Source organism: Streptomyces sp. NPDC056835 (assembly GCF_042789485.1).
Taxonomy (GTDB): domain Bacteria; phylum Actinomycetota; class Actinomycetes; order Streptomycetales; family Streptomycetaceae; genus Streptomyces.
In genome coordinates this window covers 130,204-240,961 of the sequence record NZ_JBHUBB010000010.1, presented here as the reverse complement: position 1 = coordinate 240,961, position 110,758 = coordinate 130,204, and the positions used below count along the sequence as shown (strand labels likewise).

General features: G+C 70.2%; 91 protein-coding genes. 37 read left to right on the top strand and 54 right to left on the bottom strand.

Annotated features, from left to right (window positions below; translation table 11 throughout):
* Positions 1–76 precede the first annotated feature (76 nt).
* Positions 77–1,030, bottom strand: a complete 954-nt coding sequence (locus tag ACFRMN_RS14280; protein ID WP_383018398.1) for an SCO0930 family lipoprotein — start codon at positions 1,028–1,030, stop codon at positions 77–79.
* Between the two features lie 873 nt (positions 1,031–1,903).
* On the opposite strand from ACFRMN_RS14280, the gene ACFRMN_RS14275 reads away from it, so the two are divergent.
* Entirely contained in the window at positions 1,904–2,668 is a 765-nt protein-coding gene (locus tag ACFRMN_RS14275; protein WP_383018395.1) for a hypothetical protein, read from the top strand.
* A gap of 182 nt (positions 2,669–2,850) precedes the next feature.
* Positions 2,851–3,390, top strand: coding sequence for a hypothetical protein (locus ACFRMN_RS14270; protein ID WP_383018392.1), 540 nt, complete (start codon positions 2,851–2,853; stop codon positions 3,388–3,390).
* Between the two features lie 162 nt (positions 3,391–3,552).
* On the opposite strand, the gene ACFRMN_RS14265 is transcribed toward ACFRMN_RS14270, so the two are convergent.
* The gene (locus tag ACFRMN_RS14265) at positions 3,553–4,038 is read right to left on the bottom strand and encodes a hypothetical protein (protein ID WP_383018389.1); all 486 of its coding nucleotides are present in this window, start codon (positions 4,036–4,038) and stop codon (positions 3,553–3,555) included.
* A gap of 309 nt (positions 4,039–4,347) precedes the next feature.
* On the opposite strand from ACFRMN_RS14265, the gene ACFRMN_RS14260 reads away from it, so the two are divergent.
* Entirely contained in the window at positions 4,348–5,022 is a 675-nt protein-coding gene (locus ACFRMN_RS14260) for a class F sortase (RefSeq protein WP_383018386.1), read from the top strand.
* A gap of 27 nt (positions 5,023–5,049) precedes the next feature.
* Here the strand turns inward: ACFRMN_RS14260 and ACFRMN_RS14255 are convergent, their stop codons facing one another.
* Positions 5,050–5,895: a polysaccharide deacetylase family protein gene (locus ACFRMN_RS14255; RefSeq protein ID WP_383018384.1), complete on the bottom strand. Its 846-nt coding sequence runs from the start codon at positions 5,893–5,895 to the stop codon at positions 5,050–5,052.
* Between the two features lie 233 nt (positions 5,896–6,128).
* On the opposite strand from ACFRMN_RS14255, the gene ACFRMN_RS14250 reads away from it, so the two are divergent.
* Complete coding sequence (locus ACFRMN_RS14250; protein ID WP_030349349.1) at positions 6,129–6,587, top strand: universal stress protein; 459 nt, start codon at positions 6,129–6,131, stop codon at positions 6,585–6,587.
* 113 nt (positions 6,588–6,700) lie between these two features.
* Here the strand turns inward: ACFRMN_RS14250 and ACFRMN_RS14245 are convergent, their stop codons facing one another.
* A complete protein-coding gene (locus ACFRMN_RS14245; RefSeq protein WP_383018380.1) occupies positions 6,701–7,906 on the bottom strand; it encodes a CapA family protein in 1,206 nt (401 codons plus the stop codon).
* 276 nt (positions 7,907–8,182) lie between these two features.
* Between ACFRMN_RS14245 and ACFRMN_RS14240 the strand changes: the two genes are divergently transcribed.
* Positions 8,183–8,773: a sigma-70 family RNA polymerase sigma factor gene (locus tag ACFRMN_RS14240; RefSeq protein WP_383018497.1), complete on the top strand. Its 591-nt coding sequence runs from the start codon at positions 8,183–8,185 to the stop codon at positions 8,771–8,773.
* Here the strand turns inward: ACFRMN_RS14240 and ACFRMN_RS14235 are convergent.
* Complete coding sequence (locus ACFRMN_RS14235; protein ID WP_383018377.1) at positions 8,710–8,934, bottom strand: zf-HC2 domain-containing protein; 225 nt, start codon at positions 8,932–8,934, stop codon at positions 8,710–8,712. The genes ACFRMN_RS14240 and ACFRMN_RS14235 overlap by 64 nt on opposite strands.
* A gap of 113 nt (positions 8,935–9,047) precedes the next feature.
* Here ACFRMN_RS14235 and ACFRMN_RS14230 point away from each other — a divergent pair, with 113 nt between their 5' ends.
* On the top strand, positions 9,048–9,563 hold the full coding sequence (locus ACFRMN_RS14230) for a hypothetical protein (protein ID WP_383018373.1): 516 nt from the start codon (positions 9,048–9,050) through the stop codon (positions 9,561–9,563).
* 138 nt (positions 9,564–9,701) lie between these two features.
* Here the strand turns inward: ACFRMN_RS14230 and ACFRMN_RS14225 are convergent, their stop codons facing one another.
* The 4 genes from ACFRMN_RS14225 to ACFRMN_RS14210 form a co-directional block, all read right to left on the bottom strand.
* Complete coding sequence (locus ACFRMN_RS14225; protein ID WP_383018370.1) at positions 9,702–10,892, bottom strand: sensor histidine kinase; 1,191 nt, start codon at positions 10,890–10,892, stop codon at positions 9,702–9,704.
* Positions 10,889–12,442 (bottom strand): cation acetate symporter, encoded by a 1,554-nt coding sequence (locus ACFRMN_RS14220; protein ID WP_383018367.1) that lies wholly within the window; start codon positions 12,440–12,442, stop codon positions 10,889–10,891. Before ACFRMN_RS14220 ends, ACFRMN_RS14225 begins: the two co-directional genes overlap by 4 nt.
* Positions 12,439–12,816 (bottom strand): hypothetical protein, encoded by a 378-nt coding sequence (locus tag ACFRMN_RS14215; RefSeq protein WP_383018365.1) that lies wholly within the window; start codon positions 12,814–12,816, stop codon positions 12,439–12,441. The genes ACFRMN_RS14220 and ACFRMN_RS14215 overlap by 4 nt, the downstream gene beginning before the upstream one ends.
* 118 nt (positions 12,817–12,934) lie before the next feature.
* The gene (locus ACFRMN_RS14210; protein ID WP_383018362.1) at positions 12,935–13,684 is read right to left on the bottom strand and encodes a LytR/AlgR family response regulator transcription factor; all 750 of its coding nucleotides are present in this window, start codon (positions 13,682–13,684) and stop codon (positions 12,935–12,937) included.
* Between the two features lie 114 nt (positions 13,685–13,798).
* On the opposite strand from ACFRMN_RS14210, the gene ACFRMN_RS14205 reads away from it, so the two are divergent.
* The gene (locus ACFRMN_RS14205; RefSeq protein ID WP_383018360.1) at positions 13,799–14,461 is read left to right on the top strand and encodes a zf-HC2 domain-containing protein; all 663 of its coding nucleotides are present in this window, start codon (positions 13,799–13,801) and stop codon (positions 14,459–14,461) included.
* An 83-nt stretch (positions 14,462–14,544) separates the two neighbouring features.
* Here the strand turns inward: ACFRMN_RS14205 and ACFRMN_RS14200 are convergent, their stop codons facing one another.
* Positions 14,545–15,420, bottom strand: a complete 876-nt coding sequence (locus ACFRMN_RS14200) for an Fpg/Nei family DNA glycosylase (protein ID WP_383018357.1) — start codon at positions 15,418–15,420, stop codon at positions 14,545–14,547.
* A 160-nt stretch (positions 15,421–15,580) separates the two neighbouring features.
* On the opposite strand from ACFRMN_RS14200, the gene ACFRMN_RS14195 reads away from it, so the two are divergent.
* Positions 15,581–16,300, top strand: a complete 720-nt coding sequence (locus ACFRMN_RS14195; RefSeq protein ID WP_383018354.1) for an alpha/beta fold hydrolase — start codon at positions 15,581–15,583, stop codon at positions 16,298–16,300.
* On the opposite strand, the gene ACFRMN_RS14190 is transcribed toward ACFRMN_RS14195, so the two are convergent.
* From ACFRMN_RS14190 to ACFRMN_RS14125, 14 genes are all read right to left on the bottom strand, one after another.
* Positions 16,288–17,139, bottom strand: coding sequence for an amidohydrolase family protein (locus ACFRMN_RS14190; RefSeq protein WP_383018351.1), 852 nt, complete (start codon positions 17,137–17,139; stop codon positions 16,288–16,290). The two genes, ACFRMN_RS14195 and ACFRMN_RS14190, sit on opposite strands and share 13 nt — an antisense overlap.
* On the bottom strand, positions 17,136–17,450 hold the full coding sequence (locus tag ACFRMN_RS14185) for an L-rhamnose mutarotase (RefSeq protein WP_383018348.1): 315 nt from the start codon (positions 17,448–17,450) through the stop codon (positions 17,136–17,138). The genes ACFRMN_RS14190 and ACFRMN_RS14185 overlap by 4 nt, the downstream gene beginning before the upstream one ends.
* Entirely contained in the window at positions 17,447–18,478 is a 1,032-nt protein-coding gene (locus ACFRMN_RS14180) for an aldo/keto reductase (protein WP_383018494.1), read from the bottom strand. The genes ACFRMN_RS14185 and ACFRMN_RS14180 overlap by 4 nt, the downstream gene beginning before the upstream one ends.
* 137 nt (positions 18,479–18,615) lie before the next feature.
* On the bottom strand, positions 18,616–20,076 hold the full coding sequence (locus tag ACFRMN_RS14175) for a wax ester/triacylglycerol synthase family O-acyltransferase (protein ID WP_383018345.1): 1,461 nt from the start codon (positions 20,074–20,076) through the stop codon (positions 18,616–18,618).
* Positions 20,077–20,185: 109 nt separating this feature from the next.
* The gene (locus ACFRMN_RS14170) at positions 20,186–22,258 is read right to left on the bottom strand and encodes a SpoIIE family protein phosphatase (RefSeq protein ID WP_383018342.1); all 2,073 of its coding nucleotides are present in this window, start codon (positions 22,256–22,258) and stop codon (positions 20,186–20,188) included.
* 63 nt (positions 22,259–22,321) lie between these two features.
* Entirely contained in the window at positions 22,322–23,479 is a 1,158-nt protein-coding gene (locus ACFRMN_RS14165; RefSeq protein WP_383018340.1) for a DUF6777 domain-containing protein, read from the bottom strand.
* 399 nt (positions 23,480–23,878) lie between these two features.
* Positions 23,879–24,052 carry a hypothetical protein gene (locus ACFRMN_RS14160; protein WP_383018337.1) on the bottom strand — a complete coding sequence of 58 codons (174 nt, stop codon included), beginning with the start codon at positions 24,050–24,052 and terminating at the stop codon, positions 23,879–23,881.
* A 282-nt stretch (positions 24,053–24,334) separates the two neighbouring features.
* Positions 24,335–25,843: an SDR family NAD(P)-dependent oxidoreductase gene (locus ACFRMN_RS14155; RefSeq protein WP_383018334.1), complete on the bottom strand. Its 1,509-nt coding sequence runs from the start codon at positions 25,841–25,843 to the stop codon at positions 24,335–24,337.
* 143 nt (positions 25,844–25,986) lie between these two features.
* Positions 25,987–26,766 (bottom strand): GNAT family N-acetyltransferase, encoded by a 780-nt coding sequence (locus ACFRMN_RS14150; protein WP_383018331.1) that lies wholly within the window; start codon positions 26,764–26,766, stop codon positions 25,987–25,989.
* Between the two features lie 5 nt (positions 26,767–26,771).
* Positions 26,772–27,704 carry an NADP-dependent oxidoreductase gene (locus ACFRMN_RS14145; protein ID WP_383018328.1) on the bottom strand — a complete coding sequence of 311 codons (933 nt, stop codon included), beginning with the start codon at positions 27,702–27,704 and terminating at the stop codon, positions 26,772–26,774.
* Positions 27,705–27,916: 212 nt separating this feature from the next.
* Positions 27,917–30,571 (bottom strand): PA14 domain-containing protein, encoded by a 2,655-nt coding sequence (locus ACFRMN_RS14140; RefSeq protein WP_383018325.1) that lies wholly within the window; start codon positions 30,569–30,571, stop codon positions 27,917–27,919.
* A gap of 1,352 nt (positions 30,572–31,923) precedes the next feature.
* Positions 31,924–33,093 carry a helix-turn-helix domain-containing protein gene (locus ACFRMN_RS14135; RefSeq protein ID WP_383018322.1) on the bottom strand — a complete coding sequence of 390 codons (1,170 nt, stop codon included), beginning with the start codon at positions 33,091–33,093 and terminating at the stop codon, positions 31,924–31,926.
* Positions 33,094–33,250: 157 nt separating this feature from the next.
* Positions 33,251–34,423, bottom strand: coding sequence for a glycogen synthase (gene glgA, locus ACFRMN_RS14130; protein WP_383018320.1), 1,173 nt, complete (start codon positions 34,421–34,423; stop codon positions 33,251–33,253).
* A gap of 43 nt (positions 34,424–34,466) precedes the next feature.
* Positions 34,467–35,243, bottom strand: coding sequence for a (2Fe-2S)-binding protein (locus ACFRMN_RS14125; protein ID WP_383018317.1), 777 nt, complete (start codon positions 35,241–35,243; stop codon positions 34,467–34,469).
* A gap of 117 nt (positions 35,244–35,360) precedes the next feature.
* On the opposite strand from ACFRMN_RS14125, the gene ACFRMN_RS14120 reads away from it, so the two are divergent.
* Positions 35,361–36,311, top strand: coding sequence for a DMT family transporter (locus tag ACFRMN_RS14120; RefSeq protein WP_383018314.1), 951 nt, complete (start codon positions 35,361–35,363; stop codon positions 36,309–36,311).
* Here the strand turns inward: ACFRMN_RS14120 and ACFRMN_RS14115 are convergent.
* Positions 36,192–37,502: a transglycosylase family protein gene (locus tag ACFRMN_RS14115; protein ID WP_383018311.1), complete on the bottom strand. Its 1,311-nt coding sequence runs from the start codon at positions 37,500–37,502 to the stop codon at positions 36,192–36,194. The genes ACFRMN_RS14120 and ACFRMN_RS14115 overlap by 120 nt on opposite strands.
* Before the next feature lie 240 nt (positions 37,503–37,742).
* Between ACFRMN_RS14115 and ACFRMN_RS14110 the strand changes: the two genes are divergently transcribed.
* The gene (locus ACFRMN_RS14110; RefSeq protein ID WP_383018308.1) at positions 37,743–40,265 is read left to right on the top strand and encodes a glycoside hydrolase family 3 C-terminal domain-containing protein; all 2,523 of its coding nucleotides are present in this window, start codon (positions 37,743–37,745) and stop codon (positions 40,263–40,265) included.
* Between the two features lie 16 nt (positions 40,266–40,281).
* Positions 40,282–41,436 carry a LacI family DNA-binding transcriptional regulator gene (locus tag ACFRMN_RS14105; RefSeq protein WP_383018306.1) on the top strand — a complete coding sequence of 385 codons (1,155 nt, stop codon included), beginning with the start codon at positions 40,282–40,284 and terminating at the stop codon, positions 41,434–41,436.
* A gap of 77 nt (positions 41,437–41,513) precedes the next feature.
* Here ACFRMN_RS14105 and ACFRMN_RS14100 read toward each other — a convergent pair whose 3' ends face one another.
* Positions 41,514–43,076 carry an ROK family protein gene (locus tag ACFRMN_RS14100; protein WP_383018303.1) on the bottom strand — a complete coding sequence of 521 codons (1,563 nt, stop codon included), beginning with the start codon at positions 43,074–43,076 and terminating at the stop codon, positions 41,514–41,516.
* A 142-nt stretch (positions 43,077–43,218) separates the two neighbouring features.
* Here ACFRMN_RS14100 and ACFRMN_RS14095 point away from each other — a divergent pair, with 142 nt between their 5' ends.
* From ACFRMN_RS14095 to ACFRMN_RS14080, 4 genes are read left to right on the top strand one after another with little or no spacing between them, the layout of a single operon-like run.
* Complete coding sequence (locus ACFRMN_RS14095; protein ID WP_383018300.1) at positions 43,219–44,529, top strand: ABC transporter substrate-binding protein; 1,311 nt, start codon at positions 43,219–43,221, stop codon at positions 44,527–44,529.
* Positions 44,530–44,539: 10 nt separating this feature from the next.
* Positions 44,540–45,550, top strand: coding sequence for a carbohydrate ABC transporter permease (locus tag ACFRMN_RS14090; protein WP_383018297.1), 1,011 nt, complete (start codon positions 44,540–44,542; stop codon positions 45,548–45,550).
* On the top strand, positions 45,543–46,403 hold the full coding sequence (locus ACFRMN_RS14085; protein ID WP_383018294.1) for a carbohydrate ABC transporter permease: 861 nt from the start codon (positions 45,543–45,545) through the stop codon (positions 46,401–46,403). Before ACFRMN_RS14090 ends, ACFRMN_RS14085 begins: the two co-directional genes overlap by 8 nt.
* Positions 46,404–46,423: 20 nt before the next feature.
* Positions 46,424–47,779 (top strand): GH1 family beta-glucosidase, encoded by a 1,356-nt coding sequence (locus ACFRMN_RS14080; protein WP_383018291.1) that lies wholly within the window; start codon positions 46,424–46,426, stop codon positions 47,777–47,779.
* Between the two features lie 76 nt (positions 47,780–47,855).
* Here ACFRMN_RS14080 and ACFRMN_RS14075 read toward each other — a convergent pair whose 3' ends face one another.
* The 8 genes from ACFRMN_RS14075 to ACFRMN_RS14040 form a co-directional block, all read right to left on the bottom strand.
* On the bottom strand, positions 47,856–48,800 hold the full coding sequence (locus tag ACFRMN_RS14075) for a PfkB family carbohydrate kinase (RefSeq protein ID WP_383018288.1): 945 nt from the start codon (positions 48,798–48,800) through the stop codon (positions 47,856–47,858).
* Positions 48,797–49,786, bottom strand: coding sequence for a zinc-dependent alcohol dehydrogenase family protein (locus ACFRMN_RS14070; RefSeq protein ID WP_383018285.1), 990 nt, complete (start codon positions 49,784–49,786; stop codon positions 48,797–48,799). Before ACFRMN_RS14070 ends, ACFRMN_RS14075 begins: the two co-directional genes overlap by 4 nt.
* Positions 49,786–50,688, bottom strand: a complete 903-nt coding sequence (locus tag ACFRMN_RS14065) for a carbohydrate ABC transporter permease (RefSeq protein ID WP_383018282.1) — start codon at positions 50,686–50,688, stop codon at positions 49,786–49,788. Before ACFRMN_RS14065 ends, ACFRMN_RS14070 begins: the two co-directional genes overlap by 1 nt.
* The gene (locus ACFRMN_RS14060) at positions 50,685–51,668 is read right to left on the bottom strand and encodes a carbohydrate ABC transporter permease (protein WP_383018279.1); all 984 of its coding nucleotides are present in this window, start codon (positions 51,666–51,668) and stop codon (positions 50,685–50,687) included. The genes ACFRMN_RS14065 and ACFRMN_RS14060 overlap by 4 nt, the downstream gene beginning before the upstream one ends.
* The gene (locus tag ACFRMN_RS14055; protein ID WP_383018276.1) at positions 51,665–53,026 is read right to left on the bottom strand and encodes an ABC transporter substrate-binding protein; all 1,362 of its coding nucleotides are present in this window, start codon (positions 53,024–53,026) and stop codon (positions 51,665–51,667) included. Before ACFRMN_RS14055 ends, ACFRMN_RS14060 begins: the two co-directional genes overlap by 4 nt.
* Before the next feature lie 111 nt (positions 53,027–53,137).
* The gene (locus ACFRMN_RS14050) at positions 53,138–53,899 is read right to left on the bottom strand and encodes a DeoR/GlpR family DNA-binding transcription regulator (RefSeq protein WP_030349305.1); all 762 of its coding nucleotides are present in this window, start codon (positions 53,897–53,899) and stop codon (positions 53,138–53,140) included.
* A 342-nt stretch (positions 53,900–54,241) separates the two neighbouring features.
* Positions 54,242–56,011: a discoidin domain-containing protein gene (locus ACFRMN_RS14045; protein WP_383018273.1), complete on the bottom strand. Its 1,770-nt coding sequence runs from the start codon at positions 56,009–56,011 to the stop codon at positions 54,242–54,244.
* 105 nt (positions 56,012–56,116) lie between these two features.
* Complete coding sequence (locus tag ACFRMN_RS14040; protein ID WP_383018270.1) at positions 56,117–57,235, bottom strand: DUF1996 domain-containing protein; 1,119 nt, start codon at positions 57,233–57,235, stop codon at positions 56,117–56,119.
* 284 nt (positions 57,236–57,519) lie between these two features.
* Here ACFRMN_RS14040 and gndA point away from each other — a divergent pair, with 284 nt between their 5' ends.
* Entirely contained in the window at positions 57,520–58,962 is a 1,443-nt protein-coding gene (gndA, locus tag ACFRMN_RS14035) for an NADP-dependent phosphogluconate dehydrogenase (protein WP_383018267.1), read from the top strand.
* 339 nt (positions 58,963–59,301) lie between these two features.
* Here the strand turns inward: gndA and ACFRMN_RS14030 are convergent, their stop codons facing one another.
* From ACFRMN_RS14030 to ACFRMN_RS14020, 3 genes are all read right to left on the bottom strand, one after another.
* Complete coding sequence (locus ACFRMN_RS14030; protein ID WP_383018263.1) at positions 59,302–59,931, bottom strand: aspartate/glutamate racemase family protein; 630 nt, start codon at positions 59,929–59,931, stop codon at positions 59,302–59,304.
* A gap of 198 nt (positions 59,932–60,129) precedes the next feature.
* Positions 60,130–60,681 (bottom strand): DoxX family protein, encoded by a 552-nt coding sequence (locus ACFRMN_RS14025; RefSeq protein WP_383018260.1) that lies wholly within the window; start codon positions 60,679–60,681, stop codon positions 60,130–60,132.
* 201 nt (positions 60,682–60,882) lie between these two features.
* Positions 60,883–62,130 carry an SGNH/GDSL hydrolase family protein gene (locus ACFRMN_RS14020; protein WP_383018257.1) on the bottom strand — a complete coding sequence of 416 codons (1,248 nt, stop codon included), beginning with the start codon at positions 62,128–62,130 and terminating at the stop codon, positions 60,883–60,885.
* A gap of 147 nt (positions 62,131–62,277) precedes the next feature.
* On the opposite strand from ACFRMN_RS14020, the gene ACFRMN_RS14015 reads away from it, so the two are divergent.
* Positions 62,278–62,910 (top strand): endonuclease, encoded by a 633-nt coding sequence (locus tag ACFRMN_RS14015; RefSeq protein ID WP_383018254.1) that lies wholly within the window; start codon positions 62,278–62,280, stop codon positions 62,908–62,910.
* Positions 62,911–63,051: 141 nt separating this feature from the next.
* On the opposite strand, the gene ACFRMN_RS14010 is transcribed toward ACFRMN_RS14015, so the two are convergent.
* The 3 genes from ACFRMN_RS14010 to ACFRMN_RS14000 form a co-directional block, all read right to left on the bottom strand.
* Positions 63,052–63,249, bottom strand: coding sequence for an antitoxin (locus tag ACFRMN_RS14010; protein WP_383018491.1), 198 nt, complete (start codon positions 63,247–63,249; stop codon positions 63,052–63,054).
* A 114-nt stretch (positions 63,250–63,363) separates the two neighbouring features.
* A complete protein-coding gene (locus ACFRMN_RS14005; protein ID WP_383018251.1) occupies positions 63,364–64,818 on the bottom strand; it encodes a glycoside hydrolase family 76 protein in 1,455 nt (484 codons plus the stop codon).
* A 148-nt stretch (positions 64,819–64,966) separates the two neighbouring features.
* On the bottom strand, positions 64,967–67,342 hold the full coding sequence (locus ACFRMN_RS14000) for an MMPL family transporter (RefSeq protein ID WP_383018248.1): 2,376 nt from the start codon (positions 67,340–67,342) through the stop codon (positions 64,967–64,969).
* A gap of 351 nt (positions 67,343–67,693) precedes the next feature.
* Here ACFRMN_RS14000 and ACFRMN_RS13995 point away from each other — a divergent pair, with 351 nt between their 5' ends.
* Positions 67,694–68,212: a lytic polysaccharide monooxygenase auxiliary activity family 9 protein gene (locus ACFRMN_RS13995; protein WP_383018245.1), complete on the top strand. Its 519-nt coding sequence runs from the start codon at positions 67,694–67,696 to the stop codon at positions 68,210–68,212.
* A 176-nt stretch (positions 68,213–68,388) separates the two neighbouring features.
* Complete coding sequence (locus ACFRMN_RS13990; RefSeq protein ID WP_383018242.1) at positions 68,389–69,123, top strand: chitinase; 735 nt, start codon at positions 68,389–68,391, stop codon at positions 69,121–69,123.
* 91 nt (positions 69,124–69,214) lie between these two features.
* Here ACFRMN_RS13990 and yicI read toward each other — a convergent pair whose 3' ends face one another.
* Together yicI and ACFRMN_RS13980 are read right to left on the bottom strand one after the other, a co-directional pair.
* A complete protein-coding gene (yicI, locus tag ACFRMN_RS13985; RefSeq protein WP_383018239.1) occupies positions 69,215–71,584 on the bottom strand; it encodes an alpha-xylosidase in 2,370 nt (789 codons plus the stop codon).
* A 188-nt stretch (positions 71,585–71,772) separates the two neighbouring features.
* Positions 71,773–72,846 (bottom strand): LacI family DNA-binding transcriptional regulator, encoded by a 1,074-nt coding sequence (locus ACFRMN_RS13980; RefSeq protein WP_383018236.1) that lies wholly within the window; start codon positions 72,844–72,846, stop codon positions 71,773–71,775.
* Between the two features lie 222 nt (positions 72,847–73,068).
* Between ACFRMN_RS13980 and pgm the strand changes: the two genes are divergently transcribed.
* Positions 73,069–74,709, top strand: coding sequence for a phosphoglucomutase (alpha-D-glucose-1,6-bisphosphate-dependent) (pgm, locus tag ACFRMN_RS13975; RefSeq protein ID WP_383018233.1), 1,641 nt, complete (start codon positions 73,069–73,071; stop codon positions 74,707–74,709).
* Between the two features lie 66 nt (positions 74,710–74,775).
* On the opposite strand, the gene ACFRMN_RS13970 is transcribed toward pgm, so the two are convergent.
* Positions 74,776–77,187 (bottom strand): SpoIIE family protein phosphatase, encoded by a 2,412-nt coding sequence (locus ACFRMN_RS13970; RefSeq protein ID WP_383018230.1) that lies wholly within the window; start codon positions 77,185–77,187, stop codon positions 74,776–74,778.
* A gap of 248 nt (positions 77,188–77,435) precedes the next feature.
* Complete coding sequence (locus ACFRMN_RS13965; protein ID WP_383018227.1) at positions 77,436–78,104, bottom strand: TetR/AcrR family transcriptional regulator; 669 nt, start codon at positions 78,102–78,104, stop codon at positions 77,436–77,438.
* A 149-nt stretch (positions 78,105–78,253) separates the two neighbouring features.
* Between ACFRMN_RS13965 and ACFRMN_RS13960 the strand changes: the two genes are divergently transcribed.
* Positions 78,254–79,771, top strand: a complete 1,518-nt coding sequence (locus ACFRMN_RS13960; protein WP_383018224.1) for a DHA2 family efflux MFS transporter permease subunit — start codon at positions 78,254–78,256, stop codon at positions 79,769–79,771.
* 88 nt (positions 79,772–79,859) lie between these two features.
* Positions 79,860–81,137: an ATP-binding protein gene (locus ACFRMN_RS13955; protein ID WP_383018221.1), complete on the top strand. Its 1,278-nt coding sequence runs from the start codon at positions 79,860–79,862 to the stop codon at positions 81,135–81,137.
* Positions 81,138–81,189: 52 nt separating this feature from the next.
* On the opposite strand, the gene ACFRMN_RS13950 is transcribed toward ACFRMN_RS13955, so the two are convergent.
* Positions 81,190–81,927 carry an SDR family NAD(P)-dependent oxidoreductase gene (locus ACFRMN_RS13950; RefSeq protein ID WP_383018488.1) on the bottom strand — a complete coding sequence of 246 codons (738 nt, stop codon included), beginning with the start codon at positions 81,925–81,927 and terminating at the stop codon, positions 81,190–81,192.
* Positions 81,928–82,164: 237 nt separating this feature from the next.
* Between ACFRMN_RS13950 and ACFRMN_RS13945 the strand changes: the two genes are divergently transcribed.
* Positions 82,165–83,103, top strand: a complete 939-nt coding sequence (locus tag ACFRMN_RS13945; protein ID WP_383018218.1) for a LysR family transcriptional regulator — start codon at positions 82,165–82,167, stop codon at positions 83,101–83,103.
* A 99-nt stretch (positions 83,104–83,202) separates the two neighbouring features.
* On the opposite strand, the gene ACFRMN_RS13940 is transcribed toward ACFRMN_RS13945, so the two are convergent.
* A complete protein-coding gene (locus ACFRMN_RS13940; RefSeq protein ID WP_383018215.1) occupies positions 83,203–84,795 on the bottom strand; it encodes a FadD7 family fatty acid--CoA ligase in 1,593 nt (530 codons plus the stop codon).
* A gap of 277 nt (positions 84,796–85,072) precedes the next feature.
* On the opposite strand from ACFRMN_RS13940, the gene oxc reads away from it, so the two are divergent.
* Together oxc and frc are read left to right on the top strand one after the other, a co-directional pair.
* On the top strand, positions 85,073–86,830 hold the full coding sequence (oxc, locus tag ACFRMN_RS13935) for an oxalyl-CoA decarboxylase (protein WP_383018212.1): 1,758 nt from the start codon (positions 85,073–85,075) through the stop codon (positions 86,828–86,830).
* 72 nt (positions 86,831–86,902) lie between these two features.
* Positions 86,903–88,159 (top strand): formyl-CoA transferase, encoded by a 1,257-nt coding sequence (gene frc, locus ACFRMN_RS13930; protein ID WP_383018209.1) that lies wholly within the window; start codon positions 86,903–86,905, stop codon positions 88,157–88,159.
* 178 nt (positions 88,160–88,337) lie between these two features.
* Here the strand turns inward: frc and ACFRMN_RS13925 are convergent, their stop codons facing one another.
* The gene (locus ACFRMN_RS13925) at positions 88,338–90,614 is read right to left on the bottom strand and encodes an ROK family protein (RefSeq protein WP_383018206.1); all 2,277 of its coding nucleotides are present in this window, start codon (positions 90,612–90,614) and stop codon (positions 88,338–88,340) included.
* Between the two features lie 330 nt (positions 90,615–90,944).
* Between ACFRMN_RS13925 and ACFRMN_RS13920 the strand changes: the two genes are divergently transcribed.
* From ACFRMN_RS13920 to ACFRMN_RS13910, 3 genes are all read left to right on the top strand, one after another.
* Positions 90,945–93,875, top strand: coding sequence for a glycoside hydrolase family 2 TIM barrel-domain containing protein (locus ACFRMN_RS13920; protein ID WP_383018203.1), 2,931 nt, complete (start codon positions 90,945–90,947; stop codon positions 93,873–93,875).
* A 104-nt stretch (positions 93,876–93,979) separates the two neighbouring features.
* Positions 93,980–94,999: an alpha/beta hydrolase gene (locus ACFRMN_RS13915; RefSeq protein WP_383018200.1), complete on the top strand. Its 1,020-nt coding sequence runs from the start codon at positions 93,980–93,982 to the stop codon at positions 94,997–94,999.
* 64 nt (positions 95,000–95,063) lie between these two features.
* A complete protein-coding gene (locus tag ACFRMN_RS13910) occupies positions 95,064–96,881 on the top strand; it encodes a glycosyl hydrolase family 28-related protein (protein WP_383018197.1) in 1,818 nt (605 codons plus the stop codon).
* Between the two features lie 19 nt (positions 96,882–96,900).
* Here ACFRMN_RS13910 and ACFRMN_RS13905 read toward each other — a convergent pair whose 3' ends face one another.
* Positions 96,901–97,092, bottom strand: a complete 192-nt coding sequence (locus tag ACFRMN_RS13905; protein WP_383018194.1) for a hypothetical protein — start codon at positions 97,090–97,092, stop codon at positions 96,901–96,903.
* Positions 97,093–97,121: 29 nt separating this feature from the next.
* On the opposite strand from ACFRMN_RS13905, the gene ACFRMN_RS13900 reads away from it, so the two are divergent.
* Complete coding sequence (locus ACFRMN_RS13900) at positions 97,122–97,580, top strand: nuclear transport factor 2 family protein (RefSeq protein ID WP_383018191.1); 459 nt, start codon at positions 97,122–97,124, stop codon at positions 97,578–97,580.
* A gap of 179 nt (positions 97,581–97,759) precedes the next feature.
* The gene (locus tag ACFRMN_RS13895) at positions 97,760–97,900 is read left to right on the top strand and encodes a hypothetical protein (protein ID WP_383018188.1); all 141 of its coding nucleotides are present in this window, start codon (positions 97,760–97,762) and stop codon (positions 97,898–97,900) included.
* Here the strand turns inward: ACFRMN_RS13895 and ACFRMN_RS13890 are convergent.
* A complete protein-coding gene (locus ACFRMN_RS13890) occupies positions 97,866–98,579 on the bottom strand; it encodes an SDR family NAD(P)-dependent oxidoreductase (RefSeq protein WP_383018185.1) in 714 nt (237 codons plus the stop codon). The two genes, ACFRMN_RS13895 and ACFRMN_RS13890, sit on opposite strands and share 35 nt — an antisense overlap.
* Between ACFRMN_RS13890 and ACFRMN_RS13885 the strand changes: the two genes are divergently transcribed.
* Positions 98,472–98,909 carry a WYL domain-containing protein gene (locus ACFRMN_RS13885; RefSeq protein ID WP_383018485.1) on the top strand — a complete coding sequence of 146 codons (438 nt, stop codon included), beginning with the start codon at positions 98,472–98,474 and terminating at the stop codon, positions 98,907–98,909. The genes ACFRMN_RS13890 and ACFRMN_RS13885 overlap by 108 nt on opposite strands.
* A 73-nt stretch (positions 98,910–98,982) precedes the next feature.
* On the top strand, positions 98,983–99,171 hold the full coding sequence (locus ACFRMN_RS13880) for a hypothetical protein (protein ID WP_383018182.1): 189 nt from the start codon (positions 98,983–98,985) through the stop codon (positions 99,169–99,171).
* 249 nt (positions 99,172–99,420) lie between these two features.
* Here ACFRMN_RS13880 and ACFRMN_RS13875 read toward each other — a convergent pair whose 3' ends face one another.
* From ACFRMN_RS13875 to ACFRMN_RS13860, 4 genes are all read right to left on the bottom strand, one after another.
* On the bottom strand, positions 99,421–100,200 hold the full coding sequence (locus ACFRMN_RS13875) for an aminotransferase class IV family protein (RefSeq protein ID WP_383018178.1): 780 nt from the start codon (positions 100,198–100,200) through the stop codon (positions 99,421–99,423).
* A gap of 187 nt (positions 100,201–100,387) precedes the next feature.
* The gene (locus tag ACFRMN_RS13870; RefSeq protein ID WP_383018175.1) at positions 100,388–101,512 is read right to left on the bottom strand and encodes a catalase family protein; all 1,125 of its coding nucleotides are present in this window, start codon (positions 101,510–101,512) and stop codon (positions 100,388–100,390) included.
* 63 nt (positions 101,513–101,575) lie between these two features.
* Positions 101,576–102,937, bottom strand: a complete 1,362-nt coding sequence (locus ACFRMN_RS13865; RefSeq protein WP_383018172.1) for a Dyp-type peroxidase — start codon at positions 102,935–102,937, stop codon at positions 101,576–101,578.
* 335 nt (positions 102,938–103,272) lie between these two features.
* The gene (locus ACFRMN_RS13860) at positions 103,273–103,863 is read right to left on the bottom strand and encodes a hypothetical protein (RefSeq protein ID WP_383018168.1); all 591 of its coding nucleotides are present in this window, start codon (positions 103,861–103,863) and stop codon (positions 103,273–103,275) included.
* A gap of 747 nt (positions 103,864–104,610) precedes the next feature.
* Here ACFRMN_RS13860 and ACFRMN_RS13855 point away from each other — a divergent pair.
* Positions 104,611–105,288, top strand: a complete 678-nt coding sequence (locus tag ACFRMN_RS13855; RefSeq protein ID WP_383018165.1) for a GAP family protein — start codon at positions 104,611–104,613, stop codon at positions 105,286–105,288.
* Between the two features lie 349 nt (positions 105,289–105,637).
* Here ACFRMN_RS13855 and ACFRMN_RS13850 read toward each other — a convergent pair whose 3' ends face one another.
* On the bottom strand, positions 105,638–106,276 hold the full coding sequence (locus ACFRMN_RS13850) for a CGNR zinc finger domain-containing protein (protein WP_383018162.1): 639 nt from the start codon (positions 106,274–106,276) through the stop codon (positions 105,638–105,640).
* Positions 106,277–106,467: 191 nt separating this feature from the next.
* Between ACFRMN_RS13850 and ACFRMN_RS13845 the strand changes: the two genes are divergently transcribed.
* The 4 genes from ACFRMN_RS13845 to ACFRMN_RS13830 all read left to right on the top strand — a co-directional run bounded on the left by ACFRMN_RS13845 (position 106,468) and on the right by ACFRMN_RS13830 (position 110,471).
* Complete coding sequence (locus ACFRMN_RS13845) at positions 106,468–107,166, top strand: alpha/beta fold hydrolase (protein WP_383018159.1); 699 nt, start codon at positions 106,468–106,470, stop codon at positions 107,164–107,166.
* 153 nt (positions 107,167–107,319) lie between these two features.
* Positions 107,320–108,174, top strand: a complete 855-nt coding sequence (locus tag ACFRMN_RS13840) for an alpha/beta fold hydrolase (protein WP_383018156.1) — start codon at positions 107,320–107,322, stop codon at positions 108,172–108,174.
* 341 nt (positions 108,175–108,515) lie between these two features.
* On the top strand, positions 108,516–109,286 hold the full coding sequence (locus ACFRMN_RS13835; RefSeq protein ID WP_383018153.1) for an SDR family oxidoreductase: 771 nt from the start codon (positions 108,516–108,518) through the stop codon (positions 109,284–109,286).
* A 396-nt stretch (positions 109,287–109,682) separates the two neighbouring features.
* Positions 109,683–110,471, top strand: a complete 789-nt coding sequence (locus tag ACFRMN_RS13830; protein WP_383018151.1) for a hypothetical protein — start codon at positions 109,683–109,685, stop codon at positions 110,469–110,471.
* Positions 110,472–110,758: the final 287 nt, after the last annotated feature.

Below are 110,758 nucleotides of genomic sequence, written 5' to 3'. Positions count from 1 at the left end.
CCCGGGGCCCCGGCTCCGCGGCCGCCCCGAGGGGTGCGACGGCGGACCGATGGCTCTCGGGCGCGCGGCGTGGGGACTACTTGGCCGCTCCGACCAGCTTGGAATCCGGGGAAACCGCGAACCACGTGCCACCAACGCCCTGACCATTGGTATCTCCCGGCTTTGTGTCGCCGGCGAAGGTGTAGATCGGCCAGCAGTCGATGCTCTGCTGCTTGATTCCGTCGGGCCGGTCGAAGGTCACGAAGCCCTTCTTGATGATCCCTTCCGTGTCATTCTTCTCGACGGGAGCGACCACCGGCCACTTTTCCAGACAGGCCCCCGTGCAAGCCGACTTCATCGGCCAGGCGGAGTCCTTCGTGAACCGATAGACCGTCATTCCCTTCGAATCCACCACAATGTCACCGAGTTTGGGGTCCTTGCGTACCGAGAGCCCGGGAAGATCGACGGGGGTGGCGTCCGCGTCGGACCCGGAGCCGGCCACCGCGGCCTTCTTGCCGTCGGGCGCCGAGGCGAACCAGGTACCGCCCACGCCCTGGCCGTTGGCGTCGCCGGGGCTGGTGTCCTTGGCGTACCGGTACATCGGCCAGCCCGCGACGGTGAGCTGCTTGGTGCCATCGGCGCGGGTGATCTCGCCGAGCAGTGCGGCGTCGGTGCCCGCCGCGGCCTTGGCGTCACCCGCGGCCACCACCGGCCAGGCCGTCGCGCAGGCGCCCTCGCAGTTCGACTTGGGCGGGCTCGCCGTGTCCTTGTCGAAGCGGTAGAGCGTGAACCCCTCGCTGTCGGTGAGCACCTTGCCGAGCTTCTTGCTGTCCCACACGGCGAGTTGACCGGCCGGCTTGGCCGCCGCGGCGCCCGCCGTACCCGTATCGGATCCGTAGCCGCTGTCCGAGCCGTATCCGGCGTCGGCCGGTTTGGCGGCGCCGACGGACTGGCCGTTGGTGTTGGTCCCTTGGTCCTGACCGCACGCCGTCGTCAGGGCCAGTACGGCCACCGCGGTCACCGCGAGCGAGGCGTTCCGCCAGGTGTACATGTCAACTCCCGTTGTCTGTAGGCCAGTTGAGGCGCCTGGTTGCGCTGCTCATGGTCCTAAGTACGCACCGGGGGCGGCCTCGCGTTCAACGCGGCCCGGAAAAACTTCCACGGCGCAAGCCCTGGGCGTCACATCCCCCTCTTCGGGGGAATTCGAGCGACTTCCCGCGTGCCGCGGCCGGATGGGGAACAAGCTCCTGCCCGTGTATGGATCACTCGTCGGGCGGCTGCTCTCGGCCGCCGCACTCATAGCCCTGTCGGCAGTCCCGCTGCCCGCTCTGGCCGGCAGCTGTGCCTACGCGTCCCTCGGACCGGGTGGTCCCGGTGGCCCGGGAGGAGCCGTCGCCGTCGCCGGGAGCGGCGACTGCCGGCCGACTCCCACTCCGACCCCTCCTCCGCCGTCCGAGCCACCGCCGAAGCCGACCAAGCCGCCGAAACCACCCAAACCGTCCAAGCCACCGAAACCGCCGAAACCACCCAAGCCCACGCCGCCACCGGCTCCCACACCCCCGGCACCGCCGCCGCCCCCTTCACCGCCGCCCCGGCCGTCACCGCCCGCGCCGCCACCGGCTCCCAGCGCCGTACCGCCGCCACCCTCACCGGTCGTCCGGGCGCCCCTCCGGCAGCCCCGGCCCGCACCGCCGCCGCCCGCGCCCGCGCCGAAGCCACCGGCCCCGAGCCCCACGCGGCCTTCGCCCACCCCGTCAGCGGCTCCCACGCCGTCCGCGGTGGCGCTGCCCGCCTATCGGAAGGCGACCCGTGATCAGCCCGGGGGCGGCCCCTCCCCCGTTCTGCTGATGCTCCTGATCACGGCCCCGGCCGTGCTCGCCGTAGCCGTCCTGCGTCCCCGCTCCCGCTGATCCACGGAGATCTCATGTCGGAATGGCTCGTTCTGAGCATCGCGATGGCCGCCGCCTGCGCGGTCGTCCTGACCATCGTCGTCATCAACAACCGCCGCGTCCGCGAGGACGACGACACCTCCGAGACCCCCGACGTCATGGACTACATGACGATGATGATCGGCGTGATCTACGCGATCGTGCTGGGGCTCGCGATCGCCGGCGTCTGGGAGGGCCGCGGCGCGGCGCAGGAGACGGTACGCCAGGAGGCCCAGGCGCTGCACGAGATCCAGCAGCGGGTCCAGGTCTACCCGGCGGAGGTACGCGACCGGATCCGCGCCGATGTCGACGCCTATGTCACCTACGTCGTCCGCAGCGAGTGGCCGCACATGTCCGAGCACGAAGCCCTCAGCCCGGAGGGCACCCAGCTCTTCGACCGGATCCGCACGGATGTCACCCAGTACGCGCCCAGAACCGATCTGGAGGGACAGGCCTACCAGCCGCTGGTCGACCAGGTGGCGGCCGCCGATGACGCCCGGGGCGCGCGGGGGCAGAACGCGGGCGCCACCATGCCGGGAGTCGTCTGGTTCGGTCTCATCACCGGCGCCGTGGTCACGGTCGGGCTGATCTTCGTCCTGCAGATCCGCCGTACCTTCCGTGAGCTGCTGCTGGCAGGACTGTTCAGCGTGCTGATCTCGTTCCTGCTCTTCCTCATCTGGGACTTCGACGCTCCCTACGGCCGCGGGATCAGCGCGACGGCGGCGCCCTTCCTCGATCTGTTTCCGGGGATCGGGTCCTGAGCGAGGAGTGGTTCCGAGTGGAGTACGGGTGTCCGCCGCCCGGGGGACACCCGTGCCCCATTCGCCCGTCAGCGATCGCGGCTGTGATAACGCGCTCCTAGCGTTTCCGGCATCGAGGTGCATTCCCTGCCTTATGTGGAAACGGTTCCGCAGCTGCTCCTCGGGGACCCGGAGGATTCATCATGCGCGCGATACGTGCCGCGTCCGCCGCTCTGCTGGCAGTGTCCGCACTCGTACTGACCGCACCCACCGCGACGGCCGCCGTGGACGGCGGAAACGCGCCGTTCGGATTCACCGTCACGCCGTCCACGGTCGCGGCGGGGGGCAGGGTGACTCTCTCCGTCACCAACTGCGGTTCCACCGCGACCGCCTCCTCCGGGGTCTTCGACACGGTCAACATCCCCTCTGGCCGGTCGGCCACCGCCACGGTCGACTGGGACGCCAAGGCCGGCGCCACGTATCAGGTGACCTTCACCTGCAACGGCCAGTCGGGGACGACCAGTCTCCGGATCTCGGCCGCCACACGGAACCCGACACCGGCCGCGACGGTCACCCGCACACCGGGTGCCACGGTCGTACCGGGGGGCGTGCGCGGAGGTCTCGGCGGCAGCGTGGGCGGGATCAACACCACCGAACTTGTCGCCGGTGCTGGGCTGGTGGTCGCGGCGGCCACCGGAACGATCTACGTCGTACGCCGGCGCGCGGCGAGCCGTCAGCACTGATCACCGGCGGCCGGTCGCCGGCCGCCCGTACACCGGACGCCCCCGGGCGTCCTCCTCACATGAAAAGGCCCCCGCCCCGAGTCCTCGGTCAGGACTCGGGGCGACGGGCGTTCGGGGCCCCGCGGACCCCCCGGTGGAGGCTGCCGGGAGAAGGGCACCCGGTCAGATCCCCGCACCGGCCGGCCGGCGACGGCGTGCGAGGAACAGCGAACCGCCGACGGCCGCCGTGGCGACGAGCCCGCCGCCGACCGCCATCTCCGTGGAACTGGGACCGATGGAACCGCCGAGCCCGCCCAGCGCGCCCCGCCCCTCAAGCACCCGGAACTGGTGGGTCGCGACCCTGTCGTTGTCACTGCACCTGACGGCCAGGTTGTAGTTGCCCGGCGTGGCGTCGTCATTGATCCGGGCCCTGGCCGTGGAGTGCCCCGACGCGTTCACGGACAGTTCGACCCGGCGGAAGGCGTTCGACGTGACGGTGCCTCCGTGGCCGCAGCCCCGGGCGCTGATCTCGATCGTGCTGCCCTGGTGGACCTCGAACGGATTGATGGTGACATTGGTCGGACCGTTGGTCGCGACGGCCAGCGGAGCGGAGAGCGCCACGGCCGCGCAGGCGGTGGCGGTCACCGCCAGAGCGCGTGAAGCACGCATCGTTGAACCTCCAGCGGAAGGCGCCCCAAAGCGGTGCTCCGGGAAATTCGACGAGTACGCCCTCCATGACGAACCCTCACCGTGCTCTCGGAACACCGCATTTCGGCACTGGTCCACCCCGGTGAGCCGACACGCCGCCAGGAGCACGCCCGTCTGATGGATCCGCAGGTCACAGACCGTCAGAGATTTTATGTGCCGGCTCCTCGGATGGGTCAGCCCCGTCGGCCCCGCCACCCGTTCGCCTTTCAGTGATCGCCACCGCGGGGCGACGCACTTACCGTGCCTGCAGGCGTCCACGAAGGGAGAACTATGGGCATGAACCACAACGCCCGCGAGTCGAGGAAGCGCTCGCCCTGGGGCGTTCTGGCTCTCGTCATGCTCACCGGCGTCGCGATGATGCGCAACGGGGTGGACGTACCGCTGGGACCACCGCAGCCCGCGGCGGCGGCCGCGCTGGACACCGTGCCCGATCCGGCGGCGGCCGCGGCCACCACCGACGCCTCCTCCGTACCGATCGTGAAGCCGCTGCCGTACGCGCCGATGTCCCGGGTGCGGATCCCGGCGCTCAGGGTCGACGCGCCGATCGTGGATGTGGGCCTCGACCCGGACGGCTGGATCGCCGCTCCGCCGCCCCGGGACCCGAATCTGGCGGGCTGGTACCAGAACGGTGTCGCCCCCGGCCAGCGTGGCACCGCGGTGGTCGTCGGCCATGTCGACAACAGGTCGGGGCCCGCCGTCTTCTTCGGTCTCGGCTCACTGGAGAAGGGTGAGCACGTCGAGGTGGAGCGCTTCGACGGCAGGACGGCGGTGTTCGAGATCTACGGGGTGGAGGTCTACTCGAAGAACGAGTTCCCGGCGGCCCGGGTCTACGGCGACTCCGGCCATGCCGAGCTCCGGGTGATCACCTGCGGCGGTGGCTACTCGAAGAGGAACGGATACGACGGCAATGTCGTCGTCTTCGCCCGGCTGGTCAGGACCCGCTGACCAGCCGGGGGCGGCCGGGGGAGGGTCTCATCGGTGAGGCACGGCGATGCGGTACCCGTCGTCCAGCAACTGGGGCAGATAGCGGCGCAGCGCCGCCACACTCTGCGAGCGCTCGCCGCCCGCGTCATGGTTGAGGACGACGACCCCCGGCCCGGCACCGTCCAGCACTCTGCGGACGATGGTGTCGGTGCCGGGGGTCTCCCAGTCGAGTGTGTCGACGGTCCAGGCAAGCGGCTCCATGCCCATCTCGGACCCGATCTCGAAGGCGTACCGGTTCCAGGCGCCGTAGGGCGCGCGGTACCAGAGGGGCGGGGTGCCGAGGATGTCCTCGACGACCTCGCTCGTGCGTCCCATCTCCCCGCGGATCTGCGACGGTCTGAGCGCGGTCATCAGGGGATGCGACCAGGTGTGGTTGCAGATGATGTGGCCGTCGTCATCGGCCTCCCGCAGCAGGTCACGGTTGGCGTCGGCCATCTCGCCGCAGACGAAGAACATCGCGCGTACGTCGTATTTACGCAGTGTGCGCAGGATGTCAGGGGTGTAGTCGGGGTGGGGCCCGTCGTCAAAGGTGAGGACCATCGTGCGGCCGAGTTCGGGCATGTCCAGGATGGGTGCCTTGCGTACCGGCGGCGTGGGTCTGCGGTAGCCGGACTGCGCGCCCTCCGTCATCGGCTGGAGCCGGTAGGTGGAGGGTTTGAGAGGGGCGCCCGGCCCGCTCACCGGCTGTCCTCCCCCGGACGGGGGTGGTGGGGTGGGGCTGCCCGGTGTCTGGGCCTGCCCCGCGGTCAGCAGCCTGGTGGTGAGTGCGGCGCCGAGGCAGGCGGCGATCCGCAGGACCGCACGGCGCCCCGGAATCATCTGATCCTTTTTCATGACCAATGGCTCGCACGGTGGATGCTCCGTGCCGCTCAGCAACACCGGTTATCCGGGGGAAAGTACCCGATGGGGTGAGCCATGAAGGGAACGAGGCGCCGGTACGCCGGCGCGACGAGCAGTGTCTCACGAATGGCCGGAGGTCCCGGAGCGACGAGGGGCCGGACGGTGCGGTCAGCGCGCCGGGGAGACCGCCGCCGGTCTGTTCGGCGGAAGCGGATACTCTGCGTGCCGTGACTCAGCAGCCCACTCAATTCGAACGTGGTACCGACGGCCCGAAGGTGATCGTCGTCGGCGTGGACGGTTCGCAGTCCTCGTTCCGCGCCGCCGCGTACGCCGGCGGCCTCGCCCGGCGGCAGAACGCCCTGCTCGCCATTGTCTACGTGCAGCCCGTCATGCCGGCCGGCGCCGCCCTCGGCGCCCCGGTCGCGGAGACGACCGGGGAGATCGCCGAGGGTCTGGTGGAGGAGATCCGGGTGGCCATAGAGCGGGTCAGGGACGTCTGGGACGTCCGCTGGGAGTTCCACACCTTCCACGGGGATCCGTACAGCGGACTGGTCACGGCGGCCGACGAGCTGAAGGCGGATGCCGTGGTGGTGGGCGCCTCGGAGTCGGCGGGGCACCGGATCATCGGTTCGGTGGCGGTACGGCTGGTCAAGGCCGGCCGCTGGCCCGTGACGGTCGTCCCGTAAACCCTGGTCGTCCCGTAAACCCTGGTCGTCCGGTAGCCCCTGGCCGTACGGCGGCGCCCCTGCCGCCACGTCCCCCTCCGACGCCCGCCCGGCGCCCTCTTCCCGCGGCCCTCTCAGCGGGCCGCGGTGAGGCCGTGCGCCGCCGCGCCGCGGCTCAGGACCGCCTCGCTGATCTCCGACTGGATCTCGCGGTAGTCGTCCCGCTCGGAATCGCGCCGTACGGCCTCCGGCAGATTCACCACGCGTCCGGTGTCGAGGTCCCACATCTGCGGGATGAACTCGGCCTTCTTCACCGGCCAGCGCTCCCCCGGCGCGGCGGGCGGCGCGAAGGTGAACCGGCCGATCGAGCCGTGGTTGCCGCGCCCGTCCAGTTCGCCGTCGTCGTTGGTCATCGTCCCGGCGATCTGGTCGCCCATCCCATAGATGATCCAGGTGCCGTTCACCTTCTCGTACGGCTGCGGGACATGCGCGTGGGTGCCGAGGATCAGATCGATGTCGGGGCGGCCACCCGTGCGCGACGCGGTGAGCTTCTTGCCCAGGCTCAGCTGCTCCTCGTCGGGGTCCATCTGCCATTCGGTGCCCCAGTGCAGGCTGATCACGACGACATCGGCGCCCGCCTTACGCGCGGCGCGGGCATCCGCGATGATCTTCCGCTCGTCGATGAGGCGGACGGCCCAGGGCTGTCCGTCGGGAAGCGAATAGTCGTTGGTGCCGAAGGTGTACGCCAGTTGGGCCACCTTGGCACCGCCCGCCGTCAGCAGGGCGGGGCGCGCGGCCTCGGCCGCCGAGCGTGCCGTACCGGCGTGCCTGACGCCCGCCTTGTCGAAGGCGTCAAGGGTCCGGCGCACCCCGTCGGCTCCGTCGTCCAGGCTGTGGTTCGAGGCGGTGGAGCAGGAGTCGTAGCCGGTGGCCCGCAGCCCGGCGGGGATCTCCGGCGGGGACACGAAGGCCGGATAGCCGCTGTACGAGCCGTCCTCCTCACCGAACACGGTCTCCATGTGGCAGATCGCCACATCGGCGCCTGAGACCACCGGCTTCACACTGTCGAGCATCGGCCCGAAGTCATAGCCCTCGCCGTCGGCGTCGGCGTTCGCCCGGTCGATGACGGAGTCGTGCGGCAGCACGTCACCCGAGGCGACGAGCGTGAATCCGCGCTGCTGCGGCGCGGCGCCGCCCGCGGCGGAGGGTGCCGCGGAGCCCGGCCGCGGCGGGCCGTGCGGGATGGGGTCGGCGGGCCGATCGGGAGCGGCGCAGGCCGCCGCGGTTCCGATGAGCAGCGCCGCAGCGGCCACCGCTCCCTGTCGCATGCGCTTCGTCATCGGGCAGGCTCCAATTCCGGGGGATACCGTCCCAATGAATCCATATATTCATATAATTGTATGTCAAGTGACCAAGCCGACAGTGCTCATGAAAGGGCCCAAACGCCACCGCACGACCGTTCACCGCACCACTCGCCGCAGTGAGCGACCGCTCGTCGCAGACCTCTGTGCGCTGTCTGTCCCTCGGCGCCCGCATGCGTTCGGATACGCCAGGCGGCAACGGAGCCGCGTACGACGGCGACCCCGGCGGGAAGGGCGTTCACGATGACCACAGCCATGGCCGAGGAGAGGACCGACGAGCGGGCGCTGACGGAGCTTCAGCGCGAACACGGACCGGCCCTGCTGAACTTTCTGCTCGGCCTGACCTACGGCGACCGGCAGCGCGCCGAGGATCTGCTCCAGGAGACACTGGTCCGCGCCTGGCAGCATCCCGAGGCGTTCGACGGCCCCTTCGACTCCATGCGGCCCTGGCTGTTCACCGTCGGCCGCCGGCTGGCGATCGACGCCCGCAGATCACGGCTGGCGCGGCCCACAGAGGTCAGCGACGGGATTCTCGCGGCCACGCCCGACCCCGAGGACCGCACCGAATCCACGGTCGCGGTGCTCGATGTACGCAAGGCGGTGCGGACGCTGAGCCACGAGCACCGCGCGGTGCTGACCCAGATCTACTTCCGCGGGCTGAGCGTGAACGAGGCGGCGCGGGTGCTCGGGATTCCGCCCGGTACGGTCAAGTCCCGCTCGTACTACGCGCTGCGGGCGCTGGCCCGTTCACTTCCCGGCTACAGCGCGCCCGGCACGTCCGGCTACCGCAGGTCCTCCTCGTCCAGGAGCGCCAGCAACGACGGCGCGTCGGCCACCTCCAGATAGGCCGCGCCGCACGGGCCGCACTCCACCAGATGGTCCGCGACGCGCCGGTCCTCCTCGGGCGCGAGCGCTTCGAGTACATACGCGCCCAGGAGCGACCGCACATGCGGGCCGGAATCGTCCGCTCCATCGTCGGACGCGTCACCGTCGGCCACACCCGTCACAATCCTCTCCTGTCCGCCGACCGATCCTGCCTTTCTGGCCACGCGGGGCGGCCACCGCCGGTTCAATGCTCCGTGAAGCAGGCTTCGGGGGAAGAAAGGAAGGCGGAAAAGCAATGCGTCCGGAATGTACCGAAGGGGCGGGTGGTGGCGGCCTCCTGGTGCCCATGGCTTGGATGTACGCGGAGTACATCGCCGACGAGCTGTTGCGCACCGGCGATCTGATGCCGCCGACAACGCTCGAATACCGGGCGGGGCGGGGCGCGCTGGCCCTGACGATCTTCCTCTCCGACAGCTCGGTGGGCGGCCCGCGCGTGGTGGCCAGGATGGAGGAGTGGCGCTCCCTCACGGCGTACGGGACCTGCTGGCGGGAATGGGTCTGCGGGCGGCTCGACCGGCTGGAGGCGGTCGCGTTCGAGTCCGGCCCGGAGACCCGGGATCCGGATCTGGAGCTGGCGGGCGCGGCGTGGCGGTGGCTGGAGGAGACGGAGCTGCTGGCGCCGGATCTCGATGCCGTGGGCCCGGCGTGCGGCGATCCGTTCCCCGCCGGCGAGGAAGAGGGGCCACAGGTCTGGACCCCGGCCTGGCAGCTCGGGCTGCCGCTGGGCCATCTGGCGATCCATCTGTTCTGACCAGAGGCTGTTCCGGCCAGACGCTGTTCCGGCCAGACGCTGTTCCGGCCAGACGCTGTTCCGGCCAGACGCTGTTCCGGCCAGAGGCCGCGCTGACCTGAGGCTGTTTCCGACCCGCGACGCACGCGGGCGGGGCGCTCAGGTGCCGTGCACGCCCGCGCGGTACTTGGGAATCCGTACCGTGATCTTCGTACCCGCACCCACGCCCGTCTCGATGACCAGGCCGTACTCGTCCCCGTAGACCTGGCGCAGCCGTTCGTCCACATTGAGCAGTCCGATCCCGGTGGACGCGCCGCCCTCGCCGCGCAGGATCCGGCGCAACCGGTCCGGCTCCATACCGACCCCGTCGTCCTCGATCACCACCTCCGCCTCGGAGCCCGCGTCGAGCGCGCTGATGGTGATCCGGCTCGTGGTGACCGCCCCTTCGAGGCCGTGCTTGACGGCGTTCTCGACCAGCGGCTGAAGGCAGAGGAACGGCATCGCCACCGGCAGGACCTCCGGAGCGACCTGGAGTGTGACCGAAAGCCGCTCGCCGAAGCGGGCCCGTACGAGCGCCAGATACTGGTCGATGGAGTGCAGTTCATCGGCGAGGGTGGTGAAGTCGCCGTGACTGCGGAACGAGTAGCGGGTGAAGTCGGCGAATTCCAGCAGGAGTTCTCTGGCCCGCCCGGGGTCCGTACGGACGAACGAGGCGATGGCGGCGAGGGAGTTGAAGATGAAGTGCGGGGAGATCTGGGCGCGCAGCGCCTTGATCTCGGCCTCGATCAGCCGGGTGCGGGAGCGGTCGAGCTCGGCCAGTTCCAGCTGTACGGAGACCCAGCGGGCCACCTCGCCGGCCGCCCTGGCGAGAACCGCCGACTCGCGCGGCGCGTAGGCGACCAGGGTGCCGAGGACCCGGTGGTCGACGGTCAGCGGCACGGCCACGCCCCAGCGCAGCGGACAGTCGAGATCGCCGCAGCCGTTCGCGAAGGCGGTGCCGCGTCCGCTCGCGAGCAGCCCCTCGACATGAGCCATCACCTGCTTGTCGTGGTGTTCGCCCGACCCGTCCCAGGCGAGGACCCGCTCCCGGTCGGTGAGGCAGAGCGCGTCGGTGCCGAGCAGGGAGCGCAGCCGGCGGGCCGCCTTGCGGGCGCTCTCCTCGGTGAGCCCCGCCCGGAGCGGGGGCGCGGCGAGCGAGGCGGTGTGCAGGGTCTCGAAGGTGGCGCGCTCCACGGGCGTGCCGACATCGCTGGTCCGCTCGGGGCGCGCGGTGCGCCGGCCCAGTACGAAGCCGCCCGCGAGGAGCAGCGGACCGAGCACGATCAGGACGGCGAGTGCGGCTCCGCTCATCCGGCGCCTCCGGATGTGGTGATGTCGCCGGCTCCGCCGCCCGTCGGGCCGGCGCTTCCGCTCGCACTCGCGTGGCGGCTGCCGGGCATCAGAGCCTCCGGCAGATGGAAGCGTGTCATCGCCGCGTTGGTGCCCGGGGGTATCCGGCCGCGTGTGGCCAGGGACACCAGGATCATCGCGAGGAAGCCGACGGGCACCGACCAGACGGCGGGCCAGGCGAGCAGCGCGTGCGGCCAGCCCGACCGTACGGCCCCGCTGACCGTGATCACCGTGGCGGCGAACGCCAGACCGCCGCCGAGCAGCAGTCCCGCGATCGCGCCGGGCGGGGTGAGCCGCCGCCACCAGATGCCGAGCACCAGCAACGGACAGAACGACGACGCGGAGACCGCGAACGCCATCCCCACCGAGTCGGCCACGGGCATCCCGCTGACCAGCAGTGACCCGCCGAGCGGTACGGCCATGGCGAGCGGGGTGGCCAGCCGGAAGTGGCGTACGCCGCGCGAGGGAAGGACATCCTGGGTGAGGACCCCCGCGACGGCCATGGTCAGCCCCGAGGCGGTGGAGAGGAACGCGGCGAAGGCGCCGCCCGCGACCAGCGCGCCGAGCAGATCCCCGCCGAGCCCGCCGATCGCCCGCTCCGGCAGCAGCAGTACGGCGGCGTCGGCGTCCGTACCGTAGGGGAGTTCGGGGACGTACAGCCTGCCCAGCGCGCCGTAGACGGGCGGCAGCAGATAGAACGCGCCGACCAGCATCAGGACGATCACGGTGGTCCGGCGGGCGGCCCGGCCGTTGGGACTGGTGTAGAAGCGGACGACGACATGGGGCAGTCCCATCGTGCCGAGGAAGGTCGCCACGATCAGGCCGTAGGTCGCGTACAGCGGATGGTCCGCGCGGCCGGCGACGGCCGCCGTCAGATCGAGGTCGGCACGCGGCCGTCCGTCGCCCTGCCAGGCCAGCAGCAGGAAGAGCGCGGGCACGAGCAGCGCGGTGAGCTTGAGCCAGTACTGAAACGCCTGGACGAAGGTGATGCTGCGCATCCCGCCCGCCGCGACCGCCACCACCACGACCACGGCGACCAGCACCCCGCCGAACCAGTCGGGCGCGCCGGTGAGGATCTTCAACGTCAGCCCCGCGCCCTGGAGTTGGGGTACGAGATAGAGCCAGCCCGCACCGACCACGAACACACTCACCAGCCGTCGCACCGCACGCGATTCGAGCCGGCCCTCGGCGAAGTCCGGGAGGGTGTACGCGCCGGAGCGGCGCAGCGGGGCGGCGACGAAGAGCAGCAGGACGAGATAGCCGGCGGTATAGCCGACCGGGTACCAGAGCATGTCGGGGCCGTGCAGCAGCACCAGGCCCGCGACGCCCAGGAAGGAGGCGGCGGAGAGGTATTCGCCGCTGATCGCGGCGGCGTTGAGCGCGGGCCGTACCGTACGGGAGGCGACATAGAAGTCGGAGGTGGTACGGGATATCCGCAGCCCGAAGCCGCCGACGAGAACGGTCGCGAGCACGACGACGGTGACGGCGGTCACCGTATAACTCTGGCTCACGGAACGGGCCGGCCCTTCACGAGCCGGGCGAAGTCACGCTCGTTGCGCTCCGCGCGCCGTACGTACCACCAGGCGAGCAGGGTGAGCAGCGGATACGCGGCGAAGCCGAGCACCACCCAGACCGCCGTCGCGTCACGCAGGGTGGCGAAGGCGAGCGGCAGCGTGCCCGCGACCAGCGCGAGGAGCGCGAACGCGGTGAGTCCGGCCCGTAGTTGACCGCGCATCAGGGAGCGGACGTAGGCGTCGCCGAGCGCGGTCTGCTCCTCGATCTCGGCCTGGGCGCGGTAGCGCGGCAGGGGACGTACGCGTCGGGGCTCACCGGTGACCACCTCGCGCCGGGGCGCGGGCTGCCGGGACGCGGACTCCCCCGTCATGTCCGCCCCCCTTTCTCCCTGACTCGCCGCCCTCCCGCCCCCAGGCTCGTGCTCGGGCCCGGCGGAGTGCTCGGGCCCGGAGTGTACGCAGCCCGGTGATCCCGGGGGAAGCCCCTGGTCAGCGCCCACCCTGCCGCATCAGCAGATCCCGCAGCGCGCGGGCGTGACGCCGGCTGACCGCCAGCTCGGCGTCGCCGACGCGGACACTCATCGCGCCCGCGTCGAGCCGTAGCTCATCGATCCGGGCCAGGGCGACGAGATGGCGGCGGTGGATCCGTACGAAGCCGCGGGCCCGCCAGCGCTCCTCCAGCGTGGTGAGCGGGATACGGACCAGATGGCTGCCGGTGTCGGTGTGCAGCCGCGCGTAGTCGCCCTGGGCCTCGGCATAGGCGATGTCGTCGACGGCGACGAAGCGCGTGACTCCGCCGAGTTCGACGGCTATCTGATCGGCGGCGGGGGCGGAGACCGGCCCCCGCTCCCCCACCAGTTCGGCGACCCGGCGTACCGCCTCGGCCAGCCGCTCCCTGCGGACCGGCTTCAGGACATAGTCGACTGCCTTCAGATCGAAGGCCTGGACGGCGAAGTCCTCATGGGCGGTGACGAAGACGATCAGCGGTGGCTCGGCGAAGCCGGCCAGCAGCCGGGCGACATCGAGGCCGGTCAGCCCGGCCATATGGATATCGAGGAAGACCACATCGATGGCGGCGGGGTCGTCGGGGCCGGCGTCGAGCGCCGCGCCGATCCGCCGTAGCGCCTCCGTCGCGCTGGTGGCGCCCTCCGCGCCCCGGATCCGCGGGTCGGCCCTGAGCAGGTACAGCAGTTCCTCAAGGGCCGGTTCTTCGTCGTCCACAGCCAGTACACGCAGCATGACGCCGGAGTGTAGGCGGTGGCCCGGCCACAAGGCCGCCCTCGGCTTGCGAGGCCGCGCGGATAGGTGGGGCGGCGTCTGAGTCATTCCGTGTTCCGCTGCGTAACAGACAGCATGCGGACCTTGGACCTCCATCGTGATGCCGGCGCCTACGCGCTGGGCGTGCTCGACGCCGCGGACGCCTTCCGGTTCGAGGACCATCTGACGGACTGTCCGCGCTGCTCGGAACTGCTGGCCGAATTCGGCGGTGTGAGGGAGCAGCTGGACGCGTACGCGCGGCGTACCCCCGCCGAAATGGCGCCGTTCACCGCCGCGAGTCCGCAGCTGCTGGCCGGGCTGCTCGGCCGTACCGCCGCGGGGCGGCGCCGGGACCGCGGACGGCGGCTCGCGCTGGTGGCCGCGGCGGCGGTGCTCGCGGTGGGCGGTCCGCTCGCCGTCCTCGCCATGTCTCCCCCGGCGGACCGGGGCGCGCCGGTGACCCGGTGGAGCGCGTCGGACCGGTCGTCGGGGACGGCGGCGGTGGTGACGGCGGCGGAGAAGGCGTGGGGGGCGGACATCGGTCTGGAACTGGTCCGCTCCGGTGACTTCGGCTCCTGCGCCCTGATCGCGGTGGGCCGGGACGGGTCGCGGGAGACCGTGACGTCCTGGGCGGCGCACGCGGGCGGCTCCACGCCCCTGGTCACCCGGGGCGGTGCGGCGCTGCGGCCCGGCGAGATCGACCACTTCGAGGTCCGGGCCTCGGACGGCCGCCGGGTGATGACGATCGGCGGACGCTGACGACCGGCTGGCCGGCCGGTGAGCGCGCGGCACGCTCCGGAGCCCGGATCGGAGACCGCTCGGGAAGCCGCTCGGGAAGCCGCTCATTTGAGGAGCCGTGACAGTCTGCGGTCGGCGAGCGGCTTGCCTCCCGTCTGGCAGGTCGGGCAGTACTGGAGCGAGGAGTCGCTGAAGGAGACCTGGCGGATGGTGTCGCCGCAGACAGGACAGGATTCACCGGTACGGCCGTGCACCCGCAGCCCGCTCTTCTTCTCCGCCTTGAGCCGTCCCGCCGCCACCCCGCGCGAGCGTTCGACGGCCTCGCGCAGCGTGTCGCGCAGCGCCTCGTAGAGGGTGGTGATCTCGTCCTCGGAGAGGTTCTTCACCGGCTTGAACGGCGACATCCTCGCCGCGTGCAGAATCTCGTCGCTGTAGGCGTTGCCGATGCCCGCGATCAGGCGCTGGTCACGCAGCGCGCCCTTGATCTGCCGGTGTTCACCCGCGAGAAGCCGGGCGAACGCGGCGCGGTCGAAGGAGTCGTCGAGCGGATCGGGGCCGAGCCGCGCGATCCCGGGGACGTCCGCGGGATCGCGTACGAGATGCACGGCGAGGCGCTTGGTGGTGCCCGCCTCGGTCAGATCGAACCCGTCTCCCTCGCTGAGGACGGTGCGCAGCGCGAGCGGCCCCTTGCCCGGCCGAGGGGGCGTCGCCGGGAACGAGTCCTTCCAACGGAGCCAACCCGCGCGGGCGAGATGGAGGGCGAGATGCAGTTCGCCGTCCCCGGCGTCACGCGCGACGATGTCGAGATACTTGCCGTGGCGGGCGATGGCGGTGACCGTGGCGCCCTCCAGTGCGGAGAGAGGCGGATCGTATGTTTTGAGCACATTGATGGTCAGTGGCAGAACACGGACGATCTCCTTGCCCACCAGCTGGCCGTCGAGGAACTCTCGCAGCGCTTCGACTTCGGGTACTTCCGGCATGGATCCAGGGTGCCGCAGTGGCCGTGCGAACGCCCGGCGGACCGATCGGGCGATCCACGAGCGCCGCGGCGACGAATCCGTTCGCCGGATCGTTCATGGAAGAGCCCCGCCAAAGGTGCCCCGGACAGCCCCCGGGCTCCCGCCGTCGGAAGGAAGGCCCATGGCCATACGCGATCGCCGAGGCGCGGTCCAGCCCGCGCTCGTTCTCGACAGAACCGCCGCGCGGCCCCGCGCCGTCGTCCTGCTGCTGCACGGCGGGCGCGAGGAGGGCGTGGAGCCGCCCGCCCGGCTGAGTCTGCCGGGCGCCCGGATGTGGCCGTTCACCCGTGCGGTGCTACGGGCCACCGACGGATACGACGTGGTGGTGGGCCGGGTGCGCTATCGCTGCCGGGGCTGGAACGGCAGCCGGGCCGACGCGGCGCGTGACACCCGCCGGGCGCTCGATGAGCTGGAGCCCCTGGTCGGCCCCGTACCCGTCGTTCTCGTGGGGCACTCGATGGGCGGCCGTGCCGCTCTGGCCGCCGCCGGACATGACCTGGTCAGCGGGGTGGTGGGGCTCGCGCCCTGGTGCCCGCCCGGCGAGCCGGTGGAGCAGCTGACGAGCTGCCGGACCGTGCTGCTGCACGGCGACCGTGACCGGGTGACGGATCCCCGCGGCAGCGTCGAGCTGGCCGCCCGCGCCCGTGCGGCGGGCGCCGAGGCCTGTGCCGTACTGCTGCCCGGCGGTGACCACGCGATGCTGCGCCGCGCGCGCACCTGGCACACGCTGGCCACCCACTCGGTCACCGCCCTGCTGGGCATGGAGCCCTTCCCCGGCCCGGTGCGCCATGTCTTCCCGGAGCCGGCCGAGGACGGCACGGATCCGGTTCAGAGCGCGTAGACGCGCCGCGCGGTGCCCCGGAAGACCGCGTCGCGCTCGTCCTCGCTCAGTCCGTCGGTCACGGTGCGGGCCGCGTCGAGGACATCCCCGTACGTGGCGGCCAGCAGGCACACCGGCCAGTCGGAGCCAAACATCAGCCGTTCGGGTCCGAAGGCGTCGAGGACGGTATCGGCGTACGGGCGCAGCCCCTGGGCCGTCCAGGAGTCCCAGGCGGCCTCGGTGACCATCCCGGAGAGCTTGCAGACGGTGTTCGGCCGCGCGGCCAGCTCCCTGACCAGACCCGCCCAGGGCTCTGTCGCGCCCCCGGCGATCGGTGGCTTGCCGAGATGGTCGAGGACGAAGGTGAGGCCGGGCACCAGTTCGGCGGCCTTCACGGCGGCGGGCAGCTGATGCTCAAGGATCACCAGGTCGTACACGAGTCCGGCGGCGGCGACGGCGGCCAGACCGCGGCGTACGTCCGGGCGCAGCAGCCATTCCGGGTCCGGCTCCCCCTGCACCTGATGGCGTATCCCGACCAGCCGGTCGCCGCCGGGCAGCTCGCGCAGCGCGGCGAGGGTGTCCGCGACCCCGGGCGCGGTGAGATCGGTCCAGCCGACGACGCCCGCGACAAGGTCGCTGCCGCCGGCGGCGGCGAGGAATTCGGGTGTCTCCTCGGGGATCCCGATGGTCTGGACGAGCACGGTCGCGGACACCCCGGCGGCCCGGGTCTCGGCGGCCAGATCCGTGAGGGTGAAGTTCCGGCGGATGGGGGCCATGGCGGGTCCGGTGATCCAGTCCTGGTCACGTACGGACAGATCCCAGATGTGGTGGTGGGCGTCGATCACGCCCGGCGGTGTCATGACAGCTCCCAGACGACGGGCAGTCCCGCGTCGGCTCCGGCCTCGGAGTAGTCGTGCACGACATCGAGCAGGCCGGCCATCCGGGCCTGCCAGGCGACATTGACCGGAAGCCGGTCGAGCTCGGCGAGCAGACGGGGATAGTCCTCGCACTCCAGCAGATGGAAGAGATCGGTACCGCTGCGCCAGATCGTCCAGGAGGTGGCGCCCGCGGCGCGGATCGCGGCGGTGAGTTCGGCGGGCACCTCGCGGTGCGCCGCCTCGTACTCCGCGACCCGGTCGGCACGGACCCTGGTGTGCAGGGCGACCCTCATGACAGCACTCCGTCCTCGCTCAGCGGACCCTCGCTCAGCGGTCGTTCGGTCAGCGGTCGTTCGGTCAGCAGTCCTTCCGCGCGCAGTTCGGCCCACAGGTCGTCGGGGACGGTACGGACGGCCAGTTCGGCCGCGTCGCGTACCTCCGCCGCCGAACGGGTACCGACCAGCACACTGGCGACAGCGGGATGACGCAGGGGGTAGTGCAGGGCCGCGGCGCGCAGCGGCACTCCGTACCGCCGGGTGACAGCGTCCATCCGCAGTGCCCGGTCGAGCAGTTCGGGCGGGGCCGCGCTGTAGTCGTACGTCGCGCCGGGGCGCGGGTCGGCGAGCAGCCCGGAGTTGAAGACCCCGCCGACGACCACGCTCCTGCCACGCGCGACGGCCTCGGGCAGCAACTCGGTGAGCGCCGACTGGTCGAGCAGGGTGAAGCGGCCGGCGCACAGCACGACATCGGCGTCGGTGTCACGGAGGAAGCGGGTGAGCATCGCCGTCTGGTTCATCCCGGCGCCGATCGCCCCGACGACCCCTTCGGCGCGCAGCCGCTCCAGCGCCGGATACGCCTGCCTGAAGGCTTCCTCCGCGTGGTCGTCGGGGTCGTGCAGATAGACGATGTCGATACGGTCCGTCCCGAGCCGCCGGAGACTGTCCTCGATGGAACGGCGTACCCCGTCCCCGCTGAAGTCCCAGACACGGCGGTGCGTGGCGGGTACGGCGAAGCCGTGGGCGAGATCGTCGCCGACGGGTCCGCCGCCGGATACGGGGGCGAGCAGCCGGCCCACCTTGGTGGAGAGGGTGTACGCGCCGCGCGGCCGGTCGCGCAGCGCCTCGCCGAGCCGTCGCTCGGAGAGCCCCAGGCCGTAGTGCGGCGCGGTGTCGAAGTAGCGGATGCCCGCGTCCCAGGCGGCGTCCACCGCCGCGGCGGCCTGCTCGGGCCCGACGGGGGTGTAGAGATTGCCGATCCCGGCCGCCCCGAAGGAGAGTCCGGTCACCCCGACCGTTCCGTGTCCGAGCGTGGTGTGCCGCATACCGCTGCCGCCTCCCGATGTCGCCGCCGCCGACCGCCCCCGGCCGAGGGTGGTCACCATGCCGATCACGATGAATATTCATCGGATGACTGGATGCGTCAACACCCATGAAGGAGCTATCTGCGAGGAGTTCGCACTCAGCTGTCCGATCTATCGGGTTTCCGGGGGCTCTTCATGGCCAGAGCCTGTCCGACGGAGCCGCCGGTGCGGACGCGGCCGCTCGGCCCGGTGACCCGGAGCAGTTCCCGCAGTTCGTCCGTCATCCCGCGCGCCAGCCGGTCGAGGTCCGGCACGGCCTTGCCGTCGGCGACCAGTCCCACGTGCACGCGCCCGCCGTAGGTGGACAGCGCCACCGCGAGGGACTGTCCCCGGGCGAGCGGCGCCATCGGATACAACTCGCGCAGCGGGCAGCCGCCGAGCGAGAGCGTCGAGCGCGGCAGCGGGACGCTCGTCACCAGGATGTCGAAGAGCATCCTGGCCGCGCTGCCGGCGAGGGGCGCCCCGAGCCGGTGGGCGAGCGGCGGCAGTTGGTCCGCGAGGACGGCGACCGCGCCCGCGCCGCGCGAGGGGCCGTCGGACTTGTTGCGGTCCATGCCCCGGCGTACGGCGGCGAGTCTGGCCCGGGGGTCGGCCTCGGCGACCGGCAGACCGAGAAGATAGGCGGAGAGCCTGTTGCCGGAGCCGGGCGGGCTGCCCGGTCTGCGCCGGGAGACCGGCACGAGCGCGCGCGGCGCGGCGACGGGCAGCGGCTCGCCCCGTTCGAGCATCCAGCGCCGCAGCGCTCCGGTCACGGTCGCGAGGAGGACATCGTTGGCGGTGCCGCCGGCGGCCCTGCGGATCCGCTGGACGTCCTCCAGATCGAGCAGGGCGGTGGCCAGCCGCCGTGTCCCGCTGGATCCGGCGGTGAGCGCGGGCATACCGCGCGGGTCGAGCCGGCTCGCCCGTACGACCGAGGCGCCGATACCGACCGCTCGGCCCAGCTCCTCGATCCGGCCCCTGGCCAGCCCGGCCACCTGCCAGGGCCCGGGCAGCCAGGACCGGGGCGGCACCGGGCGTGCCCGGCGGCCACCGGCCGCCCGCGCGTCGGCGATCTGGTCGAAGATGCCGGCGCCGATGGCGACGGCGCGGATGCCGTCGGCCAGCGCGTGGTGCAGCTTCACCAGGACGGCGAAGGGCCGGCCGCCGCTCACCGCTTCCCCGGTCCCGCCGCCACCGCCGTCCTCCGCTGTCAGGACGTACATCTCCCAGGGCGGGATGCCGCGTTCGAGTGGCCGCTCCATCAGCTCTCCGGCCAGCCGCGCCGCCTCCGTCGCGAACTCCCCTTCGGGCAGCGGCAGCCGGCGCACATGCCGGCGTACGTCGAACTCCTTGTGCACCGCCCACGCCGCGCCGCCGACCGGCAGCCAGACGTCCCGTACCCGCATCCTGAGCCGGGGGATCGCGGCGGCGCGCGCGGCGAGCAGTTCCGGCACGCCCGCTCCACCGGCCGTGCCGGGTGCCGCGGTGAAGATCGCGAGCGCGCCGAGGTGCATGGGATGGTCCGCGGATTCGAGATGCCAGAAGGCCAGATCGAGAGGTGCCAGCAGCTCGGTGGTCAAGGGAACCCCAGGTCCTAGAGGCGAGGTACGGCGACGGGCACAGCCAATCGCCTTTGTTCGGTTACGGTCAAGTACGATCAAGTCACCTACAGTTAACGACGAAAATCGCTCAACGTGACGGTCGGTCCGGCACGATGAACTCGCACCACACGCACTTGCCACAGCCACGCGACTCCACGCCCCACTCGTCCGCCAGCCCTTCCACGAGCTGGAGTCCGCGCCCCGAGAGCCCTGAATACCCGGCGTCCCTGCGGTGCGGCAGGGCGCTCGAACCGTCCTCGACCTCGACCCGCATCCGTCGCTCCGCCCCGGACAGCACCCGTACGGTCACGACGGCCCCGCCGTCGGTGTGCATCAGCGCGTTGGTGATCAGCTCGTCGGCGGCCAGTTCGATCTCGTCGGAGCGCCCCCTGGCCCCCCAGGCGGCCACCGCCGCGCGGATCATGTGCCGGGCGGTGCTCAGCCCCTCCGGATCGCCCTGCTCGACCCGCTGCTGGAGCCTGCCGCCGGAGCGCGGGGCGCGCGCGCCGCCGCGGCGCAGCAGCAGCACGGCGACATCGTCCTCGCCGCCCCGCGCGTCCACCACCTCACAGAGCCGGTCGGCCAGCAGCTGGAGATCGCGCGGACCGTCCCGTACCAGCGCGGCCAGCAGTTGCAGCCCGTCGTCCAGATCGGCGCCCGGCTGCTCCACCAGTCCGTCGGTGTAGAGCAACAGGGTCTGGCCGGGGTCCAGTTCGATCGTCTCCACCGGATAGTCGAGCCGTCCGAAGGCCGCGGAGAGCCCGAGCGGCATCCCGCCGGGCACCGGCAGTCTGCGGCAGCTGCCGTCGGTGTCCCTGATCAGCGGATCGACATGGCCGGCCCGGACCAGCTGGACCACTCCGGTGGCGAGGTCGGCCTCCGCGTAGGTGCAGGTCGCGAAGCGGTCCGTGTCCAGTTCATGGAGGAAGACCGAGGCCCGCGCCATCACGGTGGCCGGTGCGTGTCCCTCGGCCGCGTACGCGCGCAGCACGATGCGCAGTTGTCCCATCACGGCGGCCGCGTGGGTGTCATGGCCCTGTACGTCGCCGATGACCGCCCCGACCCGGCCGCCGGGCAGCGGGATCACGTCGTACCAGTCGCCGCCGATGTCCCGGCCGAGCCGGGCCGAGCGGTAGCGGACCGCGATCTCGGCGCCCGGCACGGCGGGGATCCGGCGGGGGAGCATCGCCTGCTGGAGCCCTTCGGCCAGATCGTGATCCTGTTCGAAGAGGACGGCGCGCTGGAGGCTCTGGGCGATGCTGCTGCCGAGCGCGACCAGCAGATTGCGGTCCTCGGCGGTGAAGGCGCTCTTCTCCCGGTAGAGCAGTCCGAGAGCGCCGATGGGCCGCGCCTGGGCGATCAGCGGCAGATAGGCGGCGGCGTTGATGCCCAGCCCGCTGATGTGCGGCCACAGCACGGGGTAGCGCTCGGCGAACTCCTCGGCGGACTCGATGAAGCGCGGGACGAGCGTCCGTACCACCTCGCTCATCGGGTACTGCTCGTCGGTGCGCGTGACCCGCGTCCCCGGCACGTAGGAGCCCTCGGGGCCCTCGGCGACCAGATGGATGCGCCCCGCCTCCATCAGCCCCATGATCAGACTGCTGGCCCCGAGGTGTGCCAGGCCGTGGGAGTCCTTCAGTACGTCGATGACGTCCTGGACGGTCCTGGCGTGGGCGAGCGCGGCGGCCGTGCCCTCGACGACACTGGTCCGCACCCGGCGCACCGCGCTCAGTTCGAGGCGCGCGGCCGAGTCCGCGAGTTCCTGGGTGGCGTCGCGGACGATGCCGATGACGCGGTAGGGCCGGCCCGCCGGATCACGGCGGATGGCGCCCTGGGTGTGGGTCCAGCGCGGGTTTCCGTCCCGCCGCCGGATCCGGAGGTACGCGCCGTAGGTGAGGTGGCCGTCCCGCAGTGCCCGGTCCACCACCTCCTTCAGCCGGTCGCTCTCGCTCGGCGACACCCGCGCCTCCAGGCTGCTCAGCCGGCCGTCGTACTCGTCGGGGCGCAGGTCGAAGACCGCGAGTGCGGGGCCGTCGAGATGCAGGAGTCCGCTGTCGATATGCCAGTCGAAGGTGCCCATCCGATTGAGGGACAGACTGATGCGCGGATGGGCGGGCCAGTCGTCGGGGAGCGACAGGGGACCCGCTTCCCGTTCAACCATGGAGACACTCTGTCATCATTTGTCGGATTCTTCGAGCGGTCCTGTCAGCCTCGGACCCTTCGGTCAGCCCGTGAACGTATCGGGACCGAACAGCTCGTCACCGGACCCCGGGCCGTCCGGCGCCGGGGCGGACAACTCGTCACCGGGGACCTGCGCGGGGTCGTCCGGGCCCGTCAGGATGTCCTCGTCGGACAGCACGAGGTCTCCGCCCCCGCCCGGCTCCGGCTCCACCGGCCCGTCGGGCGGGAGCACCCCGTCGTCCGGCACCAGCGGCGCGTCCCGCGGCTGGTCCGGCACGCCCCGGCCCCGGTCCGGGGTGGACCTGCCCCGCGGGGAATCCCCGGCCGCCGACCCCACGCCCGCGGGGACCTCGGGCATACCGGACCCCGGCGGCCTCACCGCGTCCGGGTCCGTGATGTCGGCCTCCGGCCCGTACCCCGGCGGCACCTGGGGCGGCTTGTCCCGCCGGCCCTCGGTGCCGATCTGCCGTTCGATCCAGCTGTTGGCGGCCAGGTCGACGATGATCAGGCTGGTGACGACCTCGGGGGTGCGGTTGATGACGACGACCCGCTCGGGCAGATACCCCCTCCACTTCTCGCCCCGGTACCGCACGGAACCTTTGGCCGCGACCGGCGGGCGCAGCGGGCTGCCGTCGACGCAGCGCACCCTGGGCACGCCCCGGTTGTCCACCATGACGGCGGTGCCCGCTTGCAGGACGGACTGGAACGCGGTGGCGGACCCCTCGCGGTAGCCGTGGTTCGTCACCCTGATGTCGGGCCGCAGCACCACGGGGGTCAGTCCGCGCAGGAAGTCCGGGACGGACGCCTGGGTGACCCCCGCTCCCTCGGCGAAGGCGCGGGCCTTCGTCCGGTCCTCAGTGAGGAGACGGGTCTGCCGCTCCACCTCGCAACTGGCGGCGGAGCTGCCGCCGTAGAGTCCCGGCGTGGAGCCCGGCAGAGCGCGCGGCGCCCGTGCGGTGCCGCTCGCGCCGCCCCGGGCGTCCGGCGACGGGGGCCGGCCCGCCGGACCGATCAGGGAATCGGGGCTCACGGTGGACCGGGTGAACGGATCGGGACCCGGGGCGGCGGCGGGCTGGAGCAGCAGTTCCTCGGCGCTCGCCACTTCCTTGCCACCCTCGTCCCCGCCACAGCCGGCCGTGATCAGAATCCCCGCGGACAGCGCGGCGAGCGTGACATACCGACGACGGTGGGGTGAGCGCACCAGAATCTCCCGACTCTTCCTCCATGGATGTCCCCTTATGTCTGCCGGATCTCTCTCCACCCCGCAAGCGGGAAGAGAGACGACAGCCTCGGGACTTGAACACGTTCAGGCAGCGGCGTGCGCTCGTCGCGACATATGAACATGTGGGAGTCCGGGCGGTGGCGTGGGACGTCCGTGCTGGTCAGCCGGATGGCGATGCCTGGCACGCCGGCGATCGTCCGCATGGCGCGGTGACCAACGGAGCCGCCGCGGACCGCCGCCGCGACCGGTCCGCCGGCACTACGCCGCCGGTGGCCGGGGGCGTGACGTCACGCTCGTTCAGGGGCGTCATGCGTCGTCCCGCACCCCGGTCGGCGCGGGGTACGGGACGTACGGCGATCCGTCGGTCGATCCGGGGTGTCAGTCGATCCCGGGGAGGATGTGCGGTTCCGCGAGGTCGTCCTCGTAGCCGGCCAGTCTGATCGGAGCCGACCTGGCCCATACTTCGAGATTTCCGAGCTTCTTCTCGGGCCGGCGGTTCCGTTCCACGTACTCCGCCGGACGCTGCTCATGCTTCGTGAGGTCTGGTGTCACCGCGCACTCCTCTGTGTCGCGCAACTCTGGGACCAGGACACGTTTCCGTCGCGGTGGCGCCGTTGTCGGACGGGACCGCGGCCTTGGTAGTGGGCCTGTCCCAGCAGAGCCGTGGGGATGGTGTATCCCCTGCTTGGCCGTCCGTTCGCACCAGCGTAACCATATGAGCGTCAACCCGCTCGATAGGGCTCGCATTCGAGTGAATTTCCGGCCACTCGGCCCATGACCACGGGGCCGGTGGCCACCTGACGGTCGATGAGCCCGTCGGCCGCCCGTGAGCGGTTACCAGTTGGCGGGCGCGTAGTCCTTGAGGAAGCAGCCGTACAGATCCTCGCCACTCTCGCCCCGCACGATCGGGTCGTACACCCGGGCAGCGCCGTCGATCAGGTCCAGCGGGGCGTGGAAGCCCTCGTCGGCCAGGCGCATCTTGTCCGGATGCGGGCGCTCGTCGGTGATCCATCCCGTGTCGACGGCGGTCATCAGGATGCCGTCGGTCTCGAACATCTCCTGCGCGCTGGTACGGGTCAGCATGTTCAGCGCCGCCTTGGCCATGTTGGTGTGCGGATGACCCGCGCCCTTGTAACCGCGGCTGAAGACTCCCTCCATCGCGGAGACGTTCACCACATAGGCACGGGCCGCCTCGGCCGCGGCCATCGCCGGACGCAGCCTGCTGATCAGGATGAAGGGCGCGGTGGAATTGCACAACTGGACTTCGAGCAGCTCGACCGCGTCGACCTCGGAGACTGTCTGGACCCAGCTGTTGGTGTCGTGCAGGTCGGGCACCAGCCCCCCGGCGTCGATCGCCGTGCCCGCCTCGATCCTGGCGAGCGTGGCGGAGCCGCCGACCAACGCGAGCCCGGTGACATCGGAGGCTGTCAGCGCCTCGGCGCCGGCGGCGGGCAGTACGGCCTGGGCCCCGCTGCCGAACGCCCCGATGACCTGGGAGGCGGGGAGTTCACCCGCGGGCAGCGGCGCGGACTCGGCGGCCAGCAGCTCGCTGTACGCCTGCGGGGAGCGGCGTACCGTCTGCGCGGCGTTGTTGATCAGGATGTCCAGCGGGCCTTCGGCGGCGACGGAGTCGGCGAGGGCCACGACCTGCGCCGGGTCCCGCAGATCGATACCGACGATCTTGAGGCGGTGGATCCACTCGTCGCTGTCGGGCATCGCCTTGAAGCGGCGGACGGCGTCACCGGGGAAGCGGGTGGTGATGGTGGTGTGGGCGCCGTCACGCAGCAGCCGCAGCGCGATGTACATCCCGATCTTCGCCCGGCCGCCGGTGAGCAGTGCGCGCCGTCCGGTCAGATCCGTACGGGCGTCACGGCGGGCGCGGTTCTCAGCGGCGCACGCCTGGCAGAGCTGGTGGTAGAAGGCGTCGACCTCGGTGTAGCGGGTCTTGCAGATGTAGCAGGAGCGGGGGCGCTGGAGTACGCCCGCGATCTCGCCGCTGACCGAGGAGGAGGGCAGCAGGCCCTGGGTCTCGTCGTCGATGCGCTCGGCGGAGCCGGTGGCGGTGGCTTCGGTGACGGCCTTGTCGTGGGCGGTCTTGGCGGCCCTGCGCTCCTGGCGGCGGCGCTGCTTGACGGTCCGGTAGATCCCGGCGGTGGCCCGCCGGACCGCGATCGCGTCGGGGTGGTCGACGTCCAGCTTGTCGAGTTCGTCGAGCACGGCCAGGCAGACGGCCATGCGCTCGGGGTCGATACCGGGACCGTACTCCTGGCTTTCGGCGTACACCGGGCTCTCGGCGTACGGCCGGCTGTCGCCGTGCGCCGGGCTGTCCTCTGTCACCGTCATCGCTGTTCGCCGTTCCTCGATCACTCGTACACCGGGGTCACTCGTACGCCGGAGTCCCAGATGGGGCTTTTCGTGGCCATTGCGGCCATCCCCGCAGGTCAGGAGCATACCGACGCGCCGGGGGCCAACAAAATCCCACTATCTTAGCCGGTCCCGACGCTCCGGGACTCACCGGCCGGGACCCGGACCCCGAGGAACCTTGTCGTCCGGCGCAGCCGGAAGCCGAGCGTCTCGTACAGCCGGATGGCGTTCGTGTTGGACGCCGCCGCGTGCAGGAACGGCTGCTCACCGCGGGCGCGGATGGAGTGGGCGACGGCGAGGACGAGGCGGGCCGCCAGGCCCTGGCCCCGGAACGCGGGGTCGGTGCAGACGGCGCTGATCTCCGTCCAGCCCGGCGGGTGCAGCCGCTCCCCCGCCATCGCGACCAGCGCACCTTCGCGGCGGATGCCGAGATAGCCGCCCATCTCGATGGTGCGCGCCAGGAACGGGCCGGGTTGGGTGCGCGCGACCAGGTCGAGGATGTCCGGCACATCGGCGGGAGAGAGGAGTACGGCCTCCTCGTCAGGAGCGGTGGTGACGTCGGTGCCGACGAGCTGCACTCCGTCGGCGCTGAAGGTGATCTCCCAGTGGTCGGGCGGCGGAACCCGGTAGCCCGCGAGCGCCAGGGATCCGCCGGGGCCCGCGAGCGCGGCGGCGTCGGCCCAGTCCGCGGCGTCGGGGGCGTCGGGCACCGCCAGCCACGGCGAGACATCGGGGGGATAGCGCAGCAGCCGGCCGCGACGCTCGGCGAAGTGCGCGTGCGGTCCGGTGAGCGAGGCCAGCGTGGGATGGTCCAGCGGGTGGCCCGGCACGGCCGGGGACGGTTCCTGTGTACGGGGCGAGGGCGGGCGGGACGCGGACGGGCGCGATATGGACCCGGGCATGCCGCTCACGCGCCGGCCTCGATCACGATCTTGCCCTGGACGTGGCCCGCCTCGACCGCGCGCAGCGCCTCGTCCGCGCGCTCCAGCGGGAAGGTCCGGGTCACGAACGGCCGCAGGGCGCCGCTGACCACCAGCTTCGCGACCTCATCGAGGACCGCGGCGGTCCGCTGCCGCACGACCACCGCGCCGCCCAGCTGGGGAACCGTCGCCTTGTCCGCCACGCTGAACAGTTTCGTACGGTCGACAAGCAGCTCGGCCGCGGCCCGCAGGGCGTCGCCGCCTACGAGGTCCAGGACGGCGTCGACACCGTCGGGCGCCACGGCCCGTACGCGCGCGGCGAGGCCGGGCCCCGGCGGTACGTGGACCGCGCCCAGGGACTCGACGAACTCCTTCTTGCCCGCGCTCGCGGTGCCGATGACCCGCACGCCGGACTCACGCGCGAGCTGCACGGCGGCCACGCCCACTCCCCCGCCGGCGCCGGTGATCAGCAGGGTGGCGCCGGGCGGCAGACCGGCCTGGCGCACGGCGTCGTACGCGGTCGCCGCCGCGACCGGCAGTACGGCCGCGTCCGTGAACGACAGCGCGTCCGGCTTGTGCGCGGTGATCCCGACCGGCAGCAGGGTGTACTCCGCGTATCCGCCGGTGAGGGTGGAGCCGAAGACGGCGTCACCGACGGCGAAGCCCTCCACCCCCGGGCCGATCTCCTCGACCACACCGGCCACCTCACTGCCCAGCGTCTCGGGCAGCGAGGCGGGCGCGGAGCCGGGCCGGCGGTAACCGCCGCGCAGCTTCCAGTCCACGGGGTTCACGCCCGCCGCGCGTACGGCCACCAGCAGCTGGCCGGGGCCGGGCCTCGGCGTCGGCCGGTCGACGAAGGTCTCCACCTCCGGACCGCCGTGCTGGGTGAAGACATATGCCTTGGACGTGGCCTTGGGCATCGGGGCTCCTCGCTCTGGCCGGTGGCTTCCGTCGCCGCCCCCGCCAACGTCGGATTCAGCGACAGCAGATTCAAGGTGGATCACCGGTCAGCCTATTCCCGAGGTCACACAGTGTTCATGCGGCCCCGCGCGGGTGAGTCCGGCGCACGAGTCCCGGCGCGCATGAGTCCCGGCCCGCCCCGGATACGGGCGGGCCGGGGGTCGGGGGCGGATCAGGGGGTGGCGCACTCCATCGACGCCGGGTCGGAGGCGTCACGGATCAGCGCGTCGTGCGCCGCCTTGAGCCGTTTGACATCGGGCTTCATCACCTTGCGGTCGTAGGTGAGCAGTCCGTTCAGCTCGCCCTCCACATCGCTGATCTGGGTGTAGACCGCGCCATTGCTCCCCTGACAGGCCAGCTTGCGGACATTGCCGAGCTGGGCCAGGTACTCGTCGGTGTACGCGGCCTGGTCGACGCCCACATAGGTGTGCTGCACCGGCCAGGCGTGGCCGGGCACCGCGAGCCCCAGTCCGCCGTACTCCCCGCTGACCAGCGCCCGTTTCCCGTCGGGCGCCGGCAGTTGCGGGGTCGGATAGCCATGGGCGTCGGCGATGTCGCCGTTGCCGCCGTCGACCGCGCCGCAGCAGTTGACCCCGCTCATGTTGTTGACCAGCCGGGTCGGGTCCCACGCCTTGGCCTGGTCGGCGATCCGCGCCTGGTCGTACTGGCCCCAGCCCTCGTTGAAGGTGACCCACATGACCACCGAGGGGCTGCTGCTGTGCTGGTCGATCATCTTCTTCATCTCGTGCTCGTACTGGGCGCGGGACGCGGCGTTCGGCGTGATCGTGTTCATCGCCGGCATGTCCTGCCAGACCAGCAGCCCGAGCCGGTCCGCCCAGTAGAACCACCGGTCCGGCTCGACCTTGATGTGTTTGCGCACGGAGTTGAAGCCGAGCTTCTTGTGCGTCTTGAGGTCGTACGCGAGTGCTTCGTCGGTCGGCGCGGTGTGCAGCCCGTCGGGCCAGAAGCCCTGGTCCAGTGTGGCCATCAGGAACGTCGGCTTGCCGTTGAGCACCGTACGCGGCACGCCGTCGACCTTCTCGACCGTGAGGGAGCGCATCCCGAAGTAGCTGCCGACCCTGTCCTTACCCGCCGTCACCTCCAGCCGGTAGAGATGGGGATCGTCCGGCGACCACAGGCGCGGATCGCGGACCGGCACGTTCAGCGTGCTTCCGGAGCGGCCGGTGACCGTGCCGACCTTGCGTTCGCCGTCGTACGCGGTGGCCGTGACCGGCACGCCGTCCCGTATCCCGCGTACCTCGACGGCCAGTCGCTCGCCCGCCACATCGGGGGTGAGCTTCAGCGAACCGACGTGGTCGGCGGCGACCGGTTCCATCCAGACGGTCCCCCAGATTCCGGAGGAGGGGGTGTACCAGATGCCGCTCGGGTCCAGGCGCTGCTTGCCGACGGGCGGGTTCTCGCCGTCCGCTGCGTCGGTCGGGTCGTAGACGCCGACGATCAGCTCCTGGGTGCGGCCGGGCTTGAGCGCGTCGGTCACATCGGCGCTGAACCGGTCGTAGCCGCCCTTGTGCTCGGTCACTTTGGTGCCGTTGACGTAGACCTCGGCCTGCCAGTCGACGGCGTCGAAGTTGAGGTTCAGTCGCTTGTCCTGGCCTATCCGCCAGTTCGGCGGCACGGTGAAGGTACGGCGGTACCACATCCGGTCCTCGTGCCGTTCGATCCCGGAGAGCCGCGACTCCACGGGGTACGGGACGAGGATCCGCTCGCTCAGTGTGGTGCCGACCGGCGGGCGCTCGCCCTTCTCGGCGGCGGCGAACTGCCACTGTCCGTTGAGGTTCAGCCAGGCGTCGCGGGTCAGCTGCGGCCGGGGGTACTCGGGGTGCGCGTTCTTGGGGCTCACCTCCTTGGCCCAGGGGGTGGAGAGCTGGTACTCCGAGGTGTTGGGCCCGCTGCTCCAGAAGGCCGCGACCCGCTTGCCCTGTTGGGCGGCGAGGCCGCCCGCGCCGTCGTAGCGCAGATCGGCGGAGCCGCCCTTGCCGACGACCGGTTCCTTGAGGGTGACCAGCAGCCGTCTGGCGTCCTCGGGGTCGCTCTTCACGCTTCCCAGCGGCCAGGCCGCGCCGCCGATGATCGCGCTGAGATGGGAGACGAGACCGGCGGGCGGGGCGGCGAGCTTCTGGACGAAGTCGAGCCGCAGGGTGCGGCCGTCCGGCAGTACGGTGGCGGCGGTGGCGCCGTCGTACGCGAAGCCGTCGGGCAGCCGGAACGCGGACTGGGGCACCGGTCGCTTGCCGCCGCCGGGCTCGGTCCACCTCAGGTGGAGGTTGGAACCTCCGTAGTGCTCGAAGTACTCCACCTTGATGTCGTAGGCCCGGTCCGCGGTGAGTTCGACGGGCGGGGAGGTCTGCTCCTTCTCCCAGTCGTCGACCCAGTGGTCGATGGTGAGCCGGCCGTCGATCCAGAGCCGGAATCCGTTGTCGCCGATCATCGAGAAGGTGTGCGCGCCGGTGGTGGCCGGAACGATTTTCCCGGTCCAGCGCACGGTGACATCGTCGGCCTGCCCGGTGGCGGCCGTCAGCCGGGGTTCCAGATTGGCGAAGTCGATGGTCGGGTCGAACGCGGTGGCCTTGAGTTCATGGAAGTCGAAGGCTCCGGGGGCGGACTGGGTGTAGTACTCGCCCTTGAGACCGTGGGCCTCGGCCGTGTCGTCGGCGGCCGACGCCGCCGGGACCGCGGCGAGTCCCCCGAAGCCCAGCACTGCGGCGAGCAAGAGAGCCAGTTTTCTTCGGATGCGCACATGTCCTCCACTGAGGTAGCGGCTCGTCGTGGGGCTCTGTACAACGTTAGAAGGAACGGCAGTTGGCATGACAGCATGCCGTTCCGCCCGCTGTCCAGGGTCAGGACAGAGCACGGCCGGTTCCGTAAGGGTGTATAGGCGGGGACCGCCCCTCCCCGACCTCGCCAAAGGGAGATGGGCGCGCCGCGCCCCTTCCTCGCACACCGTCGCGATGGACGACGCACGACGGGCTTGCTCGGGGCAGGACCGACAGCCGTGACATGCGCCGGCCCCGCCCCTTCCGTGCTCCGCGCGGGGGAACGGGGGAGCACGGAGTCCGTGTGCGGCTACTCCCGGACCAACCGCATGACCACGGCCGCGACGAGAGCGACGAGAGCGGCTATCAGCAGCCATACACCCACACAGCATCTGGCGATCGTCGTATACGCGTCCATGGCCCGCCTCACGGCGCCTCCGGCCGAGGATCGTCGGGGTGGACGGAGACGTAGAGGGCGACCAGCTGATGCGGGAGAGATCCGCCGGCGCTGACGAAGTACCCGTTCAAGTTTGCCCAGTCCCGAACCCGGTGGCTCCAGTCAGCCCGCTGCTGACGCACAGACTTGGGTCCCGCATCGTCACATGTCCGCTCGATCAGAGCCTCCATGTCGCCCATGGCCGCCCCACACCCCTCCGCGGGGGCAGTGCGCCACACGGTCCTCTGCGTGGCTACGAAGGTCCGGTGGGTCGGGTGCCGCCCCGTATGTGTGATCGCCCAGACCTCAGGCCCGACCCGCGAGCCGACTGCCGGGTCCGCCGACTCCTCACACGTCTCACACTGCGCGTCGTAGACGATCCGATGCTTCGCGCCGCGATCTGGGTCGGACGCCAGCAGCCACCGGACGGACCGGAGGAGAACCCTAGTCATTACGCGTCCCTCCGTCCTTCCGGTGGAGGGGGCAACCGCACTTGGGGAACCGTGATGTCTCATCAGGCTTCCCCGCCGGTTTCACCGTGTGGAGAGGCTTGACGGTGGTTCGCTCCCCGGTGGTGGCGTTGGCCTGGTAGACACGCATCCACATCACGAGTCCGCCCGCTCTCTGGCCCGTCGCCAGGACCGCCGGAGCCTCGCGGCCTCGTCGCAGTCCACACCGAGGGCCCGACAAGGGACGCAACTCTGCGCATGGGTGAGGAAAGCGGTGTACGAGCGCTGGACGCCACCCTCTATAAGTCGCGCGTGCGTCAGCACGGGTCCCGTCAACTCAAGTTTCGCGTCCGCCCTTTGGGGGTTAATGTTCTCCATGTCGTCGCTCCTCGCAGCGTCGGCCAAGTCCCGGGTCGTTCACGCGACGCCGGGACGCCTTTACTCAAGCTACGAAGGCGGGATGCCTTGTGTCTGTGGCACTTTGACTATCTGTCAGGGAAAAGTGACACACGGCGCGCAGCTAGACCTCCAAGTGGATGTCAGCAGCCATCTGGCGCATTTCGGGGGTGAGCGTCCGTCGCCCCTCCACGATGCGCCCCAGTACCGTACGGGCGTACGACTGGTTGGGCAGCCATTCGGGTGATGACGCTTGGATGGCCACTAGTTTGCTGAACGCCTCCGGATACTGGCCGGTCTTCGCGAAGGCGTCGGAGACGTCGAGGAAGTGCCTGTTCCTGTTGTTGCTCGTCGGTCGAAGGCCCGTCGCAGGGATCGTGTCAGCGAGCCGCAGTACCACATCGGGCCGGTCCACTACGGACGCGTTTTCCGCCCTTTTCAGGATGACAGTCGTGGGGCCGAACGTTCGCAGGAAGTCACTTTCGGGTGCGTACTCACGTCCGAGGGCCACAGCCGCCGATTTGGCAAACCTCAGCGCGTCCGCAGCCTGCCCTTTCTGTGAATTGCGGACGGCTGCTGCGGACACACGGAGCAGCATCCACCCCCACGTGCTCAGTTCGTCCGGGGTGGCGCGGCTGATTCGCGGTTCGGTCTCATCAGCCCATCGGACTGCAAGGTCGAGTGCTTCGTCCAAGCGGCCCTGGCGAAGGAGAAGCCAGCACTGTGTATTGACGGTAGATGCCGCCTCCAAGCGGTCTGACGCGTCGTCGAGGGCGCGTTGGAGGGCCACCTCTGCCGCTCCGAACTGGCGCGTCTGCACCATGAGCCAGCCGGCCAGTTGCAGAAGTCGCACCCGAACGGCGCGGCCCTCCGGTCCGAGGGCTTCCGCGTCGCGGAGCAAGGGGGGCAACACAGCGGCGAGTTCCGCGAACCTGTCCTTCTCAAAGAACGGAGTACTGGCGGATAGCGCGCTTCGCACCCCCTCGACGGTCGGCATTTCGTCGTTCAACTCGGGCTCGACCGGGGGGTGCTCAAGCGCGCGTCGTACATCCGCCCACCGCTCCTCGGTGCCTTCTACGGGCCCTTCCTCATTTGAGCCACCGGCTAGGCGCATGGTGGGAACCCGAAGCGACGAAGCAAGCTTGCGCAGCGTCTCAAGTCGGGCGCTCTCGCGCTCCCCTTGCTCAAGCTTCCTGATGGTCGACAGCGAAACGCCCGACGCTCGCGACAGCTCAGCCTGACTCAGTCCACGTCGCTTCCGAATGTCCTTGAGGCTCTTGCCTGTCTCGCTCATACCACGAGGGTACGGCCATCGCCCCTCCCCCAACACAAAGAAGCCCCCGGATCTCACGGATGAGATACAGGGACTCCCTTGCGCCACTGATCCGTCTGATCACCAACGTTCCGACGCTTCATATGCGCAACATGTCAATGCCGTACTTGTGCCGCACCTATCCGGACGTGAGAAGCTCCTCGTACACCGCGTACGTACGGCGGGCCACCTGGTCCCAGCCGAACTCCCGCACCGCGCGCCGCCGGCCCGCCGTCCCCATCCGGGCCGCCGACTCCGGATCGTCGAGCACGCGGTTGAGCGCTTCGGTGAGACCGGACTCGAAGGCCTCCGGGTGGCGTTCGTCGTACGGCACGAGCAGGCCCGTACCCCCGTCGTCCACGACCTCGGGGATGCCGCCCACCGCCGAGGCGACCACGGCCGTGCCACACGCCATCGCCTCCAGATTGACGATGCCGAGCGGCTCGTACACCGAGGGGCAGGCGAACACCGCCGCGTGGGTGAGGAGTTGGATCACCTCGGGACGCGGCAGCATCTCCGGGATCCAGAACACCCCGTCGCGGGTCCGCCCCAGCTCCTCGACCAGCTCATGGAACTCGGCGCCGATCTCGGGAGTGTCCGGGGCGCCCGCGCACAGCACCAGCTGGGCGCCGGGATCGAGGGCGCGGGCGGCGCGCAGCAGATGCGGGACGCCCTTCTGGCGGGTGATACGGCCGACGAAGAGCACGAAGGGGCGGTCGGGGTCGATCCCGATCCGGTCCAGTACGGCGGTCCCCGGGTCAGGACGGTAGAGCCGGGTGTCGATGCCGTTGTGGATGACCCGCACCCTGTCCGGGTCGAGCGAGGGATAGCCGGCGAGGATGTCCTCACGCATGCCCCGGGAGACGGCGATGACGGCGTCCGCGCCCTCGACGGCCGTGCGCTCGGCCCAGCTGGAGAGGGCGTAACCACCGCCGAGCTGCTCGGCCTTCCACGGACGCAGCGGCTCCAGGGAGTGTGCTGTCATCACATGCGGGATGCCGTACAGCAGCTTGGCGACATGGCCGGCGAGATTGGCGTACCAGGTGTGGGAGTGGACCAAGTCGCGGCCCTCCAGCGCGGCGGCCATCGCCAGATCCACCGAGAAGGTGCGCAGGGCGTCATTCGCTCCGTCGAGTCCGGCGGCAGCCCGGTGGCGTACCACCCCGGCCGCCGGCGCCGCGTCGTCGCCGCCCCAGCAGTGCACTTCCAGCTCGGTCAGGGAGCGCAACTCCCGTGCCAGGAACTCCACATGGACGCCGGCACCGCCGGGGACATCCGGCGGATACTCGCGGGTGAGCAGCCCGAGTCTCACGCCATCCCCCCGTTCTCGCCCGGCGATCGCAGCCCTGTCATGGTCACCCGGAAACCGTTCGCGCGGAAGACCGCCGGGGCGGCCGGTCGAAGACGCAGTCCCCGCACAGTCCGCCCGACGGGCACCGGTAGTAGAGACAGCAGCTGCGCCGGCGGAACGATCCGGCCACGGCGCCGCCCGTGCCGCGCAGGTCCGGATGGGCGAAGAGGTCGGCCGCCAGCTCCCCGGCCCGTTCCGCCACCTCCGGCCGCCTGGTTCCCTCTCCCCACACGGTCAGTTCCCGTACGGCTCCGGCCAGCGCGGAACCCGCGTTTCCCCACAACAGCCGGGGCGAGATCCGGCCATCGCGCCGCAGGGCCTCGGCGAGCGGGACGAGATGGCCGTACTGCACCGTCTCGCGCACGGCCTCGGCGGTGCCGGGCAGCGCGCGCGGGCCGGTCAGCACGAGATCGTCCGGGGAGGTCGTCCCCGGATCCCAGTGGAGCCGGTCCGGGTCCAGATCGGGGACCACATCCGCGAGGACGGCGCTGCCGAGCGCGATCGACCAGAGCCGGGCCGCGAGGCCGAGCTGTGCCACGGAGGCGCCGATCCTGCGCTCGGGTGCGCGCAGCCGGGCCGCGACCCTGTCGACGCGGGCCGTCAGCGGGGCGAGGTCGCCCGCGTACACCCGGGCCAGCGGGACATGCCGGGCGGCGGGTGGTCCCGCGCGCAGGGCGAAGAACCCGCCCACGTCGGCGATCCGCGCCAGGACGGGCCCCAGGTCGACCGGCCCGCTCCGGTCCGTACCGTCCACCCGGTCCGTACCGCCCCCTCGGTCCATCCCGTCCACCCCATCCATAGGACTACCTCCGGCCTCACTGTGTACTACGACAGCAGTACGCCGAAATGACCTCTCCAGGACGACGCCGAAATCACGCCGACAAGAGATCGTGACTCCATGAGTGCACTCGCGCTGTCCGTGCTGCTGTCCCTGGTGTCGGCGGTCGCCTATGCCGCCGGGGCGATTCTCCAGGAACGCGTCGCGACGGACACCGCCGACCGGCCGTACGCACCCCTGCACCACGGGGTCTGGTGGGCCGCCGTGGCCCTGAACGGCCTGGGCGCGGTGCTGCATGTCGTCGCGCTGGCGTACGGGCCGCTCAGCCTGGTCCAGCCGCTCGGTGCGCTCACCATCGTCTTCGCGCTGCCGATGGCGGCGCTCTTCGTCGGCCGCAGGGCCGGGCACACCGCCTGGCGGGGCGCGATCATGGCGTCCGTGGGGCTGGCCGGACTGCTGGCGCTGACCGACGGCGCCGATTCCCGGTCGCCGGCCGGCGAGGAGCGGCTGACGCTGGCCGCGGGCACGGTCGGCGTCGTGGGGCTGCTCTTCCTGGTCGCGCGGGTGGTGGGGCGCCCGGTCGTACGGAGCATGCTGCTGGCGGGCGCGGCCGGTGCCGCGTTCGGGATCGCCTCGGTCTTCACCAAGACCGTCGCCGTGGACTGGACCTCGGAGGAGCCGACCGTACAGGCGCCGAGCCTGGTGGTGATCGCGGTCCTCGCGGCCTGCGGGCTGCTGCTGTCGCAGGCCGCCTACCGGGGCGCCGGGCTCGCCGCGCCGCTGGCCGCGGTGACCGTGGTCAACCCGGTGGTGGCCGCGGCCGTGGGACTCACCCTGTTCGAGGAGCAGTTCAGGTACGACGTGCTCGGTACGGTGCTGGCGCTGGGCTCGGGTGTGGTCGCGGCGGGCGGGCTGATCCTGCTCACCACCGAGCGTCTCGCCCCGCCCCCGTCAGATCCTGACGCCGAGCGCCCGCAGGTAGGCGAGGGGGTCGATGTCGGAGCCGTACCCCGGCCCCGTACGCATCTCGAAGTGGAGATGCGGTCCGGTGCTGTTGCCGGTGGATCCTGACCGCGCGATCCGCTGGCCGCTGCCGACCTGCTGGCCCTCGCGCACATTGAGCGCGGAGAGATGCGCGTACTGGCTGTACTTGCCGTCCGCGTGCCGGATGACGACCTGGTAGCCGTACGACCCCTCCCAGCCGGCCGAGACCACGTGCCCGGCTGCGACGGCCTTCACCGACGTGCCGGTGGGGACCGGGAAGTCCACCCCCGTGTGGTAGCCGCTGGCCCAGGAGCCGGACTGGCGGTACTGCGTGCCGGTGGAGGCGGAGACCGGGGCGCTGGCCGCGACCGTCCTGGGCTTCTCGGCGCGGACGGGCGCCTTGGCCTGCTCGCGCTCCTCGGTCTCCTTCGGCTTCTCCGCCTGCTTGGGCTTCTCGGCTTCCTTCGGCTTCTCCGCCTGCTTCGACGCGGCGGGCTTGGGCTGGGCTACGGGCTTCTCGGTCTGCTTCGGCTTCTCGGCCGGGGCGGGCTTCGCCTCGGGCTGAGCGGGGGCGTTGCCCTTCGGCGGCGCCAGGACGTGCAGGACGAGCTTCTGGCCCGGGAAGATCAGATCCGGGTCGCTGCCGATGAGCCGGCGGTTCTCCTCGTACAGCCGCTGCCAGCCGCCCTTGACCGACTCGTCGACGGCGATCTCGGAGAGCGAGTCGCCACGGGCGACGGTGTAGCCCTCGCGCTGCGTCGGCACGGAGGTGGGCGACGCCTTCTCGCGTGTGACCGGCGCGCTCTTCGCCCGGATCGGGCCGCTGGTCCCCTGGGTCGCCGTACGGGGCGCGTTCGCCGCGTCACGGGCCTGGTCCGGCGTGATGTCCGGCGCGTCGCCGCCCCGGGTCAGTCCGGCGCGGACCGAGCAGGCGGGCCAGGCCCCGGGGCCCTGCCCCTTGAGCACCTTCTCCGCGACGGCGATCTGCTGGTCCCTGGTCGCGAGGTCGGCGCGCGGGGCGTAACTCCCGCCGCCGTACGCCTCCCAGGTGGACTGGGTGAACTGGAGCCCGCCGAAGAGGCCGTTACCGGTGTTGATCTGCCAGTTGCTGGTCGACTCGCAGGCCGCGACCTTCTCCCAGACATCGACCGAGGCCGCGTGGGCCGTACCCGCGGCGATGAACGGCAGCGCCATCCCCGCGCCACCGGCCGTGACAGTCAGGGACGCGCGGTTGATACGGCTCGGCTGGTATCGGCGGTGCCGACCGGTTGCGACCATGGCTGGGCTCCCCCACTGGCTGTAGGACACGTCACAAGCGGCCAACCTAGGGGCTTGGCACAGACCATGACAAGACCTCAGCTACTCCCCGGCCACCGCTGAGTACTCAGCGTGCCACCCCGGACCCGACCGCGTCTCAAGGAGCCGCATATTGGCGGCCGTTGACATGGCGGCCGGGGTCCGGGGAATCTGTGCGAGGGGAGCTGGAGAGCGCTCTCCCACCGCACGAAGGGGGCAGGCATGGACGGGACGGGCATGACCGACGACGAGATCGGCCATCTGCTGGAGAAGCTGGATCTCGGACAGAAGGTGCGTCTGCTCACGGGCGCGAGCACCTGGCGTACGCACGCCGAACCGGCCATCGGGCTGCGGGCGATCACCTTCTCCGACGGGCCGGCGGGGGTACGGGGCGAAGCCTGGGACGAGCGGGACACCTCGCTCGTCCTGCCCTCCCCCACCGCGCTCGCCGCCGCCTGGGACGACGAACTGGTCGCCGAACTGGGCGGACTGCTCGCCGCGGAGGCCCGGCGCAAGGGCGTCGACGTCCTGCTCGCGCCCACCCTCAATCTGCACCGGTCACCGCTGGGCGGGCGGCACTTCGAGTGCTTCTCCGAGGACCCGCTGCTGACGGGGCGCACCGGCGCCGCGCTGATCGGCGGCGTCCAGTCCGGTGGAGTCGCGGCCACCGCCAAGCACTTCGTCGCCAACGACGCGGAGACCGACCGGCTCACCGTGGATGTGCGGGTGGACGAACAGACGCTGCGCGAGGTCTATCTCGCCCCCTTCGAGGCCGCCGTGGACGCCGGTGTCTGGGCCGTGATGTCCGCGTACAACCAGGTCAACGGGGTCACGATGGCGGCGGCGCCGCAGCTGGCCCGGCCGCTCAAGAGTGAGTGGGGCTTCGACGGTCCCGTCGTCTCCGACTGGGGCGCCGTGCGCTCCCTGCTCGACACGGCCCGCGCCGCGCAGGATCTGGCGATGCCGGGGCCCGGCGGTCCGTGGGCCGACGGGCTGCGCGCCGCCGTGGAGCAGGGGCTCGTCCCGATGGAACGGATCGATGACAAGGTACGCCGACTGCTGCGGCTGGCCGACCGGGTGGGCGCGCTGGGTGCCCCTGCCCGGGTACGGCGGCCGACGGCCCGGCCGGCCGCCGCGCCCGAGCCCCCTTCCCGCGCGTTGCTGCGCCGGGCGGTCGCCGCCGGCGCCGTCCTGCTGCGCAACGACGGGGAGTTGCTGCCCCTCGACCCCGCGCGGCTGCGCTCCGTCGCGGTGATCGGGGCGCATGCCGCGGCGGTACGGATCCAGGGCGGCGGCAGCGCGGAGGTGTTCCCCGCCTCGCTGGTCTCCCCGCTGGACGGCATCCGGGCGGCCCTGGCCGGGGCCGCCGAGGTGACGTATGCCCCCGGCCTTCCCCCGAGCGCGCTGCCCCGGCCGCTGGACCCGGCACGGACCGGCGCGCCGTCCACCCACGATCCGGTCAGTGGCGAACCGGGCGTGCTGGTGAGGCTGTTGGACGCGGACGGCGCCGAACTCCACGCGGAACACCGGCTGTCCGGCCGGATCGTGGAACCGGCCAGGGTGCCGGGCGCGGAGACCGTGGAGATCCGGGCCCTCATCCGGCCGCGCGAGGAAGGCGAGTGGACGCTCGCGGTCGGCGGCTGGGGACCGCTCTCCCTCTCCGTCGCGGGGCGGACCCTGCTGTCCGGCACCTTCCCGCCGGACTCCGACGATCCGACCCGGGTCCATGTCGCCCCGCCGTACCGGTGCGTACGTACCGCGCTGGCCGCCGGGGAAGAGGTGGAGGTGGTCGCCAGGCGCGGTCTCGCCGCCGGCACCGGAGTGGCGACGATCCTGGCCGCCGCCCCGCCCCCGGGCGACGCCGCTACGGCGCTCGCCTCGGCCGTCGCCGCGGCCCGGGACGCGGACGCCGCCGTGGTCGTCGTGGGCACCACCGAGGAGAGCGAGTCGGAGGGCCGCGACCGTGACACGCTCGCACTGCCCGACGGCCAGGACGAGTTGGTACGGGCCGTCGTCCGCGCCAATCCCCGTACGGTCGTGATCCTCAACGCGGGCGGCCCCGTCGCCCTCCCCTGGCGCGCCGAGGTGCCCGCGCTGCTGCTCGCCTGGTTCCCGGGGCAGGAGGCCGGGGACGGGCTGGCCGACGTCCTGTTCGGCCACGCCGAGCCCGGCGGCCGGCTGCCCACCACCTGGGCGGCGGCCGAGGAGGACGTGCCCGTACTGCGCACCCGCCCGGAGGGGGGTCAACTCCACTACACCGAGGGCCCGTACATCGGCTACCGCGCCTGGCTGCGCTCGGGCGTCTCTCCCGCCCACTGGTTCGGGCACGGCCTGGGCTACACCAGTTGGTCGTACGGAGCGATGGAGGCACCGTCCGAGGTGATCGCGGGCGAGCCGTTCGATGTACGGATACGGCTGCGCAACACGGGCCGCAGACGGGGCCGCGAGGTGGTCCAGCTCTATCTGGCCGGGCCCTCGCCCGCGAGCGGGCCACCGGCGCGGCGGCTCGTCGGATACGCGGCGGTCGTCGCGGACCCGGGCGAGGAAGTCGTCGCGGTGGTACGGGTGGAGGGCCGGGCGACGGAGCGCTGGTCGGCGAAGCGCCAGTGCCGGGAGACCGTACCGGGCGAGCTGCTGCTGCGCGGTGGCCGGTCGGCCGGAGACCTGCCGCTCAGCGCGGTGATCACGGCGTCCGCGCCTCCGGGGCGATCACCGGGGGCGGCCACGGAGAGCGCTCTCCGCTGATGCTATAAATGGGTGCATGACGGAAGACCCGAGACCGGCCGGTTCACCCACGCTGGAGGATGTGGCGCGAGCCGCCGGCGTCTCCCGGGCCACGGTCTCACGGGTCGTCAACGGGGTCCGCAATGTCGACCCGGTGATACAGGAGTCCGTACGGCAGGCGGTGGCCGCGACCGGCTACACCCCCAACCGCGCGGCCCGCTCCCTGGTCACCCGTCGTACGGACGCGATCGCCCTGGTGGTCTCGGGCGCGGGGGACGACCCGGCTCCGGAGGACGAGGCCACCGACCCGTACCCCGCCGACCCGTATCCCGCCGGACCGACGGGCGGCGATGGCGGCGCGCGCCGCGCCGATGAGCCCGACGGCGGGGCCGGACCCTCCTTCACCGCCCAGGTCTTCGCCGACCCGTTCTTCGGCCGGGTGGTGACGGGGGTCGTCAACTACCTCCGGCCGCGCGGGATGTATCCGGTCCTGATGTTCGCCGAGACCTCGCGCGCCCGCGACGAGGTCGTCGCCTATCTCCGTCAGGGCAGCGCCGACGGCGCCCTGGTGGTGTCGACCCATGCCGACGATCCGCTGCCCGCCCTGATCACGGACGCCGGGCTGCCCGCCGTTCTGTACGCGCGCCCCTCCCGGCCCACCCGGATCAGTTATGTCGATCTCGCCCATCAGGACGGCGCGCGGCTCGCCGCCGACCATCTGCTGGCGCGCGGCTGCCGCCGGATCGCCACGATCACCGGACCGCTGGACGTGCCCGCGGGACAGGACAGGCTGGCGGGTTTCCGCGACACGATGGCGCGCGCCGGGCAGCCGTACCTCCCCCTCGCCGAGGGCCGGTTCACCCAGGAGAGCGGTGAGGCGGCCATGGCCCGGCTGCTGGCCGAATACCCGGATGTGGACGGTGTGTTCGCGGCGAACGACCTGATGGCGGTGGGTGCCTGCCATGTACTGCGGGAGCACGGCAGACGGGTGCCCGAGGATGTGGCGGTGATCGGGTTCGACGACAGCAGCGCCGCCGCCGCCTGCCGGCCGCCGCTGACCACCGTCCGGCAGCCCGTGGAGGAGATGGCGGCGGAGATGGCCCGGCTGCTGCTCGACCGGCTCGCCGGGTCGGACCGCGCGGTCACGTCGGTGATCTTCGAGCCTTCGCTGGTGGTACGCGGATCGGCCTGAGGTCACGCGTACGCGCCCTGGGGATCCGGCTCGGTGCTGGTTGGGCTCCGGGCCGGTTCAGCTCCGGGCGGCGCACATCATGGGAGCTCGCCCGATGTGGCGGACGTCGTGGAAGCCGAGGAAGAGGAAGAGGGAGAGGAAGAGGGAGCGGAGGAAGTGGACGCGCGCCGCCAGCGCCGCGGCGCCGCCGCCCCGCCCGGCTCCACCGGACCCGCCTGAACGGGAACGCTCGGGCGGCTCCCGCCCCGTGCGAGGAACGCGGCGAGCGGCAGCGTCGCCGCGCCGACCGTGACCGCGTCGGGACCCAGTTCGCCCAGCTCGATCGTGGTACGCGCCGCCGCGTGGCCGAGCGCGTACTGCTCCGCGTGGCGCCGGATCGCGGGCAGCAGACGCGGGCCGACGAGCAGCCCCGCCCAGCCGCCGAGCAGGATGCGCTCGGGCAGGAACAGGTTGATCAGATCGCCGATGGCCGCGCCCAGACATTCCGCGGTGTCGTCCAGGAGCGAGACGGCCAGCGGGTCGGGCGGGGGCCCGTCGGGTCCGGGGAAGGCCGCGACCAGCAGGGCGGCGAGCGCGGTCTCGTCGTCCGCGTCCTCGGGGAGCGAACCGCCCGCCTCGTACCAGCGTTCGCGCAGCGCCTCCGCTCCGGCGTACGCCTCCAGACAGCCGATGGAGCCGCAGCGGCAGCGACGGCCGCGCATCCGCACGGTGGTGTGGCCCCATTCGAGGGCGCTGCTCCGGCCGCTCTCCTCGATCAGGGCGCCGCCATGGATGACGCTCGCGCCGATGCCGGAGCCGATGAGCGCGATGGCGGCGGTGCCCGCGCCCCGGCCGCCGCCGAACCACATCTCCGCCTGGCCAAGGGTCTTGGCGCCGTTGTCGATGAACAGCGGAACCACGGAGGGGACTTCGAGGACGGCGCGGAGCAACTTCTCGAAGGGCACCGCGTGCCAGCCGATGGTGGGGCCGTGGACCGTGGCTCCGGCCGGGCCGCCGCGTTCGATGATGCCGGGCACTCCGATGCCGATGCCGAGCAGCCGCTCCGGGTCGGCCCCGGCGTCGCGCAGCACATCGGAGACGCCGATACGGACGTGGTTCACGATGCGTTCGACGTCGTAGCCATGCCGGGCGGGGCCTGGGGCCTTTCGATTGGATCCTGCCGGGCTCGCGTGCTCCGGCACCGCGCCTCGCCACGTTGTCGTCAGTCGCCGACGCTCCGCGTCGGCTCCCTCCTCCGCCTCGCGATCCACGGCACCGGAGCCCGCTCCCTGATCCGGCCCGATCCAAGCGAAAGGCCCGAGCAGCCGGTCGGTGCGGGCCAGTTCGGTGAGCGACAGATCGAACAGCTCGACGCGGACGCGGGTCTCGCCGATGTCGATGCCGATGAGCAGACCGCCACTGGGGGCGACCCGCAGCAGGGTACGGGGACGGCCGCCGTCCGAATCGACCACCCCGGCTTCTTCCAGAAGGCCCTCGGCCGCCAGTTCCGCAACGACGTTGCTGATGGATCCTGAACTCAGTCCGGTGGCGGGTCCGAGCTCCTGACGGCTCAGCGGGCCGTCGAAATACAACCGTTGCACAACCCGGGCACGGTTCCCCCTGCGCAGGTCACGCACCGTCCGTCTGTTGCGTTCCGCCATGTCGCTCCTTCCCTTGACGCAACATACCCCGGTCACAGACCTTGACGCGACCTTCGCTCACCTCTTAAATCACGTCATAAATTAAGTCATGGAGGCCGTTCGACTCTCGAACGCAGCCATCCCCGGAAAGGGGCCACCTCTCATGCGCAAAGCCAGAGCCGCAGCAGCCATCGCCCTCGCCAGTGCCCTCACCGCCGTCGCCGGATGCGGCGGAGGCTCCTCGTCGGGCGGTGGCAGCAACGAGTCACCGAAGACCCTCACCTACTGGGCGTCCAACCAGGGGCCCAGCATCGAGGCGGACAAGAAGATACTCACCCCCGAACTGGAGAAGTTCGAGAAGGAAACCGGGATCAAGGTCAAGCTGGAGGTGGTCCCCTGGGCCGACCTGCTCAACCGGATCCTCGCCGCCACCACCTCGGGACAGGGCCCCGACGTGCTGAACATCGGCAACACCTGGTCGGCCTCGCTCCAGGCCACCGGCGCGCTGCTGCCGTGGGACCAGAAGAACTTCGACGCGATCGGCGGCCGGGACCGGTTCGTCGACTCGGCGGTCGCCTCGACGGGCGCGGAGGGTCAGGATCCCGCCGCCGTGCCGCTCTACTCGCTGGCGTACGCGCTCTATTACAACAAGAAGATGTTCGCCGACGCCGGGATCTCGCAGCCGCCGGCCACCTGGGACCAGTTGGTCGCGGACGGCAAGAAGATCTCCAAGGACGGCAAATGGGCGCTCGGCGCCGAGGGCTCCAACCTCTCGAACAACATCCACCAGGTCTTCGCCCTCGGTAAGCAGCACGGAGCCGACTTCTTCGACAAGGCGGGCAAGCCGACCTTCACCTCCGACGGCGCCGTCGCCGCCGTGAAGCAGTACGTCGACTTCATGGCCAAGGACAAGATCATCGCCCCGGGCAACGCGGAGTACGCCCAGAACCAGTCCCTTCAGGACTTCGCCAAGGGCAAGACGGCCATGGTCCTGTGGCAGGCCGCGGCCACGACCTTCGCCTCCCAGGGCATGAAGCCCGAGGACTGGGGCGTGGCGCCCGTACCGGTCGCGTCCGGTACCCCCGGCACCGGCCAGAACCTCAACTCCATGGTCGCCGGCATCAATATCGCGGTGTTCAACAACACCAAGAACATCGACGGCGCCAAGAAGTTCGTGAAGTTCATGACGAGCGACGCCGAGCAGAAGCTGCTCAACAAGACCTTCGGCGCGGTCCCGCCCGTCAAGGCCGCGCAGCAGGACCCGGCGTTCTCCGCCCCGGACGTGAAGGTCCTGCGCGACACGCTGGCCACCAGCGCCGCGCCGCTTCCCCAGGTCGCGAACGAGTCGCAGTTCGAGACGACCGTCGGTACGGCCGTCAAGGGGCTGTTCGCCGACGCCGCGGCGGGCAAGCCGGTGACCACCGAATCCGTCAAGGCGGCCCTGACCAAGGCCCAGCAGCAGATGACGCAGTGAGGCTCTCCCGATGACCGCCACCGTGACACCCAGCAGTGGGCACAAGGCGGGCGATACGGAGAAGACGGACAGCGGGGGTGCGCGCGGACGACGTCTGCCGCGCATCCCCGACCGGATCCGTCAGGGCGGTCTGCCCTATCTCCTGCTGCTGCCCGCCGTCGTGCTCGAACTGCTCATCCACCTCATCCCGATGGTGATCGGGATCTGGGTGAGCTTCCGGCAGCTCACCCAGTTCTTCATCCGGAACTGGGGCAACTCCCCCTTCGCCGGCCTCGACAACTACAAGATCGCCATCGACTTCGACGCCCCGATCGGTCAGGCGCTGCTTCACTCGTTCCTGGTGACCTGCGCCTTCACCGTGCTCTCGGTCGGGCTGTCCTGGCTGTTCGGTGTGACGGCGGCGATCATGCTCCAGGAGAACTTCCGCGGCCGGAGCGTACTGCGGACGATCTTCCTCGTCCCGTACGCCCTGCCCGTGTACGCGGCGGTGATCACCTGGGCGTTCATGTTCCAGCACGACAACGGCATCATCAATCACGTCCTGTACGACCAGCTCGGCCTCACCGACAAACCGTCGTTCTGGCTGATCGGCAACAACAGCTTCGTCGCGCTGGTCGTCGTCTCGCTCTGGAAGTCCTGGCCCTTCGCGTTCCTGATGCTGATGGCCGCCCTCCAGAACATCCCGCGTGATCTCTACGAGGCCGCCTCCATCGACGGAGCGGGCGTCTGGCAGCAGATCCGGAAGATCACACTGCCGTCGCTGCGCCCGGTCAACCAGGTGCTGGTGCTCGTGCTGTTCCTGTGGACGTTCAACGACTTCAACACGCCGTATGTGCTCTTCGGCAAGTCGGCGCCGGAAGCGGCGGATCTGATCTCGATCCATATCTACCAGTCGTCGTTCGTCACCTGGAATTTCGGTTCCGGATCGGCGATGTCCGTCCTGCTGCTGCTCTTCCTGCTGCTGGTCACGGCGGTCTATCTGTTCCTCACCTCACGGGGAAGGAAGGGCTCGGATGTCTAGGCCCAGGTCTCCCATCGCACCGCCGCGGTCGTTCATCTGGACGCGTCGCGTCGTTCTGACGGCGCTGGCGGCCTTCGCGCTGCTGCCCGTCTATGTGATGGTCAGCAGCTCGCTCAAGCCGCTCCAGGATGTCTCGGGTAAATTCCAGTGGTTCCCGACAAACCTCACGATCCGCCCGTACTTCGACATCTGGAAGACCGTCCCGCTCGCCAAGTACTTCGTGAACTCGCTGATCGTGGCGGGTTCGGCGACCGTACTGTCCGTGGTGATCGCGGTGTTCGCCGCGTACGCGGTGAGCCGCTACCGTTTCCGCGGCAAGCGCGTCTTCACCGTCACGGTGCTCTCCACCCAGATGTTCCCCGGCATCCTCTTCCTGCTCCCGCTGTTCCTGATCTTCGTGAACATCGGGAACAGCACGGGCGTCGAGCTGTACGGCTCGCGCGGCGGACTGATCCTCACCTATCTGACGTTCTCGCTGCCGTTCTCCATCTGGATGCTGATCGGATACTTCGACTCCATCCCGAGGGAGCTCGACGAGGCCGCGATGGTGGACGGCTGCGGACCCATCCGGGCCCTGTTCCGGGTGGTGGTGCCCGCCGCGGTCCCCGGGATCGTCGCCGTCGCCGTCTACGCGTTCATGACGGCGTGGGGCGAAGTCCTCTTCGCCTCCGTCATGACCAACGACACCACCAGGACCCTCGCCGTCGGTCTCCAGGGCTACGCCACACAGAACGACGTCTACTGGAACCAGATCATGGCCGCTTCGCTGGTCGTCAGCGTGCCGGTGGTCGTCGGGTTCCTTCTTCTCCAGCGCTACCTCGTCGCCGGCCTGACCGCGGGCGCCGTGAAGTGAATCCTCCAGAAAGGCAGTCAGTGAACGACCTCAACGCCCTTCCCCACGATTTCACCTGGGGCGTCGCCACCGCCGCGTACCAGATCGAGGGAGCCGTGGCCGAGGACGGCCGTGCCCCGTCGATCTGGGACACGTTCTCGCACACCCCTGGCACGATCGACAACAACGACAACGGCGATGTGGCCTGTGACCACTACCACCGGGTGCCCGAGGACATCGGGCTGATGAAGCGGCTCGGCGTGGACGCGTACCGCTTCTCGCTCGCCTGGCCGCGGATCGTCCCCGGCGGCGACGGACCGGTGAACAAGGCCGGTCTGGACTTCTACGACCGGCTGGTGGACGGCCTGCTGGACGCCGGCATCACGCCGTTCGCCACGCTCTACCACTGGGATCTGCCGCAGGCGCTCCAGGACCGGGGCGGCTGGCCGGTACGGGACACCGCCGAGCACTTCGCGCGGTACGCCTCCGTCGTCGCCGAGCGCCTGGGCGACCGGGTCAAGGACTGGGCGACCCTCAACGAGCCGCTGTGCTCGTCGTGGATCGGCCATCTCGAAGGCAAGATGGCGCCCGGGATCACCGATCTCACGGCCGCCGTACACACCTCGTTCCATCTCCACCTCGGGCACGGTCTCGCGGTACAGGCGCTCCGCGCGGCCTCCTCGGACGCACGGATCGGCATCGTCAACAACCTCAGCCCGATCGAGCCGGCCAGCGACAGCGAGGCCGACCGCGCGGCGGCGGTACGGGCCGACGGCCACACGAACCGCTGGTGGCTCGACCCGATCCACGGCCGCGGCTATCCGCAGGACATGCTCGACCTGTACGGCGTGGAACTGCCCGAGCGACCCGGCGATCTGGAGACCATCGCGGCGCCGCTGGACTGGCTGGGGCTGAACTACTACTTCCGCCAGATCGTGCGGGACGACCCGACCGGGGCCGCCCCGTTCGCCAAGCAGGTCGACGTACCGGACGCGCGCCACACCCATATGGGCTGGGAGGTGCACGCCGACGGTCTGGAGCAGCTGCTGCTGCGGCTCACCGAGGAGTACGGCGCGCGGCGCGTCTATGTCACCGAGAACGGCGCTGCCTTCCCCGACACCGTCGCGGCGGACGGCACCGTCGACGACCCCGAGCGGGCCGGGTATCTGGACGAGCATCTGGCGGCCTGTGCGCGGGCGGTGGCGAAGGGCGCCCCGCTCGCCGGGTATTTCGCCTGGTCGCTGATGGACAACTTCGAGTGGGCGTACGGCTACGACAAGCGGTTCGGTCTGGTCCATGTGGACTACGAGACGCAGCGGCGCACCATCAAGGGCAGCGGCCACCACTACGCGGACATCATCCGCGCGGCGAACGCCCGGGGCCGTAAGGCGGCCTGACGCCGGTACGGCCGGAGCCGTCACCCCTCGTCGGTGAGGGGTGACGGCTCCGGCCGTAGTGGCGCGTGCCCGGAGGTCAGCCGAGATCGGCGTCGGGCAGCGAGGGTTCCGTACCGGTCTGGGCGACCACCGAGGCCGCCACCCGGGAGGCGAGGACAAGCATCTCCTCCACCCGGTCGCGCGACAGCCCGGCCACCCCACCCTCGCGGTGCGTGCCGTTGGCGCTCAGCCAGGTGAGGACGGCCGCCATGAAGGCGTCGCCCGCGCCGATGGTGTTGACCACCTCGACGGGGACCGCGGGCACGGAGACCGGTTCCGCGGAGCCCGCGTAGGCCGTGCTGCCCTTGGCGCCGCGGGTGAGGATCACAAGCCGGCCCTCCCCCGCCAGCCGCCGGCAGGTCTCGTCCGGATCGGTGTCCGGCCACAGGCGCGCGAGATCCTCGTCGCTCGCCTTGACGACGTGCGCCAGCTCGCACAGCTCACGCAGCCGGCGCACGCTCAGCTCCGGGTCGATGGTCCGGTCCTGGCGCACATTGGGGTCGACCACCAGCAGGGACCGTTCGGCGCCCGCGCGCGCGGTGGCCGCGACCGCCCCGGCCGCCGGTTCGACGACCGCCGCGACCCCGCCCACGTACACCGCGGCGAACCGGTCGACCACCGCGGAGTGGTCCGGCAGCCGGAAGGTCGCCGTGTCCTGGAGATGGAAGTGGTAGCTCGTGCCGTCCGGGCCCGGGTCGGCGACCGCGAGGGTCGTGGGCAGCTCCGAGCGCGCGCACAGGCCCAGTTCCGTACCGGCCGAGACCAGCCGCTGTTCGATCATCCGGGCGAAGCCGTCGCCGCCGAGCGCGCCGGCGAACCAGCTGGGCGTGGCGAGCCTGGCCAGCCCCGCGGCGACATTGGCGGGCGCGCCGCCCGGCTGGGCCCGGTAGAGCTCCGGCTCGTCCGGCACCGGTACGAGGTCGATCAGCGCCTCTCCCATCACCAGAACGGCGCCGGAGCCGACCTCAGGACCCTCACTCACGGCTGGACCACGATCTTGCGGCCCTGGCCCGCCTTGAACCGCTCGATCGCCTGCGGGTACTGCTCCAGCGGCAGCCGGTCGCTGATGAACACCGCGGGGTCGAGAACGCCGGTGGCGAAGAGCGCGGCGGCCCTCTCGTAGCTGTGCAGCACCGCCATGGAGCCGGTGATCGTGATCTCCTGGTTGTAGATGCGGTACGGCTCGATGACCGCGGTCGTCGCGTAGTCGGCGACGCCGAACTGGAGGAACGTACCGCCCTTGGAGACCCGGCCGAGGCCGTCCTGGATGGCGCCCGCGTTGCCGGTGGCGTCGATCACGACATCCCAGCCGCCGGGCCGGTCGAACTCCTCCGCCGAGGCGCCGGAGCGCGAGCAGCCGAGCTTGTTGGCCGTCGCCAGCCGCTCCGGGTTGATGTCCAGGACGTCGACGCCCGTGGCGCCGGTGCGCTTGGCCAGCTCCAGCATCATCAGGCCCATGGTGCCGGACCCGTAGATCAGCACATCCGCGCCGAGGGTGGAGCGGAGCACGTCGTAACCGCGGACCGCGCAGGACAGCGGCTCGATCAGCGCCGCGTCCTTGACATCGATGTGGTCCGGCAGCTTGACGCAGTTGGACACCGGCGCGACGGCGAACTCGGCCGCGCCACCGGGCTTGCTGACACCGATCGCGTTCCACCGGTCGCACAGGTTGCCCCGGCCCGAGCGGCAGTAACGGCATTCGTTGCAGTACAGCGACGGGTCGACAGCGACCTTGTCGCCCACGGACAGTTCGGTGACCTCGGAGCCGATCTCCACGATCTCCCCGGCGAACTCATGGCCGGGCACGATGGGCAGGGTGGGCGCGAACTCACCCTGGAGAATATGCAGATCGGTACCGCAGATCCCGCACGCGGCGACGGCGACAACCACATCCCGGGGGCCGGGGGTGGGGTCGGGAACCGTCGTGACGGAGACCTTGCCGACGGCTTCGACGATCGCTGCCCTCATTACTTAACAGCTCCAAGAGAAAGGCCCTGGACCAACTTGTCCTGGGCGGCGAAACCTGCGGCGAGCACCGGCAGGGACACAACGACGGACGCGGCGCACAGCTGGGCGAGGAAAAGCCCCTGGCTGGTCACGAAGCCCGTCAGGAATACGGGTGCGGTCTGCGCCGTCACACCGGTGAGCACCCTGGCGAAGAGCAGCTCGTTCCAGCTGAAGATGAAGCAGATCAGTGAGGTGGCCGCGATACCGGGCGCGGCCACCGGCGCCACCACCCGCATCAGCACGGTGGGCAGCCGGGCGCCGTCCACCTGCGCGGCCTCGATGATGGAGACCGGCACATCCGCGAGGAAGGACTGCATCATCCATACCGCGATCGGCAGGTTCATCGAGGTGTAGAGGATGACGAGCAGCCAGATGTTGTCCAGCATCCCGGCGTTCTTGGCGAAGAGATACACCGGCAGCAGTCCGGCGACGACGGGCAGCATCTTCGTGGAGAGGAAGAAGAACATGACGTCCGTCCACTTCTCCACCCGCTTGATGGAGAGCGCGTACGCCGCCGGGAGCGCCAGCACCAGCACGAACAGCGTGGAGAACAGCGACGCCGTCAGGGAGTTGATCAGCGGCGGCCAGGGGCTGGCGCCGCCTCCCTCGCCGAAGAACACCCGGTAGCTGTCGAGTGTGAGGGGCGCGCCGATGGACGGCGGGTTGGTCGCCGCGTCCGTCTCCGAGTGGAAGGAGGTCAGCAGCATCCACAGGGCCGGCAGACAGAAGGCGATGCCGACGATCCAGGCCAGCAGCCCGAGCCCGGCGGAGCGCCGCCTGGCCCGCCGGGCGGCGGGGGCGTACTTGTCGATGCGGGGACGTGACGACGCGGTGGCGGTGTTCGGTACGGAGAGTGTGCTCATGCCCGGTTCGCCTCCTCACTGAAGAGGGACGAGACGACGCGCAGGGCGAAGGTCGCGATCACGATGGTGCCGATCACGACGACGACTCCGGCGGCCGAGGCCAGTCCGTACTCGTGAGCCTGGTAGAAGGTCTGGTAGATGGTGTACGGGAGGTTCGCGGTGCCGAGTCCGCCCGAGGTGAGCGTGAACACCGCGTCGAAGTTCTGCACGATGTAGATCGACCCGAGCAGGACGCCGAGCTCCAGATAGCGGCGCAGATGCGGAATGGTCAGGAAGCGGAACATCTGCCAGCCGGTCGCGCCGTCCAGCTTCGCGGCCTCCATGATCTCGGCGGGCCTGCTCTGGAGTCCGGCGAGCAGGATGAGCATCATGAACGGCGTCCACTGCCAGATCAGGGATGCCTCGACCGCCAGCAGCGGCATGTCGGAGATCCAGTCGGGCTGGGCGGGGCTGGAGACTCCGAAGAGTCCGGTGAACCACGCCCAACCGCCGTTGAGCAGGCCGTACTCGGGGTTGTAGAGAACGTGCTTCCACATCAGCGCGGCCGAGACGGGGACCAGCAGGAACGGCGTGATGAGCAGCGTACGGACAAAGCCGCGGCCGATGAACTTACGGTCGAGCAGCAGGGCCAGCAGCAGTCCCAGGACCACGCTGACGATCACCACGGTCGCGGTGAGCAGCACGGTCGTGAAGACCGATTCGCGCAGACTCGCGTCGGTGAAGACGGAACCGTAGTTGGAGAGCCCCGAGAAGCTGCGGTCGTCGGGGGCGAGCGAGTTCCAGTCGAAGAGCGAGATCACCAGCGTCGCCACGAACGGCAGCTGGGTGACCGCGATCAGGAAGATCAGGGCGGGCAGCAGCGGGGCACGGGTGGCCCAGGCGCGGGCCCGGCCCGGGGCCCCCCGGCCGGCGCGCCGGGGCGCCGAGGGGCGCTTCGCGCCGGCCGGGGAGAGTGGGGGGGTGCTGACGGAGGTACTCACTTCTGGTCCTTGCCTACCTTCTCGGCGAGCGCCTGCGAGTTCTTGAGCGCCTCGGCGACCGTCTTCTTGCCGGCGATGGCCGCGCTGATCTCCTGCGAGACCTTGGTGCCGAGGTCGGTGAACTCGGGGATGTCGACGAACTGGATGCCGACCGTGGGACGCGGCTGGGTGCCCGGGTCACGCGGGTTGGCGTTGGCGATGGCCTGCTTGGTGACATCGGCGAAGGCCGCCGCGTCCTTCAGATAGTCCGGGTTGGTGTACGTGGAGGCGCGCTTGCCGGCGGGCACATTGGACCAGCCGATCTTCTCGCCGACGAGGTTCTCGTACTCCTTGCTGGACGCCCAGGAGATGAACTTCCACGCGTTCTCGGTCTTGGCGGACGCCTTCTGCATGCCCCAGGCCCAGGTGTACAGCCAGCCGGAGCTGTCCGTCTTGTCCACCGGCGCGGGTACGTAGCCGATCTTGCCCTTGACGGGGGATCCCTTGGCCTCCAGCGAGCCGGCCCCGGCGGTGGCGTCGTACCACATGGCCGACTTGCCCTGCGTCATGTTGTTCAGGCACTCGGCGTAGCCGGCCTGGGGCGCGCCCGCCTCACCGTGCTTGCGCACCAGGTCGACATAGAACTGGGTGGCCTTGGTGAACTCCGGGGAGGTCAGCTGCGCCTCCCAGTCCTTGGTGAACCAGGTGCCGCCCATGGTGTTGACGACGGTGGTGAGCGGGGCGATGACCTCGCCCCAGCCGGGCAGCCCGCGCAGACAGATGCCCTTCATGCCCTCCTCCGCGCCGTCCGCCTTGGCGGCGAGGTCGGCGACCTGCTGCCAGGTGGGCTTCGCGGGCATCGTCAGCTTCTTCGCGTCGAAGACGTCCTTGCGGTACATCAGGAAGGACGACTCGCCGTAGAAGGGCTGGCCGTAGAGCTTGCCGTCCTCCGCGGTGAGGGATTCCTGGAGGGGCTTGAGGATGTCGCCCTGGTCGAAGGCCTTGTCCTTGGCGGTGTACTCGTCGAGCGAGTGCAGCCAGCCGTTCTTCGCGAAGAACGGCACCTCGAAGTTGCTGATGGTGGCGACGTCGTACTGGCCGGCCTGGTTGGAGAAGTCCTGGGTGATCTTGTCACGGACGTCGTTCTCCGGGAGCACCGTGAAATTGACCTTGATCCCGGTGTCCTTGGTGAAGTTGTCCGCGGTCAGCTTCTGCAACTCGACCATCTGCGGGTTGTTCACCATGAGCACATTGAGGGTGTCACCCCCACCGGACGAAGAGGCGCCGCCCGCGCCGCTGCACCCCGCGAGAAGGGCCACCAGGGCCGCGCTCGCGCCCACACGCACGCGGAGGGCGCGTCGTCGTTGCTGGAGGGGCATGAGATTTCTCCTGATCATCGTTACGAGAGGGGTTCTGGGACGGCTCTGCCCCGCCTCGGACCGGGGGCGGACCGAGGGAAGAGGGCGAAATGGGGGGTAATGCCCGCTGATTCAGACGCGGATGACCTGCGGGCCGAGCAGTGAGTAGCGCTGCGCCTCGGCCGACGGCAGACCGGCGTCCGTCACGATCGATTCGAAATCGCCGACCTCCGCGAAGCGGCAGAAGCTGACGGCGCCGAACTTGGTATGGATCCCGGCGAAGACCCGGCGGCGGGCGCTGCGCATGGCCTGGGCCTTCACCTCGCTGACGGCCGGATCGGGGGTGGTGAGGCCGTACTCGCGGGAGATGCCGTTCGCTCCGACGTACGCCAGGTCGATGACGAAGTCGGAGAGCATTCTGGTGGTCCAGTGATCGACCGTGGCCATGGTGGAGCCACGCACCCGCCCGCCGAGCAGCAGTACGGCGATCTTCTCGGCCTCGGCGAGTGCGGTCGCCACGGCGAGGGAGGCGGTGACCACGGTCAGCTGCCGGTCCCGCGGCAGCGCCTCGGCGACGAGCTGAGGGGTGAAACCCTCGTCGACGAAGACCGTTTCCGCGTCTCCCAGGAGATCCGCGGCGGCCGCCGCGATCCGTGACTTCTGGGGTACGAGCCTGGTGGTCCGTACCGCGAGAGTCGTCTCGAACCCGGCGCTCTCCACCGGGTAGGCACCGCCGTGGGTACGCCGTACCAGTCCATGACCTTCCAGGGCGTGCAGATCACGCCGGACGGTCTCCTTCGCGACCCGGAGCTTCGTGGCCAGTGCGCTGACTTCCACTGACCCGTCTCGTCGGGCGATCTCAAGAATTTCTCGTCGTCGTTCGTCGGTGTCCACGGTGACACACTTCCCTGCTTTGCTGCGGCTCATCACCCGTTCGGGCTCATGGATCGTTTGTACAAGCAAGGGACCCGCTGCGACCAGCTTCTTCGCAGCATCGACTGTGCCCGTTCATGCCCGTTTCATCAAGAGGGATTGCGCTGGTCATCGCGGATGGCAGGGGCGGTGTTGCGCGGATCACTGCCCGAATACGGCTCCTCGCGCGCCCGATCGGCGCCCGATGCGGTCCGTGCTTTACCTGTGGGCGGCGCCCGTATACGCAAAATCGCCCGCTAAACATTCCGCGGCGGGCCACGGAGAATCCGTGACCCGCCGCGGGGTTCCGCGCTACCGGTGGCGTCAGCCGTACACCCCGAACTCGTAGAGCGAGTAGCCCCAAGCGGTGCCCCGTACCGTCGCGTTGACCCGTACATAACGGGCATCTCCGGCGACGTCATGGCCGTCGATCCCACCATTGCCGTCGGTGACGGTCCTCAGCGTGGACCAGTCCTGCCCATTGTCGGAGGTCTGGAGGGTGTAGCCCTTGGCGTACGCGGCTTCCCAGGCCAGTTGAACGTGCCGGAACGCTGTCTTCCGTCCCAGGTCGACCTGGATCCACTGCGGGTCGCTCCAGTCGCTGGCCCAGCGGGTGTCGAACGAGCCGTCGACGGCGTTGCCCGCGGGGCAGGGGCAGCCGGTGCCGCTCGGCTGGGACGAGGAGGCCGTGGCGGGCCTGCCCTGGGCGAGATTGGTCCCGTCGACCGGCGGCGGCACCACCTTGAAGGACTTCGTCTCGATACCGACATTGCCCTTGCCGTCGGACGCCTTGACGTACACCTTCCACACCCCGAGCCGCTCGGGCGCGGTGACCCGGAAGGTGCCGTTGCCCGTGTCGGTGAACCGGACGTCCGTCAACTGCCCCGAATTGTCGAGGTACTTGCTGCCCAGCAGCAGCTGGTAGCTGAGCGGGTCGCCGTCCGGGTCCGAGACCGACGTCCGTACGGTGAACTCCCGGCCGGCCGGGACCGAGGCCGCGCCGTCGACCGCCATCGAGGAGATCACCGGCGGAGTGTTGTCGGCGGAGGTGTTGCCTCCGTAGGCCCGCTTCACGGCGTAGTACGAGAGCCGCTTCTGGCCCGCCGGGAGCAGATTGAACCAGACGCCGCCGAAGTCGTACTCGGTGCCGTAGTGGAAGAGCGTCGCACCGAGCGCCACGCCCGGGTGACCGGTGATACAGCCCCACGCCTTGGTGTAGCCGCTCGCCTTGGCGGTGTCGGCGGGCTCGTCGGGCACGCCGTTGGCGTCATCGGGCACCTCCCACTCACCGGCGGGACCGCCCTCGGTGACGATATAGGGCTTGGTGTAGCCGCCGTCCTCCCAGGTCTTGCGGATATTGCAGACATCACCGTAGGAGTTCACCGCGTACAGATCGAGGTCGGGCGCGTTGCGCTTGTAGTACGGCCAGGCCCCGGTCCAGGCGTCCGTGGAGGTCACCGGGTGGTTGGGGTCGACCGCGTGGATCTTCTTCGTGATCTCGTTGACGAAGGTGGTGTACGCGTCGCGCTGCTGCTCCAGCGCGGTGCCGCTGTAGCAGTTCTGGAGTCCGAGGACGGACTCGTTGCCCACGTTCCACATCAGGACGCCGGGGTGGTCCTTGTAGGTCTCCACCCACCTGGGGAACTCCGCGAGCATGTTGTTCTTGTAGGTGGTGTCCGTCAGATAGTTGACACAGCCACCGCTGCCGGGACCGCCGCCCGGCTGGAGCCAGAAGCCGGCGATGACCTTGACGCCATTGGCCGCCGCCGCGTCGAACAGCGGTTGGCTGGTGGCGTCGGTGCCCCAGGTGCGTACGGTGTTGGCGCCCATGGACTTCACGTCGGGCATGTACCGCGCGGCGTCCGCCACCGCGGGGCCCCAGGTCAGGCCCTTGACCTGATAGGGCGCTCCATCGACGGTCAGCTGCCAGGAGCCCTGCGATCCGGTGACCTTGACGACGCTGCCCGCGGCGTGCGCGGCGGGGGCAGGGAGGGCCACCGCGCAGGCGGCGAAGAGCGCGGCGACGGCGAGCGGGGCGACCCGGCGGGCTCGGCCGGCGGGCCTGCGTACAGGGTGTACGGCGGGTGGGTGCATGAGGTGGTGTCTCCTCGGGAAGTGGGGGGGCGCGGGTACGGGCGCGAGCATGGGAGAGCGCTCTCCCCGATGGGCGTGCGGCACCCATCGGGGAGAGCGCACCGGTCAGGGCAGTTCGTAGTCCGCGTCGAGCGCGGCCCCCGCCTCGGGGTGGGTCTGGTCGTAGCCCCGGGCGTCACACTGGAGTCCGCCCACGACGCAGTGCTGGACCAGCGCGTTCAGCGTCGCGTCGTCCCACGCGTTGAAGAAGTCGTAGTGGAACGAGTGCCCCGTACCGCTGGCCAGTCTGACCTGCGACAAGTCGCCGTTGACGGGCCAGGCCATCTTGAACTCGATCATCGGCAGAGCCACCGGGTGTGAGGTCGGGCAGACGTCCTGGTTGGCGCCCTGCGCGACCGGATAGGCCATATGGCTCTGGTGGTTCGGGGTGTCCAGATACTTTCCGTCCCAGCAACTCGGCGCCTGGAAGCGGAGGTTGAGCTGAACGTCCTGGGCGGTCGGGCAGGACGCCGGGATTTCGGTGTTGTTGTACTGGTTCCCGCACTCCCAGCCCTCCACCCAGCCCGGGTGGTTGCGGAACTCGTCGGCCGTCTGCATCGGGCTGCCGACGACAAAGCGCAGCCCCTTGGGGAACGGCCGCACCGTGCGGTAGTCGGTGACACCCGACTTGTAGTAGATGACCTGCGGACCGACCGGCGCGACCGCCGCGTCCCCCTTGAACAGGGTCGGCATCCAGTACGCGGACTTGTCGCCCGGCGCCTTGCACGCCGTGCCGCCGCCGCTCAGCGAGGCCGTGGTGCTGTTGGCGTCGGTCGTCCTGTTGCCCATGAACGTGTGGTCGTGCGACTTGCCGGGCTGACCCGGGAACACGATCGGGTCATCCGGCCTGGTGTGGGTGACCGAGCAATTCGCCTGGAACTCGTGGAAGTAGCGGTGCGGGGGGATCTCGGTGGACGGCTCCACCCCGGTCACGGGCGGATTCGCCGGTATGTATCCGTCCCCGTCGGGGTCGTCCCCCGACGGTACGGGGACGGCGGGGGCCATCTTGTGCCCGGCGTGGGCGGCCGACGCCGCCTGCCCGGCCGCGGCCGGGCGGTCGGCCGCGCGCGGGGTGGTGGCGGTGGCGGTGTCCGGAATCGCGGAGAACCCGAACGCCACCAGAGCCAGTGCGGTGGCGACGAGTAACGCGGACATCAGTGCGGTGGTGCGGAATCTCTCGGCCATGCGGACCTCCATGCCGCTTGGAATCACTGCGGGAGAGCGCTCTCCAAGGCCGTGTCAGTGTTACGCCGCCGCTGAGAGGGTGTCAATACTCTGTGAACGATCCCGGGCGCGGCCCTTGTTGCCGCTCACGCGCCGGACACGGCACGATGCGACAAGCCCGGAATGCGAAAGGTCCCGGGCGGCTTGACGATTGGTGAACGACCGTCTTCAGCGGTGCGTATCCCTCCCCGGCGGGACGTACTGGCGAGGCACGGCACATCCGACGGATATCCAGGAGCGCACGCATGAGTGGTACTGCCCAGATCGGCGTCACGGGGCTCGCGGTGATGGGCCGCAACCTCGCCCGTAACTTCGCCCGCAACGGCTTCACCGTCGCCGTGCACAACCGCACGGCGTCGAAGACCCGTGCTCTGGTGGACGAGTTCGGTGACGAGGGCGCCTTCGTCGCCGCCGAGTCGGCGGCGGAGTTCGTCGCCGCGCTGGAGCGGCCGAGGCGTCTGGTCATCATGGTGAAGGCCGGCGAACCGACGGACGCCGTGATCGAGGAGTTCGCCCCGCTGCTGGAGGAGGGCGACGTCATCATCGACGGCGGCAACGCCCACTTCGCGGACACCCGGCGCCGGGAGCGGGAACTGCGCGAGCGCGGCATCCACTTCGTGGGTGTGGGTATCTCGGGCGGTGAGGAGGGGGCGCTGCACGGGCCGAGCATCATGCCGGGCGGATCCCCTCAGTCGTACGAATCGCTCGGACCGCTGCTGGAGCGGATCGCCGCGAAGGCCCCCGACGGCGCGCCGTGCGTGACCCATATCGGCCCCGACGGCGCGGGCCACTTCGTGAAGATGGTGCACAACGGCATCGAGTACGCCGATATGCAGCTGATCGCCGAGGCGTACCACCTGCTGCGGTCCGTGGCCGGCTACTCCCCCGCGAAGATCGCGGAGACCTTCCGGTCGTGGAACACCGGCCGGCTCGACTCGTATCTGATCGAGATCACCGCGGAGGTGCTGGCCCATACGGATGAGGCGACCGGCAAGCCGTTCGTGGACATCGTGACCGACCAGGCCGAGCAGAAGGGCACCGGCCGCTGGACGGTACAGATCGCCCTCGATCTGGGCGTCCCGGTCTCCGGCATCGCCGAGGCCGTCTTCGCCCGTTCGCTGTCCGGGCACGCCGCGCTGCGGGAGGCGTCCCGTACGCTGCCGGGCCCGACGGCCGCTCCGCTCGGCGAGGCCGACGCGGCGCGCTTCGCCGACCAGGTCGAGCAGGCGCTGTACGCGTCGAAGATCGTGTCGTACACGCAGGGCTTCCACCAGATCCAGGCGGGCAGCGAGGAGTACGGCTGGGACATCGACCTCGGTTCGGTCGCCGCGATCTGGCGGGCGGGCTGCATCATCCGCGCCGCGTTCCTCGACCGGATCCGCGGGGCGTTCGACACGCGGCCCGACCTGCCGAGCCTGCTGTCCGACAAGCAGTTCGCGGAGGAGATCGGCGCGGCGCAGGACGACTGGCGCGCGGTGGTCGCCGCGGCCGTGCACCAGGGTGTGCCGACGCCGGGCTTCGCGGCGGCGCTCGCGTACTACGACGCGCTGCGCGCCGAGCGGCTGCCCGCCGCGCTCACGCAGGGGCAGCGCGACTTCTTCGGCGCGCACACCTACCGCCGCACGGACCGTGAGGGCTCGTTCCACACGCTCTGGGGCGGCGACCGCTCCGAGGTCTCGGCGGGCTAACCCGTCCAGTCCCCCGAACCCAGTGGCCCCGGTGAGGGCTCCGGCTCCGGTACGGGGTCGGGGCCCGGCGGGCGCGGGATGGGTTCGGGTTCGGGGATGGGCGCGGGGCTCGGCGGTGACGGGACGGGCTCCGGCGCGGGGCCGGGCCCCGGCACCGGCCCCGGCGGCGGGATGGGCGCCGGCGGTACGGGATCGGGGAAGGGGCTCATGCCGGACCTCCAGAAATGCGGGAGTCGTGCGTTCCCAATGTCTCCCGGAGCGCGTGCCCACGCTCGCCGGATCCACGCGTACCCGCGCGCGTTCGACCGCCGGACCCGCGCGGGAGGGGCGTCTCGGAAGTCAGATGGCAACGGCGGCGGCAGCGGCGGCGTTGAGCCCCGGACGCGGGCTGGAGAACACCGGAATGTCACTCACGGCGCGCTCCGCCGCGTCGGCCATCGACGCCTGGGCGAGCACGATCACATCCGCTTCGGTGACGGAGTCGACGGCGGCGGCCACCGCGTCCAGATAGCCGTCGCGGTCACCGGCCTCGAAGCGCTCCCACGCGCCCTCGACCAGTACGGTACGCACCTCGATGTGCCGCTCCCCCGCCTCCTGCCGGATCAGCGCCACCGTCGCTCCCAGGGTGCTGTCCAGCGCGGCGACCACCACGACCCGGTCGGCCGCGGCGGCGGCCACGGCCATGGGCCGGTCGACCCGCAGGACGGGCACGCCGAGGGCGGGGGCGGCACGCTCCGCGACCTCGCCGATGGTCGAGCAGGTGCACAGCGCCGCGGTCGCCCCCTCGGCGACGGCGCCGGCGAGCACCGACTGGACATCGGCGGCGACGGCGTCCGGGCCCTCGGCCCTGGCCCGGCTGAGCAGGGACTCGTCCACGAGATGACGCAGGACGAGTCCTGGATGGTCGGCGTCCCGCAGGGCGTCGAAGACCGGAACGTGAACCGGTGAGGTGTGCAGCAGCGCCAGCATGATCGCGATGCTAGACGGCCTTCGGCCCCGTGTCGCGCGAACTGGGCTCCATCAACCGGGTGTCGAGGCATCGCGCGCCTCTGCCCGCCCCACCTCTCGAAGTCCCAGCCTACGTCCAGTGCGCGGGTACGAAGTGAGGCGGTTGTCGGGTTCTCCCATGTGGACCATGAAGACGTGGACACGCACGGGACAGAGACGTCAGCCGTCTGCCGGGGTGTCGTCCACGGCGCCGGCCCACTGGTCGGATGCCAGCGTCCTGGCGCGTTTTTCGATGATCACGATCGCCGCCGCCGCGCTGGTCATGAACGCGACCGGGATCATCCAGGGCCGGTCGAGACAGTGGCGGGTGGCGCGGTCGAGGGAGTAGCGGCCCGCGCCCATCACGCCGATGGAGGCCGCGGTCCAGCCGAGGAAGGCCGGGTATTCGAAGCCGCCCGACTGGGCGAAGAATCCATTGGGGACATGCACCGACATGGCTCCCGCCATGCCGCCCGCCGCCGCTGCCCCGGCCGCCGGTGCGGCCAGGCCGAGTGCCAGCAGTACGCCGCCCCCCGCCTCGGCGAGCCCGGAGGCGATCGCGCTCGGTCTGCCTGGCCGGAAGCCCATCGCCTCGAACGACTGGGCGGTCCCATCGATCCCGCCGCCGCCGAACCAGCCGAACAGCTTCTGGGTGCCGTGCGAGGCGAGCACCACTCCGGTGCCGATTCGCAGGGCGAGCAGGCCGAGATCGCGTCGGCTGTGACAGGTCATGGCGGGCTCCGTGGGTGCGGGGGGGGTGCGCGGGCGTACGACTCCACTCTCTGCCGCGCGGCGCGTGGGAGGGCGGCGTTGCTGGGCCGTACGAGTGGGATCTGTACCGGCCCAGCCACTCTCGTCACTGTGACGCGCCACGTACCGGCCCGGGGGCGGAGGCCGTACACGCCTCCGCCCCCTCGTACGCGACAGCCGTGGCTATCGGCCGCAGCGCAGACCGCGCACATCGACGGTGTCGCTCATGACCTTCATCCCCGCGTCGTTCGGGTGCAGATGGTCCCCGCTGTCGTACGCGGGCAGGATCTTCGACGGCGCCGCCGGGTCCTTCACCGCGGCGTCGAAGTCCACCACCCCGTCGAACGCGCCGCTCTCCCTGATGAAGGTGTTGACCTCCTGGCGGACCGCTTCGCCGCCCGCGTTCCACTCCCTCCAGCCCTCGTACGGCATGACGGTCGCCCCGACCACGCAGGCACCGGCCGCATGGGTCCTGGCGATGATCTCCCGGTATCCGGCGATGACTTGGGCGGCCGTGGGCGCCGGGGTCGCCTTGATGTCATTGACGCCTTCGAGCAGGATCACCGTGCGCAGACCGCGCTGCGACAGTACGTCCCGGTCGAGCCGCTTCAGCGCGCTCTCGCCCGCTCCGTCGGAAAGGACTTTGTTGCCCGAAATCCCTTCGTTGGCAACGCCCTTGAGGGTGGTACGGGGATCGCTCCGCAGCCGACCGGCCAGGAAGTCGGGCCAGCGGCGGTTGGCGTCGGCGGTGGAGATGGCGCCGTCCGTGATCGAGTCGCCGAGCGCGACGACGGCCCCGGTGCCGCGCGGGGCGTCGACCACGACCGCGTCGAGGTAGTAGCGGAAACCGGTCTGCTGGGTGAAGGGCGTGGCGGTGTCCTCGGCCGCGTGGTCACCGGCGGGCGCGATGTAGGAGGTCTGGAGGCCCATCCGGTGCCCGGTGGCGGTTCCGGCCGCGTCCTGTACGTACACGCTGATGGCCAGATCGGACTGGGGAGGTACGGCGCCGGGCAGCGGATCGCTGTATACGGAACCACCGGGCGGGACGGTGACCGAGGCGGCGCCGCGGAAGGACAGCGCGCGGTTGCTGCCGGGCACCAGGGCCGCGCCCGAGGCCCGTACCCCGGCGTAGGCGCGCCCGAAGGTCACCGGCTGCTCGCCGAAGGCGTTCGACAGCCGGATCCGCAGCGCGCTGCCGCCCGCGCTGGTGTGGACGACGACCCGGTGGGTGCGCGCGGGGACGGCGGCGTCGAGCCGGTCGGCGCTCGCCGCCCAGGTGACGACGGGGGTGGTGGCCGCGGAGGCGGGAGGCGCGGCGATGGGGGCGGGCAAGGCGGAGGACGCGGTCGGGACCGCGAGGACCGAACAGAGAGCGAGAACGGCAACGGCGGCCGTGCGCCGGACGCGTCGGGGTAACTCCGGTCTGTTCATTGCGGGGTGATCCCTCTCGTAGCGGAAGTCGTGCCCATGTCATTCATGGCACGGACAGAAAGCGCTTCCGGTTCGATGTTCGAACGCGTGCGTCTGATACCTGACCGCGTCACAATGGAAACGGCCACTGAACGGAGGAGGTGCGTCGTGCCCACAACCGGCACCCGCGAAGCCGTACGGGACCTGCTCGACACCCTTGGCCGGACGTACGCCGATGAGGCGGGTATCCATCTGCGCGACACCCCGCAGCCGCTCTACCAACTGCTGGTCCTGTCCTGTCTGCTGAGCGCACGGATCCGCAGCGGGACCGCTGTCGCGGCCTCCCGCGCGCTCTCGGACGCCGGACTGCGCGACGCGCGCCATATGGCGGACGCCACCTGGCAGCAGCGCGTGGACGCGCTGGGCGAGGGGGGCTACCGACGCTACGACGAGCGCACCGCGACACAGCTCGGCGTGGGCGCCGAACTGCTGCTCAAGGAATACGGCGGGGATCTGCGCCGGCTCCGCGAGGCCGCGCACGGCGACATCACCACCCTTCGGTCGCTGCTCCGGGAGGTGCCGGGGCTCGGCCCCGTCGGTGTGGACATCTTCCTGCGCGAGGTCCAGGGGGTCTGGCCCGAGGTCGCCCCGTACCTGGACGCGAAGGCCCTCCAGGGAGCGCGCGGGCGCGGACTGCCCGACGAGCCCAAGGCGCTGGCGCGGCTGGCCGGTGACACCGATCCGGCCCTCTTCGCGGCGGCGATGGTACGGGCGGCCCTGGAGCGGAAGAAGCGGGACTGAGCGGCGGACGAGCCAGGGCCGGGCCGGGGCAGCGGACGAGCCAGGGCCGGGCCGGGGCAGCGGACGAGCCTGGGCCGGGCCGAGGCAGCGCGGTGACCGACGGTGCACGGGACCGTCGGTCAGTGGCACGTCCCCCGCCCGTCAGCCCTGCGGCGGCCTGTCGTCCCTGGGCCGCTCGGTGCCGAGCTGTTCCTCGATCTTCTTCTGGGCCATGTCGACCTGGTCTTTGTACTTGTCGCCCGTCTTCCGGTCGAACGCGTCGCCCGCCTTCTCCACCCCTTGGCGCGCTTGGTCCTCATGGCCCTTCAAGAGGCCCTTCAGCTTGTCGAGCATCGACATGTTCGGCTCCTCGCTCGGAACGGTGGTCACGTCCACCATCACCGCTGCCGGGCGATCCCGCATCCGCAGCGGCCGGTGGCCGGCGGCCGGCGCGCGGTCCGCGTCCGCCGCGCGTCACGGAGCGGCGTTGAGCAGGTCGAGGGCGCTGTGCTGGCGCGCGGCGTCCGCCGTGTCGACCGGGCCGCTCCAGCGCAGCCCGTACTGGTCGAGCGGATTGCGGTCCCGGGCGTACGCGGTGTCGGCCTGCTTCCTCAGATACGCCGTGTAGGGGTGGTCGGCGAGCGCGGCGTTGAGCTTGCCGAGCCCGCGTACATGCGCGCCCTTGAACGACGGTCCGTCGCCCCCGCAGTCCCCGCCCTCGCAGGGATCGCGCAGGATGCCGTCCGTGGTGTGCAGGGACGGGGTGGTGGTGGCCGCGTCGGCGAGCTGCCGCGCGGTGGTGAGGAGTTGACCGTCCTGGGTGGCGCGGTGCAGCTCGGTGAGCGCGCCCAGCAGCACGCCCTGGTTGTACGACCAGACGGTGCCGTTGTTGCGGCAGGTACCCAGGTCGATACCGTCGTTCACCAGGCGCGAACCGTTGACCATCCCGGTCCCCTGGAACCAGGACCAGCCGGCGCGGGCCCGGCCCAGATAGGCCGTGTCGCCCGGGATCCGGTTGTGGAGCGCCGCGTTGAGCTGGATGTAGAGGGAGTTGGCGATGGCGTTCTTATAGGTCCTGGCCGTGCTCCACCACACACCGCCGCCGCAGGTGCCGTCCCAGTACGCGGCCATGTGGTCGGCGTCCGCGCGTGCGGTGTTCAGATAGCGGCTGTCGCCCGTCAGGTCGTACGCGGCGACCCAGGCCAGTCCCCACCATCCGGTGTCGTCGATGTAGTCGTTGCGGAACTGACCGTCCGCCGCGCCCAGCTGGCGGTCGTAGGTCTGGGCGATGGCGTACCGGTAGCTGGGCATGCCGGTGACCCTGATGTTGTCGATGATCGCGGTGAGGGCGTTGGCGGAGTTCCACCAGCCGCTGGTGTCGAACAGACCGGTGCCGTTGTTGTAGAACTGCATCTGCGCGGTGGCCGCGGCCGTACGCCGGTCGTAGGCGTTCCAGGTCGTACGCGCCCACGGCGTGCACGCGATCTCCGTACGGTCGCCGGCCTTGCCGCAGGCGCGCAGGGCGCCGACGCCGCGGTTGTTCCAGTCGTCCACGTTGTACATCAGGGTGCGCCAGCCGCGCTGTCCGGTGGGCACGGTGGTGGCACCGAGGCGGCTGCCGGAGCTCCAGGTGCGCCCGCCGTCGAAGGACCGGTCGAGCCAGACCTCGTCGCCCGGGTTGCCGTTGCCGATCGAGGCCCAGCCCATCGCGTCATGGTCGTTGAAGTGCAGGGTGATGGATCGCGAGAAGAGCGTGGCGGCGACGGGGGTGCGGTCCTCCGGCGCGAGCGCGGGGTCTCGGGCGTCGCAGTACGCGTTGCAGATGGTGGCGGCGGGAGCGGCCTCGGGAGCGGCGGGCGTGGCCGCGGCGGCTTGGGGCGTCACCACCGCGAGCGTGCTCATCACCAGCGCGGCGACGGTCGGTGCCATCAGGAGACGTATTCGGGCTGACAACGTTGTCCACATGGGCCACTCCGTGGTCGGGCGACGCGGGCGAGGGCGGACAGGTGCATGAGAGCGCTCCCGGAAGGTACGACCATGACGCGACCACGTCAATGTGTCGGGTCGATGAGTCACGTCAATGAGGCGGGCCCTGGACTCCCGCCCCCGGACGCCCGTCGGACACGCTCCGGCGATCCGCAGTCGCCCCCTCGCCCTCCCTGTCCACCCGGGGCAGGATCCGGTCCAGCCACCGGGGCAGCCACCAGGCGCTTCTGCCGAGCAGTGTCATCACCGCCGGCACGAGCAGCAGGCGGACGATCGTGGCGTCGATGAGGACGCTGACCGCCAGAGCGAGGCCCAGCATCTTCACCACGATGTTGTCGCTCAGGATGAACGCGGCGAAGACGCTGACCATGATGAGCGCGGCGCAGCTGATCACCCGCGCCGTGATCTCCAGACCGTGTGCCACGCTTCCCTTGCTCTCGTGGGTACGCAGCCATGACTCCTGGACCCGCGCGAGCAGGAACACCTCGTAGTCCATGCTCAGTCCGAAGACGATGGCGAACATCATCATCGGGACGTAGCTCTCGATCGGCACCGTCCCCGAGATGCCCAACGAGGGCCCGCCCCAGCCCCATTGGAAGACGGCGACCACCACTCCGTACGACGCGGCGATCGACAGCAGATTGAGCACGGCGGCCTTCAGAGCCACCAGCAGGCCGCGGAACACGATCAGGATGATGAGGAACGCCAGGGCGACGACGACGCCGATGATGAGCGGGAGCCGGGCGGTGATGAGATCGAGGAAGTCCTCCATGGCCGCGCTCACGCCCGTCACATACGTCTTCGCACCGGTGCCCGACACCGCCCCCGGCAGGATGTCGTCCTTGAGATGGTGGAAGAGTGTGGTGCTCCCGGCCGACTGCGGCGAGCCGCTGGGGATCGCCGTACCGGTCAGCAACTGACCGTCGGCGGTGGGTCGGAGAGGCGTGATACTGGCCGCGTCCGGGACATCGGTGAGCGCCTTGTCGAGCCGGGAGGCCAGCGCGGGGCGGTCGGCCGCCGGCACCGCGCTCTGGTCGACGACGAGGATGAACGGCCCGTTGGCGCCCGGTCCGAAGCCGGCCGAGATCAGGTCGTAGGCGCGCCGGTCGGTGAAGCTGGTGGGGTCGGCGCCGTCGTCGATATGTCCGAGGCGGATGGAGAACAGCGGGATCGCGAGCACGCCCACCGCCACGAGTCCGGCGAGCAGGAACCACCAGGGGTGGTGCTCCACCCGCTGCGCGTACCGGTGCCAGCCGTCGTGCGCCGCGCCGTCGCGTGCCGTCCCGTCGGCCGGCTCCGTGCGCTTCGTACGTTCCCCGCGCTTCACGCTGTTCGCGGCCGGGGCGGGGGCCGGGGCCGGGGCCGGGTCACCTTCCGCGACCGGCCGGCGGACCCAGTAGCGGTCGATGCGGCGTCCGGCGAGTCCGAGCAGCGCGGGTACCAGCGTGATGGCGCCGACGACGGCGGTGACGACCGTGACGGCGGCGGCGACGCCCAGCTTTCCGATGAAGCCGATCTGCGACACATACAGCCCGGCGAGGGCGACGATGACGGTGCAGCCCGAGACGATGACGGCACGGCCGCTGGTGGCGACCGCCCGGCCGGCCGCCGTCACCGGGTCGGCCCCGTCGATGAGCCGCTGCCGGTGACGGGTGATCAGAAACAGCGCGTAGTCGATCCCGACGCCCAGACCGATCATGGTGGCCAGGGTCGGCGAGACGCTGGCGAAGGTGGTGGCCGCGGCGATCAGCCCCAGACAGCTCACCCCGACGATGACGCCGACCAGCGCGGTGACCAGCGGGATCGCGGCGCCGATGATACTGCCGAAGCCGATCAGCAGGACGATCACCGCCACGGCGAACCCAATGGCCTCGCTGGTCAGATCGGCGGGCACGGGCCGGGCCAGTTCGCCGAGCAGCCCCCCGTACTCGACCTGCACACCGGCGGCGCGCAGTGGCTGGACCGCCGCGTCGACCCCGCGAAGATAGGAGCCCCCGAACGAGGTGGGGTTGGCGTTGAACTGGATGCCGATGTAGCCGGTCCTGCCGTCGGGGGTCAGCGCCCCGGTGGGCGGCGCCGAGGGCGTCGGGGGCAGGGGGCTCGTGACGGACAGTACGTGCGGGAGCGTCCTGAGCGAGCCGACCGCCCGGTCGACCTGACTCCGTACGCCGGTCAGCGGCCGCCGCGCGTCGTACAGCACCACCTGGGCGCCGATGCCGCCCGCCCCCGGGACATGCCGGGCGAGCACCCGCGCCCCCTCGTCCGACTGCGTACCGGGGAGCGAGAAGTTGTCGGAGTAGGTGCCGCCGAACGCGGCATTGAGTCCGTACAGCCCGCCGAGTGCGACGAGCCAGAGAACGAGGACGGTGATGAAGTGCCGGGCGCACCACTCCCCCAGCCGCCGTAGCCAACCGGCCCTGACCTGGCTTCCTGGGTCTTTCACTGCCGTACCGCTCTGCGAAGTCATACGTCCCCCCGGAGGGCGTGAACATCAGTGAAACCCAGCAAATGCAGGCATTTTATGCGTTCCATAGTAAATATAGTTGTTCATGGCTTTTGCCCGGCGTGCCTTGCCCTCCGACCGCCTCAACTGACCTTTCCCGCAACCCTCTTGACGGGGGCACGTCGACCTGTATGGTCTAGTCCAAGTGGTCGAGACCTTTCCGGATGCAACGTCATTTCCGGCGTGTCCGCGGATGGAATCCACCACCGCCCTTCGCGCCTCTTGGCCCCACACTCGAAAGGCCGGCCCGCTGTTTCCGGATTCCCCCACGGATCCGGCGATCGCGGCGGGAAGACCTGATGTGAAGGAGTATCCATGCACACGAAAAGGAAGCTGGCCGCCGTACTCGGCGCCGTTGTCGCTCCCGTTCTCGCCGTGAGCCTTCCCGCGAGTTCCGCGAGCGCCCACGGATATATCTCCACTCCGCCGAGCCGTCAGGCGCAGTGCGCGGCGGGAACCGTCAGCTGCGGTGACATCACCTATGAGCCGCAGAGCGTGGAAGGACCCAAGGGGCTCACCAGTTGCAGCGGCGGAAACTCCCGGTTCTCCGACCTCGACGACGACTCCAAGGGCTGGACCGTCACTCCCGTCGGCAGCACCACGTCATTTCAGTGGAAGCTGACCGCGCGTCATGCCACCAGCACCTGGCAGTACTTCGCGGGCGGACAGAAGATAGCCGAATTCAACGACAACGGCGCGCAGCCGGGTGCGACCGTGACCCATCAGGTGAACTTCGGCGGTCTGTCGGGTCAGCAGAAGGTACTGGCGGTCTGGAATGTCGCCGACACCACGAACGCCTTCTACGCCTGCATCGATGTGAACGTCGGCGGCTGAGCGACAGCTCCTCCACGCGCCTGGTGAGCCCCTGACATCCCACTCGGGACACCCCACTGGGGACACCTCGCTCGGGACACCCCACTCAGGGCTCACCCGGCGCCCGCCACCACCCCCCACCACATACGCATGGGCCGCCACGCGTCCGGCGGCCGGAACAAGAGAGTGAGTCACTCATGCGTCAGCGCCTCATCGGGCTGCTCACCGCGACGGCCGCCGCCGCCGCGTTCTCCCTGCTCTCCCTCGCGCCCTCCTCGGTGGCGCAGCCGTCCCAGTCACCGCGGGCGGCGGCCGATTTCGTCGTCAGCGAGGGCCAGTTCAACCAGATGTTCCCGAACCGGAATCCGTTCTACACGTACAGCGGTCTGACCGCCGCGCTCAGCGCCTATCCGGGCTTCGCCGGTACGGGCAGCGACACCGTGCGGAAGCAGGAAGCCGCGGCGTTCCTGGCCAATGTCAGCCACGAGACCGGCGGTCTGGTCCATATCGTGGAGCAGAACACCGCGAATTACCCGCACTATTGCGATGCGACGCAGCCCTATGGCTGTCCGGCCGGAAACGACAAGTACTACGGGCGCGGCCCGATTCAGCTCAGCTGGAACTTCAACTACAAGAGCGCGGGGGACGCGCTCGGTATCGATCTGCTGAACAACCCGGATCTCGTGCAGAACGATTCGGCCGTGGCGTGGAAGACCGGTCTCTGGTACTGGAACACCCAGAACGGGCCGGGAACCATGACTCCGCACAACGCGATGGTGAATGGCGCCGGATTCGGCGAGACCATCCGCAGCATCAACGGCAGCATCGAATGCAATGGCGGAAACCCCGGCCAGGTGCAGAGCCGGATCAACAATTACACGAGCTTCACCCAGATCCTCGGGGTGGGGACCGGCGGCAATCTCAGTTGCTGACGCAGACACCGAAACGTACCGCTGAACGTACCGCGCGGGACGTATCGGGGGCGGTGTCACCGGCTCCTGGCCGGTGGCACCGCCCCACCCGTCACCCGTGCCGCTCCCGGACCGCCAGCCGGTGGGTGCCCGCAGGGCAGTGGTACCGCGCGCCGAGCGGGTCGGGGATCGCGTCGGGGATCGCGTCGCCGGTGGCGGCGGCTCCCACGAGCAGTACGTTCCAGGGCAGCTCGCTCCCGGTCTCGACGACGACCTCCGCGCCCGAACGCCGGACGGTGAAGACCGCCGCGTCGCCGGAGCCGTCCTGGGTCGGGATGGCGGTGACGGTCTCCGGCGTACCGTTCGCCGAATCCGCCGTGACCGCTCCGACCGCTCCGACCGCCGGGGCGTACACGCACAGCGTCACCCCGTCCGCCCACGCGTACTCCGGCCCCTCGTCCACCGCGCCGAACGGGATCACCGCGCCGGGCCTCGCCAGCAGCGGCAGGGTGTCGAAGCCATGCGTCTCGCGCCGCCAGCCGGGGCCCGTCACCCGCGCACCGGTGAGGACATGGGTCCAGGTGCCCGCCGGTACGTAGTACTCGACCGTGCCGTTCTCGGTGAAGACCGGCGCCACGAGCAGATCGTCGCCGAGCATGTACTGCCGGTCCAGCGCGCGGCAGGCGGGATCGTCGGGGAACTCCAGCAGCATGGCGCGCATCACCGGCGTACCGGTGTCCCTGGCCTGGACCGCGGCGCGGTACAGATACGGCATCAGCCGGTGCTTGAGCCGGGTGAAGGCGCGGGTGACGGCGACGGCCTCCTCGCCGTAGTCCCACGGCACGCGATACGACTTGCTGCCGTGCAGCCGGCTGTGCGAGGACAGCAGTCCGAACTGCACCCAGCGTTTGAAGAGGGCGGGCGTCGGAGTGCCCTCGAACCCACCGATGTCATGGCTCCAGAAGCCGAAGCCGGACAGACCGAGCGAGAGTCCGCCGCGCAGCGACTCGGCCATCGCCTCGAAGGTCGACTCGCAGTCGCCGCCCCAGTGCACCGGCAGTCGCTGGCCGCCCGCCGTCGCGGAGCGCGCGAAGACGACGGCCTCGCCCTCGCCGCGCTCTTCGCGCAGCAGCTCGAAGACGGTCTCGTTGTACAGCTGCGTGTAGTAGTTGTGCATACGCTCGGGGTCGGCGCCGTCGTACCACACCACATCGGTGGGGACGCGCTCGCCGAAGTCGGTCTTGAAGCAGTCCACCCCCTGGTCGAGCAGGAGGCGCAGCTTCCGCGCGTACCAGTCGCGGGCGGCCGGGCTGGTGAAGTCGACCAGTGCCATGCCGGGCTGCCAGCTGTCCCACTGCCAGACGGAGCCGTCGGGCCTCTTCAGCAGATGCCCCCCGGCCATCCCCTCCGCGAACAGCGGGGACTTCTGCGCGATATACGGATTGATCCAGACGCAGACGCGCAGTCCGCGCTCCTTGAGCCGGGCGAGCATGCCCTCGGGGTCGGGGAAGACCTCCGGGTCCCAGACGAGGTCGCTCCACTGGTACTCGCGCATCCAGAAGCAGTCGAAGTGGAAGACGCTGAGCGGAATCCCGTTGTCGGCCATGCCCCGGACGAAGCGGCTCACCGTCGCCTCGTCGTACGAGGTGGTGAAGGAGGTGGACAGCCACAGGCCGAAGGACCAGGCGGGCGGCAGCGCGGGCCGGCCGGTGAGCGCGGTGTAGCGGGCCAGGACGTCCCGGGGGGCCGGGCCGTGGACGACGAAGAACTCCAGGGTCTGGTCCTCGACGCTGAACTGGACCTGTCCGACCGCCTCGGAGCCCAGCTCGTACGACACCCGGCCGGGGTGGTTGACGAAGACTCCGTAGCCGCGGTCGCTGAGATGGAACGGCACGTTCTTGTACGCCTGTTCGCTGCTGGTGCCGCCGTCCGCCTGCCACAGGTCCACGGTCTGGCCGTTCCTGGTGAACGGGGTGAACCGCTCACCGAGCCCGTACACGCCCTCGCCGACGCCGAGCGCCAGTTGCGCGAGCATGAAGTGCCGGTTCCCTGCGTCGGTCGCGAAGCCGGTGCCGCGCCGGCCGATCGAGGTCAGGATCTGCCCGCCGGCGGTGAAGTCCAGCTGCCAGGGGGCGGCGGTGTCGGTACGCAGGGAGAGTTCGCCGGAGACGAGCTCGATCGTCGAGCCGTCCCTGACCACCTTGGCCGGCGGACCGTCCTGACCGGAAGCGAGCGCGAACTCCGGGTGTCGGCGCCCTCCTCCGCCGTGGTGGGTACAGCGGACGCCGATCACTCCCTCCGCCGGGGACCAGCATTCGACGGTCAGCAGGGGGCCGTTGAGCGTATCGCCGCGGTGGGTGACCCGGTTGACGGGCGCGTAGAGCGTGAACCGGTCGTCGGCGACCACGGCGTCGGCCACGGAGACCGCGTAGTGCGCGGTGACACCGGCGCGCAGCTGCCAGTGACCGTCGGTGAACTTCATCAGTGCTCCTGGGTCCGGGGCGGCGGGGTGGTGGTGTCGCGTCGTACGGTCGAACCGAATCGAATCGATTCGATGAGATGATGCGGCGATGCTAGGCGCTCACCGAAACGGCGACAAGGGCGCCGCCGGACGCGAAGCTGATGCGCCGTCAGGACGGGTGCGGCACTGAGGAATTGCGGTCGGCGGGCTCAGCACGTGGGCGAGCCGAGGGGGTCGGTACCCGGCAGCAGGACCGGACGTATCAGCAGATGGCCCACGGACGCGGCGAGCAGCCGTGTGCCGGCCCCCGCGCCCCGTCCGGTGGCCTCGCGCAGCGCCTCGGCCGCGGTCACGGCGAGCCGGGTGACCTCGGTGGCGAGCGTCTCGACGGGCAGCTCGATCCGGGGCAGCCGACGGCTCGACGGATCGCCCGGCAGGGTGCCGATCACCACGACGGTCAGGTCCTCGGGCACCCGCAGACCGGCCGCGGTCATGGACGTCAGGATGTGATGATGCGCCGAGGGATGCTGCACGATCAGGGCGGTCGACGGCCTTCCGGCTCCCCGGTCCGCGCGGTCCCCGAGCAGCGCGCCGAGCCGATGGGCCAGCCTGCCCGGGTCGTTGACGGAGTGGACCACGGTGACGGCGGCGCCGGTGGTACGCGCGCCCCGGCGGGCGCCCGCGATCCCGCGCAGCGCGTAACTGCGCTGGCTCCGGACCTCTGATTCCCCCGGCGCCAGATACACCATCTCGCGGTGTCCCGCCGCGGCCAGCTCACCCACCGCGAGGGCCGCGGCCTCCTCCCAGTCCAGATCGGTCCACGGAAGGGCGTCCTCGTCGGCGGGCCGCCCGATGAGCGCCGCGGGGAAGGCCAGTTCCCGTACGACGTCGATCCGCGCGTCCTCCATGTCGACCGCCATCAGCACCGCCGCGTCGGCGAGCCCGCTGAGCGCCACCCGCCGCAGCCCCTCCGCCTTGTCCTGGGACGTCGTCAACAGGAGGTCGTAGCCGAGTGCGTTGGCGGCGTCGCTGACGTCGATCGCGAACCGGCCGTCCACGGAGTCCTGGAGCCCGGCCGCGCGGGGCAGCGCCAGGGCGAGCACCTGCGTACGGCTGCTGCGCAGTGTCCGCGCACTGGCCCGTGGGTGGTAGCCGAGGGCGTCCACGGCTTCCTGTACGCGCCGGCGTGTCTCCTCGGAGATGCTGCGGGAGCCGTTGAAGACGTACGAGACGGTGCTCGGCGCGACCCCCGCCCGCCGGGCGACGTCCCTGATGGTAGCCATCCTCGACCCTTCGACGATGTGGGTACGACGCCGGAGAAGATCCCGGGAACGTGCGGAAGCCGCCGTTCGCCATGGTATCGAACAGCCCTGTGGCGTCCGGGAACACGGGGTGGCCGGGCCGCCCCGGGCGCGCGTGCGGCGGGGCGTCCGTCCGGCGTGGCGGCGACCCGGGAAGATGAACCTACGAGCGGACCGTGACAACCCAGATGGAGGAGTGCGCAGATGGCACACGAACGAGCGGGACAGCAGGCGCGGCCGGAGGATCTCATCGATGTCGCCCGGCTGGTGACCGCGTACTACGCGCTGCACCCCGATCCGGAAGAACCGGGCCAGCGCGTGTCGTTCGGGACCTCCGGGCACCGCGGATCGTCCCTGGCCACCGCGTTCAACGAGGACCACATCGCGGCGACCAGCCAGGCGATCTGTGAGTACCGGACCCGGCAGGGCACCGACGGGCCGCTCTTCCTCGGCGCGGACACCCACGCGCTCTCCGAGCCCGCCCGGGTGACCGCCGTCGAGGTGTTCGCCGGGAACGACGTGACCGTGCTCATCGACGCCGCCGACGGCTACACGCCCACACCCGCCGTGTCGCACGCCATCCTCACCCACAACCGCGGCCGCTCCTCGGGCCTGGCGGACGGTGTGGTCGTCACCCCGTCCCACAACCCGCCCGCCGACGGCGGGTTCAAGTACAACCCGCCCAACGGCGGCCCGGCCGGCTCCGACGCCACCAACTGGATCCAGGACCGCGCCAACGAGATCATCGCGGCCGGTCTGAAGGACGTACGGCGGCTGCCCTACACCCGCGCGCTGGCCGCGCCGTCCACCGGGCGCTACGACTTCCTCGGCACGTATGTGGCGGATCTGCCGGCCGTGCTCGATCTGGACGCGGTGCGCGGCGCCGGCGTACGCATCGGCGCGGACCCGCTGGGCGGCGCGTCGGTGGCGTACTGGGGCCGGATCGCCGAGGAACACCGGCTCGATCTGACGGTGGTCAATCCGCTGACCGACCCCACCTGGCGGTTCATGACGCTGGACTGGGACGGCAAGATCCGGATGGACTGCTCGTCGCCGTACGCCATGGCCTCGCTGATCGGACGGCGCGACGAGTTCCAGATCGCCACCGGTAATGACGCGGACTCCGACCGGCACGGCATCGTCACCCCGGACGCCGGGCTGATGAACCCCAATCACTATCTCGCCGCCGCCATCGCCTATCTGTACGCCCACCGTGAGCGGTGGCCCGCCGGGGCGGGCGTCGGCAAGACGCTGGTCTCGTCCGGGATGATCGACCGGGTCGCCGCCGACCTGGGCCGTGAGCTGGTCGAAGTACCCGTCGGTTTCAAGTGGTTCGTGGACGGGCTGATCGGCGGCTCGCTCGGCTTCGGCGGTGAGGAGTCGGCCGGGGCGTCCTTCCTGCGTCGCGACGGCTCGGTGTGGACCACCGACAAGGACGGCATCATCCTGGCCCTCCTGGCCTCCGAGATCCTGGCGGTCACCGGCAAGACGCCCTCCGAGCACTACGCGACGCTGACCGGTCGCTTCGGCGAGCCCGCCTACGCCCGTATCGACGCTCCGGCCACCCCGGCGGAGAAGGCGGTCCTGGCCCGGCTCTCACCCGAGCAGGTCACGGCGGACACCCTCGCCGGGGAGCGGGTCACCGCGGTGCTCACCGAGGCGCCGGGCAATGGCGCGCCCATCGGCGGCATCAAGGTGACGACGGAGAACGCCTGGTTCGCCGCGCGCCCCTCGGGCACCGAGGACGTCTACAAGATCTACGCCGAGTCCTTCCAGGGGCCCGATCATCTCGGCCGGGTGCAGGAGGAGGCCAGGAGCGTCGTCTCGGCGGCCCTGGGCGGCTGACGACTGCGGACCGGGACCCGGTGCGGACGGTGCGTCCCCGGTACGGGGGCGTACGCGTCCGCCCGGTCACGCCGCCGGGAGCGCCAGTTCCGCCCAGATGGCCTTGCCGCTCGGAATCTGGCGGGTGCCCCAGCGATCGGTGAGCTGGGCGACCAGCAACAGGCCGCGCCCGCCCTCGTCGTAGACCCGGGCCCGGCGCAGATGCGGCGCCGTGGTGCTGGTGTCGGAGACCTCGCAGGTGAGCGCGCGGTCACGGATCAGCCGCAGCTGGACCGGGCCCTCGGCGTGCAGGATGGCGTTGGTGAACAGCTCGCTGATCACCAACTCGGTGGTGAAGGTCAGCTCTTCCAGTCCCCAGGCGGCCAGTTGGGTGATCGCGTGGTCCCGGGCGTCGGCGACCAGCGCGGGCTCGGCGGGCAGGTTCCAGGTGGCGACCTGGCTGGCGTCGAGGGCGCGGGTGCGGGCGACGAGCAGGGCCACATCGTCCACGGGTCGGGGCGAGAGCAGCGTACGGAGCACGGTGTCGCAGGTGGTCTCAAGCGAGGGCGACGGATGGGTCAGGATCTCGCACAGCCCGTCGACGCTGGTGGTGATGTCATGGGCGCGGTCCTCGATCAGACCGTCGGTGTACAGGACGAGCGTGCTGCCCTCCGGGATCTCGAACTCGCCCGACTCGAAGGGCAGATCGCCCAGGCCCAGGGGCGGCCCGCCGGGCAGATCGAGCAGATTGACCGTGCCGTCGGGGGTGGCCAGGGCGGGCGCCGGATGGCCGGCGCGGGCCGCGGACAGACGGCGGGACACCGGGTCGTACACGGCGTACAGACAGCTGGCGCCGATGTCCTCGTCGCTGACCGGGTCGGTGTTCTCCGAGGCGAGCCGCCCCACCACATCGTCGAGATGGGTGAGGAGTTCGTCGGGGGGCAGGTCGATGTCCGCGAGGGTACGGACCGCCGTACGCAGCCGTCCCATGGTGGCGGAGGCATGGATGCCGTGCCCGACGACATCGCCGACGACCAGTGCCACCCGGGAGCCGGAGAGCGGGATGACATCGAACCAGTCGCCGCCCACGCCGTACTGGGAGTCGGCGGGCAGATAGCGGGTGGCGACCTCGACGGCCGACTGCGGGGAGATTCCGCGCGGCAGCAGGCTGCGCTGAAGGGTCTCGGCGGTGCCGCGTTCGCGGGTGTAGCGACGGGCGTTGTCGATGCAGACGGCGGCGCGGCCCACCAGTTGCTCGGCGAGGGTGAGGTCGTCCTTCGTGTAGGTCGTGGCATGCCGTCGGCGGGAGAAGAGGGCCACGCCCAGGGTGCTCCCACGGGCGACCAGTGGCGCCGCGACGAGTGAGTGAACACCGAGATCGGGAAGCCGGCCCGCCCGCCCCCGACGCGCCATCCAGGCGCGGTAGCCGGGGTCCCACGGCCCGGTGAGCACCGCCCGGCCGGTGGCCAGACAGCGGGCGGGGGGCGAGGCTTCCGGGAAGCTCACCACCTCCCCGATACGGATGGCGGCTTCCGGGGCCTCCCGCTGGTGGGCGGACTCGTGCGCGACCCTGCGCATCAGGGCCTCGCCGGACGCGGGGCCGGGGATGGGCTCGTCCCCGCGCAGCACCGAGTCGAGCAGATCGACGCTGATGAAGTCGGCGAACCGGGGCAGCGGCGTACTCGCCAGCTCCTGGGCGGTACGGGTCACGTCCAGTGTGGTGCCGATCCGCATACCGGCCTCGTTCAGCAGAGCGAGGCCCTGACGGGCCCAGTACTCCTCGCTGATCTCGAATCCGGTGAGCACGATGGCGCTCACCCGGCCCGCCGGATCCTTGAGCGGGGCGAGGGAGAGCGCCCAGGCGCGATCACGTTCCTCGGCCGACGCCCGGTGGAAGGTCCGCGCGTCCACCGCCTCGCCCGTGCTCAGTACCGTCCGCAGGGCACTCAGGACATCCGCGTTGGTGCGGCTCTCCGGCAGAAATCCCGTCCCCCGGGCCCGCATGTCGTCCTCCGTGCGGCCGATGACACGGCACAGTTCCCCGTTGGCGTGCAGCAGCCGCAGGTCCGTGCCGTAGATCGCGATCGGCACCCCGGACTCGGTGAACGCCCGCCGTATCAGGGCCTCGTCATGACCGGGACCCGGTGTGGCCGCCGCGGCGGCCAGCAGCCAGCGGGTGCCCTCCTCGCCGGTTCGCAGCGGGAACGCGAGCAGTTCCACCTCGCGTCGGCCGCCGTCCCGGTGGTGCGCCGTCACCCTGCCGCTCCACGGCTCCCCGCCGGCCAGCGCCCGGCGCGCGGAGTCGGGCGGATCGGCCCAGAGCAGCGCACCGACCGCGCGTCCCACGGCTTCGGCGGGCCGGTAGCCGAGCAGCGCCTCGGCGCCGGCGCTCCACCGCGCGATGACACCCCGCGCGTCGACCGCGGCCGTGCCCCACCCCGCGCCCCACGGGGACGCGCCCCATGCCTCCCCGGATACCACGCCGCGCGTGTCATCCATATGATCTCTCCCCGCCGGGCAGCTGCCCTTCAGGTGCTCGAACGACCAGGGCCCTTCGCCGACCGTGAAACAAGATTACGACTTTACGCGGATAGACCCTTTTATGGATCTTTACCCCAGGTAGTCCCTCAGGACACCGAGCGCTGCCGCCGGAGGCCCCGGCGGTTCGAAGCGTTCGGGCCTCCTGAGCGCCTGCGGACTCCGCAGCGCCTACGGAGTCCGCAGCGCCTACGGAGCGTCCACAGCGATTACGGAGCGTCGACGGCCCGGGGAGCGTAGGCGCGCAGGAACGTATCGACGGCGGACCGTCCTACGGTGCGCAGTTCGGCGTCGGACACCTCGCGCGTGCCCAGCCGGGTGCGCAGTTCCATCGGGCCCGTGAGCAGCGCGAGCAACTGCTCGGCGGCCAGGTCGGGGTCGCCGGTGTGCAGGCGCCCGGAGAGCGCGAAGCGTGCCAGGCGGTCGGCGAGCGCGTCGTGGAGTCGCTGGGCGCCCTCGCGCTGGATGGTCTCCAGCAGGTCGGGAAACCTCGCCGCTTCGGCGTTGAGAAGCCGGCGCAGCGCCTGGGACTCCTGGTCGCAGTGGTTCTTCAGGATGCGATGGCCGGCTTCCTCCAGCATGGGGCGCACATCGCCGACGGGCTCCCGGAGCTGTTCCAGCGCCGCCAGCCCCGCGCCGCTCGTACGGCCGACGGCGGCCAGCATCGCCTCGCGGAACAGCGTCTCCTTGTCCCCGAGGTGGTTGTAGATGGTGGGCTTGGCCACGCCCGCCTCGGCCGCGATCTCCCGCACGCAGGACTGTCCGTATCCCTCACGGGCGAACGTTCTGAACGCGGCTTCGAGGATCGCCCGCCGCTTGTCGATGCGCCCGCGCGGCGCCTCACGTCCGCTCGCGTTCGAGGTCTTGGCTCCGTTCACCCCGCCATCGTACCGCGTCACCCCAATACATGAACCGCCCGGTTCAATTTTCTGGCCAGCCAGGTTGCAGGAGACCTGGACGGGTCGTTACGTTGAACCGCCTGGTTCAAAAAGTCTTCCCGTGTCGCACTCAGCGGAGTTGGAAAGTGATGTCTCACATCAGAGATGACCGCCTTGACGATGACCGCCTCGATCCCGGACTGTTACGGCTCATCGGGGTGACCCTGCTGGGCGGGATCATGGGGATCCTCGACAGCACGATGGTCACCGTCGCGGCCGACACCCTCGCCGACGAGTTCAACACCTCGCTGAGCGCCATCAGTTGGGCGACGACCGGCTATCTGCTGGCGCTCACGGTCACCATCCCCGTCACGAGCTGGGCGGTCGGCCGGTTCGGCGTCAGGAAGCTCTGGCTGTTCGGACTGGTGCTCTTCCTGATCGGCTCCCTCGCCTCCGCGCTTGCCTGGAACGTGGGGAGCCTGGTGGTCTTCCGGGTCGTCCAGGGTGTCGGCGCCGGCGTCGTCGACCCGCTGGTCCTCGTGATCCTCGCCCGTGCGGCGGGCCCCGGCCGGGCGGGCCGCGTGATGGGCATGATGGGGGTGGTCCTGTCGCTCGGGCCGGTCCTCGGGCCCGTGCTGGGCGGGGTCATGCTCGAATCCATGGGCTGGCGCTCGATGTTCTACATCAATCTGCCCATCGGGATCGTGGCGGTCCTGCTCGCGCTGCGGGTGATCCCGGCCGGCCCGCCCGTCGCCCGCGGGTCCGGGCCCCGTCTCGATGTCGTCGGCGCCCTGCTGATGGCTCCCGGTTTCGCGGCGATCCTGTTCGCCCTCGCGGAGGCGGGCGAAGGCGGCCGGCTCGTCACGCCTTCCGTGCTCACTCCGCTGGTCCTGGGTGTCGCGCTGGTCGTCGGGTACGTGATCCACGCGCTGCGTGTCCGCCGTACCGAACCGCTGATCGACATCCGGCTGTTCAGCAGTCGCGGCTTCGCCGCGAGCGTGACCGTGCAGGGGCTTGTCGGACTGGCCACGTTCGCGGTCCTGTTCGCGCTGCCGCTCTACTACCAGGTGCTGCACGGACACGGCGCTCGCGCGGCCGGACTGCTGGTGGCGCCGCTGGGCCTGGGATCGGCGCTCGCCATGCCTCTCGCCGGACGCCTCAGCGACCGGCTGGGAGCGCGCGGTCCGGTCCGCGGCGGAGCGGTCGTGGCGGCGCTCGCCTCGGTCGGTCTCATCCGTATCGGCGCGGACAGCGGGGAAGTGTGGTCGGTGCTGGCCGCGTTCGCCGTCGGTCTCGGGCTGGGCGGCGTCAGCGCGCCGACCATGGGGGCGCTGTACCGGACGCTGCCGCCGGAGAAGGTGCCGCAGGGCAGCTCCGTCGTCTACAACCTCAACCAGCTCGGCGGAGCGCTCGGGGTCGCCTGCGTCGCCCTGATCCTGGCGGCCGTCGGCAGCGGCGCGGCGGGTGGCAGCGCCATGGGTGGCGGCGGCGCCGGGTTCGATGGCTTCCTGGGCGCCTACTGGTTCGTGTTCGCGGTCACCCTGGTGATTCTGGCCGCCTCTCCGCTGCTGCCCGGCCGCCCCGAGGCCCCGGCCGCGCCTGCCGACGCGCCGTCCGCCCCACCGCGGCCTCCCGTTCGACGGGGGTCCGATCGGCGCGGAGAATGAGAAGGGGCGGGACCGTGGCTGCCGTCCGGCAGCACATGACCGGGGCGCCGCCGAGGCATGCGGCGACCCGCCGGCGAGGTGGCGGACGATGCCGACGTGGCGATTGCGGGACTTCCACGACGACGACCTGGACGGCGCGATCCAGATCTGGGACCAGGACCGGCAGGACGATCCAACGCCCGTCTTCCCCGTCTCCGAGGTCATGGCCGCGGCCCGGACCGGTGAGCCCGCCGTGGTCGCCGTGGTCGGCGACGATCTCGTGGGCATGGCGGTGGCACAGACCCAGGGGGAGCGTGCCTGGATCACGCTGGTGGCGCTCGCCGCGAAGTGGCGTCAGCGCGGGATCGGCAGCGCGCTCATCAGCGAGCTGGAGCGGCGCCTGCGCACCCACGGGGTGCGCAGGATCAGCGCGCTGCTCGCCCCGGGCGCCACCGGAGACACCGCGCTGGAGAACTCCGGCTACCGGACGCGCGAAGGACTCGTCTTCTACGAGAAGGTCGAGCATGTCGGCGCGTGCGACGCGGGTCTGCTCGCCGAACTCGGCGGGAGGGTGATGCCGCAGGGGCTCTGGGGCGCCCTCGCGGGGATGGAGCGGGAGAAGGAGACCATCGAGCGGCGGATCGTGCTGCCGCTGACCGAACCCGCGCTCGCCGACCGGTACGGGGTGACACCACCGAAGGCGGTCATCCTCTTCGGCCCGCCGGGCACCGGCAAGACCAGCTTCGCCAAGGCCGTCGCCTCCCGGCTGGACTGGCCGTTCGTGGAGCTCTTCCCCTCCCGGCTCGCGGCGGCCGGTGCCGGGGGCCTGGCCACCTCTCTGCGGGACGCCTTCGCGGATCTGGCCGAGCTGGAGACCGTACTGCTGTTCATCGACGAGGTCGAGGAGATCGCCGCCGCACGCTCCGGTCTGGCCGTCGATCCCGGTCACGGAGTCACCAACGAGCTGCTGAAGCTGATCCCCGGCTTCCGTGACCATGACGACCGGCTGCTGATCTGTGCCACCAACTCCGTCCGGTCGCTCGATCCGGCGTTTCTGCGCCCCGGCCGGTTCGACTACGTCATACCGGTCGGTCCGCCCGATCCGGTCGCCCGGGAGGCGATCTGGCGGCGCTATCTGGGCCCCGCCGCCGACGGGGTGGAGCTGGGCGAACTGGTCGCGGCCTGCGAGATGTTCACCCCCGCCGACATAGAGTTCGCCGCCCGCAAGGGTGCCCATGCCGCGTTCGAACGGGAAGTCCTCGACCGCCGGGGCGCCCCGGCCCGTACGGACGACTATCTGGCGGCCATCGCCGAGACCCGGCCCACACTCACCGATCAGGCGCTCACCGAGTTCGGGGAGGACATCGAGCGCCATGTGCGGATGTGAGCCGGGTCCGGCCGCACCCATTCGTCGTTGATTCAGGCCTTCATCAGCGGTTTCAGGCCGCGAAGCCGCCGTCCACGGCGATGGAGGCGCCGGTGACATACCGGCCGCCGTCACCCGCGAGGTGGGCCACGGTCGCGGCGACCTCCGACGGCCGCCCGTAACGGCCGAGCGCCGTGAGGCCCCGCTGTATCCCGGCTCCCGGGCCGTCCGCGGGGTTCATGTCGGTGTCGACGGGCCCGGGGTGGATCAGATTCGCCGTGATACCCCTCGGGCCCAGTTCACGGGCGAGCGCCTTGGTCAGACCGGTCAGAGCGGTCTTGCTCGTCGCGTACAGCGCGCCGCCGGGGAAGGCGACCCGCTCGGCCATGCAGCTTCCGATGGTGACGATCCGCCCGCCGTCGGACATGTGCCGCAGAGCCGCCTGGGACGTGAGGAACGGCGCCCGTACGTTGACACTCAGCACGCGGTCGACATCCTCCAGTGGCACTTCCTCGATGGGGCCCATCGCTCCGGTCCCCGCGTTGTTCACCAGGATGTCGAGCCGCCCGAACTCTCCGGCGGCCCGGTCCACCGCGTCACGTACCGCTGTCGCGTCCGCGCTGTCGGCCCGTACCGCCAGGGCCCGGCGGCCCAGCGCCTTGATCCGGTCCACCACCCGCGTCGCGCGCTCGGCGTTGTGCTGATAGGTCAGCGCGACATCGGCTCCGTCTTCGGCGAGCCTGAGCGCCACGGCCTCGCCGATGCCCCGGCTGCCGCCGGTCACGAAAGCCGCCTTGCCATCAAGAACCATGCTCATGATCGTCCGTTTCTCCGTCGGGTATGTGGACATGACGACGATGCTCGTACGCCGCGAACGGGGAGTCCGGCGGCATTCGGACGTGACATCCGGGCCGGTCATTGAACGGTTGATAAGTAGGATGAGTGAAGGCGTCGCCGAGCCGGAGAAGTCGCGGCCCGGTGCCGTCGCGATCCGCGGGCCGCGATCCGCGCATGCGCCGTCAGGGCCGCCGGCAGGGAGGAGTCGCTGATGCTGTTCCGTCAGCTGGAGTATTTCGTGGCCGTGGCCAGGGAGAGGCACTTCGCGCGGGCGGCGGAGGCCTGCTACGTGTCACAGCCCGCGCTCTCGGCGGCGATCGCCAAGCTGGAGCGGGAGCTGAACGTCACGCTGATCAACCGGGGGCACAACTACGAGGGCCTCACCCCGGAGGGCGAACGACTCGTCGTGTGGGCCAAGCGGATCCTCGCCGAACAGGACGCGTTCAAGGCCGAGGTGGCCGCCGTTCAGTCGGGCATCACCGGCACACTGCGGCTGGGGACGGAGCCCACGGCGTCGACGACCCTGGCACTGCCCGTGGCCGCCTTCTGCGGGGCGCACCCGCTGGCGAAGGTGCAGGTACGCTCCCGGCTGTCGGCCAAGACACTCCACCGTCAGCTGCGCGAATTCGAACTGGACGCCGCGATCTCGCACTTCGCCCCCGAGGACCGCGAGAGCCTACAGGTCGTGCCGCTGTACCAGGAGCGGTACGTACTGCTCGCCTCGGGCGACCAGCTGATGCCCCAGACCCACACCATGACCTGGGCGGAGGCGGCGCAGCTGCCACTCGCGCTGCTGACACCCGACATGAGGATCCGTCAGCTCATCGACAGTGTGTTCGCGGAGAGCGGGGTGGTGGTGACCCCGCAGGTGGAGACGGACTCCGTCGCCTCGCTGTACGCGCATGTGGGCGTCGGTGAGTGGGCGAGCATCGTGCCGCACACCTGGCTGCGCGCGATGCCGGTGATCGGCAGGACACGGGCCGTCCGGCTGGTCGCCCCGGACGCGCGGGCGCAGGTCTCGGTCGCGATCCACGCGGCGACGCCCGGTTCGATCGCCGCGCGTGCGTTCGTGAACGCGGCGACGGGCCTGTCGCTGGACGCGTTCTTCGACCAGCCGCTGCCGACGGAGCCCGAGCATCACGTCCGATAGGACAGTCCGGACAGCTCAAGGGTCCGTCAGGACGGGCGGGCAGCTCCAGGGTCCGATGGTCCGACGGGACAGGCGGACAGCTCCAGGACCCCGCGTCCGTCAACGCGCGTACCGGTCGGCCACCGCCCGCCGGTCGAGCCCGCCCTTGGCGGTGTGGGGAAGCGTGGCGACGACGTCGAGCCGGTCGGGCACCTCGGCGGCGGACAGCCGGTTTCGGCAGTACCGCAGGATGTGCTCGGGCCCGAGGTTCTCGCCCTCGCGTACGACCACGGCGGCGCCGACCCGCTGCCCGTAGTGCGCGTCGGGGATCGGGAAGACGGCTGCCTCGGCGACACCGGGGCAGCCGGCGAGGACGTCCTCGACATGCTCGGACGAGATCTTCTCGCCGCCGCGGTTGATGAGGTTCTTGATGTGCCCGGTGAGGAACAGATAGCCGTCCTCGTCCAGGGTGCCCAGGTCGCCGGTGCGCAACCACCCGTCGGTGAAGCTGTGCGCCGTCCCTTCCGGGTTGCCGAGATAGCCGCGGGTGACGGTGGGGCCCTGCACCCACACCTCGCCCCGGGTGCCGGGCGGGCACGTACGACCCTGCGGGTCGACGACCCGCAGACGCACTCCGGTCGACCGGCCGACGGAACCCTGCTTCAGATACCCCTGCTCGGGCAATGGCTCGCTGGTCGTCTGGTGGGTGGACTCGGTCATCCCGTACGCGGACAGCAGCGGCGCGCCGAACGTGCGCTCAAGCGCCCGCTGTGTGGCCGTGTTGAGGGGCGCGCTGCAACTGCGTACGAACTTCAGGGGCGCGGCCCGCGGGCCCGGGTACTCGGTCGCCGACCGGTCGAGCAGGATCTCGTGGATGGTCGGTACCGCGGTGAACCAGCTGGCGGACACGGCCCGTACATCGTCCCAGAACGTGTGCGCCGTGAAACGTCCCCGCTCGGGCAGCAGTACGCATCCGCCGCTGGCGAGGGAGGCGAGGAGCGCCGCGAAGAGTCCGTGACCGTGGAAGAAGGGCATCACGGCGACCGTCGCGTCGCCGGGTCCCAGCTCGTAGGTGGCGCAGATGTCCCGTACGGACGCGGCCACGTTGTCGTGGGTCAGCGGGACCATCTTGGCCCGGCCGGTGGTGCCCGCGGTGAACAGCACGAGGGCGTCACGGTCGGAGAGTTCATGGGCCGCGCCCCGGGCGGGCCGCATCGCGCGCGCGCCGGTGTCGAGTGTGGCCGTCGCCGTCCCGGCGTGGGAGATGTCCACGCGCAGGGGCCAGGCCGGGACCTCGGCCAGGGCGGCTGGCGCGGCGTCGGCGGCGGTGGGTCCGAGGAGGACCACCCGCACTCCCAGCGCATCGAACCGGTCGGTCAGCCGCGCCGCGGACAGCGCGGGGTCGACCGGGGCGACCACCAGCCCGGCCCGTGCCGCGCCCAGCAGCGCGACCACGAACTCGGCCGTGTTGGCGGAGACGAGGCCGACCACGTCACCGCGGCGCAGCCCCATGCGGCCGAGCCGGACGGCGACGTCGGTGGCCAGGGCGGCGAGAGCGCCGTAGGACAGCGGTACGCGGTCCCCGGTGACCACGAGCGCCCGGGAGCGAGGGCGGTCGCGCGCGTGCCGGTCGAGGAGATCGCTGAGGCCGGTGAGCTCCGGCGGCCGGTACGGGCCCGCGTCGCGCACCGATGCCTCGGTCGGAACGGCCATGTGCACGCCTCCTCGCACCAGGTCCGATGAAACTGTCGTCTGCGAGCTTGCGCGGGCGCGCGGCGGGCGTCCAATACCCGCTGGCGAACAGCCGATAGCGAGGATTTATCAAGCGGCTCGCGAAGACGATCCGCACCGCTCTGACATGCGGCGATCGTTGATCGATAAATGCTGTTTATCGGCTGGTCGCCGATAGGTCTTGGACGTGCGGATGCGTGCTGCGGAAGGTGGGACAAGAAGCCGATCAGGCATGACCGCCCAAGGAGGACCTCGGACCATGACCGCCCCTTCCGCACTGGAGAACGCGGCGACCGCCGACACTCAGGCCGAGCTCACCGACGGGTATCACCTGGTCGTCGACGCGCTCAAGCTGAACGACGTGGACACCATCTACGGCGTGGTCGGCATCCCGATCACCGACCTGGCCCGCCTCGCGCAGGCGCAGGGCATCCGCTACATCGGCTTCCGTCACGAGAGCAACGCCGGACACGCGGCGGCGGCGGCCGGATACCTCACGAAGCGGCCGGGCGTGGCGCTGACCGTGTCCGCGCCGGGCTTCCTCAACGGGCTGGTCGCGCTCGCGAACGCCACCACCAACTGTTTCCCGATGGTGCAGATCTCCGGCTCCAGCGAGCGCCACCTCGTCGACCTGAAGCAGGGCGACTACGAGGAGATGGACCAGCTCGCCGCCGCGCAGCCGTTCGTCAAGGCCGCGTACCGCGTGAGCCGGGTGGAGGACATCGGCCGCGGTATCGCCCGCGCGCTGCGCACCGCGATCTCCGGTCGTCCCGGCGGTGTGTATCTCGACATCCCCGCCGCGGTGCTCGGCTCCATCATGGACGCGGAGGAGGGCGCGAAGACGCTGAGCCGTCTCGTCGACCCCGCGCCGCGCCAGCTGCCCGCGCCCGAGGCGGTGGACCGCGCGGTCGAGATCCTGGCGGGCGCGCGGCGGCCGCTGGTCGTGCTGGGCAAGGGCGCCGCGTACGCGCAGGCGGACGAGAAGATCCGGGACTTCATCGAGTCCACCGGCATCCCGTACGTACCGATGTCGATGGCGAAGGGCCTGCTGCCCGACAACCACCCGCAGTCCGCCGCCACCGCCCGTTCGCTGGCGCTGAAGAAGGCCGATGTCGTCGTGCTCCTCGGCGCGCGGCTGAACTGGCTGCTCAACCACGGCGAGGCTCCGCAGTGGAACCCCGACGCGAAGTTCGTCCAGGTGGACATCGAGCCCAAGGAACTGGACAGCAACCAGCCCATCGCCGCCCCGCTCGTCGGAGACATCGAGTCGGTGCTCGACGCCCTCGCCGAGCGGACCAAGCCGGGCCAGATCACGGCCCCCGCCGCTTGGCGCGAGGAGCTGGCGGCGCGCTCGGCGCAGAACGTCGCCAAGATGGCGGAGCGTCTCAAGGCCGACCCGCACCCGATGCAGTTCATGGGCGCGCTGAAGGCCGTACGTGACGTCCTGCACGAGCGCCCGGAGATCTACCTCGTCAACGAGGGCGCCAACGCGCTGGACATCGCCCGGAACGTGATCGACATGCGGGTACCGCGCCACCGCCTCGACAGCGGTACGTGGGGCGTCATGGGCATCGGGATGGGCTACGCGATCGCCGCCGCCGTCGAGAGCGGTGAGCCGGTGGTGGCCGTGGAGGGCGACAGCGCCTTCGGGTTCAGCGGCATGGAGCTGGAGACGATCTGCCGCTACAAGCTGCCCGTCGTCACCGTCATCATGAACAACGGCGGCGTCTACCGGGGCGACGACATCAACCCGCTGGAGTCGGACGAGGACCCGTCCCCGACGACCCTGATGCTCCAGGCGCGCCACGACAAGATGATCGAGGCGTTCGGCGGCAAGGGCTACCGCGCGACCACGCCCGCCGAGGTCACCGCGGCTCTCACCGAGGCGCTGGCCTCGGGCGGCCCGGCGCTCATCGACTGCGCGATCGACCCCTCGGCCGGCACCGAGAGCGGTCACATCGCGCACCTCAACCCGAAGGGCATCACCGTCGGCAACATCACGCCGGCGAAGAAGTGAGCGACCGGCTCACCGCACTCCCCCGCACACCACACCCTCCGTACCGAGATCATTCACGAGAAGGAAGCCACCATGAGTGACAAGCCGCTCGCCGGAATCAAGGTGATCGACTTCACCGGGGTCCAGGCCGGTCCCGCGTGTACCCAGATGCTCGCCTGGTTCGGCGCCGACGTCATCAAGGTCGAGCGCCCCCAGGGCGGCGATGTGACCCGCAATCAGCTGCGGGACATCCCCGACCTCGACGCGCTGTACTTCACCATGCTGAACAGCAACAAGCGCTCGCTGGCCATCAACACCAAGACCCCCGAGGGCAAGGAGGTCATGGAGAAGCTGATCCGCGAGTCGGACATCCTGGTCGAGAACTTCGCGCCGGGCGCCATGGACCGTATGGGTCTCAGCTGGGAGCACATCCACGAGCTGAACCCGCGCCTGATCTTCGGCTCGGTCAAGGGCTTCAACGACGACTCGTCGTGGAACGACCTCAAGGTCTACGAGAACGTCGCGCAGGCGGCCGGTGGCGCCGCGTCCACCACCGGTTTCTGGGACGGCCCGCCGACCATCAGCGGCTCGGCCCTCGGCGACAGCAACACCGGTATGCACCTGATGATCGGTCTGCTGACCGCGATCATCCAGCGCAACGCGACCGGTCTGGGCCAGAAGGTCTCGGTGTCCATGCAGGACGCCGTACTCAACCTGACCCGGGTCAAGCTCCGTGACCAGCAGCGCCTGGAGAAGATCGGCTACCTGGAGGAGTACCCCCAGTACCCGCACGGCGAGTTCGGCGACGCGGTGCCGCGCGGCGGCAACGCCGGCGGCGGCGGTCAGCCGGGCTGGATCCTGAAGTGCAAGGGCTGGGAGACCGACCCCAACGCCTACATCTACTTCACGATCCAGGAGCAGAACTGGAAGCGCACCGCCGAGGCCATCGGCCACCCCGAGTGGGTCGAGGACCCGGACTACACGACCGCCCGGGCCCGCCAGCCGCGCATCATGGAGATCTTCGGCGAGATCGAGAAGTGGCTGGCCGACAAGACCAAGTACGAGGCGGTCGACATCCTGCGCGAGTGGGAGGTGCCCTGCGCCCCCGTGCTCAGCATGAAGGAGCTCGCCGCGGACCCCGACATGCGCAAGAGCGGCACGATCGTCGAGGTCGAGCAGAAGGAGCGCGGCACGTACCTGACCGTGGGCAGCCCGGTCAAGTTCTCCGGCTTCAAGCCCGACATCAAGGGTGCGCCGCTGCTCGGCGAGCACACCGACGAGGTGCTCGCGGACCTCGGCTACGACGCGAACGACATCCGCAAGCTGCACGAGGGCAAGGTCGTCGCCTGACGTCGGCCGACCGGCGGACATCGGCTGACGTCGCCTGACGTCGGCCGATCCGAACGGCCCCGGGTGCCCCGCGTGCGATCCGCGCGCGGGGCACCCGTATGAGCGGTGCGCGCGCCCTCAGGAGGCCGCCGGACGTCCCTGTAAATCCATTGGATTGCCATACATCAAGGACTTTGACTCAGGCATGAGTTGACGCTCCACGTGCCGAACGACCGCGCGGGCTCAGGCGGGGCGTGAAGGCCGAGTGGAAGACACCGGCCGCGGCGCCGACCGCCGCCGCCTGGTTCGGTCGTGACTGGGCGACATGCACATCGCGGACGCGCCGCGCGACCGGGAAACGGTTGACCGCGGCGGCGATCCGGCCCAGATAGAGGTCGGCGACGGACGGCAGGACGGCCGGTCCGCCGACGACGAGCAGTTCCACGTCGAGGAGGTCGATGATGCCGACCGCTCCCAGGGCGACCGTCCCGGCCACGTTCTCCAGCACCGTGACGGCCCGGTCGTCACCGCGCGCCGCCGCCTCGCAGACCCAGTCGTAGGCGCCGTCTCCCTGCGGCACCATCAGGCCCGCCGCCCTGGCCTGATCGACGACCGCCGAGATCGGCGCGCATTCGGCGACCATGCGGGGGCCGCCCTCGTCGGTGAGCAACCCGGCTCTGATGGCGCACAGTTCGCCCACCTCCCCGGCGTTGCCCGTCGTACCGCGGTACACATCGCCGTTGAGGAAGGCACCACTGCCGGCGCCGGCGCCGAGGTAGAGATAGACGAAGTCGCCGGCGCGGTCGGCCGCGCCCAGCCAGCGTTCGCCGATCGCCGCGGCGGTGGCGTCCTTCTCCACGATCACCGCCGTGCCCAGCCGCTCGACCAGCTCCGCCTTGAGCTCCACCTGTTCCCAGCCGTCGAACAGCGGCGGGTCCAGGACGATCCCGGCGCGCGCGTCGACCGGCCCCGGCACGGCGACCCCCACGCCGAGCAGGTCCTGGGACACCTGACGGGCCACCGCGGCGGACTCCAGGGCCAGCCGTGTGATGTGCTCCAGACACCAGCCGGGATCGCGCCGCTCGAACAGGCGCATCTGCCGCCGGTCGAGGATGCCCCCGCACAGGTCGACGGCCACGACGGTGATCATCTCTGGGTCGAGATGGACCCCGATGGCGGACGCCGCGTCGGGCCGCAGACGGAGCGGCACCCTCGGTTTGCCGGCGCCCGCGGACTGCCGTCCGTCCTCGGCGAGCAGCCCGGCGGTCAGCAGATTGCGCGTGATACGGGACACCGCCTGCGGGGTGAGCCCGGTCTGCTCGGCGATCTCGACCCGGCTGAGCGCCCCGGCCTCGCGGATGTTCTCGATCACCAGCTTCTCGTTGTACGAGCCGAGCGCGAGCTGGTTGAAGGCGCGGGGGGCGGGGCGGGGCGGGGTCCGCCCCGCGCGGGTCTGCGAACGCTGCCAGCTGAAGGCGCGGTCGCCGGGCGCGTCCGCGTACGCCCGCGCGGCCTCGGTCAGCGCGTGCAGGACCGGTCTGAACCGGCCGGGGAATTGGGCGAGTTCGGCGAGGGCGACCGTACAGGCGGTGGCGGACCAGCTCATGGTGGAGTCGGCGCGGTGCCAGGTGGCCCGGCGGAGGGCGTCGTGGTCCGGGTGGCTGTCGGGGGCCGCGTCGTCCGCCGCCGCTTCGTCGTCCCAGGCGATGATGTGCAGCGTACGGCCGGGGTGACGCGCGGCGGTCGAGGCGATCAGGGCGCCGGGGCCCTGATCACGGGGAGCCGAGACGCCTTTCGCGGCTGCCGCGCTGGTGGTCGCACCCGTTACGGGGGGAGCGGCCGGGGGCGGTTCCGTGTCGCGTACCCGGTCGAGCTGCGCGGCGAGTGCGGCGTGGCGCGAGCGCCGTTCGTCGGCGTCGGTCGCCCGGCCCCGGGGCCCCTCATGAGCGACGGCCTCGCCGATGACCAGTACCGCGCTGTCGGCCCTCGCCCACACACCGAGCAGTTCGGCGCGCGCGCAGGACAGGGCGGGCTTGACGGGCACGGTCGGCAGACTGCCCTCACCGGGACCGACCTGCCACCGGCGCCACACCCCGGCCAGGGTGGTGTGTGAGACGCCGAGGCGGTCGGCGAGTGCGCGGGCCGACCAGGTACGGGCCGGGGCGGGCGGTCCCGCGAGCGTCGCGGCGACGACATCGGCCTCGTCGACCTGCGGCGGGCGGCCGCTGCGCGGCCGGTGCTCCAGACCGGCCAGCCCCTCGGCGGCGTACCGCTTGCGCCATGTCGTCACCGTGGGGCGGGAGATGCCCAGGGCGCGCGCGCTGCCGGAGACGCTGAGACCCGCCTCGGCGTCCAGCACGATACGGGCGCGAACGGACCGTTCCGGACCGCCACGGGCCCAGACGTCCAGAGCCTCCCGGTCCCGGTCACTCAGCACCGGCTTGCCCACCTCGTCCATGTCACGCATGGCGGTCATCCAAACACCAGACCCTCCAACTGCAAAAGTACTAAGTTGCCAATTTCTGGAGCTCATGAGGGGCGCCCCGGACGCCCCGCGCGGCGAGAAGCCGCAGACAGGAGGCCGAAAAGAAACCGCTTCCTGTTGGTTGAGCTGCACCTTAATAGCTCTCATCGCACCCCGGTGCGAGCGATTTTTACGCGCACGAAGCATTGACGTAAGACAAACCAATGGATTGTCATGGTCGGCACACAGCTTGGCTGCGGAGCTGACGCGGTGGGGCGGGTGGCACCGCGTACGTACCAGATCACACCCGACGTGACATCGATCGCTTGAGAGGCGCCCGTCATGTACCCCGCACTGCCCCGGCACATCGACCCGGCCCCGCCGCCCGGCGCGCTGCCGGCCCGTGCCGCCTTCCCCAGCTCCGCCCCGCGCCTGAGCCTCAACGGCGACTGGCGCTTCCACCTGGCCCCGGACCTGGCGCACGTTCCCGACGCGTTCTGGTCCGAGACGTTCGACGACACGGCCTGGGACCCGCTCCCGGTCCCCTCCCACTGGCAGCTGCACGGCTACGGTGCCCCCGCCTACACCAATATCCGCTACCCGTTCCCCGTCGATCCCCCGTATGTCCCCCAGGAGAACCCGACCGGCTGCTACCGCTACGGATTCCGTCCGCCCGAGCCCTGGCCGGACCCGGACCGGTCGGTGCTGCGTTTCGAAGGCGTCGACTCGTTCTTCACGGTGTGGCTGAACGGCACCGAGGTGGGTTCGGCCGGTGGCAGCCGATTGCCGTCCGAGTTCGCCGTGGGCCATCTGCTGCGGCCTGGCACGGAGAACGTACTCGCCGTCCAGGTCCACCAGTGGTCGGCGGGCTCCTATCTGGAGGACCAGGACACCTGGTGGCTGTCGGGCATCTTCCGCGAGGTGTCGCTGCGTACGCGGCCCGCCGGCGCGGTCACCGACTACCACGTGCACGCCGGCTACACGCCCGCGACGGGCGAGGGCGTCCTGTGCGTGGAGGTCGACGCCGACGCCGTGGAGGCGCGCGTACGCGTACCCGAGCTCGGCGTCGACGTCCCGGCGGGAGAGCGCGTCACACTCCCCCGGGTTGAGCCGTGGAGCGCCGAACTGCCGCGCCTGTACGAGGGATCCCTCACCGCGGCGGGGACGGTGGTGCCGCTGCGCATCGGCTTTCGCACCGTCCGTATCGACGGCCATGTCTTCACCGTCAACGGCAGGCCGGTGAAGCTCCATGGTGTCAATCGCCATGAGTTCCACCCCGACCGCGGCCGTGCGCTCACGGAGCGGGACATGCTCGACGACGTCGTTCTGATGAAGCGTCACCACATCAACGCGGTACGCACCAGCCACTATCCGCCGCATCCGTACTTCCTCGGCCTGTGCGACGAGTACGGCCTGTACGTCATCGACGAATGCGATCTGGAGACCCACGGATTCATCCTGGAAGCGGGCTGGCGCGGCAATCCCAGCGACGACCCGGCGTGGGAGGCGGCCTATCTGGACCGCGCCCGGCGCATGGTGGAGCGCGACAAGAACCATCCCAGTGTGGTGATCTGGTCCCTGGGCAACGAAGCGGGCAAGGGACGTAATCTGCAAGCGATGCGCGCCTGGATCTCCGGGCGGGACCCGTCCCGCCCGGTCCATTACTCAGGCGATGTCGAGTGCAGTGACATCTACAGCCAGACCTATCGCGAACACGCCGGTGTGGAGCACATCGGGTCCGGCGGGGAACACCCCGAGAAGCCCTACCTGATGTGTGAATACGCGCACGCCATGGGCAACGGACCCGGTGGGCTGGCCGAGTACCAGCGGCTGTTCGAGACCCACGAGCGGCTGATGGGCGGACTGGTGTGGGAGTGGAACGACCAGTCCCTGCGAACCCGTGATCCCCTCAGCGGCCAGGAGTTCTTCGGCTACGGCGGCGATTTCGGCGAGGAGATCCACGACGGCAACTACATCGCCGACGGGCTGCTGCTCCCCGACCGTACGCCGACACCCGGCCTGCTGGAACTCAAGGCGGTCATCCAGCCGCTGCGCCTCACGATCGCCCCGCGATCCGGCACCGGCACCAGTACCGGAACCGTCACCGTACGCAGTGTGCTGCGGTTCGCCGACACCTCCGCGCTGCGCTTCCTGTACGAGGTGGTTACCGACCAGGGCGTGGTGGACTCCGGACCGCTGGCGTTCCCGGTGATCCCGGCCGGGGGCGAGGCGACCTGTGCCCTGCCAGGTCTCGCGCCCACCGGCCGTGAGACCTGGATCACCGTACGGGCCGTCCTCGCGGCGGCGACCCGTTGGGCGCCGGCCGGGCACGAAGTCGCCTTCGGCCAGGCGCGCGTGGCCGAAGGCACCCCGCCCCAGGAGCCGGAGTCGGCGCTCCGGCAGCCGCGAAGGCCGACCACGACCGACCAGCCCTCCGCTGACCAACTCGCCTTCGGGGAGGGCGTGTTCGACGCCCAGACCGGTCAGCTCCGCTCGCTGGGCGGTACGGAGCTGGAGGGGCCCGTGCTCGACATCTGGCGGGCCATGACCGACAACGACCGTGAGCCCGGGGCCGAACTGCGCGGCTCCGAGGCGGCACGCACCTGGCGTCAGCGCGGCCTGGACCGGATGCGCCATCGCACCGACCGGGTGCGCGCCGACGGTTCGGCGCTCACCGTCCGGAGCCGACTCGCTCCCGCCTCCGAGCAGTTCGGGCTGGTCGCCACGTACCACTGGACCGCCGTGCCCGGTGGTCTGCGACTGCGTCTGACGGCGGCGCCGGACGGCCCGTGGCCCGAGGACATGCCACTGCCGCGCTTCGGTGTGCGGCTGGCGGTACCGGCTGCCTGGAGCGTGGTCCGCTGGTTCGGGCTCGGGCCCGGCGAGTCGTATCCCGACTCCCGCGCGGCGGTACGCGTCGGCCGCTGGGAGCACACCGTCGACGCGCTCCAGTTCCCGTACACGTTCCCGCAGGAGAACGGCCATCGCAGCGAGGTGCGTTGGGCCGAGCTGACACCATCGGACCGGGCCGGCGGCGGAATCCGTTTCGAGGGCCGGCCGCATTTCGGGTTCACGGCGCGCCGCTGGACCACCCGGGACCTCGATGCCGCCCGGCACCCGCACGAACTCGTCGCCCGGGAGCGGGTCCATCTCCATCTCGACCTCGCCCAGCACGGCCTGGGATCCGCCTCCTGCGGCCCCGACACACTGCCGGCCCATCGGCTGACGGCAGCACCCATGGAGTTCACGGTGGTGCTGCACGCGATCCCCTGACCGCAGAAGAACGCCCTCCGAACAGAACGTCCTCCGAAGAGAACGTCCCAAGAAGAGAGCGTCCGAAGAAAACACAGAGAAGCAGAGAAACGGAGAGACACACCATGTCCGAACCCCCCTCCCGCGCAAGCGACTTACCACCCCCGTCCTCCCTCACCCGAAGGCGGGCCGTCGCCGCGCTGGCCCTCGGCGGCGCGGGCGCCGTCGCGTCGGGCTCAGCGGCGTCCGCGTCCTCCACCACGCCGCCGTCCTCCCGTCGCGGACCACGCCTCCTGTCGGCCGAGCGGATCAGTGAGCGCACACTGAACCTGCGGATCGACTCCCCCGCACTCGGCCGCACCGGTAACGCCACCGTCCTGCTGCCACCGGGCTATGACGACGCGCCCGGCCGCCGCTGGCCGGTGCTGTATCTGCTGCACGGCTGCTGCGGAAGCCCCGGCTCGACCGGATGGGGCAACGCCGACGCCATCACGGCCCGGACACCCGCCCTGATCGTGATCCCGGAAGGCGGCCCGGCGGGCTTCTACGCCAACTGGTGGAACCAGGGACGGTACGGGGCACCCGCCTGGGAGACCTTCCACCTCAGCGAGGTCCGCCAGATCCTGGAGCAGCAGGTGCGGGCCGGTGACCAACGCGCCGTGGCCGGGCTGTCCATGGGCGGCCACGGCGCGCTGTACTACGCGGGACAGCACCCGACACTGTTCCGCGCGGCCGCGTCCTTCAGCGGACTCGTCAACACCACGCGTTACACGACCGGAATCCAGAACATCGTCAAGGGCCAGGGCCTCAACCCGCTCGACCTGTGGGGCGATCCCACCGCTCAGGCGGGCCTCTGGCGGCAACACAACGCCTACGAGCTCATCTCCCGGCTGCCCCGCGGCTTTCCCGTCTACGTCAGCAGCGGCAACGGCCTGCCCGGCCCGTTCGATCCCCCGGACCGTACGCCCGACAGCCTGGAGGCGACCCTCGATCTGATGGCCGGGGACTACATAGCCCGCGCGCGTTCCCACGGTCTGAATGTCACGGCCGACCGCTACGGCCCGGGCACCCATACCTGGCCCTACTGGGAACGCTCCCTCACACGTGCGCTCCCGATGCTCGCGTCGGCCATCGGCGCGACGTAAACAACGTGAGCGATGTGACGTCGCTCCGGTTCCCCCCACCGTTGATCCCATCAAGGGGTGACACATGTACCGAAAAGCCCTGTCCGTCCTCTCGGGCGTCGCGTTGCTCGCCACGTGCGCGCTGTCCGCTCTTCCCCGCGACGAAATTCGCGCCGACCTCGTTGCGGCGGCTGATGCCGCGCCGGTCGCCCTGGCCGCCGGCGCCACAACACCCTTCGTGACGGTCGAAGCCGAAACCGGGACGCTCGGCGGCGGCGCCCGCCTCCGCTCCATCAGCCCGGGAGCACCGGCACCGACCGCGGCCTCCTTGGAGACCGAGGCATCGGGCTACGCGCTGGTCGAACTGAAGGCCACCGGTGATTCGGTGACGATACCGAACAGCACGGGCAAGAACGCCAATACCCTCGTGGTCCGCGCCTCCATTCCGGACGCACCGGCGGGCGGCGGCATCACCGCGTCGCTGAACCTCTATGTGAACGGTGTGTTCCGGCAAGCGATCACGCTGAGTTCTCACCAAGCGTGGAACTACCGCGAGGCGACCACCAACCCCGACGACCCCCGCGCCGGCGGGATGCCCTACCGCTTCTACAACGAGTTCCCCGTCTGGGTCACGGGTGCTCCGATCGCCGCGGGCAGCACCATCAAACTCCAGAAGGACGCCGCCAACACGGCTGCCGTCTACGACATCGATTCCGTCGATCTGGAGAACGTCGGGGCCGCACTGGCCCAACCGGCCAATTCGCTCTCCGTCGTGACCTACGGCGCGGACCCGAACTTCTCGAAGGATTCGACGGTCGCCATCCAGGACACGGTGAACGCCGCCCGGGAGCAGGGGAAGTCGGTGTGGATCCCGCGGGGCAAGTACCTGACGAACAGCCTGGTTTCCAAGCCGCTGGACTTCACCGGCGTGACGGTGCGGGGAGCCGGCATGTGGTACACCACCATCTACCGCAAGGTCCCCCTTCCGGCCAACTCGTGGCGCTCGCAGATCCTGGTGGGCTCGGGCACCACACTGACGGACCTTCAGATCGATGCCAACGCCATCTGGCGCGGAATCGGTGGCACCGGCGGCTCGGACTACGGAATCAACGCCAGCGGCGCCGGTGGCTGGCTGGTCGACCGGATCTGGACGCGTCACATCGACGCCAACTGGCTGTCGGGCACCAATGGCGTCATGCGGAACAGCCGTACGGCGGACACCTACGGTGACGGTTTCAACGTCAACAACGGCAACACACCGAATCCAGACAAACTCGGCCGCAACATCACGGTCCAGAACAACTTCGCCCGGAACACCGGTGACGATTCCTTCGCGACGTACTCCGACGCCGGCGCCAGCGGTACCAACGGCCAGATGAGCGGTACGAAGATCCTCAACAACACCGCGATCGCTCCCTGGTGGGCCAACGGCATCCGGGTCGCCGGCGGACAGAACGTCGAGGTGAGAAACAACCTGGTGAACAGCGTGTCATCGAACAGCGCCCTGGAACTGAGCGTGTTCGGCGACACGGGACACCCCTTGGAGTCGGTCACGGTGAGTGGAAATGTCCTGCTCGGCGGCGGTGGCTGGAACGGCGTCCGGCACGGTGTGCGGATCGGCTCACCGTCCAGCACATCGCTGTTCCCGAACGCTTACTCCAACGTCACCATGAGCAACAACATCATGCGCGGAGCCCTCCGCGCGGGCCTCCACATCGATCGGACGCGCGTCAACGTAACGCTGACGAACAACACGATCGACCGTCCGGCGAAGCAGGGAATCTGGATCCCGACGGGAGTCACCGGCACGGGGTCCTTCACGGGGAACACGGTGCAGAATCTGTTCCCGGGCCAGGTCGCGACTCAGAACGACTCACCGGCCACGTTCAAGATCACCGGCTGAGAGTTCCCCGGCCTGACACTCAGTTCCGCTCGCGGTCGAGCATGCGCTCCGGCTTGCCCGGCGCACGCTCGACCGCGACGCGGACCTTGCTTTTTCGGGCGGCCTCGCACAGCACAACACAACCAGGACCGAAGCTGTCCTGGTCCCGTCGTAGCGTCTGTTCTGCGAGGAAGACGTCGGTTCCGCCTCTGGTCCTGGCTTCCGCGTGCACCCACTCACCCTCAGGAATCGAGGATCGTCATGGCCGTGAAGGATCTGGACGACTTCAAGGCGCTGGAGCCGTTCTTCCGCATCGTCGGAAAAGGACTCGACGGGCTGGTCGACGGGGACCATTTCTTCGACTGGTTCACCGAGGACGCCGTCACCGAGTACGTGGTCACCGTGCCCGACTACCCGAGGAGGATCGAGGGCCGGGACGCCCTGGCCGAGCTGTACCGCGGGTATGGGGACACGATGGTCGCGGAGAGCGCCGACGGGCTCGCCGTCCACCATGACCGCGAGACCTCGGTCGTCGTCCTCGAATACGTGGTGCACGGCCGCGCGGTCGGCACGGGACGGGCGTACGACAACCACTTCGTCTCCGTGGTCACCATCCAGGACCGCAGGATCACGCACTGGCGGGACTATCTCGACCCGCTGGCCGTCCTCGACGCCCTCGGAATCGCCTTCCCGGCGCGTCGCCGGTCAGACGCCGGGTAGACGGGACTGTGAAGACACGCTCTAGGTGTATTGCCCTGTCTGACAAATAGCGCCGTCCGCCCGTGGGGCGGGGCTCGCGGCGTCCGGTGCGTGCGATCGCAAGGCGGAGGGTCGTCCTCGTACTGGACGTACGTGGACGAGCCCGACAACGGAGGGGGTCCCTCCCGATCGCCGACCGCATGGTCGTCGGCGCGATGCTCGCCCTGACCGAAAGCTGGCTGGAGGGAAATGTGCCACTGTCCCGCGACGAGGTCACGGCTCGGGCGGTGGCCGCGGCGGTCGCCATCATCGAAGCACTCGGCGGCGGAACGGGCCTGTGACCTGCCGATAGGCGGCGGTAACCGTTAGGCCCTGTCCGGTCGATCCGCCCCACGCACCGTCGGTCTGGTCGACAACAGTGGCCCAGTGGGCGAGCAGGGCTTCCGGCGTCATCTTCCGGTCGTAGTAACCGGCGTTGGTGCCCTGGAAGGTGGTACCCACACGACCGCCCCCCGCGTCGAAGGTGCGTCCGGTCACGGGGCACTGCTCGCCGGCCAGTACCGGGACGACAGGTGAGACGAGCGAGGTGGGGAACTCGGTCCGCATCGTCGCCGCCATTTCCGTGCTCACGAAGGAGTCGGCCATGGGAGTGGACGCCGAGGGCGCGATCGCGTTCGCCTTGATTCCGCACTTCACGCCATCTATGGCCAACGCGCGCATCATCCCGTACACACCGGCCTTGGCGATCGCATAGCTGACGGAGGCGGGGTTGCCGAGCAGACCGTTGCCGGATGTGGTGACAACGATGCGACCGTAACGGTGTGCCACCATGATCGGCCATACCTCTCGGGTGACGTAGAACGTGCCGTCCAGCCCCACCCGACGCACAAGGTCGTACTCCTCGACGGTGACATCGCTCGCACGGGCCACCGCTGGTACCTGGTCGCCCTGGACGTCGCACGGGGCCAGTGGCGTACCTTCCGCGCCGATCGCGTCATCGAGGCACATCCGACCGGTCACGTGACCGACCTCGTCGACCCACCCGATGCCCCGCTGCTTGTCACCCGCACGCTCACCAGCGACTACCCGCTCTACACCACCGTCCGTCTCCCCCTTCCCCTGGACCAGGCCCTGCTGCTCATCCCCCGCGGCCACGGCATCCACCAACCCGACGGCAGCCACGCCACCATCGTCACCATCGGTGGCTCCAGCTCCGACGCACTCGCCACCTACCTGCTCGGCCTCGCGACCCCCCTGCGCGTCCTGTCCCCCGACGACGTCCGAAACGCGCTACGGCGCCGGATCCACGACCTGCTCAACGACAACGAGGCGAAATTCCCGAAAGCCTGACGTGCGGCCAGGCGCCTTCGAAGCCGGTGGGCCGCGTGATCGAGGTGAAGCCGTGTGATCGAGGTGTAGCCGCGTGATCGAGGTGAATGGGCGCGGCGATGTTCACCGGCCGGCCGCCGGTGGACATCCCCGGCCGTTCGCAGCACGCACGCTGATATCACAGGCCTGCCGGGGCGAGGAGCCGGTGCATGTGTGCGGGCGGCAGGTGGGGATTGGCGGCAGCGGTGGCCGCGACTGGTCGGTGCTGTTGAGCGCGAAGTAGCGCGAGGCCGCGAACTCGGCCTCGATCCAGTTCAGCCAGGAGCCATGAGGTAGGCAGGAAGACCAGGCTGTGAGCCACGATGGTGAACTGACCATCGGTGCGGGTGGCGCGACTGTCCTTGATTCCGACCCCGACGCGGAGTACGACGAGATGCTGCTCAAGGCCGAAGCCGGGCAGGCGTCTTGCACAGCTGCCACCACGTGTCGAGTTCGCCGTCCCGGCCTTACGGTCCGGCCGATCAGCCGCGCCTTACGGCCTCTCGCCGGGGACGGACAGGTAAGTCTCGCGCAGCCGGTCCAGCACGGGGTGCTCGGTGGGCAGTTCGGTGTCGTCGATCGCAGCGAGGGCCCGCACGCCGATACTTGTGTTTGTCGCGAACGCGGCTGCCATGCCCTTGGCCTGTTCCAGGGTGACGGTGGCGATCCGGTGTTCGGCGCGCTGCTGGAGCAGCGCCATGGTGACTCCGGGCAGTACAGGAGCCTGTGGCCACACGACCGTGCCGTTCTGGTCGACGAATCCGACGTTCCAGGTGCCGCCTTCGCTGACGAGTCCGTCACGTCCGATGAACAGGGCGTCGTCGAATCCGGCGAGTTGGGCGCCGCGCCGGGTGTGCAGGGCCCCGAAGAGGCCGACGTGCTTGACCTCGGGCAGGTCTCGCTCGTACGGCATGCTCCGGGCACGCAGCGGAGCCGGAGGCATCGCGCCGGCACCGCGCACGGTTACCAGGACCTGCGGTTCCCCGGCGTCCGCGGGGTGTCCCACGTCGACGTTGGGGTCGTAGATGGTCACGCGGACGACGCACGGCCCGGTCTGTCCGTCCAGGGCCTGGCGGACGAAGTCGCGGACACGTGCGGTGTCCAGGTCGGCACCCCACACGGCCTTGCAGTCCTTCGTGAGGCGTTCCATGTGCAGCGACAGGCCGCGAATGCTGCCGTCATCTACTCGCATGGACGTGAAGTGGCCGACGTTGACCAGGGCCAGGGACAGCAGTTCATCGAGGGAGACGGGCTTTCCGTTGAGTGTCGCCATGCCGCCCAGGATGTCAGGAGCGCCGTTGCCGATGGCACTCCGAGCCGGCGGAGTCCGGATCCGATCGCCTGGATCGGCTTGGCCGCGTTCGCCGTCCATGGGGTCGCGCTGATGGCCGCTGCCCGCTCGTACTGGCTGCGGACCCATTCCACCCGCGGGGCGCCCGTCAACGCGGACTGACCGTGGTTCAGGCACCGAGTACCTCGTCGGCGCTCCGGGGCTCTCTGCGTGGTTGCTGGTTGAGCCTGTGGCGCGCGATGGAGGAGTGCCGGTAGACCTTCTCGCGGGCTCGCATGATGTTGCCCAGGGGCGCGTGTTCGGCGGTGACCCGCCAGGGCGTGAAGGACAGCGAGTCCATCTTTTCCAGGTTGTCGGGGCCCGAGATGTCCTGCCGCGGCAGCCACAGCTTGGCCACGGTGACGGACGGGGAAAGCTGCTCGGGCCACTCCACGGTGGTGTCCTCCACCGGCATGCGCTCCAGGTCGGTGCAGAGCTGCACCTGGATGTCGAAGGCGTAGGGCCGCTCCCGCAGCTCGGCTTGCAGGGCCGGTCGGAAGACTTCCGCCGCGGAGGCCGGGTCGATGGTGCGCCGGACCACGGCAGCGGCGAAGGAGGGGTCGGGGGTGATGCGCACCTTGGCGATGTAGTCCCCGTGCCTGACCGCGCCCATCGTCCAGTAGCTCGACAGCAGTACGTTGACCGGTGGGATCTTTGACAGGCGCACGAAGGCCAGGAATTCGTCCCATGCCCAGTCGTCCTGGTCCAGCGTTCCCTTTCCGGTCACGAACTCGGCGAAGAAGCGATGTGCGCCGGGTCGGCCCTGAGAGAAGTAGGCAGGGGCGTTCAGGAACAAGTCCTGGATGAACAGGTAGTGCTCGACTGTGTTGCAGAAGAAGATGGGCGCGTTGATGTTGGCGTAGTCGAATGTGCCGGTGTCCGGCTCGTCTTCGAGCAGCGTCGGGCCTTCGATGCCGAATATTTTCAGCGCGAGTCCGGTGGCACTGCCCAGTCGCGCGTCGGCTCCGGCGTGAGGCGAGCCGTTGGAAAAGCGGATGAGTGCGTCGTGGGTTCCCGGAATCGCGTAGATGCCCTGGGCGTACTCGGGGGGAAGTCCGTCCAGGATCTCCACCTGCCCTCGGAGGAGCCCGTAGCCCTTGGCATGGGCGTCGCGGAGGGCCCGACCAGTGCCACCGGCCTTGACGGAGTCGGCGATGTAGCTCTCGGTCTTTTCGATCACCGTCCGCAGGTTGCGGTCGAAGTACGGGTCGTCGTCTTCGACGTCCGGCGTGTAGGGAACGAAGTGTGCTGCCATGACGTCGACCTCTCGTCGGAGACCGTGGTGGGACCTCAGGGGCAGGAACTCGCCCCTCAGCCCTCAGTCCTCCAGTTCGGCAAGCCAGCGCAGGGCTCGCAGACCCGGCACGAAGCAGTACTCACCGCCCCGGGTGACTACGAAGCTGGGCAGGTTCCGCAGACGGCGCCGGACCGGCTTCTCCGGGATGGTGACGCTGCCTGTTCCGCCGTGATGTCCGGCTACCGGGTCCTTCTCGCCGGGGTGGCCGATGAAGTTGCCGTCGTTGACCCACTCGGCCTTGATGAATTCAAACTGTCGTTCAAGATGGGCACCGATGAAGACTCCGACCAGGCCCCGGTCGGCGCCATCGTCCTCCAGCACGCCCTCCGGTAGCGGCGGGCCGTAGGTGGTGCCGCGGCGGATGAGGCGATGCATCCGTGCGTCGCCGATGATGGTGGAATCGCGGGGGTTGTTGCGCCGGATGTGCGCCCCGGCGGGGCACCGGAAGCCGCGATCGTCATTCTCCCGGTACAGGAAATTGTTGTTGCGGTGCGGATCGGCACCCAGCTCCGGGTCATCGTGCTCCGGCGTCAGCGTCAGCGGCGCCCCGCTGGGCCAGCGCCCGACCATCTTCGCCGCCACGAGTGCCTCCTCCTCGGCGCTGGAGGTGTTCGCGCGCAGATACTTACGCCAGGCCGCCACGTTGGTGTGGACCTTGCGCACGGCCGCGTAGGTCCCGTTGCGCCCCAGTACATCGGGGCTGGGCATGGGCGGCGTGCTGCCGGTTTCGTCGGGGTAGCCGAGGATGAACTCGCCGGCCTTGATGGGGGCTTCCCGCGGGTTGGAACCGGGCAGTCCGACGCCCTCGATGTTCGGATGGCTGATGCCGTCACGGAAGCCGAAGGTGGTGCGCCCGGTCGGGAGTTGGTGGACCTCCTGCTGCCAGATCACCTGGACTCCGGGCGTGTCCTCGTAGGCGACGCGGGCCCGCTCCAGCTCCCTGTCCAGCTGCGCCGCATCGGAAGAGAGTGCGCTCAACGCGATATGAACATCGCCCGTTCCGAACGGTGCCTCCCAATGGGCCGGGGCACTCTCGCCCACATCACCGATCAGCTCGGCACGAGCGGCCATGCCCTCACGAAACGCCCCCGGAAAACTGTCCAGCGATTCCTGAGGCACCCCCAGAGCCCTCAGCCCTTGATAGGTGAACGCCACAGCCACCCAGGCATCCTGGCCCTGGTCCGCGCCGGGCAGACCGCCCGAGGTCAGCGGGAGCAGCCGCCGCAGCAGGGCGCGCCCTGCATGGCGGTCATCGACCCGCAGGAAGACGAACTTTCCCTCGTACGGAACCGGCCGTGGACGCAATGCGCCGCTTTGGACGTCATCGATCTCGACGTGCACCCTGGCCGCGCTGCTCCTTGCCGACCTTGCCGCCGTGTTCATGATCGCCTGTGCCTCCATATCGGCCTCTGCCTGGGCAAACCCGTGGGGCCGACCCGCACCTGAAGCGGTCCACCGATGCCGGGTCGGCTCTGGGGGTTGGTTGTGTCCGACTTCCAGGTTTTGAAGACGCGAGCCAGGCGGGACTTTCGCAACACGCCCTAGGTCCTGTCTTCAAAGTAGCGCCGTCCGCCCGGAGGGTGGGCTCGGCGGCGGTCGGTGCGTGCGATCGCAAGGCGGAGGGTCGCCCCAGTACTGGATGTACTGGGGTGATCCCGACAACGCGGCGAGCGTGCGTGCCGGGCGTCGCCGAGCAGGCGGGACTTTGAAGACAGGGCCTAGGCCGAGGCTTCCGCCAGCAGCTTCTGAAAGGCCGGCGTGCCCACCAACTCCGCGTTGGCCGGGTTGTCGAGCGCCGCTCTGAACTCAGGGGTGTCCAGCACTTCCTGGAACGCGTCGTCCACACGCTGGTCCTTATAGATCTGCTGAACGGTCAGATCGGGATAGGCGCTGACGAAGACCCCCGCGGGTTCCTGCTGGGCGACGAACCAGTCCTTCACCCCCGGGTCGGTGACGCCGGGGAACCCTTCACTGTGCGAGAAAACCTTGTCGAAGCGGGCCCCGACCACCGTCTGGGCGAAGTCGTCGATATACGTGTCCCAGGAGCCGTCGAAGACACTGGCGAACATGAACCGGGTGTCGTTGTCGAAGATCACGTGCCGTGCGTCATGCAGGGTGCCGATCTGGCGCACCGCCGCATGGACGTTCTCGCCGGCCGCCGCGTCGGCGAGCGCGGCGAGATCCTTACGCAACGCATCCGCATGGCCCGGCTTGATCTTGGTAAAGACGGTGAACTCGCTGGAGACCCCATCCGACCTTCCCGGGCGCTCGGGGTGAGCGGACCGGGCCGCACCTGTCGTCGCAGTCATTGAGATTCTCCTGCCACGGATCCATCCGAGGGTCACCAAGTGCCCGGACATGGGGCACCATCGCCCTCACCTCTCCATCCTGACCACATCCGCGCCGCCTCGCATCCCGGCGCGGAACATGGTTACTGGGAGTAGCTGTCGAGGGCTCCGGTACTGCGAGGTCCAGCCTGCCCGGTTCGCCATTCCTCGCCATTTCTTACCATTCCCGACATCGACCACATCGGCCGACTGCGATCCGTGCCCGATATGCCGCCTAAGCGCGCCTCGTCCGTCATCCGTCACGGTGCCGAGTGAGAGCGTTTTCGGGTGCCGGCTTGGCTGTCGAGCTCGACAGAGGACCACCGTCCCGGCAGAGGGACCACCGCAATGAGCAGGCCAAAGCCCTCGCGCTCGGAAAAGCTCCCGAGGACAGATTCGGAAGGGCGCAGGAACATGGAACGGGGAGCCGCCGAGTCTGTCGTCGCCATCCTTCTCGGGCGACCGCTCCGGCTGCCCGTAACCGGATTGCGCGACGAGAGGATCAGCGGTCCGGAACATCGTGCCGGGCTACGGGACGGCGCTGATCGCTGAGGGTGCCATCCCGAAGGACCGCCTCCGGAGGCGGCGACCCAGTTCCGGGGCCCTTGCGACACGCCTCGAACACGTCCACAACAGTTCCATGCCTCCGCGTGCGGGCGATCGGGTCACCCACTCCCGTCCGCCGTCGCTCAACTCGATCGCCGCCCCGACCCCCGCCTGGAGGCAACCATGGGAAAAGTTCTCGGTGACGTTCTGGGGCTCGCGGCCGGCGTCGCGATCAGCCCGCTCCCCATCATCGCCATCATCCTCATCCTCGCCACGCCTCGGGGACGTCTCAACGGACTGCTCTACGCCGCCGGCTGGATCCTGGGACTCTCGGCACTGGGCGCGGTGATGCTGGCGATCGCTTCCCCCGCAGGTGCCTCCGCCCACAATCACCCGGCCACCTGGGTGGGAGCCCTCAAGCTCGCTCTGGGCGTATTCCTCGTCCTCTTCGGCGCCCGGCAGTGGCACCGGCGCCCAACGGATCCCTCGCAAGCCCGGCTGCCGAAGTGGATGAGCGCGATCGACCGCCTCACGCCGATCAAGGTCTTCGCACTCGGACTGGCCCTGGCCGCGCTCAACGCCAAGAACGCCCCGCTGACCATCGCCGCGGGCGCCACGATCGGCTCAGCCGGACTGCCGGTCGGGCAGCAGATCGCATCGCTGGCGATCTTCGTCCTGATCGCCACCCTCGGCCTGCTGGCCCCGCTGGGGGTCTTCCTCCTCGGAGGAGAGCGAGCCAAAACCACGCTCGGCAATTGGAAAGACTGGGCAGCCCAGCACAATGTCGCCGTGATGGCCGCCCTGTTCTTCGTTCTCGGGTTGAAACTGCTCGGCGACGGCATCTCCATCCTCACCTCCTGACAGGCTCACCCGAGCGTGGTCGTGTGGTTCGAGCACAGACGTACACAGACATGCACAGACAGCAACGCGCTCAGCACCGCGTTGAAGACCTGAACAGCCACACCCCGCTGTACCGTCCGAGCGGCGGGGAGGCCCCGGTCCGGGCGTTGGACGCCCACGGCGTACTCAGCTCCGGCGACAGCGGTGACGTCCTGACATTGACGCACCGGGCGGTCCCGTTCGCGGCTCATCTCCCCTGCGCCCGGAGGTTAGCTGGTCGACGGCGGCGAGGGGCACCGGGTTTCCTCCACCAGGAGCGCCCACACCCCGAAGCCCCCGAGGCGACGCGGCTTTCCCAGATGTGCGTTGCTCACGCGCCGGCGATGTCCCGGATCTTCTTGGCCCGGTTGCGGTGTGCGGCCTGCTTCGCACGGTTGCCGCAGATCGCCATGCTGCACCACCTGCGGACGCGCCCGCGGGTGTGGTCAACGAACATGAGCGTGCATGCCGGGCCTTCGCAGGCCTTGACGTCGGAGAAGTCCTCCTCGCTGAGGAATCTCGCCAGCGCTTCGCCGATGGGCAGCAGCAGTGAGTCCGGTGAGCGCCAGCGGCGTGTCCTGCGCAGTTGGAGACCTGGTGCGTTCCGCTGTCGCGCGAAGTCGAGCTGGAAGAATCCCTCGTCTCGTGCGAGCAGCCGGTTCAGGGGTGCCAGTTCTGCCAGGCACTCCGCTTCCAGAGGCCTGCCCTTGTGTTCGCGGACGAACGTCCGGAACTCCTCGCGCAGGCTCCGCGCCTGGGCGGCGACCGCGTCGAGCTCGCCGGGCATGGCCTGCTCCCGCAGCGATGCGAGTGTGTCGGGCGAAACCAGCTCCGCCTGCCCCAGCCAAGCCAGCAGTCCGGCGCCGTCCTCGATCCAGTCGATCTGGGTGTCGACAGGTGTCGCGACCGAGTTGAGGAAGTCCAGACCGGGCGAATCGGCCAGGAACAGAGCGGGAGTGTGTTGGGCCATCCTGGCTGCCCTTCCTGTGGGTGAGTGGGTGTGGCTTCAGCGTTGGAACGTGACACTGAAACGCGACAGTAACCCCCTTGGGTTGATTTGACAAGTTACCGGGACGCTCATAACCTGGAAATTGAGATCAGGACGGTTACTCATTGAAGTGCGCCGGCTCGCCGAGCAGGCCTTCCCGGAAGGGACAGCCAATGCCTGAGAACGACGTCAGAGTGGTACTGGCCCATGGCGCGTGGGCCGACGGGTCGAGCTGGAACAAGGTGATCGCGGGGCTCGGATCCGAAGGAGTGAAGTCGGTTGCCGCGCCGCTGCCGCTGACCTCACTGGCCGACGACATCACGGCGCTCGACAGGACGCTGGAACTGGTCGACGGTCCGGTGGTACTGGTCGGTCACGCCTACGCGGGCGCGGTCATCGCCTCGACGAACGACGAGAAGATCGCCGCACTGGTGTACGTCGCCGCACTCGCACCGGAACAGGGCGAGACGGTGGCCGACGTCTTCTATCGAGCGGAACCGCACCCCCTGGCACCCAAGATCGGCCCCGATCGCCATGGACTGATCCAGCTGCCCGAGGATGCCTTCGCCAACGCATTCGCCCAGAACGCCTCGGAACAGGAGCAGGCGCAGCTGGCCGCTACGCAGCGGCCTCTAGCGGCCGCGGCCATCGACGTCCCGGTGGGGCGTCCGGCCTGGAGGGACCGTCCGAGCTGGTTCCTGGTGGCCGAGGAGGATCGCATGATCCCCGCGGACACCCAGCGGTTCATGGCCCGGCGGATGAAGGCCCAGGTGCGCACGGCCCCCGTCGATCACCTTCCCATGCTCACGGCGCCGGGGGTGGTCGTCGACATCGTGATGGAAGCCGTGCGCGAGGCCGGGTCGGAACGGTGACGGATCAGGGCGATGCTACGGCGGTCACCCGGAAACGCGCACGGCACGTAACCCCCCAGGCATCATTTGGATAGTTATCTATAGAGCCGATTCCAACAGTTCTCGCGCGTAGGCCACGCTCCGTTGGCCGCAGAGAAAGGAAGTGGGAACGTCATGGTTGACATCGCATACCGCACAGCTGACGTGGACGGCCTGAAGGTGTTCTACCGGGAAGCCGGGGCACCGGAGGCGCCCACGCTGCTCCTGCTGCACGGTTTCCCCTCATCGAGCCACATGTTCCGCGAGCTGATCCCCCTGCTCGCCGACAGGTTCCACATCGTCGCCCCTGACCTGCCCGGCTTCGGCAAGTCGGACATGCCCCCACGAGACGATTTCGACTACACCTTCGAACACATCACGGATGTGATCGACCGTCTGACGGAGGTACTGAGCCTGGACCGCTTCGCACTGTATGTGTTCGACTACGGCGCGCCGGTCGGATTCCGGATCGCCGCCCGCCATCCCGAGCGGATCAGCGCGATCGTGTCGCAGAACGGCAACGCGTACGAGGAAGGCCTGAGCGAGAACTGGAATCCGGTGCAGGCGTACTGGAAGGACCCGTCGCCAGCCAACCGGGAAGCGATCCGGACACTCGTACAGCCGGAAACGACGGTCTGGCAGTACCAGCACGGCGTGCCTGACGAAACACGGGTCAGCCCGGACGGCTACGGGCTGGACAACCACTACCTCGCGCGCACTGGCGCGGACGAGATCCAACTCGATCTCTTCCTCGACTACGCGAGCAACGTCGCCGCGTACCCCATGTTCCAGGAATACTTCCGGACCAGGAGGCCACGACTGCTCGCGGTGTGGGGCAGGAACGATCCGTTCTTCCTGCCCGGCGGGGCCGAAGCCTTCAAGCGTGACATCCCCGAAGCCGACGTTCGATTCGTCGACACCGGCCACTTCGCCCTGGAAACCCATGCCGAGGAGATCGCGACGGCGATTCGCGGCTTCCTCACCAACTAGGCGCTGTCCGGTCGATCTTCGCGGATCAGGCCGCGGCGTCTGGTGCGTGCGATCGCAAGGCGGAGGATCGTCCGCGTACTGGACGTACGTGGACGACTCCGACAACGCGGCGAGCGTGCGTGCCAGGCGTCGCGGGCCCGCGAAGATCGACCGGACAGGGCCTAGGGTCCTGTCCGGTCAGCGAGAGGTCGGTGTGCGGATCGCGCACGGCGGGATCACATCGCCCCACCCGGCCGCCGGCACAGGAGAGCCCGTTGCCTGCAAGGGTTCATGAAGTGGTCCCGACCGGGCGGACAACTCGATTTCAGTGAAGGATCTCAGCGAAGGAAAGGAGAAGTGTCATGTCGAACTCAGTAGCAGTGGTCACCGGGGCCAGCCAGGGTATGGGGCGCTCCACGGCGATCCGGTTGGCGCGGGACTTTTCTTCGATCGTGCTCGTCGCACGGAACCGAACCCACCTGGAGGAGACAGCCGCCCACGTGCGAAAGGAAGGGGCCGAGGCTCTCGTCATCGACCTGGACCTTTCGGACCGAGCGGCGGCCTCGACGGTGGTCGGGCAGACACTCGATGCCTTCGAACGCATCGACGCTCTGCTCAACATCGCGGGTGCGGTGCCCCAGATCGATCTGTTCGAGATGACGGACGAGCAGTGGGACGCGGGCCTGGGTCTCAAGCTCCACGGGGCCCGGCGACTGACGATCGAGGCATGGCCGGCGCTCATCGAGACCAAAGGTTCCGTCGTGCTGATGTCGGGGAACTCCGCCATCTTTCCCAAGGCGCCCTACGCGGCGGTGGGCACGATCAACGCGGCGATCGCCGCCCTCGCGAAGGCTTTCTCCGACCGTGGTATCGCCGACGGCGTCCAGGTCAACAGTGTCCTGCCCGGCCCTGTTATGACGAATCGCCGCCGCTCGTACCTTGAGCACTGGGCGCCCAGCCACGGCATGACCGTCGAGGAAGCCATCGACGAGTTCCCGCGGAAGGCCGAGATCGGACGCTACGGCCGGCCGGAGGAGATCGCCGAACTCATGGCTTTCCTGGTCTCACCGGAAGCCCGCTGGATGACCGGCTCGATGCTCCGCATGGACGGTGGCGAGGTCAAATCCGTCTGATCGCGCAACCGTTCTCGATCTTCCAGTGGTGAAGAAGGGGCGGGCCAGGCCGGGTTCCAGCGCCAGGCCGCCCACCGGTCGGCTTCCGCGAACGGCCCGGCCCGCTCTTCGAGCATGGTGAGGACCTGGTCGCGGGCGAACCGCACCGCCTGGTGCTCGGTGTCGGTGACGGTGCCCAGACGCCGGCGGCCGCTCGGCCGGCCCGACCGGTTGAAAGGCAAGCGGCTCCACTGAAGCGAACAGATCGACTGTTCACTCCACCGTTGGGATTAATCGCCATTCCACAGGTGCGTCTTAGCCGGTTTCGCCACAGAGAATCCTTACCGTGGCCTGCGCTATGCAGGGCCCGCCTCCGACGCCCGTCCTGCCCTTGTATCGACCACGAAAGGAGTGAGCGTGAACGCTCGCTTCGACGTAAAGCGAAAAATGGCGCTTGGGGTCACAGCGCTGGTCGCGATCGCCGTCTCGGCTGTTTCCGGATCGGCATCCGCCGTCACCAGCGGAAACCTGGGGAGCTCGGACCATTGGGGAGTCATCACCCGCAACACGATCGGCTCTCCCGTCGCCGCCTTGAGGAACGGCCCGTTCGGCTCGTTCGGCGTAAAGGGCCCCTCTGCGAGGCCGCCCTACGGACGGGGCAGCCTCGGAATCGAGGTAGCGGACAAGTCCACCTCCCTCACCCCGCCCAGTGAACAGGTCGAGTTCGGCAACGAGGTCGATTTCTTCGGTGACCGGGTATTGGCACTGAAGCAGGTCGGCTTCCACGTCTTCCAGACCGGCGAGAACGTCTCCTACGGTGGCCCGGGGAACATGCCGAACATCAGGTTCGAGATCAATCCGAACCTCACTGCGGCCCCCGCCACCACCTACTCCTCCATGGTGTGGAACCCAGCCCCATCCCCGGTGACGGACAGATGGAGTCCCTACCTGAACGCCACCACGACCGGCACGTGGTACCTCACGGGCAATGCGGGGACCGTGACCGGCTGCAACCTGACCGCCCAGTGCACCTTCCCGCAGCTGAAGACCAAGCTCAACGACGGCGGCGCGCAGCCGACTATCTACACCGCCGGGGTGGGCAAGGGCCGCGACTACATGTGGATCGGCGCTGTCGACGGCCTGCGGATCAACGGGACCGTCTACGACTTCGAGGCCAACGGAGTCAGAACTCGTCGCGCCGGCTGAGCGAGGCACACAGCGTGGGTGGCGCCGTCCGCGGCCGTGGTGGCGGTGGATGCGCTCGGTGTCCACCGCCATTTCCAGCGCGGTGACGGCGAGGGTACCCGGCGAGCCCTTGGCCGGGTGGAAGCGTTCGTCATCCAGATGCCGCAAGGACCGCATGCCCTCCGCGGGGGGGCCGAGGCGCCCGCCGGGGGGAGAGGTAGGGGGGGGGGGGGCGCCCGTTGAGGGGGCGGGGGCCAGGGGGCCGAGGGGATACGGGTTTTTTGTCGGGGCGCCGGCGTCCAGGTAAG

Bases quoted from the DNA above. Each gene is read 5' to 3' on its own strand.
- ACFRMN_RS14145 (WP_383018328.1), bottom strand. From the start codon at position 27,704: ATGCCCAAGGCCACGTCCAAGGCATATGTCTTCACCCAGCACGGCGGT.
- ACFRMN_RS14210 (WP_383018362.1), bottom strand. From the start codon at position 13,684: ATGCTGCGTGTACTGGCTGTGGACGACGAAGAACCGGCCCTTGAGGAA.
- ACFRMN_RS14100 (WP_383018303.1), bottom strand. From the start codon at position 43,076: ATGGCGGAACGCAACAGACGGACGGTGCGTGACCTGCGCAGGGGGAAC.
- ACFRMN_RS14025 (WP_383018260.1), bottom strand. From the start codon at position 60,681: ATGACCTGTCACAGCCGACGCGATCTCGGCCTGCTCGCCCTGCGAATC.
- ACFRMN_RS13925 (WP_383018206.1), bottom strand. From the start codon at position 90,614: ATGACCGCCATGCGTGACATGGACGAGGTGGGCAAGCCGGTGCTGAGT.
- ACFRMN_RS14230 (WP_383018373.1), top strand. From the start codon at position 9,048: ATGCGTCCGGAATGTACCGAAGGGGCGGGTGGTGGCGGCCTCCTGGTG.
- ACFRMN_RS14030 (WP_383018263.1), bottom strand. From the start codon at position 59,931: ATGCTGGCGCTGCTGCACACCTCACCGGTTCACGTTCCGGTCTTCGAC.
- ACFRMN_RS14065 (WP_383018282.1), bottom strand. From the start codon at position 50,688: ATGAGCACACTCTCCGTACCGAACACCGCCACCGCGTCGTCACGTCCC.
- ACFRMN_RS13855 (WP_383018165.1), top strand. From the start codon at position 104,611: ATGGGAAAAGTTCTCGGTGACGTTCTGGGGCTCGCGGCCGGCGTCGCG.
- ACFRMN_RS13845 (WP_383018159.1), top strand. From the start codon at position 106,468: ATGCCTGAGAACGACGTCAGAGTGGTACTGGCCCATGGCGCGTGGGCC.
- ACFRMN_RS14020 (WP_383018257.1), bottom strand. From the start codon at position 62,130: ATGAACAGACCGGAGTTACCCCGACGCGTCCGGCGCACGGCCGCCGTT.
- frc (WP_383018209.1), top strand. From the start codon at position 86,903: ATGAGTGACAAGCCGCTCGCCGGAATCAAGGTGATCGACTTCACCGGG.
- ACFRMN_RS13950 (WP_383018488.1), bottom strand. From the start codon at position 81,927: ATGGTTCTTGATGGCAAGGCGGCTTTCGTGACCGGCGGCAGCCGGGGC.
- gndA (WP_383018267.1), top strand. From the start codon at position 57,520: ATGAGTGGTACTGCCCAGATCGGCGTCACGGGGCTCGCGGTGATGGGC.
- oxc (WP_383018212.1), top strand. From the start codon at position 85,073: ATGACCGCCCCTTCCGCACTGGAGAACGCGGCGACCGCCGACACTCAG.
- yicI (WP_383018239.1), bottom strand. From the start codon at position 71,584: ATGAAGTTCACCGACGGTCACTGGCAGCTGCGCGCCGGTGTCACCGCG.
- ACFRMN_RS14260 (WP_383018386.1), top strand. From the start codon at position 4,348: ATGGGCATGAACCACAACGCCCGCGAGTCGAGGAAGCGCTCGCCCTGG.
- ACFRMN_RS14225 (WP_383018370.1), bottom strand. From the start codon at position 10,892: ATGAGCGGAGCCGCACTCGCCGTCCTGATCGTGCTCGGTCCGCTGCTC.
- ACFRMN_RS14135 (WP_383018322.1), bottom strand. From the start codon at position 33,093: ATGAGCGAGACAGGCAAGAGCCTCAAGGACATTCGGAAGCGACGTGGA.
- ACFRMN_RS14275 (WP_383018395.1), top strand. From the start codon at position 1,904: ATGTCGGAATGGCTCGTTCTGAGCATCGCGATGGCCGCCGCCTGCGCG.
- ACFRMN_RS14215 (WP_383018365.1), bottom strand. From the start codon at position 12,816: ATGACGGGGGAGTCCGCGTCCCGGCAGCCCGCGCCCCGGCGCGAGGTG.
- ACFRMN_RS13915 (WP_383018200.1), top strand. From the start codon at position 93,980: ATGTCCGAACCCCCCTCCCGCGCAAGCGACTTACCACCCCCGTCCTCC.
- ACFRMN_RS13875 (WP_383018178.1), bottom strand. From the start codon at position 100,200: ATGGCGACACTCAACGGAAAGCCCGTCTCCCTCGATGAACTGCTGTCC.
- ACFRMN_RS13940 (WP_383018215.1), bottom strand. From the start codon at position 84,795: ATGGCCGTTCCGACCGAGGCATCGGTGCGCGACGCGGGCCCGTACCGG.
- ACFRMN_RS14140 (WP_383018325.1), bottom strand. From the start codon at position 30,571: ATGCCAACTGCCGTTCCTTCTAACGTTGTACAGAGCCCCACGACGAGC.
- ACFRMN_RS13980 (WP_383018236.1), bottom strand. From the start codon at position 72,846: ATGGCTACCATCAGGGACGTCGCCCGGCGGGCGGGGGTCGCGCCGAGC.
- ACFRMN_RS14000 (WP_383018248.1), bottom strand. From the start codon at position 67,342: ATGACTTCGCAGAGCGGTACGGCAGTGAAAGACCCAGGAAGCCAGGTC.
- ACFRMN_RS14170 (WP_383018342.1), bottom strand. From the start codon at position 22,258: ATGGTTGAACGGGAAGCGGGTCCCCTGTCGCTCCCCGACGACTGGCCC.
- ACFRMN_RS14195 (WP_383018354.1), top strand. From the start codon at position 15,581: ATGGCCATACGCGATCGCCGAGGCGCGGTCCAGCCCGCGCTCGTTCTC.
- ACFRMN_RS14205 (WP_383018360.1), top strand. From the start codon at position 13,799: ATGCGGACCTTGGACCTCCATCGTGATGCCGGCGCCTACGCGCTGGGC.
- ACFRMN_RS14110 (WP_383018308.1), top strand. From the start codon at position 37,743: ATGGACGGGACGGGCATGACCGACGACGAGATCGGCCATCTGCTGGAG.
- ACFRMN_RS13990 (WP_383018242.1), top strand. From the start codon at position 68,389: ATGCGTCAGCGCCTCATCGGGCTGCTCACCGCGACGGCCGCCGCCGCC.
- ACFRMN_RS13995 (WP_383018245.1), top strand. From the start codon at position 67,694: ATGCACACGAAAAGGAAGCTGGCCGCCGTACTCGGCGCCGTTGTCGCT.
- ACFRMN_RS13895 (WP_383018188.1), top strand. From the start codon at position 97,760: ATGGTCGTCGGCGCGATGCTCGCCCTGACCGAAAGCTGGCTGGAGGGA.
- ACFRMN_RS14185 (WP_383018348.1), bottom strand. From the start codon at position 17,450: ATGAGGGTCGCCCTGCACACCAGGGTCCGTGCCGACCGGGTCGCGGAG.
- ACFRMN_RS14090 (WP_383018297.1), top strand. From the start codon at position 44,540: ATGACCGCCACCGTGACACCCAGCAGTGGGCACAAGGCGGGCGATACG.
- ACFRMN_RS14280 (WP_383018398.1), bottom strand. From the start codon at position 1,030: ATGTACACCTGGCGGAACGCCTCGCTCGCGGTGACCGCGGTGGCCGTA.
- ACFRMN_RS13910 (WP_383018197.1), top strand. From the start codon at position 95,064: ATGTACCGAAAAGCCCTGTCCGTCCTCTCGGGCGTCGCGTTGCTCGCC.
- ACFRMN_RS13860 (WP_383018168.1), bottom strand. From the start codon at position 103,863: ATGACTGCGACGACAGGTGCGGCCCGGTCCGCTCACCCCGAGCGCCCG.
- ACFRMN_RS14120 (WP_383018314.1), top strand. From the start codon at position 35,361: ATGAGTGCACTCGCGCTGTCCGTGCTGCTGTCCCTGGTGTCGGCGGTC.
- ACFRMN_RS14255 (WP_383018384.1), bottom strand. From the start codon at position 5,895: ATGAAAAAGGATCAGATGATTCCGGGGCGCCGTGCGGTCCTGCGGATC.
- ACFRMN_RS13840 (WP_383018156.1), top strand. From the start codon at position 107,320: ATGGTTGACATCGCATACCGCACAGCTGACGTGGACGGCCTGAAGGTG.
- ACFRMN_RS13945 (WP_383018218.1), top strand. From the start codon at position 82,165: ATGCTGTTCCGTCAGCTGGAGTATTTCGTGGCCGTGGCCAGGGAGAGG.
- ACFRMN_RS14040 (WP_383018270.1), bottom strand. From the start codon at position 57,235: ATGGCCGAGAGATTCCGCACCACCGCACTGATGTCCGCGTTACTCGTC.
- ACFRMN_RS14150 (WP_383018331.1), bottom strand. From the start codon at position 26,766: ATGCCCGGGTCCATATCGCGCCCGTCCGCGTCCCGCCCGCCCTCGCCC.
- ACFRMN_RS13970 (WP_383018230.1), bottom strand. From the start codon at position 77,187: ATGGATGACACGCGCGGCGTGGTATCCGGGGAGGCATGGGGCGCGTCC.
- pgm (WP_383018233.1), top strand. From the start codon at position 73,069: ATGGCACACGAACGAGCGGGACAGCAGGCGCGGCCGGAGGATCTCATC.
- ACFRMN_RS14055 (WP_383018276.1), bottom strand. From the start codon at position 53,026: ATGCCCCTCCAGCAACGACGACGCGCCCTCCGCGTGCGTGTGGGCGCG.
- ACFRMN_RS13850 (WP_383018162.1), bottom strand. From the start codon at position 106,276: ATGGCCCAACACACTCCCGCTCTGTTCCTGGCCGATTCGCCCGGTCTG.
- ACFRMN_RS14005 (WP_383018251.1), bottom strand. From the start codon at position 64,818: ATGGCACCGACCGTCGCCGCGCTGGTGATGAGCACGCTCGCGGTGGTG.
- ACFRMN_RS14200 (WP_383018357.1), bottom strand. From the start codon at position 15,420: ATGCCGGAAGTACCCGAAGTCGAAGCGCTGCGAGAGTTCCTCGACGGC.
- ACFRMN_RS14115 (WP_383018311.1), bottom strand. From the start codon at position 37,502: ATGGTCGCAACCGGTCGGCACCGCCGATACCAGCCGAGCCGTATCAAC.
- ACFRMN_RS14270 (WP_383018392.1), top strand. From the start codon at position 2,851: ATGCGCGCGATACGTGCCGCGTCCGCCGCTCTGCTGGCAGTGTCCGCA.
- ACFRMN_RS14155 (WP_383018334.1), bottom strand. From the start codon at position 25,843: ATGACGGTGACAGAGGACAGCCCGGCGCACGGCGACAGCCGGCCGTAC.
- ACFRMN_RS13900 (WP_383018191.1), top strand. From the start codon at position 97,122: ATGGCCGTGAAGGATCTGGACGACTTCAAGGCGCTGGAGCCGTTCTTC.
- ACFRMN_RS14105 (WP_383018306.1), top strand. From the start codon at position 40,282: ATGACGGAAGACCCGAGACCGGCCGGTTCACCCACGCTGGAGGATGTG.
- ACFRMN_RS14010 (WP_383018491.1), bottom strand. From the start codon at position 63,249: ATGTCGATGCTCGACAAGCTGAAGGGCCTCTTGAAGGGCCATGAGGAC.
- ACFRMN_RS14085 (WP_383018294.1), top strand. From the start codon at position 45,543: ATGTCTAGGCCCAGGTCTCCCATCGCACCGCCGCGGTCGTTCATCTGG.
- ACFRMN_RS13835 (WP_383018153.1), top strand. From the start codon at position 108,516: ATGTCGAACTCAGTAGCAGTGGTCACCGGGGCCAGCCAGGGTATGGGG.
- ACFRMN_RS14240 (WP_383018497.1), top strand. From the start codon at position 8,183: ATGGCCGAGGAGAGGACCGACGAGCGGGCGCTGACGGAGCTTCAGCGC.
- ACFRMN_RS13955 (WP_383018221.1), top strand. From the start codon at position 79,860: ATGCCGACGTGGCGATTGCGGGACTTCCACGACGACGACCTGGACGGC.
- ACFRMN_RS13960 (WP_383018224.1), top strand. From the start codon at position 78,254: ATGTCTCACATCAGAGATGACCGCCTTGACGATGACCGCCTCGATCCC.
- ACFRMN_RS13920 (WP_383018203.1), top strand. From the start codon at position 90,945: ATGTACCCCGCACTGCCCCGGCACATCGACCCGGCCCCGCCGCCCGGC.
- ACFRMN_RS14245 (WP_383018380.1), bottom strand. From the start codon at position 7,906: ATGACGAAGCGCATGCGACAGGGAGCGGTGGCCGCTGCGGCGCTGCTC.
- ACFRMN_RS13865 (WP_383018172.1), bottom strand. From the start codon at position 102,937: ATGAACACGGCGGCAAGGTCGGCAAGGAGCAGCGCGGCCAGGGTGCAC.
- ACFRMN_RS14180 (WP_383018494.1), bottom strand. From the start codon at position 18,478: ATGCGGCACACCACGCTCGGACACGGAACGGTCGGGGTGACCGGACTC.
- ACFRMN_RS13870 (WP_383018175.1), bottom strand. From the start codon at position 101,512: ATGGCAGCACACTTCGTTCCCTACACGCCGGACGTCGAAGACGACGAC.
- ACFRMN_RS14095 (WP_383018300.1), top strand. From the start codon at position 43,219: ATGCGCAAAGCCAGAGCCGCAGCAGCCATCGCCCTCGCCAGTGCCCTC.
- ACFRMN_RS14070 (WP_383018285.1), bottom strand. From the start codon at position 49,786: ATGAGGGCAGCGATCGTCGAAGCCGTCGGCAAGGTCTCCGTCACGACG.
- ACFRMN_RS14125 (WP_383018317.1), bottom strand. From the start codon at position 35,243: ATGGACCGAGGGGGCGGTACGGACCGGGTGGACGGTACGGACCGGAGC.
- ACFRMN_RS14265 (WP_383018389.1), bottom strand. From the start codon at position 4,038: ATGCGTGCTTCACGCGCTCTGGCGGTGACCGCCACCGCCTGCGCGGCC.
- ACFRMN_RS14190 (WP_383018351.1), bottom strand. From the start codon at position 17,139: ATGACACCGCCGGGCGTGATCGACGCCCACCACCACATCTGGGATCTG.
- ACFRMN_RS14045 (WP_383018273.1), bottom strand. From the start codon at position 56,011: ATGCACCCACCCGCCGTACACCCTGTACGCAGGCCCGCCGGCCGAGCC.